Raw genomic sequence first — 100,028 nt, 5'->3', positions numbered from 1 at the left:
CCACCTGCCGAACCGCCCGTACTTCGACACCGTCGAGATGAAGGGCGGCGGCGACGCGGTCTCGGCCGCCCGCGCCGTGCTCCAGACCGGCGAGTACGATCACGCTAGCGAGATGACTCGTCATGCCGGGCGGACCTTCTCGAACCATGTGATCGATCCGACGGCGCCGTCCGCGGCCCGCGTCGTACACAGGCATTTCGGCGCCGCAGCCTTCCCGCGGATTAGCGCCGAACTGATGGCCGCCGTGGATAAGGCCGACTCGGCGCAGTTCACCCGTGCGGAGATCCTCGACCCGCAGGGTTGGGTGCTGCTGAACTTCCTCATGGATTCGCGCACCGGGCTCGGACGCTTTCGCGATTTCCGGATCTCGAACTACGAGCTCATGATGCAGCTCATCGAGCATTGCCGTGACCACAGCATCGCGGAGGTCCTGGCGCTCCCGGACGTCAGGGAGCGCGTCGACCTCTACAACGCGCATCGCGAGTCCTTCGTGGACCAGCTCCGCCGCTGCACCTCTGTCCACGGCAAGCTGGCGCTGATCGACCTGCGGGACGAGGAGGTCATCTACGCGGGCAACCGCTTCACCGTGTACGCTCTCTTTCCCGACTGCGACGTCTCGGCCCTCGTGATGTGGGGCTTGAAGAAGCAGAACACCGTCTTCGCCATCGGGAAATCGGTCCTCGATCGCGGCTCACAGGTCGATGTCGGCGCGCTATGCCTTGACTATGGTGGCGGTGGGCACCGAGCTGCCGGGACCTGCCAGATCGCCAACGCACGCGCCGAAGCCGTCAAGGCCGAGCTCATCGCCGCGCTATCGGGTGACTCCCGCAAGGCTGCGGCCTGAAACGACCTGGAGCTGCAGCGAGTTCGACCCGCACCCCACGAAGCGCATCGGCTAGATCGGCGCAACCAACCGGACTCGATCAATCGAAGTTCAGCGCGCGATCAACGCGCGTGCGGGCCGGCCTGTGGCCGGCGATCGTAGCCGGGAGATTCAATCTGCCGATCGTCAGCCGCTTTGCGCTGGCGGAAACGCCGGCCGCGCTCTCCCGCTCGAGGAAGAACGAGCATTTCGGAAAGATCGTTCTGGGGGTTTGACGCCCAGTCCGAGCGGCGGCCACGAACAAGCCGGCCCGGCGCAGGGCGGCCGCTTCTCGACCGGCTTGCGGCGTTTCGCCGGGAGATTCCGGGTACCCCGATGCCTCGACGGCGGGATGCGGCGGCCGCGCGCTGATTGGAACAGGGCGCGGCGGCCTTCACGGGCGTATTGTGCGAACGGGATCGAGCGTCGAACAGCGCGCCGCGTGAGGATCCACAATCCCGGCCGGCGGGCGCCCGTGGATCAACGCGTTGCCAGAACAGAGGGCCGCGTCTTCCGGGTTATCGCGTTCGGCTGGGCGGCAGGATCATCGCGGTGTCCGGGTCGGAAACGTCGCCCTCCTGCTGCTGATCGAGGGTCAGCTTGGCCGCGAGGTCCGGCACCTGTCCGTTCGCCAATTGCTGCGCGGCCGCGACTTCCTTATCCCGTGCCTGCTCCGCCGTGAGCTCGCCGCGCACCACCGCCCGGGCCAGGTTCAGGCTCAGGACGTTCTCGGCCTCGCTGGCGCCGTACGTGGTGAGCGTGCCCCGCGTCCGGTCCGGGATGACGCTGCCGTTGAAGGTCGCGACGGCGCTGAAGAGGTTGAGCGGGACCTTGTAGGGCAGGCTCTGCTCCAACACATCGCTGTGCTTGGCCGGAAAATCGTGTTCGGCTCCGACCTTGTGCACCACCGTCCGGATCCACGGACCGTTGCGGTGCCAGATCAGCAGCGTCGCCGTCTGCTCCTGCGGTGCGCCGTACTTGTCAGCCACGGCCTCAGCGGCCTTGCGGGACGCCTCGGGCCAGTCCTGCGCGAGGCGCTCGGCGGCCCTTGCGGGGCCCGCGGACAGCGCGAGAACAAGAGCGAGGATGCATCGGCTACGGTTCTGCGAAGGCATGCGCTTCCCTGACGGCGCCGGGGCCAGCACGGCCCCGTGCAGCGAATGGGGATCGCTGTCACGCCGCCGCGTTGCTCCGGATCTACGCGGGGTATAGGCCGAGCACCCCAGAATGGTTCCAGGGAGATGCCCGATGGCGCAGCCGATGTCGCTGGACGTGAACGGGCGCGCGGCGCCCGTGAGCGTGGACGACCCCGATACGCCGCTCCTCTACGTGCTGCGCGACGATCTGGGCCTCCACGGGCCGCGCTTCGGCTGCGGGCTGGGCCAGTGCGGCGCCTGCACGGTGCATGTCGATGGGCAGGCGGTGCGCTCCTGCATCACTCCGGTCTCGAGCCTGAAGGCGGGCGCTAAGATCGTGACGCTCGAAGGGCTCGGCAGCCTGGACAAGCCACACCCGGTGCAGGCGGCCTTCATCGCCGAGCAGGCGGCGCAATGCGGCTACTGCATCAACGGCATGATCATGCAGTCGGCCGCCCTGCTCAGCGAAATGCCGAAGCCCGACGAGACCGCGATCCGGCAAGCGCTCGCCCAGAATCTCTGCCGGTGCGGCACCCATCAGCGGATCGTGCGCGCCGTCCAGCGCGCGGCCGGCACGCTCTGACGGAGCTTGTTGCCATGAACGCACCCGTTCTCTCCCGCCGCAGCCTGCTCCTCCAGGGCGGCGCCCTCGTGGTTGGTTTCTCGCTGTCCGGCCGCGGCGCCAGTGCCCAGACCTTCGCGCCGGTCGCCACCAACGGCTTCGCGAAGCCCGTCGCCCCGGACCGCGTCGACAGCTTCCTGGCGCTCGGCGCCGACGGTCGCGCCACGATCTTCTCCGGCAAGGTCGATCTCGGCACCGGCGTCGAGACTGCCCTGACGCAGATCGCGGCCGAAGAGCTCGACCTGCCGCTCGACCGCGTGACCATCGTCCAGGGCGATACGGCACTGACGCCGGATCAGGGGCCGACCTACGGGAGCCTCTCGATCCAGAAGGGCGGCGTCGAGATCCGGCAGGCGGCGGCGACGGCCCGCGCGCGCCTCGTGCAGATGGCCAGCGAGCGCCTCGGCGTACCGGCCGACGCGCTGGTGAGCGAGAACGGCACCGTCCGCCCGAAAGCTGGTGGACAGGGCCTCTCCTACGCCGACCTTGTGAAGGATGGGCGCCTCGACCTCAAGGTCGATCCGGCGGTCAAGACGAAGGATCCGGCGCAGTTCGCCCTCGTCGGCAAGTCGGTGGCGCGGGTCGACATCCCCGAGAAGATGACCGGCCGCTTCACCTACATGCAGGATTACCGCGTGCCCGGCATGGTGCATGCCCGGGTGGTCCGTCCTCCGACCATCGGGGCGGATCTGCAGGGCGTGGACGAGGCCTCGGTCGCGACCATCCCGGGACTGATCAAGGTCGTGCACCAGGGTAACTTCCTGGCCGTCGTCACCGAGAAGGAGTGGGCGGCCGTGAAGGCCGCCAAGCAGCTGAAGGCGACGTGGTCGAAATGGGAGGGCCTGCCCGAGCAGGACAAGCTCTGGCAGCACGTGCGCGCCACGAAGGTGACGAAGGACGACGTCACGAGCAGCACGGGCGATGCCGAGGCGGCACTCCGCCAGGCGGCCCGGAGGCTCGAAGCCACCTATGACTTCGCCATCCACACCCACGGGTCGATCGGTCCGTCATGCGCCATCGCGGAGCTGAAGGACGGGTTCCTGACCTGCTGGACGGCCTCGCAGATGACGCACGCCTTGCGCAAGCAGCTCTCGGCCATGACCGGCCTCGCGCCAGAGGCGGTCCGGTGCATCTACGTGGAGGGTTCAGGCTGCTACGGCCGCAACGGTCACGAGGACGCGGCCGGCGATGCGGCCCTCCTCGCCCGCGCAACCGGACGGCCGGTGCGGGTCCAGTGGTCGCGCGCGGACGAGCATGGCTGGGATCCGAAAGGACCGCCGACCCTGATCGACCTGAAGGCCGGCCTTGATCCGCAGGGCAACGTCACTGCCTGGTCCTCCCAGTTCCATATTCCGGAAGGGGCGGCCGGCAACGTGCCGCTGGTGGCAGCCTCACTGGCCGACCTGCCGCACGAGACCACGATGGCGCCCGGCAACATCATCGGTAACTCGGCCCTGCCCTACGCCTTCCCGAACGTGCACACGGTCTGTCATCGTCTGGCCTCGACGCCGTTCCGGCCCTCCTGGATCCGCACCCCCGGGCGGATGCAGAACACCTACGCCAACGAGGCCTTCCTCGATGAATGCGCGGCGGCAGCCGGCGCCGACCCTCTGGAGTACCGCCTGCGCGCGCTGAAGGATCCGCGCGGTATCGAGGTGCTGAAGCGGGTTGCCGATCTCGCCAAGTGGCAGGCGCGCCCCTCGCCGGTGAAGGACGTCGCGGGCGACGTGCTGCGCGGCCGCGGGATCTCCTACGTAAAGTACGAGCTCAACCGCACCTACGTGGCCGGCGTGGCCGAGGTCGAAGTCAATCGCAACACCGGGCAGGTGCGGGTGCCACGCTTCTTCGTGGTCCAGGATTGCGGCCAGATCATCAACCCGGACGGCGTGCGCAACCAGCTCGACGGCAACGTCATCCAGACCGTCAGCCGGGTGCTGCTGGAGGAGGTCACCTTCGATCGCGGCGCCGTGACGAGCCTCGACTGGTCGAGCTACCCGATCCTGACCTTCCCGGACGTGCCCGAGGTCGTGATCGACCTGATCGATCGGCCGAGCGAGAAGCCGTGGGGCGCCGGCGAGCCGTCCGCCGCCATCGTGCCGGCGGCGGTCGCGAACGCGATCTTCGACGCAACCGGCGTGCGCGTGCGGTCCGTGCCGTTCACTCCGGCCAAGGTGAAGGCAGCCCTGCAGGGGGCCTGAGTCGTGAACTGGCAGGATCGTCGCTCCAGTGGCGCGGCGCGGGACGGGATCGTCGGTCCGCGGGGCTTCGCGGACATCGGGCGTGCGTCGGCCGCCGGGATCGATGCAGCTTGATCGAGGCGGTCGGCATGGGCCCGCCCGTGCCAGGGTTCGCTCCGGCATCCGCTGACCGCACTGCGGCAGCGCTCGAGCATTCGCTGCTCGGCGCTCACGTCCGTCGGATTGCCCCTCGGCCGGCTCAGTCCACTGCGCGCTGTTCAGGTCACCGCTGGAGGAAATCCAAGGTCTCTCGGGCGAACATCTCCGGGGCTTGAAGCTGCGGGACGTGCGCGCAGTCCGGCAGCATCGCGAACCGGGCATCCGCCAGCCCGGCCGCGAGCTCACGCGCCATAGTCGGCGGCGTCGCCTCGTCGTGCTCGCCGACGAGCACCAGGGCGGACGCGCGCAGCTCCGCCAGCCGGGGGCGCAGATCAAGGCCCGCGAGGGCCGCACAGGCGTTCTGAAACACGCCGATATCGGTCCGCAGGAAGGCGGCCCGCCGCTCGGCCATCAAGGCCGGATGGGCGGCCTGGAACGCGGGTGAGAACAGCCGGCGCATCGCCGTGTCGGCCAGGGCCGGAAGCCCCTTCTCGCCCGCCACGCGCGCCATGCCGCGAAAGGCCTCGCGGCCCGGCTCGGAGAAGCAGGCGCCGCAATCCGCGAAGACGAGGCGGTCGAACAATTCCGGGTGGCGCAGGGCGCAGAGCAGCAGCACGAAGCCGCCGTATCCGTTGCCAAGCCCGGCCGCCGGCCGCCCGCCTGTCGCCGCGCGCACCGCCTCGCCGACCCGGTCGGCGACCGCCTCGAGGCCGCCCGGGACAGGCGTGGAGCCGCCGAAGCCCGGCAGGTCCACGACGAGGACCCGGAAGTCACGGCTGAGCGCCGGGACGACTGGGTCGAAGCTGGTGGCATCGGCGAGCAGCGAGTGCAGCAGGACCAGGGGCGGCCCAGCGCCGAACTCCCGAACCGCAACGGTTTCCTCCGCGATCAACGCCTGCATTCAAGACCTCCCCACCGCCCTTGCCGACGCCTTCAGCCCGCTGTCGCATCCGACGCGCGCAACCGCAATCCAGTTGACGTGATATTTCACGAATGGCAGCATGTGTCGATTGAATGAGGCCGCCGTGCTGCTCCGTGACAACATCTACGCGGCGATCCGCGCCGACATCCTGGCTTGCACCCTTCGTCCTGGTGCGGAGGTGCGCGAGCAGGAACTAGCCAAGCGCTACGCCGTCAGCCGCCAGCCCGTCCGCGAGGCGCTGCTGCGCCTGGAGCGCGAGCGCCTCGTGACCGTTCATGCGCGGCAGGGATATCAGATCAATGCCATTTCGGTCGCCGACGCGCGGGATCTGCTGCGCATGCGCCTCGCGCTCGAGCCGGCCTGCGCGGCGGAAGCCGCGGCCAACGCGCCCGATGCCATCCTCGGCGCGCTCGACGCGTTCCGCTCCGTGGCCGACGGCGCCGATTTCATCGCGGAGAATCGCGCCTTTCACATCGCGCTTGCCGAGGCGTCGGGGAACCGCCGCATGGCCGCGACCGTGCGCGACCTCGTCGAGCAGGCGGACCGGCTGGTGCGCGTCAGTCTCGACGGCATTCGCGGGCGCGATCCGGCGCAGCTGGTGGCCGAGCACGCCGGCATCATCGACGCGCTCCAGCGCCGCGACGGCCGCGGCGCGCGGCGCCTCGTGCGCGAGCATGTCGGCCAGGCCGAGCGACGCATCCTGACCGCGCTGGAGCGCAGCGCGATCGTCCTCTGAGCAGCGCCGCCTCGGGCGTGAAGCCCGGGACGCGGTTCAAAACGATACGGGAGAGACGCCATGACCCTGCACGCGCCGGCACCCTCGGTCGAGACACGGGGCAACTTCATCGACGGCCGCGAGGTCGAGGCCGGCGACGGCACGCTGATCGACGTGCGCAATCCCGCGACCGGCGCGGTGATCGCTCGGATTCCCAATTCAGGTCCCGCCGATGTCGACAGGGCCATGCGCGCGGCCCGGACCGCCTTCGAGGGCAAGGAATGGGGTGGCATGGATCTCCGGGCGCGCGCCCGGCTGGTCAATCGCCTGGCTGACGCGTTCGAGGCCAACCTCGACACGCTCTACCGGCTTGAGACCACCAACAACGGCCGGCCGGTCAACGAGACGCGGGCGCAACTCTCGCGGCTGCCGGACTTCTTCCGCTACTTCGCGGGCGTGGCGCTGGCGCGCCGCGACGACGTGATCCCGGTGGAGGGTAACTACCTCAACTACACCCGCCGCACCCCGATCGGGGTGGTGGCCAACTGCACTCCGTTCAACCACCCGTTGATGATTCTGTGCAAGTCGCTGGCGGTCGTGCTCGCTACCGGATGCACCACGGTGGTCAAGCCGTCCGAGTACACACCGCTCACGACGCTCAAGCTCGCGCAGATCTTCACCGAGGCCGGCCTGCCGCCGGGGGTGTTCAACATCGTGCTCGGGCTGGGCGCCTCGACCGGCAAAGCCCTCGCCGAGCACCGCGACATCAACAAGCTCGTGCTCACCGGCGGCACCGAGGCCGGCCGGATCGCGGGATCGGCCGCCGCCAAGGTCTTCGCCCACCAGACCATGGAACTCGGTGGCAAGACGCCCGTGATGGTGTTCGAGGATTTCGACGTCGAACGGGCAGTGAACTACGCGGCCTTCGGCGCCTTCATCGGCGCCGGCCAGACCTGCGTGTGCGGCAGCCGCCACCTCGTCCAGGCCTCGATCTACGACGAGTTCGTGGAGCGGCTCGCCGCCAAGACCGCCGCGATCCGCCTCGGCGACCCCTTCGACGCCGCGACCCAGCTCGGTCCGGTGATCTCCGAGCGCCAGCGCGAGCGGGTCCTGGCCTATGCCGGCTACGGTCGCGACGAGGGCGCCCGCGCAGTGGCGGGCGGGCGCGCCGCGCAGGTGCCGGGCTTCGAGGGCGGCTACTTCGTCGAGCCCACAGTCTTCGCCGACGTGCGTGCCGACATGCGCATCTTCCAGGAGGAGGTGTTCGGTCCGTTCACCAGCGTCACGCGTTTCGAGGACGAGGCCGACGCGCTCCGGCTGGCCAACGACTCGCCCTTCGGCCTCGCCGCGGCCGTGCGCACCCGCGACGTCGCCCGGGCCCACCGGGTGGCGCACGCCGTCAAGGCCGGCATCGTCTGGATCAACGACCACCACCGCCTCGACCCGGCCTCGCCCTGGGGCGGGGTGGGCGACAGCGGGCTCGGCCGCGAATGCGGCATCGAGAGCTTCAACGACCACTTCGACGTCAAGAGCGTGATGGTGGCGACCGGCGACGGGCCTTTCGACTGGTACCGCGACACGGCCGGCCAGCGCCGCCTGAACTGACGACGACGGCGCGGGAGGATGCGAGGTCCGCGCCAGACGGACCCCTTCCGCGCCGGCCCCCCTCCCCCGGAAGGAAACGCCCATGCCCGCGTCCGTGAACCCGGCGGTCAACGCCGGAGGCCGCCTCGACCGCCTGCCGATCGGCCCATTCCATCGCCGCATCATGTGGCTGATCGGGGTCGGCATGTTCTTCGACGGCTTCGATATCTACATCGCCGCGACCGTGCTGGGCTCGACCCTGAAGAGTGGCTTTTCGACCCTGCCGCAGAACGCGTGGTTCGTCTCGGCGACCTTCGTGGGGATGATGGCGGGCTCGTTCCTCACGGGCTTCTTCGGGGACCGCTACGGACGTCGCTTCACCTATCAGGCCAACCTGCTGGTCTTCGGCCTCGCCGCCATCGGCGCGGCCTTTGCGCCGAACATGACGGTCCTGATCATCCTGCGCTTCATCATGGGCGTCGGCCTGGGAGCCGAGAACGTGGTCGGCTACTCGACCATGACCGAATTCGTGCCGGCGCGGGCGCGCGGGCGCTTCCTCGGCCTGATGGCGGTGTTCGTGGTCACCGGCCTGCCGGCGGCGTCCCTGGTCGGATACCTCGTGATCCCGGCTTTCGGCTGGCGGGCGATGTTCGCGCTGGGCGGCGTCGGAGCTTTGGCCGTCTGGTACGCCCGAAAGAGCCTGCCGGAATCGCCGCGCTGGCTTGAGGCCGTGGGGCGGAACGCTGAGGCCGAGGCGCTGATGCGTGCGATCGAGGCCGAGGCGAGCCGGGGCGCGCCCCTGCCGCCCGCCGCCGCGATGGCGCCCGTGCCGCAGCTCGGGCTCGCCGCCCTGTTCCGGCCGCCGCTGCTGTCGCGGCTGCTGCTGGGCTGCCTGTGCCTCGTGGTGATCAACACGCTGCTCTACGGCTTCGTGACGTGGCTGCCGACCTTTTTCATCCGGCAGGGCCTCTCGGTGGCGACCTCCTTCGGCTATGCGCTGCTGATGGGCCTCGGGGCGCCGGTGGGGAGCGCCATCGGCGCGCTGACCGCCGACCGCTGGGGCCGCAAGCCGACGATCATCGGCGCCTCGGCGACCGCCATCCTGTTCGGGATCCTCTACCCGATGACTCTGGACCCGGTCCTGCTGCCGCTCGTCGGCTTCGGGCTGACCGTGCCGATCTACGTGCTAGTGGCGCTCCTGTTCGGGATCTACATCCCCGAGCTGTTTCCCACCGAGGTGCGGCTGCGGGCATCGGGCCTGTGCAACACGGTCGGACGCGGGGCGACGATCGTGACGCCGTTCCTGGTCGTGAGCCTGTTCGAGGCCTACGGCATCGCGGGCGTGACCGGTCTGATGATCGGGCTCCTGGCCCTGCAGATCGTGGCGGTCGCCGTCTTCGGCGTCGAGCCGCGCCGCCAGAGCCTGGAGAGCCTCGAGCCCGGCCCCACGCCGACCGAGGCCGGCGCGGCCTCCGGGGCACGCAGTGCGGTGCCACGCCCGATCGCCTGAGCGCACATCACGTCCCCGCGCCATCCCGGAGCCGCACCCGGCGCTCTGGAATGGCGGCGGGTTTCGGCTTGCGGGAAGCATCAACACTTTCGAAGGCGAGACTCCGATGCGCACACCACACCGCAGGACGCTGGGATGGGCACTGGCCGCCGCCCTGCTGGTCGCCGGCCTGTCGCCATCCGCCGCGCACGGTCCGAACGCGCCGCCGCACCGCCTGGAGCCGCTCGGCGACCTGCCGCTGGAGACGGGCGAGACGATCCGGGACTTCGCGATCTCCTACGTTACCCATGGGACGCTGAACGCCGACAAGTCGAACGCGATCCTGATGACCACCGCGATCGGCGGCAACCATCACCGGATCGACTTCCTCATCGGTCCCGGCAAGGCCCTCGACACCGATCGGTACTTCGTCGTCGCCACCGACGCGATCGGCAATGGGCTGACCACGAGCCCGAGCAACAGCGTCAGCCAACACGGCACTGCTTTCCCGCACTTCACCATCCGCGACATGGTCGAGAGCCAGAAGCGGCTCCTGGACCGCCTCGGCATCACCCACCTCGTGGCGGTGGCGGGCGCCTCCATGGGCGGCATGCAGGCACTGCAATGGGGCGCGAGCCATCCCGGCTTCATGGACGCCCTGGTGGCGCTGACCCCGATGGCGCGCACCGCGCCGTGGTCGATTGCCGTCAACGAGGCCACCCGCAAGGCGCTGATGCTCGATCCCGCCTTCAAGGACGGTGCCTACGAAAGGCAGCCCGAGCAGGGCTGGCGGCTGCGCGCCGATATCTTGCAGGTGCTGGCTGCCCGGACGCCGGAGGCCCTGCGCGGGATCGCCCCGCAGCCCCTCGACATTCTGCCCTGGATGCGCGCGCAAGAGGAGGCGGTGCTCAAGGCCGGCTTCGACGCCAACGACTGGATCGCCCAGACCTGGGCCTACGACCGCCACGACATCGGCCAGACCCCCGGGTTCGGCGGCGATGTCCGGAAGGCGCTCGCCGCGATCAGGGCGCGCACGCTGATCCTTACCGGCGGCACGCTCGACCTCTACAATCCGGTCGAGGAGGCGCGCGAGGCCGGTGCCTACATCCCGCAAGCGAGCGTCGTCGCCGTGCCGTCCGTGCAGGGCCATACGACGGCCACGGCGACCAAGGCCGCGGACGTGGATTTCATGAACCGGACTGCCCGGGATTTCCTGGACGCGGCTGCGCCGCGCGGCCGTTGAGACAGTGAGAGGTCAGGCAATGATCGGACAGACGGCGATCGCGATCGGCGCGGCTCTGGCGGCGCTCGCCGCCGGCCCCGCTGCAGCGCAGCAGCAGGGCGCCCCGCTGCAGGTGCCGGCCAAGTCGGTGCCGGTGCCCGCCGACGTCAGCCCGCAGATGGGCAAGATCATCGGCCTGCCGCTGCGGACGAACTGGGACATCCACCCGAAGGACGGCGCGGCCTGGAAGCCCGTCGTCGAGGCCAGCGCGGAGGCGCTCAGGAAGCTCGTGCCCGGCATGATCGAGCGCCTGCACGTGAAGGTCGAGCGCACGACCATCGATGGCGTGCGGGCCTTCATCGTAACCCCGGACGTCGTCCCGCCGGAGAACCGCGACCGGGTCCTCGTCCACGTTCACGGCGGCTGCTACGTGCTCAATCCTGGCGAGGCCGGGCTGCCGGAGGCGCTGTTCATGGCCGGATTCGGCCACTTCAAGGTGATCTCGGTCGACTACCGCATGCCGCCGGAGGCCGTCTATCCGGCCGCCCACGACGACGCCATGACGGTCTGGAAGGCCGTGACGCGAACAACAGATCCGCGCAAGACCGCGATCTTCGGCACCTCGGCCGGCGGCGCGCTGACCCTGGCCATGGTGCTGCGGGCGAAGCAGGAGGGGCTGCCCTTGCCGGCCGCCATCGCGCCTGGCACGCCGATGTCGGATACCACCAAGGTCGGCGACAGCTTCGTGACCAACGCCATGCTCGACAACGTGCTGGTCTCGCCGGACGGCTTCTGCGACGACGGTGCCAAGGTCTACGCGGACGGTCACGACCTCAAGGATCCGATGCTCTCGCCCGTCTACGGTGACTTCACGGGTTTCCCGCCCACCATCCTCACCACCGGCACGCGAGACCTGCTGCTCTCGAACACGGTGCGTGTGCATCGCAAGCTGCGCGAGGCCGGCGTGGAAGTCTTCCTCCAGGTCGGGGAAGGCCAGTCTCACGCCCAATACATCAGAGACGACACCGCACCGGAAACCCGGGCGGTGTTCGAGGAGATCGCGCATTTCTTCGACACGCATCTCGCTCCTTAGGGCCAAGCCAGGGGCAGTCGGCAGCATCCGCTTACGAGACGGTTCAACAAGCGGCTCAATGGCCGGGATGGGCGCATTGCGGTACGTCGGCATTCAGCCGGAAGCCCTATGGCAGATCGGCATACGTCCGAGACGCTCACACGAGTCCGCGCGATGATCGAGGCTGGCCATTCTCGGGCTTTCGGAAGCTCGCCGGCAATCCGGTACGGGTTGACGCCACCGGCTTCGCCATCCCTCCGCCTGCGCCAGCAGCACAGCTGCGTGCATCGACAGACGCGACGGGTTTTGCAGGCGGGTCTGCTAGCCAGTCGTCGCGGGGCGCGCCTGGATGATGGGCGCGGCCGCTGCCAGGATTGCGGCGCCATCGCGTGAGGGTGGTGGGTAGATGCGGCTGCCGTTGATCAGACGCTTGGTCACCTTCGCCGCTGCGCCGTCCGCAACGAGGCGGTCGCGATCCCAGCCCGAAGTGTAGACGGCTCCCCACGCGCCGAGATCGAGCACTGTCACGTAATCCGGTGCCGCGAACCGCAGGCAGAGATCTGGCCGCCCGACGAGGTCGCAGACCGCGTTGTAGCCCGCGAACCGACCCATCGGGCGCGCGTGCTGGCAAGACATGACCGTCTGGTGTCCGGCCTCGTCGGCTGTAGCCACCGCCACGTCGCCCGCCGCGAACACGGCCGGAACGCCGGTGACACGCATCAGCGCGTCCACGGGCAACCGACCGCGTGCATCGCGCGCTACGCCAAGTTCTTCGGCAAGAGGGTTCGCCCGCATACCCGTGGCACAGACGACCGTCAGCGCCGGGATGTAAGTTCCGTCGCTGAGCGCCGCGCCCGTAGGGTCGATCGCTGCAACGCCGGTGCCGCTGATGCATTCCACGCCAGCTGCGGCGAGAGCCTGTCGAATGGCGGGCATCGCAGCGCCGCCCATCGGGGATCCAACCTCAGCAGAGCGGTCGACCAGCACCGTGCGAACGGGACCCGTTCCCCCGGCCTGGTCGCGGGCAGCAGCGAGGCGAGCCGGTAGCTCGCAGGCGAGTTCGATTCCGACAAGTCCGCCGCCAACCACAATGGCGGTCCAGCATCCGGTCTGGTCAAGACCGACCGCGTCGCGACCCAGGTCCCCAAGATGGCTGGCGAGCTGTCGCGCGCCGCTAAGCGTGTCGATGTCGAAAGCCAAGTCGATGCCCGACACAGCCGGGCGAGACAGGACGCTTCCGAGGGCGAGGATAAGTCTGTCGTATTCTAGCGTGAGCGAGCCGGGTCTGCCCGGGCACTGCACTGCGAGATGTCGCCCGCTGGCATCGATCTTAGTGACGGTACCTTCGATCCGGCCGACGTTTATGGGACCGAGCACGTTGTCCAGCGGCACGGCGACGGGCGTGAGGTCAGCCTCATAGCACCGCACCCGAATAGCATGGAATGGATCTGGAGCGATGAGGGTGATGACAATCTCCTCGGTCAGCCCGAGTTCATCGCGAGCTCGCGCTGCTGCTGCTGCGCTCCAGAGGCCGGCGAAGCCGCCGCCTACCACTACGACTCGTTTGATCATTGAGAGCCGCCTCTAAGTCCGGACCAGTCACCGTGACATTAGCGGAACAATACGGATTGTTGAGCGTCCTGCACTCGGGAGACAAGCGGCCGGATCGGCGCTCAACCCCAGATTTACACTTTTGGCGCATACGAAACTCGCGTGTACGCTGACTGGGTGTTCGCGTCCGAGAGGCAGCCGAGTACGGTAAAGGGCACTCTGAGCCCACATCGGTCAACTGAATTTGGCTGTAAGCGGAATGGCCGCTTCGGAGAAAAACTGACAGGAAAGCAGCCCGCCTAAGTGACCTGACCGGCTGGCTTTGGACCGGGCTGATTGAGAGGATCAGCCTGGACCAGAGGAGTTGGGGAAGAAGCGAGGTAAGAAGACGAGCGCGGAGCAGGATCCGTATTTTTTTGACGTACTCGACCGGCAGGCCGCTGCAGCGGCACTGGTGGTGGAGCGTGAGCATCGTGTCGTGCGCCTCGTCGAACGAGCTGCAGAGTGCGTCCTCGACGACGATGCGGTAGCCGCGGTCGACGGCCCCAGGATGGGCCTCAGAGCAAACCCTCGGAGCAGCCTCGTCGGCTAACGGCCGACCTCGTCACCATCCTCCATGGACATGCGGGATTGGTCGGCACCGCTCCGTGCAGCGTTCATAGCGTGTTCCGAGCCTTGCTTCACCGCACTCTGTGCTATTCCGCCGAACTCGGACGCCTGCGTCTGTACAGCCGCAAGTTGGCTGCGAGCGAAGTCGGCCTGGAGTTGCATTGCCTCTTGTAGGCTCTTGGCCTGAGTGAGCTTCTGCGCAAAGTCCAGGGTCGCCCGAACATTCTGCTCAGCAGCCTGGAGACTGCGAGACGCCATATCTTGCGTGGTCGTATCCGCCGTCTGCATCAGGCCCTGGGTTGATGCAACCGTCTGGCGCGCTGCTCCGATGAAGCCGTCGAATGCTTGGCGCGCTTGGTCGATACCTTTCTCAGCCAGCTCGCGCAGCGCGCTAGGTATCTCGAGGCCTGGGGCTGTGTTCACGGGCATGTCCTCCAGTCATTTCTTGTAGAGCGGCGCAAATCTTCCGAGGGCCGCTCATATTGAGAACCTGTTGGAGGAACCCCGGTTCAACGCGGACGTGGATGTCGTAGCAGATCGACTGCCATCGCGAGGCACTGCCGAAAGGCTTGCACAGGACTCTGTTGCTCGCCGGCACCACAGCCCCTCAATTGCCGGCACGCACCCCGCACAGCCATGGCCAGAACGGTTCCGCGCTGGCAATTTTATGCCGATTCGCGCGAGCGATGCGCATGCAACGCATCATAGTGCAAGAACGTTGGGCATCTCAGAAATGAGCGGCCGTGAGGCTGCCGGAGGAACTGTTCGTATGCTGTACCTAATGCGTGATGCCTACGACCAGATGCTCTCGCCTATGCGGATGGCGGCAGAGATGGCCCGGACCGCTTGTGAGAACCCGTTCAGCCCCCTCGCTTACACCCCTAACGGCCGAGCCGTTGCGGCTTCCTGCGAGTTGTTCGAGCGGGCGACACGCACCTATCCCAAGCCGGCTTTCGACCTCCCGACATGTGAACGGGTGGTTTGGGAGCGCCCGTTCTGTCGCGTAGTCGCCTTCGGTATGCCTTCGGCGAAACCGAAATTGCTGCTGGTCGCCCCGCTCTCGGGGCACTACGCAACCCTGCTCCGCGGGACGGTGGCGGCCTTCCTCGACACGCATCAGGTGTTTATCACCGACTGGTCTGACGCCAAGAAGGTACCGCTCTCCGCCGGACGGTTCGATCTCGACGATTACATCGACTACTGCACCGCGATCTTCGAGGCGCTCGGGCCAGACCTGCACGTCATGGCCGTGTGTCAGCCTTCAGTCCCGGTTCTTGCGGCTATAGCTCGCATGGAAGCCGAGAGTCACCCACTGGTGCCGCGCTCAGCCGTGCTCGTCGGCGGTCCGATCGATACCCGCCACTCACCCACAGCGGTAAACAAGCTTCCCCAGGAGAAGCAGATCGGCTGGTTCAAGCAGAACTGCATTCACCCGGTCCCATGGACCCACCAAGGCCGCGGGCGTGATGTCTACCCCGGCTTTCTCCAATTGGCCGGCTTCATCAGCATGAACCTTGATCGCCACCAGACGGCGCACTGGGACATGTTCAACCACTTAGTGCAGGGTGACGGCGACTCGGCGGCCAAACATCGTGAGTTCTACGACGAGTATCTTGCCGTGATGGACCTCACAGCGGAGTACTACCTCCAGACGGTCGAGACAGTTTTCATCGAGCATCTTCTGCCCAGGGGCGAGATGCGTCACCGGGGCAAGACTGTCGATCTCACCGCGATGCGGCACTGCGCGTTGATGGCGATCGAGGGCGAGAAGGACGACATCACCGGCATCGGCCAGACCCGAGCGGCACTCGACCTGACGTCCAACCTCTCAGCCGAGAAGAAAGCCTACCATCTCCAGATGGGGGCAGGTCACTACGGCATCTTCAACGGATCACGGTTCCGAACCGAGATCGTGCCGAAGATCGTCGCGTTCATGGAGGCGCATACCAAGCCGTCGATGGTTGTGCCTCCGATTACGCTCGGCCGTCTCTCTCCGGATGCCGAAGAGCCTGACCACTCCGTTCCGGCGGCGCTGCTCACGCCCGATACGTGCGCGGCCAGCGAGGCGGCTCTCGCGCTGCACGCATGAACTCAGCAGGCTCGCCTGACGACGCCCGACGAGGCGCAAGGGCGGTCAATGGACCGTATCGTAGCCTGACGGGGCGAGTGTTGTCCCTCGCTTCGGGTCGGACGCCCCGCGCATCAGGGCGTGTCTGGCGTCCTGCTGTAGTTGCTGAAACCGCTTGTTCAGAGCCTCGCGCTGGCGCTGCCGCCTCTGAACAAGCTGGTTCAGAACCCGGTCCTTCTCATCGTCAGATCCAGACCAGCCCTCCAGGCGCTCGCAGTCGCTCTGGTAGTTGAACTCGACATCAGCCAAGGCAGCCAAGGTGGCCTGGAGTGATCCTGTCAGATCGTCGAGATGAAGACCTGCTGCCCGCATCTCCGGCACCGGATCAGCCCAATGCACGGCTGGAAGATCGATTGGGTCGGACGCGCTCAGGTTCGTGATCTTGAGAAGGACGTTGGACGCGGCGACGAGATTGCCGGACCGATCTCGCAGTGGCGTCGGGTAGGGCATGAACGGGATGCGTGTACCATCCGGTCGCTCCAACACGGCCTGCACACCGCGGATGGGCTGCCCCGATTTGATGGCTACGGCCATCGGGCACTGGTCGAGTGGAAGCAGCGCCCCGTCAGGCGTGTAGATACGCCAACACCCGCACCAGCGCGTCTTGCCGAGTTCAGGTCGGTAGCCCCATAGCTCGGCTGCCGCATCGTTGTAGTAGGTCAGCCAACCGTCGGCATCAGTCGTGTAGACTGGCGACGTGAAATCTCGGAACAGATCGGCACGCGACGGCTCGTAGTTCCAGCCACGGTCCGGTGCGCTGAATTCGAATTCGTCGTCGTCTGGAAACATACCACTATCCCTCGACAAACGGGCGAGGAAATGCCCGTCCAAGCATTTCGGTCGCCCCCCTCTGTCGCGGGTGCCAGCAAGCCGATGCCACCATTACGATGACAGTTGCGGCTCGTCAGTGACGCAGAATGCGTCGCACTCCAGATCGTCCAGCGATACGAGATTGTGCCTCAGAGCTTCCGGGGGCGGTCGCTCCTCGACGCCATAACCGGCTCACGCCAGCCTGGGCTCTCCCGCATCGCCTCTTGCGGACACCTCTTCTATACACAGACAGGAATACTGTTCAAGAGAGGTCTGCGTCCGCAAGTTACGACGCAAGATCAAATTCCTCACGATTCAGTGTCGAGCGCAATTCAATTGCAGGCTGCGAAGGAAGAAAATTCGTCTCGAGGAGCGGGATTAACTTCAGACGGCGGTTGAGGGCCTTCCGATCGTGAGAGTGTTCGACATAACGTTACGTCGGCCGTTTCCTTCGAGGCGACCTGCCGATATGCCGCCGAGCGTTTCGGTGTGAGCTAAGCCAACGCCAGCAGCTGCAGGTGCGGCGTGAGGGCTGCCTCACGCCCAAGTCGCAAGCGGCGATCAGCGCTCTCGCCGCGTCGAGCCCCGAACCGACCTCATCCCGGGGTGAAACGCTCGCTCCACGAACGGCAGCTCCTCGGCATCGTATTCCGGGGCGTGAGTGGCTCAAGCGGGCGCGAAGCAGCCGGAGAAACTTGGCGCATCGCGCCGTTTCCTCCGTGCCGGTGCAGTGTTTCGAGCTGTTCTGGCATCATCCGCAGCGGCACGGCGGCTGTTGCGGCAGAAGCGCCGGACAGCCATGGTTCGTCCATGATCTCGACAGATGCCGCAGCCCAGATCCTGTTCGCCGGCAAGGGCGAGATCCGGAATCTGGCGCGCGACCTCGATTGGGCGGGCACGCCGCTCGGGCCTGTCGTTGATTGGCCGCAGAGCCTGCGCTCGATCGTGCGCACGCTGCTGTCCTCACAGTACCCTATGATCCTGACCTGGGGACCCGCGTTCACGCAGATCTACAACGACGCCTACGCCAAACTGATCGGCGCGGGGCATCCGGCTGCCCTCGGCAGCGACATCCGCACCACGCTGGCGGCGAGCTGGGACACGCTCGGCCCGATGATCGCCCGCGTCATGCGGACCGGCGAGGCGAACTGGACCCCGGCCTTGCCGCTGCTGATGGAGCGGGCGGGTTACCGGGAAGAGGCTTACTTCAGCGTCTCGCACGCGCCCGCCGAGGACGACGAAGGCCGGATCGTCGGCATGCTGGCCGTCTGCAGCGAGGTTACCGCGCAGGTCATCGGCGAGCGTCGGTTGGGCCTGCTGCGAGATCTCGCAGCCAGAGCCGGAGAGACCCGCAGCGTCGATGCGACCTGTGCCGACATCGCGGGCGCTCTTGCAGATGACCGGCTGGACGTGCCTTTCGCGCTCCTGTTCCTACGTGGGCAGGACGGCCGTCTGCACCGAGTGGCGACCACGGGTATCGGCGCCGGCCATCCCGCGGCCGAGCCGGCCGGAAGCGTGTGCTGGTCCCTGGCACGTGCCCTCGCGGGCGAGACTGTGACGGTCAGCGGCTTGGCGGAACGCCTCGGGTTAGCGGCTGGCTTCTGGGCGGACCTCGTCGCCAGCGCTCTGGTCGTCCCGCTTACCGGAGAGGTGGGCTCGGCGCCGCTTGGTGCCCTCGTTCTCGGTGCGAGCCCGAGCCGCGCGCTTGATGAGGAATACCGCGGCTTCCTCGACCTCGTGGCAGGTCAGGTCGGGACGGCCCTGCGCAACGCTCGCGCCTATGAGGAGGAGCGGCGCCGCGCCGAGGCGCTGGCGGAACTCGACCGCGCCAAGACTCGGTTCTTCTCCAATGTCAGTCACGAGTTCCGCACGCCGCTGACCCTGATGCTCGGTCCGCTGGAGGAGGTGCTGGCTTCCGATCGCGTCGACCCGAGCGTGCGTGCCGAGCTGGACGTCGCCCACCGCAACGCGCTGCGCCTCCTGCGCCTCGTCAACATGCTCCTCGACTTCTCGCGCGTCGAGGCCGGGCGCACACAGGCCGCGTTCGCACCCGTCGACCTCGCCGCCCTGACGGCGGACCTTGCCAGCACCTTCCGCTCGGCAGTCGAGCGCGGCGGGCTGAGCCTGCAGGTCGAGTGCCGCCCGCTCTCGGAGCCCGTCTTCGTCGATCGGGACATGTGGGAGAAGATCGTCCTCAACCTGCTCTCGAACGCCTTCAAGTTCACCTTCCGAGGCGGCATCGCCGTGCGGCTGGAGCCGATTTCGGGCGCGGTCCGCCTGACTATCGCCGATACCGGTGTCGGCATCCCGGCCGAGACCCTGCCGCACATCTTCGAACGCTTTCACCGTGTGGAGGGCAGCCGCAGCCGCTCGCACGAAGGCTCGGGGATCGGCCTCGCGCTCGTGCGCGAGTTGGTGGGCATGCATGGCGGCACCGTCGAGGTCACGAGCCAAGTCGAGCGGGGCACCTCCTTCACCGTAACAGTGCCGACCGGGAGCGCGCATCTGCCGCCGGACCGGATTGTGGAAGCGAACCGAGCGTCGGAGCGCGGCGGCTTGGCTCGGGCTTATGCCGAGGAGGCGCTGCGATGGCTCCCGGATGAGGCCACCGGCACGAACGTCGTCCCGTTGCGCCGCGAGCCAGGATCTCATCGCAGCGTTCAGGAGCGCGCGCGCCTCGTGCTGGCGGATGACAATGCCGACATGCGCGCCTATGTCGAGCGCCTGCTTGGCCTCGACTATGCCGTCATATCCGTCGCCGACGGTGCGGCGGCCCTGGCCGCACTGCGCGAGAACCGAGCCGACCTGCTCCTGACCGATGTCATGATGCCGGTGCTGGACGGCATCGCGGTCACCCGCGCGGTGCGGGCCGACCCGGCTTTACGCACCGTTCCGATCATCATGCTCTCCGCCAGGGCCGGAGCGGAGGCCGGTGTGGAGGGATTGGAAGCCGGCGCGGATGACTACCTCGTCAAGCCGTTCTCAGCCCGCGAGCTGCAGGCGCGGGTCAGGACAAATCTGGAACTCGCGCGCCTTCGGCGAGAAGCCGAGGAGCAGGTGGCCCAGGCCCGCAAAATGGAGGCTGTTGGTCAGCTCACGAGCGGCGTGGCACACGACTTCAACAACCTGCTGGCCGCCGTGATGGGCTCGGTAGAGTTAGCCGAGCGGCGCGTCAGCGATGAGCGCGTCCTGCGCCTCCTGAACAACGCTCATCAGGCGGCGAAACGCGGCGCGAAGCTCACCGAGCAGCTGCTCGCGTTCTCGCGCCGGCAGCGGCTGGAAGCACGCTCGACCGATCTCAACGGCGTGCTGTCCGGGATGGCCGACCTCCTGCACCGGACGCTTGGCGGCACCGTCGCCGTCTCGACGCGCCTCGCCGCCGACCTGTGGCCCGCGATGGCCGATCCGAACCGAATCGAGCTCGCGGTGCTGAACCTCGCCGTGAACGCGCGCGACGCGATGCCGAAGGGAGGCGAACTCCAGATCGAGACGGCGAACCTCGCAGCTTTTGCGCCGCGTCTGGCGGCGATGCCGCCAGGCGAGTTCGTTCGTCTGAGCGTTACAGATACCGGCGAGGGCATGCCGCCCGAGATCTTGGAGCGAGTCTTCGAGCCCTTCTTCACGACCAAGCCTCAGGGCAAGGGTACCGGTCTGGGCCTCGCCCAGGTCTTCGGCACGGCAAAGCAGCTCGGAGGCGAGGTGACGGTGGACAGCCGCGTCGGTCAGGGCACCTGCGTAACGCTGTACCTGCCTCGGGCGACGATCGGCCCGGCGCACGCGGACGCACCCTCCGCGGCGCTGCCCGAGACGCCCGGCCGCCTGCATATTCTGCTCGTGGACGACGACGGTCAGGTGCGGTCCACGGCCGCGGCGATGCTGGAGGAGATGGGCCATACGGTGACGGCGATGGGCTCCGGTTCGGAAGCGTTGCGCCTACTCGTCGGAGAGAACGCGGTCGATCTACTCCTGGCAGACTACGCCATGCCCGGGATGACGGGAGGCGAATTGGCGACCCGAGCCGTCGCGGCACGACCAAGCCTGCGCGTTCTGCTGATGACCGGCTACGCGGATGCCGCGGCCTTGCCGGACGACGCGCCGGTGCTGCGCAAGCCATTCGCCTTTGCTGAACTGGCTCAGGCCGTACGGCATGCGTTGATAGACAACAGCAGCCACGTACTGCGATCCGAACGCGGCGAACCTTCAGTGAGCGTATGACCTCCGAAGCTGGCGAGGCGGGAGACATCAAGCTTCTCAGCCGCAACATCGACCAGCGCGTCTCTGCCGTGGAGCTTCGCCTCGCACGCGTCCGGCCATGTCCGCTTAAGGCGATACACGGAGCCCGATCTTACGACCGAGTTGGGCGCCAAGCCGAAGGTCCGGTTCGGCGCGCGTTGGCGATCTGACGTGACGTAGTCTCGCCGTAAGCGGAACAGCCGCTTCGGAGAGGGTGGGCCGGAAAAGCAGACGGACGCCTGCCGACCCATGCCAGTCATTACGGCAGCCAACGGCGCTTCCCCAAAGCGGTCATTAGTCGGCGGTCCTGAGTTATGGGCCGACGTGTTATCGGAAGTCGTTACCACGGCTGACCACCACCGAACGACCAATCCCCCTTGTCGACAAAAACCGTGTTGATCATGATGTCGTCAGTTCGAACCCGAGTTTCGATTTCATCTCATCAGCAACGAAATGATAGAAAGCAAATTTGGTGTCCTTCTTGTTGCCGACGGTGCTAGTTACGTGGATTAATATGAAATCTGGCGACCGTCTAAAGCCAAGAAATTGAGGATCTTATATAAGATTGTCTGCCGTGTGCTCGCCAACCACCACAAAGCGGTCGCCATCGGGTGATTTGAGGACGTCGACGATGCCCCGATAAACGATGTCCGCCACGGCAGCGCGGTACTCGGGGGGCTTCCCATGGATCAGATCGATACGTGCAATAGGCATGATGATCTCCTCGGGCAGAATTGCGGTCGGACCCTGGCCGGGACCGACCGCTGGGCGCTCACGTCCGGGTGTCGATCTCCGGCACACCGCTGCTCCGGTCGGCATAGGCGGCCAGGAAGGTCGGCCGGGTCTGCCAGCGCCGCCAGAAGGCATCGAGATGCTCGAAGCGCTCATCGAGCGGGGTGGCGTTCACCGGGAACTTGGAGAACGCGATGGCCGTCGCCAGCGTGATGTCCGAGAACGTCGGCTGATCGCCGCCCAGCAGCCACGCGCGGCCGTCGGAGAGATGCCGGTCGACCAAGCCGGCATGCGCCAGCGCCACCTTGCGTGAATGCTCGCCCCAGGCCGGATTGCTGGTCAGTTCGAGCTTGGGGCCCAGGCCCTGATGCAGCACATGGAATGCGGTAACGATGGGATAGAGGATGTGGACCCACACGCGATTGTCCCACATTTGATCGAGGCCACGCTCGTGCGCCGTCTTCCCCATGATCTTGCGGCCTTCGAACGCGTCATCGAGGTAGCGGGCGATGGCAGAGGTCTCACTGAGGTAGGAGCCATCCGCGAGCGCAAGGGTCGGTGTCTCGCCCCAAGCGTTCATCTTCAGGTGTTTCCAACCGCGCTGCTCGCCCACCGGTGACATGTCGTAGATCGTCTCGTCGAAGTGATCGGCGATGCCCTTCTCGTGCATGAAGATCCGCAGGCGCTGCGGATTGGGGAAGGCCGAGGGTGAGGTAAAGAGCTTGAGCTTGTTGGACATCGTCGTCTCACTTCCCTGAGAACCTAGCCTGTCTTCCAGATGACAGGCAGCAAGCTAGGACGGACGCCTTGTGTCGTCAACCCCTGTCTGCCATATGACAGATGGAGGTTGAGAATGGCAGCGACGTTGAAGAGAGATGTGCGCGAGGCGATCCTCGTGGCTGCGAGGGAAGCAGCGATGGCCTATGGCTACGGCGGCATCAACTTCCGTGATCTCGCGGAGACCGTCGGTATCAAGGCCGCAAGCATCAACTATTACTTCGCCAACAAGGCCATCCTCGGCGAGGCGGTTGCGCGCCGTTACTGGGAAGACATTGCTCGCGATCTTGAAGCTATCTCGGCAAGTGCGCAAAGCCCAATCGAAGCGCTGCGGCGATACCCTGGCATCTTTCGCCTATCCCTGGAGCGCGACAATCGCATGTGCCTCAGCAGCTTCATGGCGACAGAATATGACGCGTTGCCTGAGCAGGTTTTGAAGGAGGTTCAGTCTTTTGCCGACGTCAATACGGCTTGGCTACGCGAGCAGATAGTTTCTGCAAAGCTAGTTGAGCCGAAGGACGGCGAGATGAGAGCGCGCGCCATCTATGCTGCTGTAGCCGGAGCTCAGATCATCGCTCGAAGTCGCTCGGACATAAATCTGTTCGACTCATTGATCAGGAGCTACCAAGAAGCGGGACTACTGCCGAACTGATCATCCGAGACGCTCACGCAGGCCGTCTGCGGCGGCGGATGCTGGCCGAAAGCCGCTGCTCCGGTTCGGGGGTCGGCTGCCGGAAAAGCGGACAGTCGACCTCCGACCCAACCCGGTCATTCACAGACCCTACTGACGAGCCCGGAACTGGTCGTAAGTGGAATGACCGCTTCGGCGCCGCCCAGGATAGCTGCGGCGCGGTACTTCATAATCTCACAATACGAAGCCGGATGTCGGTCTAAGGCCGACGATGCGTCTCATGCGTTCGCACCACCGTCGACCGTGATCGTCGTGCCGGTGATCTGACGCGCGGCAGGGCTCGCCAGGAACGCCACCGAGGCGGCGATGTCCTCAGGCTTTCCGTAATGCCCGAGCGCGGTCATCGCGCGCTGCATGTCCGATTGATCGCCATCCGCCGGGTTCATGTCGGTGTCGGTCGATCCTGGCTGCACAAGGTTCACGGTGATGCCGCGCGGACCAAGTTCCCGTGCCAGCCCACGCGTGAACGAGAGCAATGCCGATTTCGACATGGAGTAGACCGTCACACCAGGAAATGGGACCCGCTCCCCAAGGCATGAGCCGATGGAGATGATCCGGCCGCCTTCCGTGAGGTGAGGGATAGCGGCCTGTGACGCCAGCACGACTGAGCGGACGTTGACGTCGAGGATGGCATCGATGTCGGCGAGGCTCATCTCCGCAACCGGGCCGCCACGGGCGATGCCGGCGTTGTTGATGAGGATGTCGAGTCCCCCAAGGCCCTCTACCGCACCATTTACGGAGCGCTTCACCGCTGATGCGTCGGCACTGTCGGCCTGGATGGCAACGGCGCGGCGGCCCTTTGCCTCTATGGCGCGGACAACCTCGGCCGCCCGTTCGGCGGACCGCTCGTAGGTGATGGCGACATTTGCACCGCGGTCGGCGAGCGCTAGGGCGATGGCAGCGCCGATGCCGCGTGATGCGCCAGTCACCAAGGCACACTTGCCTGCGAGTTCGCTCATGGCTCGATCTTTCTGTAGTGAACGACACAGAACGGGCTAGATGCGTTGCGAGGTCGGGTCAAGCAAATTATATAACGACCGATGCAGAAATCAGGTTCGACACTAGCTGAAGCAAAGAAGGCACCGGTACGCGGGCGCGGTCGGCCTCGCGCCTTCGACCGGCAAGCGGCTCTAAGTGAGGCGATGCGGTTGTTCTGGTGCCGGGGCTATGCCGCAACATCGATATCCGACCTCACTGCAGCCATGGGAATTGGTTCGCCAAGCCTCTACGCAGCGTTCGGATCGAAGGAGGCTCTCTACGCCGAGGCGCTGCGCCACTACGGTGAGCAATACGAGGCCATGGCCTGGGCCAACTTCGCCGCGGCCGGGACCGCTCGGGAAGCCATCGAGGCGCTCCTGATGGACTCGGCCGCTGCCCTCACGGGGTCGTGTGGTCGCGAGGAGCCGCGTGGTTGCATGGTGACACTGTCGATGGCCGGCAGCGAAGGACACGCTGAACTTGGCGAACTGGTACGGACGGCCCGGGCGCAGGGACTCAAAAGGGTCGAGGAGCGGCTTCATCGCGCGGTCGCGACGGCTGAGCTCAGCACCTCCGTGGACGTCCCCGCGCTCGCGCGCTTCGTGCTCACAGTGCAGAACGGCATGTCGCTCCAGGCTCGCGACGGCGCTAGCCGAGAGGAGCTTGAGGCCGTCGCCCTTCTCACGATGCTGGGGTGGGACTCTCAGGTCGGCCGCTGAGGCTCGTTGCCGACCCTGGAAATGCCGGCGAAAGCCACAGTCATTTAGGCTGGGCGTCAGTAGGCGGCTAGATTTGGTCGAATGCAGACCGACTGCTTCGGAGATTGGCCGACTAAGAAGCAGATGGCCCCTTACTGACGCATGTGGGACGCGCGGACCGCTGTCAGCGCGTCCTGGAAGCTGTCAATCGACGGTCGTCCGGCGACTTCGGTTCGGGTGGCTTCCGTCGGGTATCGGTCTAAGTTGCCGGCTGATTGAGCAACACCCAAAGTCGCGCGATCCTGCAATCCACGACCTCGGCTACGTCCGCTCCCGTGACGATGATGGGGCCCCCGTTCGGGCCTGCCTGCCATTGCAGCGAACCCCGCTGAGGGTCACAGATCAATTCCGATCCCGACCCAACCCGGCCGTCTGGGCCGCTGTCAGCACTTCCCCATAGCGGTCATTCGTCGGCCATCCGGCAAAGTCAGCTTGAGGTGGAAAGCGGGCTTTGGCCCCTCGCCCGGAAGCGGAGGTGTCGGATCACACCCTTCTGAGACACTCATCGTGCGAGATTGCAAGCGGTCGTTCAGCCTCAGGTTGCAAATTCAGGCTCGTCCCGCCTGAGTACCCGCTTGATGCTCTCCAGATGCAAACGTGCGCTCTCAGCGTCGCCATCACGCATCTGAGAGGCAGTGTGACGGGCAATGGCTGGATCCACGCGGCGGAGCGACCGGCCTGCGCTCATGGCCCTGATTTGCACTTCGGAAGCGCGCTCAAGATAGTAGAGGTCGTCCCAGGCTTCGGCGATCGTCGGGCCGGTCACGATCACCCCATGATTGCGCAGAAAGACGATGTCGGCATCGCCGAGCGTCGCGGCGATCCGGTCACCTTCGGCCTCGTCAAGTGCAAGGCCATCATAGGCTTCGTCGACCGTGGTGCGGCCGTAGAACTTCAGCGCTGTCTGACCGGCCCAAGCGAGCGGCTCGCCCTCCACCATGCTGAGGGCCGTGGCGTTGGGCATATGGGTGTGGAATGCGGCTCGCGCCCTTGGAAGCGATCGGTGAAGCCGGGCGTGGATGTGGAACGCCGTCGCCTCCGGCTTCCCATTCCCTTCAAGGACATGACCGTCGAAGTCGCAGACGAGTAGGCTCGACGCCGTCACTTCGGCGAAAGCCAAGCCATAGGGGTTCACCAGGAACAGGTCGTCGCGCTCAGGGACGAGGGCAGAGAAGTGGTTACAGATGCCCTCTTCTAGGCCGTATCGCGACGCCATCCGGAAGCAGGCCGCGAGGTCGACCCGGGCCTGCCAGAGCGTCTCGCGATCAATCCCGCCGAGATTGCTCGATCCTGTTAGGCCGGTCGGCCGAAGCTCGTGTGCCATCGTCGCGTCTCCTCGCCCGCCCTCACCTCCAACCGGCATCGCCGAACAACTTCGGCACGCCCGCGAGGTTGGTCAGCACGGCATGGGGTTGGTAGCCGTCGGCCGGAGTGCGTCCGGTGCCGCGGTCGATCCACACATCACGCAGCCCGAGTTCGCGCGTGGTGACGAGGTCGAGATGCGGACTGGCGCAGATATGCACCACCGCATCCGGCTCTATCCCGAGCGCCGCATGGGCGACCTCGAAGATGCGGCGTGACGGCTTGTAGGCGCCGGCCTGCTCGGCCGTGATCACGCGGTCGATGTGGCCGCCGAGTTGGGCCACGTTGCCGGCGATGATGTCGTCATCGGTGTTCGAGATGATGCAGAGCTTGAAGTCAGATTGCTTCAGTGCTGCCAGCGTGCCGACCACTTCGGGGAACGGCGGCATGCGGCCGATGGCATCCGTCAGGATCCTGGCGTCGGCCTCACCAACCTCGACCCCGAGTTCGCGCAATGCGAGGCCGAGCGCCTCACCGGCGATGGCGCGGAAGGAGCGGTGAGGAGGCGCCTGCTCAAGCGCGTGCTCGTGGCGATCATAGGTCGCGATCAGTTGCTCGCTGTCGATCGCCTCGGGTTTCCCGGCGAGGATCGTCGCAACCGCGATCCGCAAGCCCTCGTCCCATTGGATGAGAGTGCCATAGCAATCGAAGGTGATCCAAGACGGGCGTGGGGTTCCAGACAGCATGGCGACCTCCGCGTGACGGCTTCCGTGAGAGGGTTTATCGCTTGCCTGCACCATTCGGAAATTAGATCGTCGAATGCCTTCCATCGAGATTGCAAATGTCCCGTCGTTGGACCTGGAACTGCTCCGCACGTTCGTCGCGGTCGTGGAGGCGGGCGGGTTCACACGTGCTGGGAACCGCGTGCACCGAACACAGTCGACCGTCAGCCAGCAGATCCGCAAGCTTGAAGAGGATCTCGGACTGCGCCTGCTCCACCGTGTCGGTGGATCGGTGAGCCCGACCGAGGGCGGCGAAAAACTGTTGGGCTATGCGCGGCGCCTCCTCGCGATCTCGGCCGAGGCGCGCGCGGTCTTGAACGAGCCCGGCCGCCAATCCGTCGTGCGGCTGGGCGTCCCAGAAGATTTCGCGGGCCGGCCGCTCACCGACCTCCTGTCCGGCTTCGCGGGGTCCTGCCCGCATATCCGTCTCGACACGACGAGCGGCTGGAGCGCCGCGCTGCACAGACTGCTCGACGCGGACGAACTCGATCTTGCGCTGGTCAAGCGCGACGTCGGCGACGGACGATGTCTCGCGCGCTGGCCCGAGCGCCTCATCTGGGTCGCGGGCACGACGCTCGACACGAGCATCGATCCCCTGCCGCTCGCACTGTTCCCGCAGGGTTGTATCTACCGGCAGCGGGCCGTGGAGGCGGTCGAAGGGTTGGGTCGACGGTGGAGACTAGCCTTCGTCGGACAGGGGCTTGCAGGCGTGCAGGCCGCCGTCGCGTCCGGCATTGGGGTTGGTCTTCTGACGGAAGGCACGGTTCAGGACGAGCATCGCCGGCTGGGTCCGAGCGACGGCTTCCCTGATCCGCGGCCGTCCGAAGTGGCACTCATTGCGAGAAGGTCTCGCCTGACGAAGCCTATCGGCGAATTGGCCGAGTTCTTAAGGCAGACGCTCGGATCGACACTGTGAGGTGATCGGATCGTCGGCGACACGTTGATCGCCTCGATTGCGGGGGGACCGCCAACGCGGACGAGCCCTTCACGCTCAAGCGGTGCGCGGCGAAGTAGGTCCCAGCTTCGAAGTCGTCCGACGGCGAGATCAGGCGATCGACATCATCCGCACGCCGCGCGCCTCAATGATTTCGGCGACGATCTCGAATCCGCTACCGGCCGCGCCGTCGACGATCGCGACCTCCGGCGTCTCCTCGTCGAGCCAGGCCTGCGCACTGCCGACGTCGAGAAACGCCAGGACATCGAAGCCCTCCGACGAGAGCGATCGACAGATGCGCTCGCGCTGGTCCTCGTCCTCGGACAGGACAAAGCCGAATGGGTGGCCGACCGGTTCGTCCACCCGGCCGGTCATGCCGCCTTCCGGGTCCTGCCGGCGTTCGCCTTGCCCGAGATGCGCTTCGTCGCCGGCGCCGAACGCTTCGTCTCCGCCTTCCGGGTCGGGGCCTTCGTCGGTGCATCACCCTTCTCGGAATCGATGCTGCGCTTGAGGGCTTCCATCAGATTCACGACGTTGCCGGAGTTCGGAGCCCCAGTCGTGCCCTTGGCCTTGCCCTTCGCGGGCTTCGGCGCCTTGCCCTTCACCAGCGCGATCAGCGCCTCTTCGTAGCGATCCTCGAACTTCGAGGGGTCGAACTTCCGGGTGGAGCGTGCGATCAGCTCCTCTGCGAGTGACCGCATCTCGGCCGTGGGATCGCCGTCGGGCATGTCCTCGAAGTAGGCGGTAGGCGATCGGACCTCGTCTTGGTAGCGCAGCAGCGTCGCCAGCAGGCCCTTGCCGTACGGCTCGAGCAGGACCACCCGCTCGCGCTTGTAGATGACGATACGGCCGAGCCCGGCCATGCCCTTCTTCTTCATCGCATCCCGGATGACGGCGAATGCCTCGCGAGAGACCTTGTCCTCGGCCGCGAGGTAGTACGGCTTGTCCAAGTAACGCTCGTCGACCTCCTCGCGACGGCAGAAGGCCTCGATGTTGATCGTGTGCGTGCTCTCCAGGGCGATCTCGCTGAGCTCGTCGTCCTCGACCGGCACCAGCTCGTCCTTGGCGATCTCGCATCCCTTGACCTGGTCGTCGCGCTCGACGGTGTCGCCAGTCACGGAGTCGACCATCAGCTGCTTGAGGCGGTTTCCGGTCTCGCGATTGATCGTATGACACTTCAGCTCTTTCGAGGAGCTGACCGCTGGATACAGTCCGACCGAGCAGGAGACGAGCGAAAGTCGAAGATGACCTTTCCAGTTGGCGCGGGCTGCCACGTCGCTCTCCTATGTCCGTCCAAGTATTCACGCCCATCGATGCATCCGCGGTGCGGAGACCTGGAGCTCGGCGGTCCAACGAGAGTCCAACTCGACTCGTTCCTCCACAGCTGCGCCTGTGGATAACTTGCTCGTTATTGTAGATCGCCCCGCATCGACGGTCCGTCCAGGAACTCGATCCGTCCAACCCGGTTTTCTCCAAGCGATGACCGAGCTTCTCAAACCGTATCGGGACAAGCGGGATTTCGAGGCATCGCCCGAGCCCAAGGGGAAGCGCGGCCGCAAGGCGGTGGAGGCGAGGTTCGTCGTCCAGAAGCACGACGCGCGGCGCCTGCACTACGACCTGCGGCTCGAGATGGACGGGGTGCTCAAGAGCTGGGCCGTGACGCGTGGACCTAGCCTGTTGCCTGCCGAGAAGCGGCTCGCGGTCCAAACGGAGGATCACCCGGTCGACTACCTGATCTGGGAGGGTGCAATCCCCAAGGGCCAGTACGGCGGCGGGACCATGATCGTCTGGGACATCGGCTCCTGGGCGCCCGTCGGCGATCCGGCCGCCGGGCTGGAGAAGGGCCACCTTGAGTTCACCCTGCACGGCGAGAGACTCGCAGGCCGCTGGCACCTCGTGCGCATGAAGGGCCGAGGCGGCGAGAAGAAGCAGCCCTGGCTGCTGATGAAGGCCGACGACGAGCACGCCCGCCGCGACGGCGACATCCTCGTCGAGCACGAGGCCTCGGTCCTGTCGGGCCGGACCAACCAAGAACTCGCAACCGGCGGGGTCGTCAGAGCCGATCATGCGGCCCGCGCGGAGGTAGCTGCCGAGCGGAAGACGAAAGCGCCGGCGAGCGGGTCCAAGAGAGCCCGAAAGGCGATCCTACCGCCCTTCGTCGAGCCTGCGCTCGCGACCCTTGTCGACGACGTGCCAACCGGCGACGGCTGGCTGTACGAGATCAAGCACGACGGCTACCGCATGCAGGCCCGGATCGACGGCGGCTCGGTGAAGCTGTTGACGCGCTCCGGCCTCGACTGGACCGCGAAGTTCGAACCCACGGCCCAGGCCCTGAAGGCTATGAAGCTGCCCTCGGCCCTGATCGACGCCGAGATCGTGGTCGAGACGGAGAGCGGGGTATCCAGCTTCTCCGCCCTGCAGCAGGCGCTCGCCGCCGGCGATACGGGATCGGCGGTCTTCTACGCCTTCGATCTGCTCTACCTCGATGGTAAGGATCTGCGTGCGCTGCCCCTGACCGAACGCAAGGATCTGCTGCTGCAGAGCCTCGACGATGCCCCGCGGGGCGGTCGCATCCGGTTCAGCGAGCATCTCGCCGCCGACGGCGAGGCCATGTTGCGCCACGCCTGCAGGCTTGGACTGGAAGGCGTCATCGCCAAGCGCGTGGACTCGCCCTACCGGTCGCGCCGGACCGATGCTTGGCGCAAGATCAAGTGCCACTCGTCGGAGGAGTTCGTGGTCGCGGGCTACATGCCGTCGACCACGGCGCCCAAGTCCGTGGGGTCGTTGATCCTGGGCACGCACGATGAGGCTGGCGGGCTCGTCCACGTGGGGCGGGTGGGCACCGGGTTCCGAGACAAGGTCGGTCGGGATCTCTGGGCGCAGCTGGAGCCGCTTCGCATCCCATCGCCGCCATTCGGGGCGGAAATCCCGCCGCCCGCACGCCGCAACGCCCGCTGGGTCGAGCCGCGCCTCGTCTGCGAGGTGACCTTCCGCGGGTGGACGGACGACAACCAGCTGCGGCATGCGTCGTTCAAGACTCTGAGGAGCGACGTGCACCCGGACGAAGTCGTTCGGGAGAAGAAGCCGAGGCGCCCGAAATCGCGGGCGCGGAAATCCTCGGAGTCTGCCGTGGCGCTTACCCATCCGGATCGCCTGTTCTGGCCCGACATCGGCCTGACCAAGGAGGGCCTCGCCGAGTACTACGCGGAGATCGCCGACCGCATCCTGCCGCACTTGATCGACCGGCCGCTGTCGCTCCTCCGCTGTCCCGATGGCCTCGGATCCTGCTTCTACCAGAAGCACACCTGGGCAGGGCTCGACGACCACTACATCCGGCTCGTGGGCGGGGAGAAGGCCGTCGTGATCCAGGATCGGGAAGGCCTTCGCGCACTGGTCCAGGCGAGCGTCCTCGAGATCCATCCCTGGGGCGCGCCGGCCTCGGACCCGGATCGGCCGGACCGGCTGGTCTTCGACCTGGACCCCGGCGACGGGGTCGTATGGGGCGATCTAGTCACCGGCGCCCTGGATGTGCGCGAGCGGATGTCCGCATCCGGCCTCTCCAGCTTCGTGAAGACGACTGGCGGCAAGGGGCTGCACGTCGTCGTGCCGATCGAACCGAAGGCGGGCTGGGCCGAGGCGAAAGCCATCTCGAAACGCATCGCATCCGAGATGGCGAAGGACGCCCCCGACCGCTACGTCGCGACCGCGTCGAAGAAGGCCAGGGACGGCCGCATCTACGTGGACTACCTGCGCAATCAGCGGGGCGCGACCGCCGTCTCGGCCTTCTCCACCCGGGCCCGCCCCGGCGCGCCCGTATCCGTCCCCGTCGATTGGGACGAGCTCCTGTCGCTCGGGTCCGGCGCGCGCTTCGACGTCGCAAATCTACCGGGGCGCCTCTCCGCCTTGAATCGAGACCCCTGGGCCGGGTTCGACGATGCAGCACGTCCTCTCCAGGTGACCGGCCGCCGAGATCGTCGGTGACCCCGAACGCCTGCCGTCGGTGCCGAGAGGATAGCTGGAACCCGAGGGTGGAACAGGAAGGGCCGCCACAGCTTGCGGCGCCCCTGCAGCTAGTGAGTGAAATCTGACGCTTGGTACCTGCACCGAACGTCCGAAAAGGGCGGGAAGCAGAGGTCGGCCACTCGCCTCGATGCGGACGTTCCGCATCCGACCCAACCCAGCCGCCCGGACCGCCGTCGGCGCTTCTCCAAAGCGGCCGTTCGTCAGCCTATCGCGACTTCGGCTTAGGGTGGAAAGCCGCCCCTAGCGCTCGAGCCTTCGAATGTCGGCAAGCGCTTAAAGCGGACCATCCGGGGCTCTGTTCGCGTGAGAGGTGGCTTATGGGGTAGGCTCGCGACCTACCATGTGCCCGGCCATAGCCATCAGGACCCGGACGGAAGCTGTTCCACGATCCAGGTCTTCGCCTCCTCCAGATCGGCAAACAGCGGCGGGAGGATGGGATCGATCGGACCGAACCCAGCCTCCAAGAACCACTTGCCTGCATCATAGTCGTGCTGGTCGGAGAGCTGGACCAGAACCGCAACGAGAGAGCTGTCCGCGAAGACGAGCTGCCCCTCAACATCGTCACTTCCCGTCGCGATCTGCACGGGCTGCAAAGTCAGGCTCATGCCGCGCGTCGTTCTCCCAGATGCAGGTAGCCCGACTTGAACTCCGCAAGCTGCTTGAGCTTCGGCAGGTCCAGGATCGTAAGACGCCTCTGTTGAAGTTCAATCATACCCCGCGACCTGAGTTCCTGGAGGGCGCGGTTCACGTGCACGGTGCTCTGCCCCGTCGTGTCTGCGAGATCCTGCTGAGTGAGAGGCAGTGCGAAGGCGTTCTCGTCTGCTCGGCCGACCGCACGCAGGCGTAGGAACAGCTCGCAGAACAGGTGCGCCAACCGCTCTACCGCCGAGCGACGGCCGACGTTGAGCAGCCACTCGCGCAAGGTCGCCTCGTCCACCAACGTGGATTTCCGCAGCGCCGCCGCGACGGCCGGGCGGTGCAGCAGATCCCTGACCGTCTCGGGTGCGATCCGCACCACTGTGCAGTCCGACAGCGTGGTGATCGAGTGATCCATGAATTCCAAGAGCGCCACGTCGAGGTCGCAGGCGTCGCCCGGCACGAGATAGGCCATGATCTGACGCGCGCCGCCGGCCCGCAGCTTGTAGCGGCAGGCGATGCCATCGAGGATCAGGAATACGCCCGCGGGCGGATCACCCTCTCGAACGAGGTCCGTTCCCGCCGGAACAAGCTGCACATCCTCGCTGACCTTCAGCAGCGCGGCTCTGTCCGCCTCCGGCAGCGACGTGAAGCCTTCCAATTTGCGCACGAACGGGTTCACAGCATCTGGCACACCGTTCGTCATGCTTCGCCTCGTAGCTTCTTCGCGAGCCAGTCGGCTCTTCGCGCGGTTACGTCCTGGGTTGTGGCTGCAATTACCGGCCGGCAGACTGTGTGCAACCCTGGCGCGACCTCCGGTGCGAAAACCGACATTCCTGAAAATGTCTGCTATCGCACACAGCTCCAGGCAGCGTTGCTGTCGCTGGAGCTTGCTCCTAATCTAGCCCTCATCGTCTGCACGCTGTTTGGGGCGCGGACGACTGGGAGACGCGACCGTGCTCTTGCCTCGTAAGGGGAAGAGCTATGTCGAAGCCTCATCAGCATAGTATCCGTAATCGCCTCCTGAAAGTCTGCTCAGGCGAGGATTTCGGTCGGCTTGCTCCGCAATTACAGCTTGTAGACCTGCCTGTGCAGGAAGTGCTCATCAGGCCCAACGAGCCCGTGCAGCACCTTTATTTCATCGAGAGCGGGTTATCGTCGATCGTTACCGAGGGGTCGATGGGTAGGGTCGAGGTCGGGATCGTCGGCCGGGAAGGCTTGGTCGGCGCATTGCCGGTGCTGACGTGCAGCGACCGCATGCCGAACGAGCAGTTCATCCAGATGCCAGGCAATGCCTATCGCATTGATGCGGACGTACTGAGTGCCGCGGTTGACGAGAGCCGCACGTTGCGGCGGCTTCTCCTCCGCTATGTGCAGGCCGAGTTCGTCCAGACGCGGCAGACGGCCTACGTCAACGCCACCTACACCATCGAGACCCGGCTCGCTCGGTGGCTACTGATGTGTCACGACCGGAGCGACGGAGACGAACTGCTGCTGAAACATGAATTCCTGTCGATGATGCTGGGGGTGCAACGCTCCGGCGTGACACTGGCGCTGCAGAACTTAGAGGGCGGCCGCTGCATCCGCGGGCGGCGAGGCCGCGTCCAAGTGCTCGACCGCGAGCTACTCCGCACGGTGGCGGACGGTAGCTACGGCCTGCCCGAGGCCGAATACGCCCGATTGATCGAGGGCGCCTGATGCCGCTCTACTTCCTCAATCTGCGCTACGGCCGCGACAAGGTCGCGGTTGACCCGGAGGGCGACGAGTTGCCCGACTTGGACGCTGCGCGGGCGCATGCGCTGGAAGCCGCGCGGGACCTGATCGCCCGCACACGCTCGTACAGCGTGCGGGACTGGTTCACCTGCACCTTTGAGATCGTGAACGAAGGGGGACGGCTCCTGCTCGCCGTGCCATTCAGCGACACGGTACCCGAGAGCGATCAGGACTGAGCACGATCTGGCTCCGCAGGGCATGTCTCACCGAGACGCTGAGCGAGGCGCTATCAACGTCTCGTACGGGCCAGCGACTCAGTTCCGAGACAGCGAATGGAGACGGTCTAGGTCCATTCGCGCATCCAATAGTGGCAGTGCGATCCGCCGAACGTCTGCTCTCACCAAGATGCCGACGTTCAATGGCATTTGGTTCGCCATCCGAAAAGGGTCTGGAGTGGGAGAAGATATGCCGTCCGCTTCCGCCCATTGTCGCCCGAAAGCAGAGCGGCGGCTTTCTACCCCGAGCGGTCGTTCCGCGTCCGACCCAACTCATTCGCTAGGACGGCTGTCTGCAATTCTCCAAAGCGGCCGTTCACCAGTCTTCCGGCGGCGTCGGCTCGGGGTGGAAAACGGATGTCAAAGACTGGTCGCGTTCGCCATGAAGGTCACCGATCTTTCTTGAAAAATTCGCGAAACTTCTGGATCGAAGCCCGCCAAAATGCCGGCCCCTCTAAGAGAGTCAGCAAAAACATTGACAATAGAACGCTTAACATGGGGGACAACGACAGCAACTCTATGGCTGGGTGTTTCAATTTAAAGATCGCATTTACACCCATTACGGTCAGAGCCCATGCTGTGGCCCACAGCGCCAGCCTCACCGAGTTAGTCTTGAACCAGCGCGTTTTCTGGGGCGGCTTCGCCAGGGCAATCCTCAGCAATGACAGTGCGGGCACGAAGCTCAGGAAGAGAAGTGACCCTGCAATCATCTCATCGCGCCTTCGGCTTACTGAGGCGTTCGCCCTCGTCGTCAAACTCCAAACCTAACCGTCCGCTAAGGGTGGGGAGTTGGCGCGGTAGCGACGGTCCGCTTCAAAGCCTCGCCGTCCGAAAGCGGACCGTCGCGAAACCACCCAGCCTTGCCATTCCAAGCAGCAACCACGCCTCTCAAAACCGGACCTGAAGAGGTTGAGCAACCAACCGCGGCAGGGCAGGCCAAGACCGGTGCACCCTGCGGGTTTTCCATTAGCTATATGACCGTCGCGAACGTCGCTTGAACGTCTGCCACTAATGCGGTTGCGTTCTCCATGGCCGCGAAATGTCCGCCCTTTGTAGGCTCGTTGTAATGACGCAGGTCCACCAAACGCTTCTCCGCCCAGCGCCGTGACAGCCGCAGCACCTCACCGGGGAACACACTGACTCCGGCCGGCAGCGGCATGGGTTCGCTTGGCATACCGCCTTGGCCTTGCGCATTGTCCCAATAGAACCGCGCCGAGCTGGCCCCGGCGTTCGGCAGCCAGTAGAGCATGATGTCGTCCAGCATGTGGTCTAGCGGGATCACCCGCTCAGGCTCGCCGCCGCTGTCGGTCACGTCCTGAAACAGCGCGTAGATCCAGGCCGCCAGTCCCACCGGCGAGTCCGCTAGCGCAAATCCGACCGACTGCGGACGCGTGTTCTGGAGCTTCATGTAACCCGACTGCTCGCGGTCGTATCGCGCGATGCCGGACAGCATCGCCTGCTCCTCCGGCGTCGCGTCCGCGATCTCGTCCTCGGTTGGCTGGAACATAACCATATTCAGGTGGATGCCGGCGAGGCCGGGCGCACGCATGTGCGCTAGCACCGTCACCACGGCCGCACCCCAATCGCCACCCTGGGCGAACCACCGATCTCCATAACCCAGCCTCTGCATCAGCTCGACATAGGCGCCAGCGACGCGGCCGACGTTCCAACCCGGCACGGTCGGCTTGTCGGAGAACCCGAAGCCCGGCATCGACGGGATCACGAGGTGGAACGCGCACCGCGGATTTCCGCCGTGCGCCGCAGGGTCGGTCAGCGGCCCGATCACGTCGCGGAACTCCAGGATCGAGCCTGGCCAGCCATGCGCCAGCAAGAGCGGTTGGGCATCGCGCTCGGGCGAGCGAACATGCAGGAAGTGGATGCCGAGGCCGTCGATGACGGTGCGGCTGCTGCCCCAGCCATTGATGAGGGTTTCTGCCACCCGCCAATCGTAGCCATCCTGCCAGCGGCCGACCAGACGGCGGATCGCGTGCGAGGTCGGACCTTGGCTCCCGTCGGTGACGGTGCCGGCGTCGGGCCAACGGGTGCGGGCGAGGCGGTCGGATAGGTCGGACAGGTCGGCGTCGGCGACCCGGATCGGGAAGGACGTGATGACGTCGGTCATGGCGGGGCTACCCCTTCGCGGGTCGATGTCTAGCGGATCGTGGGAGCGAGGACGGCTTCGGCGCCTGTCCAGTCGGCCTTGCCGTAGCGGTCGTTATCGAGGCCATGCAGCTTGCCGCGCCCGGTCGACATGTCGCGCAGGTATTGCATCCCTTGCCACGCTGGGAACGGCGCATCGGTCTCTTGGGTCAGCGCGCGCGCGACGGCTATGAACGCGCTCAGGCGACCGATGCCGCCGGCGCGCAGCAGCCGCCAGCGCCGGCCTTCCAGGCTGGTCAGCAGCTCGGCCAGCCCGCGCGGGCTGATCTGATCGCCAGAGATGCGCAGATGGCGGGGCGCGTCAGGGTCGAGCGCCGCGTCCGCGGTGTAGGCGGCGACGTCGTCTTTGGCGGTGAAGTCGAACACCTGGTCGGCATCGCCCCAGAATAGTACGAGGCGAAAGCGGTGCAGCACGATAGGAGCCTGACCGTCGAGGAGGTCCGCGAACGGCCCGTTGAGTATCGAGGTCGCACGGATCGGCGCCGCATCGAGGCGGGCCGCAAACCGGCGCCGTAGGTCCATGTTGCGATTGTCGCCCGGCCGGGTTGTCAGGTAGTCCAGGCAGAAGTCGGACGGGATGAAGCGCGGCACGCCGGCTGCCACCGCCGCGTCGAGCAGTTCCCCTTGTGTGTCGAGGATCACCGGCGCGGTGCCGTTCAGCGCGGACACGACGCACGCGGCCCCAGTTACGGCGTGCGTCAGCGCAACATCGTTCCTGAAATCGACGGAGATCTGTTCGACGTTGCCGCGGGCCAGCTCATCGGCCGGCCGGCGCACCAGCGCCCGTACCAGCCTACCCTTGGCCGCCAGCGCCTTGACGATCCGGGTGCCGAGGTCGCCGGTGGCTCCTGCCACGACCACCAACTGCTGGGTCTGCGCGCCATCCACTGCTCATTCCTCCATTCGCTCGCCGATCAGGTGAATAGTCGTTGCGCTTTCCTGCGATTAGCGGGGCGAAATGGGACAGGGTGTTGCAAAAGGTGGAGCGACGATGCAGCTCTCCGACCTGCGCGCGTTCGCGCGCATCACCGACCTGATGAGCGTGTCGGCCGCGGCGCGCGCGCTCGGCCTGCCGAAGTCGGGGGTCAGCCGCGCGCTCGCACGGCTTGAGCGCGATGTCGGTGCGGTGCTGGTGGACCGCTCGACGCGGCACTTGCGGCTGACCGACGCCGGCACGCTGTTCCGGCCGCACGCGCTCCGCATCCTGGCCAACGTTGACGAGGCGGGCACTGCACTGGAAGGGCTGGGAGGCGTCCCGGCCGGTACGCTGCGGGTCAGCCTGCCTTTCACGGTTGCGACCGCGCTTGTCGCACCCATGCTGCCGGGGTTCATGGCCGCCTATCCCCGGGTCCGCGTGATGCTGGCGGTCGAGAACCGCTTCGTCGACATGCCGGCCGAGACGGCCGACCTGCTGATCCGGGTGGGACCGCTCGTGGACAGCGACCTGATCGCTCGCCGGCTGCTGGTATCCGAGGCGTGGCTCTGCGCCAGCCCCGGCTATCTCGCGGCGCGCGGCACGCCCGCTCGCGTCGCGGACCTCCCCGACCATACGCTGATCGGCTACGGCGACCGGGCCATGGCCTACCAAGACGATGCGACCGGCGACGCCAGACGCATCGAGCTGCCGCCGGACGTCGCCATCTCCGACTCCGCGGCCCTGCTGCCGGTGGTGCTGGGCGGCGCCGGCATCGCGTACCTGCCCGACTTCCTTGCGAGGCCGTACGTCGCCGATGGCCGGCTGGTTCGGCTTTGGCCCGCCGTCGAGGGCAACGAGACCGTAATCCACGCGATCTACCCGAGCCACCGCAGCTTGTCGGCCAAGGTGCGAGTTTTCATCGACGCGCTGGCCGCCAGCTTCGATGGAGTGCATCATTAGCGGCTAAGTCGAAGTCTAGCGTCGGTACGGGATTTCCGCTCCCTCCGGGATACCCGGCCGGCTTACCGTCAGTCCGTGCCACCGCGCGTGAGAGCCTGGCGAAGCCGGAACTCGTTTCCGGACGGATCCACGAGGCGATATGTATCGCCGTCCCCTACGGCGGATGGATTGGCCGCAAGCGCGGCCCGGAGGTGCCCCGGCGTCTCGAAGCGCATCTCAAAGTGCCGCATGCGCGCCGAACCGGCTGGCGCGGGCGGCGCGCCCCGTCCCTGCCAGGTGTTGATGGCGATGCGGTGCTTGAAAGGGCCGCCAGCACCGAAGTCGGCGACCTGCATCGGCGGCCACCACCTTTCGAGCTCCAGACCCAGCCCCGCATAGAAGTCTCGAGCTCGTTCAAGGTCGCCGACATGGAGATGGATGTGCCCGACCTTCCTCCCCCTGGGAGCTGGCTCCTTCTCGGAGCCGGGCTCGTAAGCCTCGAAGATCTTTTCGAGGTCCAGAGGATAGGCACCGGGCCGTTCCACGCCGTCCGTGCCGATGAAGAGGAGCCGATTGCCCGCTCCTGGCCTCACGCCCCGGAACCGCTCCGGCGTCTCCAAGGTGACTTCGACGTTTATGCCGTCCGGATCAGCCAGATAGATCGCCTTCGAGAAGGTGTGGTCCGTTGGCGAGACAGGATACTGTAGGTCCGAGAACCGCTTGAGGAGCCGGGCGAAGTCCCGCTCGTCCGGCGTATGAATGGCGACGTGGTAGAGACCGCTGAACCCCGGCTGGACCGGCGCCCTGGCACCTCCGTGTAGGACTAGAAGCGTCTCGTCCGACGTCCCGACCTCGATGCTGCCAAGCCCGCCCGGGCGCTGCGTGAAGCCGAACAGCACCTCCCAGAACCGCGCAGTCCGGTCCGGGTCGGTGACTTCGAGATGAACTGGGCCGAAGGAGACGAAATCCTGATCCGACATGGTGCTTTCCATGAACGACGAGGGCGAGGACGGCACCTGTTTCATCGAACTAGGCGACCGAGCGCGGCGCGCTGGAGGTGGATCAGGGCGGCCAGCAGCGCCGCGATGACGACGGTGTGGATCCAGTCGATGTGCAGGACAGTGACCTGGGCGACGAAAGCGCCGAGGTCGACGACCAGCAGGAGGATGGCGGCGAGCGCGGAGAACGCCGGTACGAGGACCGCGATCCCGCCGATCAGCTCCAGGATGCCTGTGAAGTAACGGAACCACTGGCCGAGGCCGACGACGTCGAACTCGTCGATCATGGCCTGCCGACCGCCCAGCTTCATCAGCGCGGCCAGCACGAATGCCGTCCCCAGAATGATCCGGAGAACCCATAGGCCGAGGTTTGCTGAGCGGCTTCGGCCGGTCGGTTCAGTGATTGTCGTTACATTCATGATGTCTGAAATTTCCTCATCTCGCGTCGGGCACGTCGCGCGGAGGCCGGTGACGGCCGGACGGACGGCTCGGTTGCGACCATCTCTGGCCGCCGCCATGGTCACCGCTGGCTCGAATGGCGTTTGCGTCTCAGGCGGCCAACTGCCCGACCGCCTCGCGAGCCGAGGCCACGGCCTTTGCTTTTGCGTCCGGGCCGAAGTTCATACCTTCCGCCAGCACGAACTCGGGAACGATGCCCATGAAGCCGAAGGCGGTCCGCAGCAGGGTCTCCGCGTGCTCGGCCGACACGGCCGCCGTACCGGGACCGTAGAAGCCGCCCCGGGCGACCGCCACGATGACGCGTTTGCCTTTGGCAAGCCCCTCGACACCGCTTGGGCCCGGCTTGAACGTCGTGCCCGGGACGATCAAGCGGTCGATCCAGGCCTTTAGCTGGGTAGGCACGGTGAAGTTGTACATCGGCGCCCCGACGACCACGACGTCGGCGACTAGGAACTCTTCCAGCATGCGGTCGCTCTCGTCGCGAACCGCCTGGGATGCCGCATCGAGGGGACCAGCCATGACGGAGCCCGGATGCTTGCTGGGCAGGCTCGCTGGCGTGAGGTGGGGCACTTTCTCGGCGGTGAGGTCGCGATAGGTGACATCCGCCTGACCGCCGGCCGCGAGGCGTCCGACGATAAGTGCGGTGAGCTCGCGCGAGACTGAGCGTCCGCCGAGGATGCTGGTGTCGACATGCAGAAGTTTCATGATGTAACCTTGGTTCTCCTTTGTGCCTATCATTCTAAGCGGTCCGAAAGGACGCGCAAGAACGCACAAGTTTGAAACCGAGGTTACATAGTTGTGACTGCCCCAGCGAATAAATTGTCGCCTTCGTGCCGCAAGATTTCGCAGCTCCTGTCGCGCATAGGAGACAAGTGGAGCGTGCTTGTGATCATGACTCTGCTGCGCAAGCCGAGCCGCTTCAACGAGCTCAAGCGCGACATTGATGGTATTTCCCAACGGATGCTGACTTTGACCTTGCGCAACCTTGAACGTGATGGCTTGGTTAAGCGGACGGTCACGGCATCGATCCCGCCTCGTGTAGACTATGAGCTGACCAAACTCGGGGGCTCGCTGTCAGCATCGGTTCAGGCACTGGGAGGCTGGGCCTTCGAGCATTTCGAGGAGATCGACGCGGCGCAGGCACGGTGGGATGCGGGCGAACGTGCTGACGTGCGGGTTTGATTGGTCGAGGCGCCTACGACGAAGGAAGAGAGCAGACTGCCATCGGGCGCTTCAACGCCACGCTTGCGTTCGAGGCCAGTCCAAGCGCCGGTAAGCAAAGCCTCCGAATACCTCAGAAGGGTTGTGAGAAGAGGCACGGAGATGACGTCCGCTTCCGTGGATTGCCTCCCGAATGCGGACTGGCAAAAATCTACCCAACTCAGCCATTCAGGGGCACCCAGCGCGGGACCGGATTTGGCCGAAAGCCGTCGGTCCGCTTCGGAGCAGGCGCGCCGGAAAAGTGGACAGCCTCCTCCCGACCCAACCCAGCCGTCCAAAGCGCCATGGGCGTTTCCCATGAGCGGTCATTTGCCATTTGTCCTGCGACTTCGGTTCGGGGTGGAAAGCGGCCGTACCAGGATGCGCCCTTAAATGGCGAGATGCCACAACCAAGGGTCATCGCGCTCGGCGGATAAATAGCGCATAAGGGATCATCACTGGCTTCGGGATCGGCCGTCAGTGCCTGAGAGCAGCGAGCGCTCCCGGCCTGATCACACGGAGCACGATTTTGGCTAACAGCAGGCCTTTAGCCATCCTCATTGCGGAGGCTGATGAGGTCGTCCGTATGGTCACGGCCGACATGCTGGCGGATGTTGGCTTCCAGACTATAGAGGTCCGCACTGCCGCCGAGGCGCTGGCGGTTCTCGAAGGACCGATCCCGGTGAGCATGCTGATTACGGGACGCGGCATCGTGGGCGACGGCGTTGCCCTCGCCCACCTCGTTCATCACCGTTGGCCCGCTGTTGGCATCATTGTCACCTCAGGGGCCGGAGCGGACCTTCAGGGGGAGCTGCCGCCAGGCGTGCGCCTGCTCAGCAAGCCCTACGATTTTGCAGACCTCATCCACGAAGTGGAAGCTGGTCTCGCACAGCTGCAGGACGAGCCCTCAGGCGCTCCCGTACTCCCGGGCGGTGTACCGCCCCATACGGGAACTGAGACGGGCAACGGCATGGGAGCTGTTGCCGCTCCCACGACAGAGCCGGACAAAACGTAACTCTTGCTTTCACGACGGCTCGGTCTGAACCGCATCAGCTTGGCCAAGGCGATCGCCGCTTCTGAGAACGCTCCCTCGATAGCGGACCGTCGCAAAACCACTCATCTGGGACGTTCGAGTGGGCGATGCGTGGCGGCAGATGCTGGCCGAAAGCGGCAAGTCTGCTTCGGAGCGAGGCTGCTGGAAAAGCGAACAAGCTCCTATCGACCCAACCCAGCCACCCAGACCGCTTTCGAGGCTTCTCCAAAGCGGTCGCCGCCGGCCTTCCGGTGGCTTCGGCTCGGGGTGGAAAGCGGGCTTTCAGAGCCTAGTGACCCACCTCGAACTCCACCTCGACCTGTCTATCAGCAGCGAGACGGCGCAGGCGCAATGCTGCCGGAGTGTCTGCGGTGCCTAAAGTCGAGAATCCGACGAAGAGCGTTCTCGGTCTACGTCAAGTCGAACTGGACGCATTGGAAAGGTCCTCGAAGCTCGCGCACTCGCCTGCGAACACGAGGTTCTTGTCGTCCGCTCGGCGGTCGTTCGGCACCGCCGTCGGGACGACGAACACGCGGTCGTAGCAGAAAGGCGCAATGGCCCCGCCGCCATTCCATGATGCCAGGGCCGCCTTGAATGACCCATCCGGCGACGCGACGACAGTTATGTTGTTCGGCGCAGGCTTGGCACCTCGCAGTGACGACCAGACCCATCCCGCGACGGTACCAAGCCCGACGAGTGCGAGGGCGATCGTCAAAATGCGAGCCGCCAGCCTCACCATGTCGGCCTCCGAGCGACCCATTTAGTTAAGCCGCCGCTCACACTCGCACACGCAACCTGACGGTCTGCTAAGGCCGTGAGTGGGCCCGAAGCCGATGAGCCCCGAGGCGAGACGCGGAGCCGTCGCTCCGGTCTGTGCAAACGCGGGTGCCATCACGGCAGCACACAGCGAAGCGATTGCCGCAGCGACCCGGCATCCGCGTCGGAGTTCAGCCTCGAACCTGGAGCCAGGATGACCGACGACCCCCGACGATGGTTCCAGGGCTCGACGTCATGAGCGCGATCGGTCCTCGGACAAGCCCTGTGCTGAGCCGTCTCGCGCGATCGCCGCGTCCATAATGCGTCGCCGTGTCCGCATGAACCTGATCGCTCCCCAGACCAGCGCCGCGACCACCGTAGCGAACATGAGTGGGAGAAGCGCGATCACGATCCAGCCCATCATCAGCATGGCATAGAGGTCATGGCCGATGTCGGCACCCGCGACGAGACAAGGTTGAGCCCCCGCCTCGGTGACATGGCACCCGGTCAGGTTCGTGATGGTCAGTCCGGCCAGGAACACGAAGGTCGGCAGCCAGACGAGGAAAACGGTTGCGATAGCGAGGAAACGTCCGAGCGTCCGAAGGACACGCCCCAACATCGTCCGCCACGACGGGGACGGCGTCATGGCGAAAGGCACGGAAAGTGCCGAGGCTCGACACGCCCCGGTGCAGTCCGTTTCGGATCTACGGGCGCGAACACTTCCAGGACCGACATGCGGGCGAGCGGACGCCGGTGCTACCCGACGACCGCATCGACGATGCGGCAGAGGTTGTCGCTCATGCTGAGGGCGGCCTGCCCCCCCTGGACCATGAACACGGCGTCGATTCGGCTGCCCTTCCCGGACTTGCCGACCACGACGCGCAGGGTCTGCGACCGTCCGGAGCCGCTGGTCTCCTGCTGAGCCGTCAGGGTGCCGAGTCGCTTCCCGGCGTTCACGTTCACGAAGCCCTCGGCCAGGACCGCCCGCGTCCCCCGTTCGAAGGCGGCCTCAGGACCCACGCCGGGGGATATCGCCCAGGTCTTGTAGGTGATGCCTTGCAGCATCGGAGCGCCTTCGCTGCGATAGTTCTCGGCACGGGGCTGTGCATTAGCCACGGACACACCGAACATCATGAGCATCGCGGTACAACCGAGTGTTCTCAGCATCGATCCCTCATGTCCCATGGCTCGCACGCGATGCAGGCCGGTGGCTCAGGCCTTCTGGATCTGTCAAGCCCTGTTGGCGATCGCCCTCCGTCGCGTAGTTGAATGAAGGCCGGAGCAGCACCCTACCGATCTTCGACTCTCAGGCAATCATCTATCGATATGCTCGAGAGCTTTCAAAGCGTCGCCTCCATATGCGAAAGACCTTCCGATAAAGATCGCGCACGACTCGATCGATCACGCAAAGATCGTGCGGCATCACGGTGAAAATATGTCCGCCGCCTCCCTGAGGTTGCATTCGAAAATCGCCAAGATATGGTCCGCTGCTCGCGGCAGACGAGTTGATTTGCTTCTAGGTCGACGTCGTCAGGGGGGTACAGTGGCGGAATTCCAGGCACGCAGGCTAGTGAGTGCGACAGTTTTTGCCTGCGTGATGGTCATCGCAGTCGAATCATCAAGTGCCGTCTTGGCCCAGACTCAGAGCAACCCCTATGCGGTGGGTCCAGGCGCGGCGCCGGCACTCGAAGGTGCGCTCAACATCTGGGAGCGCCGACTGGTCCAGGAAGGGCTGATCCTGCTCGGCTTCTACAACGGCTTCGCCGACGGCAACTTCAGCAAGAGGACGCGCGACGCGATCGCGGCCTTCCAGACCAAGCGCGGCCGGCCCGCGACCGGCGAGCTGACGGCGGTGGACGGGCTCGCCCTGGGGAGCGCGGCGCTGAGCCTGCGCAAGAAGCTCGGCTGGCGATCCCTCGACACGGCGACCGGGATGCGAATGTCCTATCCCGCAGCCCTTCTGACCAACAGGACGCCCAACGATGGCACCCGCGGGGAGGTCGTGAAGTCCGGCGACGGCCACGTCTCGATGATGACCGTGGCGATCCCGGATGCCGCCCCCGACGGGATCGACCAACTCTACGGTCAGCAGTTGAACGCGCCAACCAATCGGGTCACCTACAAGCTACGCAGGGGCAACGGATTCATCCTCTCCGGCGAGCGGCAGGGCGGCAAGTTCTACGCGCGCTTCGAGCAGCAGGGTCGCGAGATCCGCGGCTACGACCTAATATGGCACAACGACGCCGACGAGATGATGCAGAGCGTCTCCGTCTTGATCTCTAACGGCTTCTACCCGTTCGGCGACAGCGCGTCAGACGGGCAGCCGGATTACCCGACCCTCGGGAGGCTCGCTCGGATCGCGGAACAGGGTGCGCGACAGCACGGCGACCAAGCCGAGACAAGAGCGGACTCCTCATCGGGCCGCGAGACGTCGGCTGCGGCGAACACCGCCGACCGGGCCAACGGCCTCGTCGAGCGCCAGTCGGACGCCCTGCCGCCGCCGACCGACGGCAAGCTCGTCACCTCGGACGGCAAGGGTCTACGCTTCACCTACCAGTACCTGCCGCCCGAGAACCCCGACCTGCGCTACGCCTACCAATGGGCGACGGACACACACCTGCTCAGCCGCATACCCGAGGTCGATGGGCTCGACGGCATGCTCGTGTTCCCACGTCCTCTGCGTTACGTCGCGGCCCAGTGCGGCATGGTCAATGCCTTCTACACCAAGGACAAGGGCGCGGTCGTGCTCTGCTACGAGCTCATCGACAGCATCACGAAGATGGGTAGCGCTCTGGCCAAAGGTGCCTCGGACCCGAAGGCGCTGACGGTCGAGTTCGTGCGCAACAACTTGCGCTTCATTCTGCTGCACGAATCCGGCCACGCGCTGATCGACCTGCTCGATCTTCCCGCGGTAGGGCGCGAGGAGGACTCCGTCGATCAGTTGGCGGCAGTACTACTCCTCTCGAACGCTGACAAGCGTGAGAGCCGCAACGAGATCGCTCGTGTCCTCCAGCTGTCCGCCACGTGGTTCAAGGTCAATGCCGCCGGGACGAAGGGCGACGACGTGCGTGTCTTCGCGGACGAGCACGCGCTCGACGCCCAGAGATACTTCAATATACTGTGCTTCGTCTACGGCCGGGATCCCGAGAATTTTCACGGCATCGTCGACCAGGGGCTGCTGCCGAAGGAGCGCGCGGTCCGGTGTCCCTCCGAGTCGGCCAAGATCACCCGCTCCTGGTCGCGACTGCTGCTCCCTCACTTCGCGCCGCGGTTCAAGCCCCGCGACGAGGCGTCCGCGGAAACCGCGGCCGCGCCGCTGCCCACGGCCCGGCAGGAGCGCAACCCGCTCGAATGGGACGGTAAGTCCAACCCTTTCGGGAACTGATCCCCTCGTCCGAAACGCCGTCGCGGGCGTCCCATCCGCATCGTGGCCGCCGCTCTTTCGCGAGGCTGGGGGTGGACCGGGCAAACGACACCCGAACCGTAGGCATGACCTGAGATGCGCCCCCCCTTCGCGGCCGTTGCCGCCATCATCACGACCCTATCGCTGCCCGCCTGGGCCGACGACAGCAGCGCGGCGCTGGCGGCAGGCGGCCTCGTCCTGGAGAGGACGGACAAGATCGCCCTGGTGTCCGAGGACCTCTTCCTGTCCGAGAAAGGCGTGCGCATCGCCTATCGCTTCCGCAACCTGACCGATGCAGACGTCGAGACAACGATCGCCTTCCCGATGCCGGACATCTCTGGCGGTCCCGAGGCGATGCTCGATATCGCCGACCCGGCACACGACAATTTCCTTCGCTTTGCCACGCAGGTCGACGGCGACCCGGTCGCGTCGCAGGTCGAGCAGCGCGCCTTCGTCAGGCCAAGCGACAAGCAGGAAGACGAGGTCACCGCCAAACTCAGGGCTCTGCGCATTCCCCTGGTCCCCACCACCGACGCGACCGAGAAGGCTTTGAGGGCGCTGAGTGACGATCAGCGCCGCGGCCTTGTCGAGGCCGGCCTGCTGGAGCCCAAGGAGGGGAGCGACGGGACGACGGATTACTACCCGCTCTGGACGCTGCGATCAAAGTTCTGGCGCCGGCAGGTCTTCCCCGCCCGCCGGGAAGTGGTCGTAAGGCAGAGCTACGTGCCGAGCCTCGGCGGCCTCTCCAGCCTGTCCTTCGGCTCCTCGAGCCAGGACCCGGCGCAGAAGGCCGGCTACCGCGAGAAGTTCTGCACGGACGCCGTCTTCGAGAAGGCGGCGCAGGCCCTGAGCCGAAAGGCGACCGCCGACGGGGGTAAGACGTTCCAGGCTTTCGAGAAGTACCTGTCCTACATCATCACCTCGGGGGCCAACTGGGCCGGAACGATTGGCGAGTTCCGGCTCACGGTTGACAAGGGCGATCCTGTGACCCTCGTCTCGTTCTGCGGTAGCGGCGTCCGCAAGACCGGCCCAACGACCTTCGAGATGGTGGTGAAGGACTACGTGCCGCGGCACAACATCGACGTCCTCCTGCTGAAGACTCTGAAGAACGGATGAGGCGGCTCATCAGGTCGATGACGATCGCTGGACACCCGACGGGACATGCTAATGCATGGCCTTCAGCGGGGCGCGGCCGGCCCGGAAGGCGCGAAGGTGCTCGAGGTGTAGCCGTCCTCGCCGGTGGTCCGCAGCACGCGGCCATCGCACTCGCGGATGCGGTGGCTGTAACTATGGCTGGTCTCGACCTGAGGCCGGTCGGTGCGTGGGGTGCCGTTGTGCCACCACAGGGTCGCATCGTAGCGTGCGCTCGCCGGCCCGGTGCGCTCGACGCCGCTTGTATCGAGGGACACCTCCCGGATCATGCCGTCCGCCATGGCGGACTTCGGCGCGACCTGACGTCGATCCTCGGCCGCAAGGGCCCGGAGCGTGTCGAGGCAGGCAGTGTCGGACGCCAAGACTTCCACCATGGTCTGGGCGGGCAGTTGCCCGCTGGCGAAAGCAGCCATCGGCGACACCGCCACGACGCCGACCACGCCGACGCAAATCCATCCCCTGCTCATCGCACCCCCGCTCCGCGACCGCCGAGCGGTCTGCCGATCTCGACGCCGGCACCGGCGACGCCCCAGCGCGCGACCGCTCTCCTTCAGCATCTACGCCAACCCTCGGCCAAGGTAACCCCGATGAAGCGCTTCTCCTGGGCCGCCAACCCGTCCGCCATCATCGCCATGCTCGCCCTCGCTTCGCCGGCCTACGCGATCGACTGCCGCAAGGCCGCCACCGCCATCGATCGCATGATCTGCGCCGACAGGCGCCTACAGATGGCGGACGCCGCAATGGGCCTGGCCTATACCAGCCTCCTCAAGACTACGGACAATGCGGAGATCCGCGCGGCGTTGGTCGCCAGTCAGAAGCGCTGGCTCGCGACCCGCGACCGGCGGCTCGGCCACCTGAACGAGGATCAGGATCCGCCCGACCCTGCGGCGTGGCGCACGATCGTGCTGAAGGCCATGCAGGACCGCACCCGGGACTTGACGCCTTCCACCGAGGGCGCCGCGAAGCTGCCGCGGCTGATCGCGACTGTGGCGGCGCAGCGCCGCTTCGCTGCGCGGTTCAGCGGGGGCCCCTTCGCGGGCTTCGCCACGACCTGCGATTTCCTGCCTGGAAGCGGCACTTACAGCTACGGCTGCTTCGCCATGCAGAGCTATCAGAACGACGACCGCGTCTGCAGGCGGACCGAGGACTGGGCGAGCGGTAGCGTCTCCGAGACGCGGTTCGTCGGCCGGGTCGTGGATGGTGCGCTGCGGACGGTCGCGACCTGCTCGATCGGCGGCGGCGATGGGCCGAGCTGCCCGGACCGCTCATCTGGGTCGCGGGGCGCATGGAAGCGGCCGGCCGCCGCGTCGGACGCGGAGAAGCCACCCGCCCCGCCCCTGCCCAAGCTCGACGCCGACGTATGGATGGACGACGACGCACCGTGGCTGCCGGTCTGCCTGACCGATCCCGCCTACCCGCCGCCCGGGACCGCGAGGGCGCCGTGATGCACCTTCACTTGCCACCTGGAGGCCCCGATCATGGGCGGTCTCAGACGATGACGAAGCGTATCGCGCTCTTCGGCGCGGCCCTCGCCCTGCCGCTGGTCCTGTCGGCCCTGCCGGCCATGGCGTCCGGGCCCTGCGATGACAAGGACGCGCTCCTGAGCCACGTCTACCCGAAGGCGAGCCGCAGCGGCGACGGGTTCGATCTCAAGGGCAGCTACGTCCAGCACGTGTCGTCGGCCTCCGTCGCATGCAAAGTCTGGCCGGCCGACCCGAGCCTGACGCTGGTGGCCGTCCCGCTGATCGAGGCCGCTCCAGACACCGCCGGTGACATCCGCGGCGACGTCGAGATCCTCGTGCTCGACTCCGCCAGCGGCCGGCCCCTCGCCCGTCGGATCGAGATGGCCATGGCCTTCTCCGACGCGATCCAGTTCGATGGCGTCACCCTGGATACCGCGCGCTACGACATCCGGCCTGGTACGCGCGCTTTCGGGCTGCGGACGGCGCAGAGCGGCAGCTCGCGCGTAAACCCGTTCTCCGAGGAAGCCCTCTGGCTCTACGGCTTCGAGGGTGGGCGCATCACGCGCGTGCTCGACGGCTTGGTAGTCGGGCGGGTCACGGGCGAGAACGACGGCAACTGCACCGGGACGACGACGGCGATCCGGCGCACCGTCTCCGTCGGACCGGAGGCGCGCGGCGGCTACCGTGACCTCGTAGTAGATCAGACCGAGGCCCGGGAGTCATCCTCGAAGGCGGCGGGGGACCGGTGCCGCTCGGCGAAGGCCCCCGGCCCCGGAGCACAGGAGGTGATCCGGTTCGGGAGCGTCCGGTACGACCCGCCTGCCGGCCTGCAGCCCAAGCCCGACGGCACCGGAGGCGGCTGGTTCTCGCTGGTCGCGGTGGAGGCTGCCGGCACCAGGCTCGCGTCACCTGCTCCGGCGTCGTCCACGGGCACCCCACGCCCGTCTTTCGCGTGCGCGAAAGCTACCACGAAGGTGGAGCGCGCCATCTGTGCCAGCGCTCCCCTGGCGAAGGCCGACTCGGAAGTCGCCACGCTCTATCGCGAACGCCGCGCCGCCTTGCCCCCTGCGGCCGCCGTGCTCCTCGCGCAGGACGAGACGTATTTCCTGACCTCCCGCGAGCGGGTCTACGGCTACGGCGAGACGGACCCGGACGACCTCCTGCTCGCCGTTATCCGAGGGCGGGCGGACTTCCTGCGGAGCCTGCGCACCCCGCCTGGGGACGGTCTGGAGGGTAACTGGGGCAACCTCTTTGCCAAGATGACGGTGGCGCGGTTCGGACGGCCTGTTTCAAGTCGACGTCAACGGAAACGAGCCTGTCACGGCGCGCTGGGTTTGCGATGTCCAAGGCACGGGGCGTCTCGCCGACGGCGTCCTCGAGGTGAAGGTCGAGGCGGACGGGTCCGCGCTCCGGCTGCGCCGGGACGGGCAGACGCTCAAGGTGGAGGCAGTACCCCCGCCCGGCAAACGCGCCTGGACGCCCGGCTACTGCGGCCTGAACGGCTCGCTCGCGGGCGATTACTTCACGACGCAGGCATCGCCGCGGTGATGGATCCGAGCGTCTCAGGAATGCAAGGAAAGGACGGATGCGCGATACTCTTCTGACCGCCCTCGCGGGCGCTTGTGCCTGTCTCGCTGGCACGGCTGGCGCCCAAGCCGAGCCGGCTTGTCCCTCCCGGGACTTCCCGGCCTTCTTAGCCGCCTTCGTCAACGACGTCGCTGTCCAGAAGGCCTTCGTCGCCGTGCCGCTGCGCAGCGACACCGTGGATGCCGACGCCGAGCCCGAACCGAAGCCCGTGAGCAGGATGCTCACGGTAGATCAGATGCGCTTCCCGCTCATGCCGAGCACGCGCGATCAGGCCAAGTACCGATTGAAACAAGAGGTGATGGCCGTGACACGCGACGACATGCGTGTCCGGCTCTACACGCCGGATACGGGCAACCAAGTCATCTACGCATTCCGTCGGGGAACCTGCTGGACGCTCTACCAAATCAAGGACGACAGCCTGTGAGCCTCGCCGTGACGATCGAAGCTTGCCGCAGCAGCCGGCGCGGGCTTTTGCCCGGCTGGCGTGCAGCCTTCCTCGCGCTGTCACTCATCGGCCCAGGCGATCTGACATTTGTCTCCGTCGCTCGGGCCGCTGCCTTCGACTGCGCTGCAGCGCGTGGCAGAATCGAGACCCTCGTCTGCGCCGACCCCGGCCTGTCGAAGCTCGACGACGAACTGAAGGCCCTCTTCGACCAGATCGAAGGGGAGACGCGTGGCACCGACGGCGAGACGGGCAAACGTATCGATGCATTCGGCGAGGACCATGCCCGCTGGCGGGAGCGGGTCCGCGACGCCTGCGCCGACACAGCCTGTCTCAGGCAGGTCTACGCCGCGCGCATCGAACAAGCGAGGCGCGACTGGCGCCAAACTCTGCCGGTCGCCTCAGCTTCGGGCACACCTGCGCTCCGGCACTATGTCAATGTCCGCTTCGGCTTCTCCGTTGATGTCCCGGCCGAGCTCGTCGCCGAGCGGGCGCCGGACAACGGCGACGGACAGGCCTTTCATTCTGCAGAGGGCGGACTGCAGCTCACGGTCTGGGGCAGCAACAACGCGCTCGGTCAGACTCTCGAAGCATTCGTCGCCGACGACCATGCGCGCTGTCAGCGGCAGCCTGCCGCCTACCTGCGAAGGAAGGCCCACTGGATCGTGTTGTCCTGCGCGACCGGCGAGGACACCCTTTATCAGAAGACCATTCGCTCGGGCGGCTCCGGCGCCTTCTTCGTAAGCGTGCGTCTGCGCTATCCCGCGAGCGAGCAAGCCCGGTGGCAGGGCGCCGTCGCTACGGCCTCGAGCTCGCTGCGTCTCATCCCAATCGATCGAGACCTTCGCTGACCCTGTACAGCGCCAGTTCCAAAGCCGGGGCCGTGCACCATCGTGGCACCACGTGGTTCCGCGAGCCCGGCGGATTGTTCGAAGCCGAAAGGAAGCACGAGCATGAAGAACGCGACACCACGGCCGATATTTCGGCGACGCGCCGTCGCACTCGCGCTGCCGTTGGCGCTCGCCGCCTCCGGTTCGCAAGCTGCACCCTCCCCGCCCTGTGCTCCCGATGCGGGCAAGCAAGCCTTGAAGCTGCTGCGATTCCACATGGACAACGATGACCGCGCCACGATCGACCCGCGGAGCATCCGGCAGATCGGTACGGTTGCCGCGCTGGTCGGGGGTCGTCGCTTCGACGTGGTTGAGGTGGAGGGCAGCGTCTACAAGGGCGAGTACCGGATCAGGCTGATCTATGCCCGCCCCGCCGGCAGCTGCGTCCTAATGGGGCAAGAGATCTTCGAGCGGAGTGATCCCTATTAAATGCGGCTATCCCGTCGCCCGTCGGGATAGTTCATGCGGTAAACGCAGCAGATCGGCCCTCGGCAACGCAGAGGGGTATATCTATCCAGATGCATGCGTATCGGAAAGGCACAGCTGCGCTCCGCTGGTCAAATCCTGGTCGCTCGGGAAGCTACTACTCGGGGGAGTGCGACGGTGATCCTCCCTCGGCTTCGCGGACACCTCTGATACGCTCTGGCTGAGCGGGGAAGGTGTCGGATGGCGAAGACGAGACGGGAGTTCACGCCTGAGTTCAAACGCGAAGCGGTCGCCCTGCTGGAGAGCAGTGGCCGGCCGAAGATGCGGGTCGCGGCCGAGCTCGGGATCCAGCCCTCGATGTTGCGGCAGCGGCCCGCCATGCTGAACGGGGCCTCACCCGGGCCGCGGTCAGCTGGATCGACGGGAGCCTCGCCACCAAGCCCGGTCGCCTCGCCGTCCGATCAGGGCGCCGAGATCGCCCGATTGCGGCGTGAGCTCGACCGCACGCGCATGGAGCGCGACGTGCTAAAAAAAGCCATCGGCATCTTCGCGGAGATGCCCAAGTGACCATCGCCTTCGTCGAGCAGCATGTACGGACCTGGCCGGTGCGTCGCACAGCCATCCGCGCGCTCGCCGAGCTGAAGAATCTGCCGACCAAGCGGCCGCTCCCCGCCGAAATGGACAACTCTCCGGCCCGAGAGGACGCAGGCAACACGCGAAACGGCTATACGGTCGAGCGGGAACGGCGTCACAGGCACGCCGTGGACCCCGCGGAATTCGGTCAGTGGTCGCCACCATCCATATCATGCCAGCGGAGGTATGCCGGCAGCGGTCGCGACGGTCCTTCGAAAGGATGTCGACGGGCCCCCCGGTTCTGAACGGCAGAACCATCTGACAATCGACGCTCTCAACCTCGATGTAATCGCGTGCAGCGTCACGCCACGCTGATCCTACGACCCGAGAAACGGAATCTCTACTTTCCCCACGAACGGCCGCTCGAATGCGGCATCGATGGTTAAGCGGCGTTAAAACAGAGACGACGGGGGCAAAGCGACCTGCATTCTGCTGTGCAGAGGTCCATCGTGATTAGAAGCGTATTAAATTATGGCTGGCTCAATAGCGTCATGCCGGCCAAATTTCAGACTAAATCTCAACTGCACCTCGCGATCATAGGACTTCTTTCAGTCCTTACCGTCGACGGCGGCGCAGCGTGGCTCGGCTGGAAGTCCAGGCTGTGGATAGAGGGCTCAGCACGCCGAAACCTACAGAACCTTGCATTGACAATATCAGAACAGACAAAGCAGGCCCTAGACGGAATCGACCTCGTACATAAAGGGATTGTTAGCCAAATCGAATCGAAGGACGTTCGCACAACCGACCGGTTTGATGTTTTGGCCGGCACAGAAGCGTGGCACAACATTTTGCTCGATCGTATGAGCGGGTTGCAGCAGCTCCAATCGATCCAGCTGATCGACAATACGGGCAAATTAATAAATTCATCGGGAATGTGGCCGATGTCCGACCTAAATGTATCGGACAGGGACTATTTCCAATACTTTAGAGTCGACCCATCGCGCAGCTACTTTATAAGCCAGCCCTTAGAAAATCGGATCGGCGGAAGAATTATCGTCTATCTAACTAGGCCTGTTCGGGACCCCGATGGACGCATACTCGGTCTTGTTCTTGCAGGTCTAAGAATTCCATATTTCGAGGATTTTTACAGAGCCGTCTCGCTTGAGCCCGATAGCGCGATAACGTTGTTGCGAGATGATGGCGTAGCGCTCGCGCGGCATCCCAAGGTGTCTTCGCCGCCTCCGGTCCGCGTGGCCGCCGACAGCCCACTCTTCACGGAGGTGCTGCCACACTCCGATCATGGAACCTTTCGGCAACTAAGCTCACTCGACGGTGCCGATAGATTCATCTCAGTTCGGAAGGTCAAGCAATATCCAGCCGTCGTAGCGGTCAGCGCCAAGGCCGATCAAATCCTTTCTCGATGGAACCAAGCCGCCGCAACCCTCTTTGCCGTAGCCGCGCTGCTCAATTTATTAATAGTAGTCGCGGTCTTGCTCGGGCGCAAATTAATCCGAAACAAGGTCCGCGCGGAATATACGTCTTGCCACGATCCACTAACTGGCCTTGCCAACCGTCGGTCGTTTCATGAAGAGATCGACAACGCTTTGAAATCGAAAAAAGAATTCTCTATCGCGCTGGTTGATCTCGACAATTTCAAAACTGTGAACGACGTCCTGGGCCACTGCGTCGGCGACGAACTTCTGCAGCGGGTAGGCCGGATTTTCGATGGTATTCTTCAGCCAGGCGATATGGTTGCTCGACTGGGTGGCGATGAATTCGCATTCATCAGTTACTCCAGGATGGACCAGATAAGCTCAAAAATATTGGAAAATTTGAATGAACCGATCGAACTCGCCGATCGACGATTGTCGATCGGCGCCAGTATCGGTGTCGCCGTCTATCCCAGAGATGGGACCGATACAAACGGGCTCATTAGAAGGGCCGATATGGCTCTGTATGAAGCCAAGTCCTCGGGCAAGAATGTAACGCGGTACTTCCATGAAGCCATGGAGCACGCTGTCTTTGAAAAACAAACGCTGGAAACGGATCTGCGCGAGGCCGTCTCCGCAAACCAACTAGAACTCTATCTCCAGCCCATCGTGCGACTAGAAGATGGGTCTCCTACAGGGTACGAGGCGTTGCTGAGATGGCACCATCCCGTTCGTGGTATTGTTTCTCCGATGGAGTTCATACCAATCGCCGAGAGTTCCGGGCTTATCGTGCCGATAGGTGAATGGATTGTCCGAGAGGCCTGCCGAACAGCCGCCAACTGGTCGGCTCCTTTGATGATATCAGTCAATTTGTCCTCCGTGCAGTTTGCATCCGAAGGCTTGGTCGAGACAATCAAGAATGCCCTTTTCGAAGCGGGCCTACCTGCCCATCGCCTAGAGGTGGAGATCACCGAAACAGTTTTGCTGGAAACCGATCCATCAGTCCTTGCCGCCCTGCACAACCTTCGCAATCTGGGCGTGCGCATCGCCCTGGATGACTTCGGAACTGGGTATTCATCACTGAGCTATCTAACGAGTTTCCCATTCGACCGGATCAAGATTGACCGCTCCTTTGTCAAGAATATTCTGACCAATTCAAACAGCGCAACGATCGTTTGCGCCACGATTGCGTTGGCGGAGAGCCTCGGATTGGAATGCACCACCGAAGGCGTTGAGACTATAGACCAAGCTAGATTTCTTCGTAAAGCTGGCTCCACAGCTGCTCAGGGGTTCTTATTTGGCCGACCTGTTCCTGCAGTGCAGATCTCGGAGCGGATCGCATCCGGAAATGTGTTCAGACACCACACCGGGGAAGCTGAACGAGAACCTAAGTCAAAAGGTCTGTTACGACCGGTCGACGCAGATGTCGAATAAGACGATGCTCAATCTCCTGGTCCTCAAGTGCTAGATTTGTCGCATCCCACCGTCGACGCATAGTTCGGATCCCGCGACAAAGCTCGCCTCGTCGCTCAGCAGGAACAGCGTGGCCGCCGTCACTTCCTCCGGACGCGCCATGCGGCCGAGCGGGATCGGCGCGATCAGCGCGGCCCGCGCCTCCTCCTCCACGCCCGCCATCATGGCCGTGTCGGTTGGGCCGGGGGCCACCACGTCCACGCGGATGCCCTGCGGGGCAAGTTCCGCGGTCCATGTGCGCGCGTAGGAACGTCGCGCCGCCTTCGTCGCGCAATAGGTCCCGTAGGGCGTGATGCCCGCGGCGTCGGCGATCGGTTCTTCCGCAGGTTCGGTGCTGAGGGCTTTTTGAGGCGTTGCTCCTCAGAGACTCCGAGGGCCAACGCGATGGCGATCTCGAATCCGTCGCTGCCCTCGGTTCCAGAAGGCGTGCATGTCGACGAGCTGGCGCTGGACGTCAGTACGCTGACGATGACGGCCAGGACGACGACACCGCGTGCGTCCTGCCCGCAGTGCGGGCAGGGGTCGGCGCGGGTGCACAGCGCGTACCGGCGAACCCTGAAGGATCTGCCCTGGCAGGACCGCGCTCTCGGGGTCGTGGAGCGGCATTAGCCCGAGATCAGAGAGGCCGTCCGCCGCGTCGCGTCCCAAATCCCGGAACCCATCGTCGCTGCGGCTGATTCCGCGGACCCACCTCCGGAAGAGGACGCTGGGCCGGGCGGCGGGCGGCGGCGACAGCGCTGCGAGGCAGCCTTGCGCCTGCACGGCGAAGGCCTCTCGATCAAGGCGATCGCGCGCACGCTCGGTGCCTCTCGCAACGGTGTGCGGCACTGGTTGCGCGCCGGCGCCTTCGTGCGCTATCGCCGGGCTCCCGCCCCGACCCAACTCGATCCTCATCTGCCCTTCGTCGAGGCGCGCTGGCGGGGCGGTCAGCACAATGCGACAGCCCTACATCGCGAGCTTCGCGCCGTCGGCTTCGAGGGCGGCTACGAGATCGTCCAGCGTTGGGCGAAGCGGCGGCGGTCATGCACGGGACACGACGGGCCGGTGCAACCGTCCTCGGCCCAAATCCCCTCGACGCGCCGCATCGCGCGGTGGCTGACGTGCGATCCGGCCAAGTTGTCGCTCGATGACCGCTGCTTCGTCGAAGTGCTCTGCGGTCTCGCACCCAGGTTGCAGGCCGCGGCCGAGCAGGTGCGCGGCTTCGGCACGATCCTGCGCGCGGGTGATCCCGCCGCGTTGAAGCCGTGGCTGGATGCGGCCGCCGCGAACGAGCTCGGCAGCTTGGTCGCCCGGCTGCGATAGGACGAAGCCGCCGTGCAGGCGGCCATCGCGGAGCCATGGAGCAACGGGCCGGTCGAGGGACAGGTCAACCGCCTCAAGCTGACAAGCGCTCGCTGTACGGCCGCGCCGGCTTCGATCTGCTTCGGCAGCGCGTCCTGCACGCCGCCTGAGGCGCCTGCTCTCCTCCAGCGAGAACACCAACCCAGCCCTCAGCATCGAACCTGCGGAAGAACCATCGTTCGACGCCGATCCACACGCCAGGCGCCCGCCGGTGCGCGGGTTCGGCCAGCGCGCGACGTCGCGGGACGCGTAGACGGCGGAATCGGGCTCTCCCGACGCGGTCAGGGCGCGGCAGGCGGCGTCGCAGGTCAGGCCCCCCGGATCGGCGACGAGGCCGGCAGCGGCGAGCCAGCCCCTCTCGCGCGTCGCGCCGAGGGCGACGATGACGAGATCAGCCGCGATGACCGCGCCGCCCGCCAAGTGCGCGCCGCACCTGCCCCGCATCGCCTGAGAAGGCCTGCACTGTGGTGCTCGGGCGGACATCCACGCCGGAATCCCGCGTCTGCCCCGCGAGCGTGGACCCGATCGCAGTGCCGACCAGGTGGGCGAGCGGCGTCGGGTTGGGATCGACGAGGGCACCGTCAGGCCGAGGTCGCGGCAGCAGGAGGCGGCCTCGCAGCCGATCAGTCCGGCGCCGACGATGAGAACGCGGCTCGGCCGCAGCGCCAGCGCGCTCCGGAGGGCGCGGGCATCCTCCAGGGTCCGGATCGTGAAGATCCCGGCGAGACCGGCGCTCCCGGTCGAGGGCGACGGCCGGCTGACCGAGCCGCCACTGCGCCTAAAGACGGGTGAGCTGCGGAAGCGCGGTCGCCTCAGGGGGAAGTTCGCCCGCGAGGACGTGCTTGGACAGGGTCGGCCGGTCGTAGGGCCGGTGCGGCTCGTCACCGACCAGGGTCAGGGGGGCGTCATAGCCACCGTCCCGCAGCGCCTCCGCGCCCCGCAGCCCGGCGAGGGAGGCGCCCACCACGACGATCCCCGGTCGCTCGCCGCCGTTCGTGGTTCCTGCTCCTCGGTTAGGTCGGCGGGCTCGACCGCGATGGCCCGGAACGAGGAGGCCTGCTCTGCCCGCTCGATCTGCAACCGCTTCACCTCCGGCGGCGCCGGATCGTAGAACAGGATCTCGTGACCCCTGATCTCGAAACGGTCCGGTGCGTCGTAGCAACACTGGGCGTAGGCCTGGCAGCGATTGAGATCGACGACGACACGCATTCCCGGGCTCCGGGTGAGGGTTGGGGTGACCGGTGGGCCGGAAGCCGCGATGGTTCGGATGCAGGACGGGGTCATGTCCAGGCTCGCAGGCGACCGGAGCCCAGCGCTTCCTGTGCGCAGCGATAGCCGAGCTCGGCCGTGGCCTCGAAGCTCGACGACGCCCGCAGGTCGGCCCCTCGGCCAGGGCGGGCTTGAGCAAGGCGGCGGCGCGGGTGACAGCCGCCATGGTCTGGGCGTCGCTCGACACCGTGGCGGAGCGCAGGAGCAGGTGGGCGATGCCGGGGAGCTGGTCAGAGATGCCGAGGAAGCGCCGGAACGCCTGTGCGCCCCGGCCCCGCCGCGGCATGACCCGGAAGGCGGCGTCGCTGCCGACATCGACGGCGAGGGCCGGCCCGCGGTCGAGATCGGCCATCACGTCGGCGGGCAGGTTGTTCATCATGTCGCCGTCCACGAGGATTCCGTCGGCGCTCGCCACCGGGGCAGCAGGCCGGGAATGGCGATGCTGGCGCGGATCGCCCGGTCGAGGGGCCCGGCCCAGTGGACCGTGGCGGTGCCGGTCGTGAGGTTCGAGGACACGCAGAAGAACTGGCGCCAGAGATCCTCGGCGCGGGCATCCCCGAACCGCGCGGCGAGCTCCGCATCGACCTTGGCCCCGCGCGTCAGGGCGTGGAACGGCAGGGTGTAGTCGCCGAGGGGGTTGCGCCCGACGAAGGACGCGACCGTGTGGCTCTCGATCGCGTCGAGGCTCCAGTCCAGGGCGACGCTGGCGGCCGGGATCGAGCCCATGCTGGTGCCGCCGACGAGGTCAATGTCGAGCCCGGCCTCACCGAGCGCCCGCAGGACGCCGAGATGGACGAGGCCACGGGCCCCGCCGCCACCGAGGACGAGGGCGCGGGCGTGGCCGGACGCGATCCGCGCGAGCCGGGCGAAGTCGCCATCGTGGTTCTCGCGAACCTGAAGCGGCAGGGAGAAGGGGAGTGCGGCGACGTCCGGATGCAGGGGCCCGGCAGGCGGGCCCCGGCGGGCTGTGCCACCGCGAGGTCCATGCGGATCCACGGGGAGCAGATCGAGGCCAGGTAAGCCGCCGCGCCCGGCCGTGGCGGCGCGCCGGGCGCGGCCAGCAGCAGGACGTGGTCGGCATGGCGCAGGCAGAGCCGGCACCAGGGGCAGTCGATCTGGTGCGCGACGAAGACCGTGCGGTCGTGCCCCTGCTCGTAGCGGTGGAACCACGCCTCGTCGGCCTCGGGCGGCCGTTCGGACAGGCGGCCGGCCCGCCCCGGCTTCCGGCCCCTACCATTGTGGCACGCCCCCGAAGGACAGTCGCAGGGCTTCTTTAACCACGCAGGTACACTCTGACCCTGGCCGCTGCTAAGCGGCCGGACCGGGGGGTACCGGTTGATTACGGCCCTGCGCGCCGACGCGCGCGGGGCCGTCCATCCGAACGAGGTCAGCAATGCTTGGCTCTCTTCTTCGGACCGGCAGCATGGCTGCCCTGACCGTTTTCGTCCTGTGCGGTACCCAACCTGCGGCTCAGGCCCGCGATGGCATCGGAGTGGGCGGTGCCGCGGCGCTTGGTGTTCTCGGCGGCGTCGTTGCCGGCAGCGCGATCGCCTCGGCCAACAACGGCTACTACCCGGGCCAGCCCGTCTACCGCGCACCGCCGCCGGTGTACGTCGAGGAAGTCTGCCACGTTGAGCGGCGCGGCTTCATCGATCCTTACGGCGTCGAGCACATTCGGCGCGTCCGCGTCTGCGAGTAGGCCGGTCCCGCTGGCCCTTGCTATCTCCGGCGTACGCTCCTAGCCTGAGGTTCTCGGCACGCATCGAATGCTGCGCCGACACTGGAGAGGAGGTCAGCCATGAGATATCACGGCACCAGCCCCCGAACGTCGCGCACTGCTGATACGGATCAGGATGGTCCACCCAACCACGACCAGCAGGGGTAGTGGCTCTTCGAGCGGCAATTGGCTGACCGGATCGGAGAGTGTGGACCCTGCAACAACCCGCCGCCTCAGGACGGCGGGTTTTTTCATGGGCTATCGCCAACATCACGACCCTGCAGCGGAGCGCGCCGATATCGAGGGGCCGTCGTTCAACGCCTCGCGCAGATGGCACGCGCTTTGAGCGGAGCGGGCGCTGCACCCATCGCGAAGCAGTAGATGCTGCTCTCGTCCATTGCAGGCCGTTCCCCTCCGCTACAGGTGCCATTCACGGCGAACTCCTCGGGCCCGCAGCTCGCGACACAGCGACCGCCGGCGGCGCATTCTGCGGCCTCGACGCGAAGGCCAATTGCAGCGGCGGCTGCTTTGCCTTCGGGTCCTGCCGGCCCGCGCTCGCCCTTATCCCCCTTCTCCCCTTTAGGGCCGGCCTGTCCGACGGGGCCAGGAGGCCCGGCCGGCCCGGCCGGACCTTGGTCGCCTTTTGCGCCACGTTCGCCCTGTGGCCCCTCGGGGCCCTGCTGGCCAGCGGCCCCCTGTGGACCACGCGGCCCGACTTCTCCCTTCGAAGTGTTGGCCGCTGGCATCACGAGCGTAGATTTGGCCGGCGCCGCAACCTGCACGAAGTGTGGTTGTGAGCAATAACCAACCACTGCCTGCCGGCTGACAATATCGGATTTGAGCGTTACGACGCATTTCTCTGGATGGTAAGGGACCCGAAATGAGAAGCGCCCTTCCTGATCAGAGCGGGCTTCGTACTTGTCATCCAAGCTGACATTTGCAGCATGGGGCGGTTTTAAAGTTCCAAATACGTTGAGAGCGCCGTTGGTAATCATAGCCATGTTGATGGCTATTTCGCCGTTGGCAAATGCTCTAGAGCTTAGGATGCAAAATGCCGCAAGAAAAACCAACCGCCAAGCCATTTCCGTGCTCCGACAGATGCTGGAAGATTTTACAGCTGTGATGTCGGTGGCAGCGAGCCAAGTATTATACTCACTTCGATTTTGGGGTAATCATCTCGGAGATCGCCTATAAGTCTAATGTGCTGGACGCGCTCTCATCTGCAAACCAGAGACGGCAATTACTGGCTGCTGTGCTTTCGCTGCGGCAGCCGTCCTCAGGGAGCTCTGCTACGGTGAGACGTCTCCGGATGTTGCCGATGCCCTCCCACCCGATCCTCACCCGCGTTGACCTGCTGACCGTGCTGCTCGTCGGCCTCGTGGCGATTGCAGACGGCGTTGTCCGCCATGAGTTGCGGCAAGCCGCGAGCGGGATGAGCTTTGCATCTGCTGTGGCAGTCGCAGAGCCGGCCGGCGCGTCGGATGAATAGGCAGTCGCATTAGGGCCCGGCGCTTCCCTGCTCGTCCTAGGACTAGGCGGGCCCTAGACAGGCGGCTCGGCGCGGCAGCATGACACCCGGTCGACGGCTTGTTCATCGGGACAGGCCCAGGACTGGCGCGACCCGAGATGATCCAGCAAGCCCTCATCAACACCCTGGCCGACAAGCTCGTCGAGAAGGGCGAGCTGGTCTCCCACCCGTCGGTCCAGGCGGCGCTCCAGAAGCACAACAGGAAGCCGAACGAGGGCCACGGAAAAGGTGCCTCCTACCGGGAGCTGCACACGCTGCTCACCGACTGGCGCGACCGCCGCCGCTACAAAAGGCACTCAGGATGCCAGAGACGATGGAGAAGGCACTCGCCGTCTTCGCCGCGCGCACGATGAAGGCTGCGGAGAACCTTGCCGCAGCCGGGCAGGAAGCGGCACCGGCAACCCCGGATGCCCTGGCCGTGATGGCCCAGATGGAACGGCTGGTCGGGCGGCTTGAGGAACGGATGGCGGGGCTCACGGCGGAGTGGTTCGGGAGCTGTGCGGAGAGTTCAGGCGCAATGGCCCCATGACGCTCGCAGAGATGTTTTAAGCCTTCGATGACGACACAAAGGCCATGGCCGCACACTCATTCCAGAAAATTGCCGCCGGGAAACTCGAAGCGAAACTGGAATACCGGATCGAGATCCCCGACGGATGGCCGGGAGATCGCCCTGCTCGTACGCCGGAAGGCTGCCGGCGACCTCCAGGGCGAGGTCGCCCGCGGTCTCGCGGAGGATTCCGGGCGCCGTCCGTTACGGTGATGCCTCGCCAACCGCTCAGAGAGACCGGACTTTCGGGTGCGTGGCGCCGTCAGGGTTGATGGTCCGGCGGCAGGAACGCTCCCGGGGCAAACTCCGTTCTTCTGGCCATCAACCAGGAGCATCAGCATGCGACTAGTCGGACACGCGTCGGCCATCGCCCTCGTGACGCTCATGAGTGTCGGGGCCGCGGAAGCGAAGGGCTGCATCAAGGGCGCGATCATAGGTGGCTTAGCTGGCCACTATCTGGCCGAGCGCGGCGTCGTCGGTGCCGTGGCCGGCTGCCTCGGTGGCCGCTACCTCGCCAATCGGCAGGCTCGGCGGGAGATCGACTACGGCTCGCGCGTGCAGCCGAGGGGGACGGGCTACGGTCAACCACAACCCTACCCGCGCCGCGATTACAGCTACTGACTGGGCAGCGAGGCGGCCATAAGCGGGCTGCCTCGCTCGCCTGCGGCTCCTGTCATGGCGGCTTCATGGATCTGGATGCTATCCGGCAATGGGCGCTCGCCTTCATCGAGGCCCACAAGGCATGGACGCCACTGATCGCCGGCGTGCTGGCCTTCTGCGAGTCCGTTGCCTTCCTGTCCTTCCTGGTGCCCGCCACCGTGATCCTACTCGCCCTCGGGCCCATGATCGCGGCCGCCAACGTGGGGTTCTGGCCCGTCGTGCTCTGCGCCTCCATCGGAGCTGCGCTCGGTGATTGGCTCTCCTACGAGTTCGGGCACTACTTCAAGGACGACGCCAAGCGGATGTGGCCGATGCGGCGCTACCCTACGGCGGTCGCACGGGCGGAGGCGTTCTGCGGGCGCTGGGGGGCGGGCGCGGTGGCGCTCGGGCGTTTCTTCGGGCCGATTCGGGCGGTCATCCCGCTGGTGGCGGGAGCGTTCGGCGTGCACCGCCTGCCGTTCCAGGCCGCGAACGTCGCCTCCGCCCTGGTCTGGGCGTTCGTCCTGATCGCGCCGGGCGCCGGGCTGATGACCTGGTGGCGCGGCTGAATACGGTCAAGAACCTCGCGCGAGGGCTATCAGAAGTCCACGCGCCGACCGGTGGCGAAGAAGTCGGCCGGCTCCCGACCTAGGTTGGAGGCCGCGTACTCGCTTAGGCATGAACCCATCTTCGATGGTCACGAGCGAGCGATGCTACCGGCTCGGCGAGCAAGCTGGTTCATGACCTCGACAAAACCTGAGAAGGCCATCGCGGCGTAGATGTAGCCTTTCGGCACGTGCAGGCCGAAGCCGTCCGCGATCAACGTCATGCCGATCATCAGAAGGAAGCCCAAGGCTAGCATCACCACGGTCGGCTTCCGGCTGATGAAGCGGCTCAAGGGACCCGCTGCCACGATCATCAGCCCGACGGACACGATGACAGCAACCATCATGATCGGGATCTCGGTAGTCATGCCGATGGCCGTTATGATGCTATCGAGGGAAAAAACGAGGTTCAAAGCGCAGATTTGCAGCACCGCGGTACCAAGACCGAGGTGAGCGTTGCGTCCCTCAACATCTGTCTTCGTATCCGAGACCGGCTCTATCCGCTCGTGCATCTCGGTGGTGGCCTTGTAGACAAGGAAGAGTCCCCCGGCGACGAGGATCAGATCCTTCCAGGAGAAGGCATGGCCGAACGCGGTGAACACCGGCTGCGTCAGCGAGATGACCCAGGCCAGGACGAGGAGGAGCGCAAGCCGCATCAGCAACGCCAGCCCAAGTCCGATGCGCTGAGCGCTCTGACGCTGCTCAACGGCGACGCGGTTCGACAGGATCGAGACGAAGACGAGATTGTCGATGCCAAGAACGACTTCCATGATGATCAGCGTGACCAGCGCGACCCAGGCCGTAGGATCCGTCGCCAAACCAAACAGATCGGCCATCGGGTCTCCTCATCGTCCTTACGTCGGGGTTGCGCTGCCAAGTGGGCACGGCGCTACGCTCACGTCGAACCGCGACCGAGTTTGGCCGTGATCGCCTCTCTTCGGCCAATCCAGACCGTGTTGTTTGGGTCCATAGCGGCTCGCAGGCCTAAGACAGACCCGTCAGCGCGCTGGTTCGCGCATAAGCCGCCCGCCGCATAATCCTCCGAGCGCGGGGCAGCATGGGCTCCGGTCCTGGCGCACCGGGCACGCGATTGAGTGGGACCGGGTATTCGCGCCCGTTGCGCGACTATGGCTTCGAACAATTCCGGCCTTCGCCCCCCTCCTCGAACCCATTTAGTGCACCTCGTCAGATGTCGATCCTGGCCCCGATCTCGACAGCCCGGTCGACTGGGATGCGGAAGTAGCGCGAGGCGTCCGTCGCTGCTCGAGCCATCGAAATGTAGAGCCGGTCCTGCCAGACCGGCATGCCCGTCTCAGGCGAGGGCACAAGAACCCGCCGGGTCAGGAAGTAGGACAGGTTGCTTGCGTCGAAACCGGCTGCGGCCAGGGCGCGGGGCAGGTCGGGCAGCTCCATGAAGCCGAAGCGCACCGTCACGCAGGTGAAGACGTCCGAGAGCGGCTTGACCGTGACGCGGTCCGCCTCAGGCACCCGTGGCAGGTCCTCCGTGACTACGTGCAGGATGACGTTACGTGCATGCAGCACGTGGTTGTGCTTCACGTTGTGCATCAAGGCGCCCGGCGTGTCGCCTGGCGAGCCAGTCAGGAACACGGCCGTGCCCGGGGCTCGCAGGACCGAGCCGGTCTCTGCCATCCGCGTGAAGTCGGAGAGCGGCACGCGCCGCCGGTGGATCTCCTCGGCGATCAAGGCGGAGCCACGCCGCCACGTCCACATGGCCGTGACGAGGGCAGCCCCGATGGTCAGCGGCACCCAGCCGCCGTGGAGCAGCTTGAGCGCGTTGGCGGACAGGAACACCAGTTCGATGAGCAGGAACGGCGCGATGACCGCGGCGGCGAGGATGGGCGACCAGCGCCATGCCTTCCAGGCCACGAGGAAGAGCAGGCTCGCCGTGATGACCATGTCGCCGGTCACCGCGATGCCGTAGGCCGCCGCCAGCGCGCTCGACGACTTGAACAGCACCACCAGGAACACGACGGCGACGAGCAGCCACCAGTTCACCCGCGGGATGTAGATCTGCCCCTTCTCGGTCTCGGAGGTGCGCTGCACGCGCATGCGCGGCAGCAGGCCGAGTTGCATGGCCTGCTGCGTGATCGAGAAAGTGCCAGTGATGACCGCTTGACTGGCGATGACGGTCGCCACGGTGGCGAGCAGCACCATCGGCAGGAGTGCCCAGGATGGGTAGAGCAGGAAAAACGGGTTCTCGATCCGCTCGGGATGGGACAGCAGCATCGCGCCTTGGCCCAGGTAATTCAGGGCGAGCGCCGGCAGGATCAGGCCGAACCATGCCATCCGGATTGGCGAGCGACCGAAATGGCCCATGTCGGCGTAGAGCGCCTCGGCCCCGGTCACGGCCAAGAACACGGCGCCGAGCGCAAGCAGGCCGGCCGTGCCGTGGTTCAGCAGGAAGCTGACGCCGTAAGCCGGATAGAAGGCCGCCAGGATGCTCAAGTCATCGGCGAGATGGCCGAGGCCGCCGAGCGCCATGACCAGGAACCAGAACGCCGTGATCGGCCCGAAGAAGGTCGCAACGCGGGCCGTGCCGTGGCTCTGGACGGTGAACAGGCCGATCAGGATGACGAGGCTGAGCGGCAGCACGTACGGCTCGAAGGCTGGGGTGACGAGCTTCAACCCCTCAACGGCGGAGAGGACCGAAATCGCCGGGGTGATGATGGCGTCACCGTAGAACAGCGCGATGCCGACCATGCCGAGAACGATAACGAAGCTGCCGGAGTGGCCAAGCACCCGCTGAGCGAGAGCGACGAGGGACGGGGTGCCGCCCTCGCCGTCGTTGTCCGCGCGCATGACGAGGAGCACGTACTTCAGCGTCACGATGAGGATGAGCGCCCAGAGGATCAGCGAGACGACACCGAAGACCATCTCGCGCGTAGGGGCGTAACCCTCGCCGGCGGCTGCATGCAGGGACTCTTTCAAAGCGTAGAGCGGGCTTGTGCCGATATCGCCGTAGACGACGCCCACAGAGCCGAGCGTGAGCGCCCAGAACGACGTCTTCGAGCCGTGGCCTGCATTGGCCGGCTGCGGCGTCCGCGCCGTCGAGAACCCGGTCGTTGCGGATGCAGGCATCAATGGGTTCCTCCGCCTGCGGCCCGAGGCCGATCAGGGTCAGGGCTTAGAACGATCGAGGGGTCGGGAACGTTCTCGCGAGTTGAAGCGTACGGTCCTCCCTTGGCTGCCTCGCCGGACAACACACCGGCCTGATCCAGGTTCACCGCGACGGCAGGCATGGCCTGCCGTCATCCTGCGTAATCCTACACGGCCGCTCGAGACCACGCTTAGGCAGGGAACTCATACAACCAATTGCTACCGCTTGCGTTTTTTTACTGAATTGGGGTTTCCAGCGCAGGAGGATAACGATGGCACGGCTGTTCTGGCTCTCGGATGAGGCCTGGGCGCGGATCGAGCCACATCTGCCCCACCGCCAACCAGGCAAACCTCGGGTCGACGACAGGCGGGTGATCAGCGGCATCCTGCACGTCCTGAAGATCGGCTGCCGCTGACAGGACACGCCCTCCGCCTACGGCCCACACACGGAGGCATAGCATCCATTCAGGGGTTGGCGAGGCTCGTCTATTGGTGAGCTCCACTCCATCGTGCTTCGCGATCCGTCACGAAGGTCTCCCCGCGCTTGAAGAGCACACCTGCTGCGGTCCCAAAGCACTCAGTAGAGCTTTATAGACCAGAGCGCACAGGCCTGCTTCAGAACAGGCCGGGACCGCATCGACTAAGAAGCTATCCAATGCGTACACCAGCCCAGCTCCGCAGCGAGATCAAGATCGATCCGGGTCTGGCCAGACACCTTCTTCTGTCACGATGATGTCCATAGGTACGTCATGCGCCTGCGGGTAAATCGTCGCGAGCCGCGCAAGGTCAAAGCCGACGCCAATGACCCGTGGCTTCGTCGACTTGGACGCGATGGTCCGGTCATAGAAGCCGCCGCCATATCCCAGGCGGTACCCCGCCTGATCGAAGCCGACGAGCGGCGCTATCAGAACGTCAGGATCGACAGCCGCGCCTTCAGCGGGAACGGGTATGTTCCAGACGCCGCGGGTCATGCGGTCACCTGGCGACCAGTCTCGAAACTGAAGCGGGCGCCCCTTCTCCACGACGACCGGAAGCGCCAGCCGTACGCCCGTTCCACGCAGCGGTGTCAGGAGGGGTCTGGAATCGAACTCGCCTCTGAAGGGCCAGTAGAGTCCGATCGATATTCCCGATGCCCCAGGTAGAGCGGCTCGGAGTGCCCGCTCGATGCGCTCGCTCCAGGCAGCGCGGTCCTGGGCAGAGATGCTGACCCGCCGCTCGATTAGAGCGGCGCGGGTCTCCCTTCGCCACTGCCGCACGCGCGACCAGTCGGATGCGGCTTCTTCAGAAAGGTACGATTCGGAAAGCTGAGGCTTCGCCTCCAGGCTGACGAAGTCGGGGCCGAGTTCATGCATGAAGCAGGGTGGAGAGCTGTACGCGCCGAACTCATGGCGTTCGGGAGCCGCGGATTCCGGCGACATCTCAGGCAGCTTGGTTGAACGCCCAACCATGATGAGCTCCCTCGCTACGGTGGACCCGCACGGTCCTTGGTGACCTTGGCCAAACGCTCTCTCAGCACCTTCAGTTCGGTGAAGCGGATCGTGACATCCCGCATCACCGCTACCATGCCGGTCAACGTCCCCTGTTCGTTTCTGAGCGGCACGATGGTGAACTCCAGTGCGATCTGCCGCCCATCCTTGCAGATGCTCGGGACGGACAGGAAAGCGCCCTCACCATAGCGGCTCTCTCCTGTCGCCATGGTCTTGCGGTACCTCTACCAGTGGCGCTTGCGCAGCCGTTCGGGCGTGATGCTGTCGAGCGATCGGCCGGGTGCCTCTGTCCCTCTGATACAGCGCGTCGATGCCAGTCCGGCCCCCCAACTCGTGGATACCGGGTCAGCGCGTCACAAGCGCGCCGGCGCTCGGGAAGAACAGCTGTTCGCCGCCGACCTTGTAACCCGCGATCGCCTGCTGCCCCTCCGGTGAGACAAGCCAGTCGATGAAGGCCTGTCCCTGCTTCGCCTTCACGCCAGGGTGCCGATCGGGGTTCACCAGCATCACGCCGTAGGGATTGAACAGGCTCGAGTCCCCCTGAACAAGGATGACCAAGTCGGCGCGATTTTTGAACGCGAGCCACGTCCCCCGGTCGGCGAGGATGTAGGCGCCGAGGGCTGAGGCCGTGTTGAGCGCGGAGCCCATGCCCTGGCCCACATCCCGGTACCAAGGGCCTCGCACGGCCGCGAGATCGACGCCCGCCTCCTTCCAGCTGCGCAGCTCGGCGCTGTGGGTGCCCGAGCGGTCACCGCGCGACACGAACGCCGCCTTGCTGGCCGCGAGCTTGGCGAAGGCCTCGCGCACGCCAAGACCGCGCACGCCGGCCGGGTCGGAGGCCGGGCCGATCAGCACGAAATCGTTGTACATCACGTCGTACCGCCTCTTCGCGAAGCCCTCGGCGAGGAACTTGTCCTCGGCCGGACGGTCGTGGACCAGCACCACATCGGCATCGCCGCGACGCGCCGCGTCGAGCGCCTGGCCCGTGCCCAGAGCGACGACCTTCACGTCGATCCCGGACGTCTCCCGAAAGAGCGGGAGGATGTGTTTGAACAGGCCGGACTGCTCGGTCGAAGTCGTCGAGGCGACGACGATCGAGCTCGGCTCGGCGTCGGCCGACGGCATGAGGCCAGCCGCACTCAGGAGCGCGGCCACCCCCAGGGTCAGGAAGCGGCGACGAAAGGGGTCCACGGCAACTCCCCAGCGAGATAGGCCCGCGACTCGGACGTGCGGGGCGAGAACAGGATCTGGCGGGCTGGACCATGCTCGACGGCGCGGCCGGAGGCCAGCACGATCACCGTGTCGGCGAGGCGCGCCACCTGCCCGAGATTGTGTGAGACGAGCACCACCGTGGTGCCCGCCCGTGCCATCGCGGACACCAATCCCTCAACGATCTCGGTCGACGCAGGGTCGAGGTTCGCGGTCGGCTCGTCGAGGAGCAGCAGGTCCGGTCCGACCGCCCAGGCGCGGGCCAGCGCCAGCCGCTGCTGCTCGCCGCCGGAGAACCGCGTTGCGGCATCGCGTGCGCGCTCCGACAGGCGGACGCGGGCGAGCGCTTCCTCCACCCGTGCGGCGCGCGCGGGACGAGGCAGGCCTCCGAGAGCCAGGGCGACGTTCGCGGCCGCGGTTGCGCGGATCAGCGCCGGCCGCTGAAACACGAAGGCCCGCCGGTGCGGGCCGACCTGTACCGTTCCGCCGTCGGGCTGCAGGAGCCCGTCGATGACCCTGAGGGTGACGCTCTTGCCCGCTCCATTCGGGCCGATGACGGCCGTGACGCTGCCCGAAGCGATCTCCAGGTGGAGATGATCGAGCACCGTTCGCCCGTCGAGGGACAGAGTCACGTCCTGGAGGCGGATGGCCGGCGTCGCGCTCATCCATAAACTCGCGCGGCGTGCCGGCGGAGCACGGCCACGGCCACGTTCACCACCAGAACGAGGCCGATCAGCACGAGGCCGAGCGCCAGGGCGAGGCTGAGATCGCCCTTCTGGGTCTCCAGCGAGATCGCCGTCGTCATCGTGCGGGTATACCCGTCGATGTTCCCGCCGACGACGAGGACCGCCCCGATCTCAGAGATCGCCCGGCCGAACGCGGCGAGCGCCGCCGTCACCAGGGAGAAGCGCACGTCGTAGATCATCGCCCCGGCCTGACGCGGTGCGGAGAGCCCGAGGGAGCGCAACTGCTCCCCGAGATGCACCCGGGCGTCGGCGACGACCTGCTGCGTCAGGGCGGCGACGAGCGGGGTCGCGAGCGTCGCCTGTGCGGCGATCATCGCGCCGGGGGTGAACAGCAGGCCGAGGGGGCCGAGCGGACCGGAGCGGGAGAGGACGAGGTACAGCACGAGGCCGACGAGCACCGGCGGCAACCCCATGAAGGCGTTGAGTAAGCCGACCGCGGCCCCCCGCCCGGGAAAGCGGGCGACAGCCAGGAACGCACCGAGGGGTATGCCGAGCACGAGACCGATGCCGACGGCGGTGAGGCTGACACGCAACGACAGCCACGCGATCGCCAGCACGTCACGATCCAGGCTGAACAAGCGGGATAGGATTTCCTGGAGCGTCTGCATCATGCGCCCGGGCTGGTCCTGGGGAATGGGACGGGGCGGATGGCGAGATCAGCCGATGAATCCGACCTCGAAACGCAGGTTCGGCCGAATGGACCTGTCATACCTACCAGAGAAGCGCGTGCGGAGAGTCGGTGAGCATATCGCCCGGGGCGACCGTTGTCGTGTCGTCGGGAGGTTCGGCGAGGCCTTCGCTCTTCGTCAGGGATGTGCGCACACCTGCCCTTCGCGCGGGAGCTTGCTCGCCACGGGGGCGGCATCAGTGCCGCGCTCGCGGCTGACCCGCACGTGATCTCGCCGACCCAGCTACTTCCGGTACTCGAACGCGGCGTACGGGCCAAGATGCTGGGGTCTCGGTCAGACCGCCGCCGGGCCGGGCGAGGAGCGGCCGCATCACGAAGAGCAGCGCGACGTGAACGGCGACCGGGTTGCCCGGCAGCCTGCTGAATAGCTTGTCCACGACCTGTCCGAGGGCGATCGGCCGCCCCGGCCTGATCGCGAGTCGCCGGAGGGCCAGCCGTCCCAGCGCCTCGACTGCCGCCTTTACGCGGTCCTGTTCTCCCATCGAGATGCCGTTGGAGGTCAGCACCAGGTCATGGCCGACGCTGGCCGCGTCCAGCCGGGCCTTCAGGGCGGCAAGGTCGTCCCGGATCGGGCGCGCGACGGCAGCAGCGGCGGCCGGCCCGACCGGGGAGGTCAGGCCGTCGATGAGGGCATCCGTGTGCTGCAGGATCGCAGCTTGAAAACAGTTCACGGACCTGCGCATCCGACCTACGCCCGGAGTGGGCGCGTGTGGTTCACACAGCATCGGCCAAGGATGCAATCCGCTCACCGACATGGTGGGGCAGCCGTGGCCGACCACTTGCGGGGCAGTGGACGAATAAGCTGGTCGACCGCTACCCCGAGCGGACGGAGCGCGAGCCGGAGCGATCAAAGGCGGTGGCCGCCGCCCTCGTGTTCGTGGAGCGCCGGAGCAGGCTTGGGAGATCCAGTCTTCGATGTCGTGAAACGGGGGATAATAGGGGTTCACGTTGCCGACCCTTGATCATCGAACCCGGATGGCGCATCGCCGCCACGATGATCCGAAATGCGTCCTCGGCGCTAATCCCACTTCGGGAGGCGGCGAACCTGCTGAGCGATGAGGCTGCGCCCGTCGCCCCCGCGACCGTTGCGCTCGCAGCGGCGCTCGGACGCGTCGCGGCAGGCGCGGTCGTCGCGCCCTCCGCCGTGCCGATGAGCATGACGGCCATGCGAGACGGCTTCGCGGTCGAGGCCGCTTCAGTGGGTGGCGCGTCGGCCTACGCGCCGATCTTCCTGGCGCGGCCACCACCATGGGTCGAGGCGGGACAGCCGATGCCTCCCGGCACCGATGCGGTTCTACCCCCGGAGGGATTTGCGGACGGCATGGTCGTCGCGGACATCGCCACGCGGGAAGGCGTGAGCGGGGCGGGCGACGACGTGGCGGGCAACGAGAGGTTGATCGAGGCGGGCACCCAGATCGAGCCGCTTCACCTGCTCGTCTTGGAAGCGATCGGCCTGAAGGCGGTAGACGTCCGTCAGCCCCTCCTGCGCGTCGTCACCGCGGGGGCGTCCCACCTCGATACCGTGTCGCCCCTGCTCGGGCGTCTGATCGCCCGGGCAGGTGGGGCCACGGAGGCCGTTCGCGCCCAGGGTGTCCGGGACATCGGCGAGGCCATCCGGGGCGGCACGGCGGACGCGGTGCTGGTTGTCGGGGGAAGCGGTTTCGGACGCTCGGACCACAGCGCGGCGGCCCTCGCCCTCGCCGGAGACGTCCGCGCGCACGGCATCGCCATGCGGCCCGGCGAAACCACTGCCGTCGGCTCCGCAGCCGGCAGGCCGGTTCTTCTGGTACCCGGGCGTCCCGAGGCGGCGCTGGCCGGGTTCCTGGCACTCGGCCGTCCTCTCATCGCGAGGCTCACCGGCGCGCCGGACCGCCCGCCCCGGCGGCATGTCCTCGTACGGAAGATCGTCTCGGCGATCGGGTTATCCGAGGTCGTCTTCGTCCGAAGCGTGTCGGATGGCGTCGAGCCACTCGGCGGAGCCGGCCTTCCGCTCAGTCGGTTGGTACAGGCGGACGGCATCATCGTGGTCGAGCCGGAAAGCGAAGGCTTCCGGGCAGGCGAGGAGGTGAAGGTTTGGCCCCTGTGAGCGCCGACGCGGACCGGGACGAGGCGGCGCATTTCGCCGAGCGTATCGCCGCGGCCTCAAGCCAGGAGCAGTTTCTCACGGTGATGAGTCGGGACGACGCGCTCGCAAGGTTCCGGGCGGCGGTCCCGCACACGCTCCTGCCTTCCGAGACCGTGTCGTTGGAAGACGCGCTCGGGCGCGTGCTCGCCCGCGACGTCGCGTCCCCAAGGGACGTTCCACCCTTCGACCGTTCCCTGGTGGACGGGTTCGCCCTGCGCGCCACCGACACGGAAGGAGCCGGGCCGGCGAGCCCGCGGCGTCTCACGCTGAACCGCGAGATCCTTGCCTGCGGCGTCGCGCCGACCGTCGTCGTCCGGCCGGGAACGGCGACGCCGATCTCCACCGGCGGCATGATCCCTCGGGGCGCCGACGCCGTGGTGATGGTCGAGCACTCGGAGTTCGACGCCGGGAGCCTCGCCGTCGACGTTCTGGCTGCGGTTCGGCCGGCGCAGTTCGTGGGATATGCCGGGGCGGACATGGCACGCGGCGAGACGGTGCTGCGCAAGGGAACGGGAATCACCGCCCGCGAAATCGGCATGCTGGCGGCGTGCGGCCTGGCGGCCGTCGACGTGACGCGACGTCCGCGCGTCGCGGTCCTGTCCACGGGGGACGAGCTGGTCGCACCGGGCGAGCCCCTGCCCGAAGGTGCGATCTACGACTCGAACGGCGCGATCATCGCGGCCGCGGTGACCGAGAATGGCGGGGAACCGCTTCGGCTCGGGATCGTGCGCGACGATGCGGCCCTCCTCGAGGCAGCCCTCCGATCCGCCCTTCGGGACAGCGACCTCGTCGTGCTCTCGGGAGGCACGTCAAAAGGGGCCGGCGACGTCTCGCACCGTGTGCTGTCCCGCCTCGGCGAGCCGGGAATCCTGTTCCACGGCGTGGCCCTGAAGCCCGGGAAGCCACTCTGCGTGGCGGTGGCCCAGGGAAAGCCGATCATCGTCCTGCCGGGGTTCCCCACCTCCGCGATGTTCACCTTCCACGACTTCGTCGTCCCGTTCGTCCGGGCGCTTGCCGGGCTGCCGCCGCGGGAGGACGAAACGATTGCGGCGCGCGTGTCCCAACGGGTGCCCTCCGAGCTTGGCCGCACCGAGTTCGTGATGACCTCGCTCGCCCTCGGTCCCGAGGGGACGATCGCCCTGCCGCTGCCGAAGGGCTCGGGTTCGGTCACCGCTTTCTCGCAGGCGGACGGATTCTTCGCGGTTCCAGCCGCGCGCGCCGGCGTCGAGGCCGGCGAGGACGTCGCCGTGGTTCGCCTGGGCGCCGGCGTTCGGGCGCCCGACCTGACGGTCGTCGGCAGCCATTGCATCGGTCTGGACCGGGTGGTCGGCCTGCTCGCCGAGCGGGGCTACCGCGCCCGCACCATCTGGGTCGGGTCGGCCGGCGGCCTCGCAGCCCTGCGACGCGGCGAATGCGATGTCGCCGCCATGCACCTCTTCGATTCCGAGACGGGCCGGTACAATGCCCCGTTCCTCACCGAGGGGATGTCCCTCGCGCCCGGTTGGCGCCGCCTCCAGGGCATCGTGTTTCGCCGCGGCGACGCCAGGTTCGAAGGTCGGGAGGCCGCCGACGCGGTCACCGCCGCGCTGTCCGACCCCGACGCCGTCATGGTCAACCGCAACGCCGGATCGGGCACGCGTCTGCTCGTTGACGGGCTGCTGAACGGTGCAAGGCCGGCGGGGTTCTGGAACCAGCCGCGTTCGCACAACGCCGTCGCCGCGGCGGTCTCGCAAGGCAGGGCGGACTGGGGCGTGGCCATAGCGAGCGTCGCGGATGCCTATGGGCTCGGCTTCCGTCCGCTGACGGAGGAGGATTACGACCTAGCCTATTGCGAGCACGCCAAGGGGATGCCCGCGCTTGCGGCTTTCCTGAGCCTGCTGGGCGAGCCCGAGACGGCCGCGGCGCTGCGCGATCTTGGCTTCTCGCCCGCCGCGAAACCCTCGTGACGAGCGCAGGGCTCGCCGGCCTCGTCGCGGCCGGCGTGACCCCGACCAGCCCGGCCAAGATCGCATGAGCCCCCATCCGCCGGCCCGCGATGCGCGGGACCTGCCTCGGTGGAACGAAACGGACAATCCTGTCGCTCGCCGGGATGCTCGACGATGCCGTTTCGCGTAGGGACGCCTGCGAGGCGCTGGGGCCTCCATCGAGGCGGTGGGCATTGGGCGAGGACACGAGCATCAGTCTGAGGATCGAGCTCGGCTCGGACACCTTGCTGGGACCGGGCAAGGTCGCCCTTCTGAGCGGCATCCGCGACACCGGCTCCATCGCCGCGGCAGGGCGCCGGATGGGCATGAGCTACAAGCGAGCTTGGTACCTCATCGATACGCTGAATAAGGCGTTCCAAGAGCCGCTCGTCTCCGCGAGCAAGGGGGGACGCAGAGGCGGAGGTGCGACCCTCACGAGCACGGGCACCGCCATCCTCGAGAGTTACCTACGCATGGAGCGGCTCGCCTCGGAGGCCGTGGCGGGTGAACTCGACCTTCTCGCTTCGCTGATGAAGCCCGATTCCTAGAATCGAGAACGGCGCTCGGAGGAGCGCATCGATCGGGAGCCGATTCTTGAGGTCGTGCCTCGGCCCGGTAGTCCTCGGCTCGGTGCCGGCGAGCCTGCTGTATCCGGCGCTGCCCGCCGGATCGTCCTGATGTCCAACGTCAAGGCCCGGCGGCACGCCTGAGCGCGCCGCCGGAGGTCCACCGCCTACTCGGCGGCCATGGGGGTCGCGTGGACGGCGGTGGCCCGGGCCGCGCAGAACTTGAACTCGGGGATCTTGCCCATGGGATCGAGCGCCGGGTTCGTCAGCAGGTTGGCCGCAGCCTCGGCGTAGCAGAACGGCATGAAGATCATGCCGACCGGCACGTCGCGGTCGGAGCGCACCTTCAGGTGAACGGCGCCGCGGCGCGTCTCCAGCTTCATCGTATCGCCGGGCTCCAGCCCGAGCCGGTAGAGCTCCTTCGGGGCCATGAAGGCGACCGCCTCGGGCTCCAGCGCGTCGAGGACGCCGGCGCGCCGGGTCATCGAACCGGTGTGCCAGTGTTCCAGCACGCGGCCGGTCGACAGGACCATCGGGTAGTCGTCATCCGGCAACTCGTCCGGGGGCACCACGGCGGCCGGGACGATCTTCGCGCGCCCGCTCTCCGTGGGGAAGCCGGCGTAGAAGATGATCTCGTTGCCGGGCTTGTCCGGAGCGTCGACCGGGTAGGTCACGGCGCCCTCGCGCTCCAGGCGCTCCCAGGTGATGTTGTTGAACGACGGCATCACCATGGCCATCTCGCGGAAGATGTCGGCCGGGCCGCCGTAGTTCCAGGGCAGGCCGAGGCGCTTTCCCAGTTCCTGGATGATCCACCAATCCTGCCGCGCGTCGCCCGGCGGCGACACCACCGGCTGCGAGATCTGCACGCGACGGTCGGTGTTGGTGAAGGTGCCGGCCTTCTCGGCGAAGGCGGAGGCCGGCAGCACCACGTCGGCGTGGAAGGCGGTCTCCGTCAGGAACAGGTCCTGTACGACGAGGTGGTCGAGCATCGCCAAGGCGTGACGGGCGTGGTTCAGGTCCGGGTCCGACATCGCGGGGTTCTCGCCCTCGACGAACATGCCCTTGATCTCGCCGGCGTGGATCGCGCGCATGATCTCGACGACGGTGAGGCCCCTCTCCGGGTCGAGCTTCTGACCCCAGAACTCCTCGAACATCTCCCGCACCGCGGCCTTCTCGACCGACTGGTAGTCCGGGTAGACCATCGGGATCAGGCCGGCGTCGGACGCGCCCTGGACGTTGTTCTGGCCGCGCAGCGGATGCAGGCCGGTGCCGGGGCGCCCGATCTGCCCCGTGACGAGGGCCAGGGCGATCAGGCAGCGCGAGTTGTCCGTGCCGTGGACGTGCTGGCTGATGCCCATGCCCCAGAAGATGATCGAGGACTTGGCGCGGGCGTAGAGCCGGGCGACCTCGCGCAGGGTCTCCGCGTCGATGCCGCAGACCGAAGCCATCTTCTCCGGCGTGAACTCGACGATCTTCTCCTTCAGCAGCTCGAAGTTCTCGGTGTAGCCGGCGATGTACTGCTCGTCGTAGAGCCGCTCCTCGATGATCACGTTGAGCATCGCGTTGAGCATCGCCACGTCCGAGCCGGGCTTGAACGCGAGGTGCTTGTAGGCGTGCCGCGACAGCACCTGCCGGCGCGGGTCCATGACGATCAGCTTGGCGCCGCGCTGCTTCACCGCGTTCTTGAGGAAGGTCGCTGCGACCGGGTGGTTCACGGTCGGGTTGGCGCCGATCACGATGATGACCTCGGCATCGAGCGCCGCCGAGAACGGCGCCGACACGGCGCCCGAGTTCAACCCCTCCATGAGGGCGGCCACCGACGAGGCGTGGCACAGCCGCGTGCAGTGATCGACGTTGTTCGAGCCGAAGCCGAGCCGCACCAGCTTCTGGAAGAGGTAGGCCTCCTCGTTCGAGCCTTTCGCGGAGCCGAAGCCGGCGAGCGCCTTGGGGCCATGCGTGTCGCGCACCGTCTTGAGGCCGCCGGCGGCGCGGTCGAGCGCCTCCTCCCAGGTCGCCTCGCGGAAGTGCGTCCACGGGTTGGCCGGGTCGACCTGGTCGTTGGCGTCCTTCTTGACGTTGTCCAGGCGGATCAGCGGCGCCGTCAGGCGGTGGGGATGGTGGACGTAGTCGAACCCGAAGCGGCCCTTCACGCAGAGGCGGTTATGGTTGGCCGGTCCGTTCACGCCCTCGGCGTAGACGATCTTCTCGTCCTTCACCTTGTAGGAAACTTGGCAACCGACGCCGCAATACGGGCACAGCGAGGTCACCTCGCGGTCGGGGTAGACCGTCCGGGTATTGTGCTCGGCGTCGAGATAGGCGGACGGCATCAGCGCGCCGGTCGGACAGGCCTGGACGCACTCGCCGCAGGCCACGCAGGTCGAGCCACCCATCGGGTCGTCGAAGTCGAACACGACCTTGGTGCCAGCCGAGCGGTAGGCCATGCCGATGACGTCGTTGACCTGGACCTCGCGGCAGGCGCGGACGCAGAGGTTGCACTGGATGCAGGCGTCGAGATTGACGCTCATGGCCGGGTGGCTGAAGTCGCCGGTCCAGCGCTCGGCCGCGGGAAAGCGGCTCTCGGATACGTCGAGGAAGTCGGCCTGCACCCAGAAGTGCGATGTCGGGTCGTGCGAGGTCTCGCGCTCGGGCTGGTCGGCCACGAGCAGTTCGAGCACCATGGCGCGGGCCTTGGTGGCACGCTCGGTCGCAGTCTTGACCTTCATGCCCACGCCCGGCGTGCGCTTGCACGAGGCGGCCAGCACCCGCTCGCCCTCGATCTCGACCATGCAGGCGCGGCAGTTGCCGTCCGGACGGTAGCCGGGCTCGGGCTTGTGGCAGAGGTGCGGGATGTGGGTGCCGAGGCGCTTGGCGACGGCCCAGATCGTCTCGCCGGGACCGGCCTCGACCTGCTGTCCGTCGAGCTCGAACGCGATGGTCGCGGGTGCGGTCGGCCGCTCCGTCAGATCGTGCAGTCCCGACGGCTCCGGTGCCGCCTGGCCGCCCGCCTTCGCGCCTTGCGAGTAGGAGCCGCCGGCCTCCGGCTTCGCGCCCTGCGCGGGACCGCCTGCATCCTGCAGCCCGTCGGCCCGGATCTCGGACTTCTCGGTCTTGTCGCCGTGCTGTTCGGGGGCGTTGCTCATGCGGCCGCTCCTGGCTCGGACATCGGGATAGGGTTCGCTGGCGCCATCGGTTGCCTCACTCGGCAGCCGCGGCGCGCGGCGCGGGGAACAGGTCCGGGAAATACTTGATGACGCTGCTGAGAGGGTTCGAGGCGGCTTGGCCGAGGCCGCAGATCGAGGCGTCCCGCATGCATTGGGACAACTCGCCCAGGAGTTCGGTGTCCCAGACGCCCTGCTCCATCAGGATGCGGGCCTTCTGGGTCCCCGAACGGCAGGGGGTGCACTGCCCGCAACTCTCGTCCTCGAAGAACCTCATCAGGTTCAACGCGGCACCGCGCACATCGTCCCGGTCGGACAGGATCACGACGGCGGCGGACCCGATGAAGCAGCCGTACTTCTCCAGCGTCCCGAAATCGAGCGGGATGTCGTTCATCGACGCCGGCAGGATGCCGCCCGACGCGCCGCCCGGCAGGTAGGCCGCGAAGGTGTGGCCGTCTGCCATGCCGCCGCAATACTCGTCGATGAGCTCCTGGATGGTGAGGCCGGCCGGGCCGAGCTTCACCCCCGGTTCCTTCACCCGCCCCGAGACCGAGTAGGAGCGCAGGCCGACGCGGTCGTTGCGGCCGTGGCTCTTCCACCACGCACCGCCCCGCTCGATCAGGTCGCGCACCCAGAACAGCGTCTCGATGTTGTTGATCAGCGTCGGACGGTTGAACAGGCCGACCTGGAACGGGAACGGCGGCTTGTGCCGCGGCAGCCCGCGCTTCCCCTCCAGGGACTCGATCAGCGAGGACTCTTCGCCGCAGATGTAGGCGCCGGCGCCGCGGCGCAGGTGGATGCGGGGGCCGCCCTCGGGGAGCTTCGCGATCTCGCGCGTCAGGATCTCGCGGGAGATGGGATACTCGTCGCGCAGATAGATATAGACCTCCGGCGCCTCGACGACGTGGGCGCCGATCAGCATACCTTCGAGGAAGCGGTGCGGGTCGGTGTTGAGGTAGAGCTGGTCCTTGAAGGTGCCGGGCTCGCCCTCGTCCCCGTTGACCGCCATCAGCCGGGGCCCGGGCTCGCCACGCACCGAACGCCACTTGCGTCCCGTCGGGAAACCCGCGCCGCCGAGGCCGCGCAGGCCGCCGTCGTCGAGCACCTTCAGGATGTCGTCGACCGGAAGGTCCCCGCTGCGGAGCCGGTCGAGGGTCGCGTACCCGCCGGCGGCCCGATAGGCGTCGTAGTCGACGTAGTCCGGGATGTGGGCATGGGTGTCGCCGGCCTCGACCGCGGCCCTCACGGACGCGAGATCGGCCTTGTGCAGGAAGTTGTGCCCGACCTCGACGGCGGGCGCGTGGTCGCACAGGCCGACACAGGGCGCGCGCACGACGCGGACGGCATCGGAGGCGAGTTCCCGCTGGAGCGTCTCCAGCAACTCGTCGGCGCCGAACATCGCGCAGGTGATGCTGTCGCAGACCCGGACGGTCAGCCTCGGGATGGAGGCGTCACCCTCCTTCACGACGTCGAAATGCGCGTAGAAGGTCGCGGTCTCGAACACCTCGGCGAAGGCCAGGGCCATCTCGTCCGCCAGCGCCGCCAGGTGCTCGGCGCTGATCTGGCCGTAGGTGTCTTGGATCAGGTGGAGGTGCTCGATGAGCAGGTCGCGCTGGCGCGAGCGGGAGCCGAGAAGCTCCTCGATCTCGACCTTCGCCCGCGGCTCGACCTGGCGCCCCTTGGGTACGCTGCGCGCCTTGTTCCGCCCCCGACCGGGATGCGAGAAGTTCCTGACTGTCCCCGGTGCCTCACTCATGCGGTATCTGATTTCCAACTGCTGGGGCGGGTGGTCGCGGCGTCCTGCGGTCCGGTCGGGGCCTACTGGCCGCCGAAGGCCCGGAGCGGCTGGCCGGCTTCGGACCGATGTTTCATCGCGACGGCTCCCGTCGCCTCGTCCAGGGACGTGACTCTGGGTCCGACGACGGAGCGGAGCTCGATCTCGAACGCGTCGAGAGCGCCGTTCAGGCGGTCCATCAGGGTATTCGGCGCGTCTTCGGCCGGGGGGTCGACCGCTTTCGCGAGCGCGTCGCGGACGCGGCCGGCGAGCTCCTGCGTGAGCGGCGGTTTCGCGTCGGCGCAGTACGCGTCCGTTACGATGGCGGCCCAGTCCGCCGTAGGGGATGCATCGCCCTTGCTCATGCTTGCGCGATCCCGGGGAAGTCGACGTGGTGCATGGCGTGCCCGTTCGGGTCCGTTGGCGTGGCGTTCGCCCGTGGCATGCCACATGGCAGCCGTTATAGCGGAGGTGTTATATCGTTTTTGAAGTCGTTTCAATTTGCGTAGGGCGGGGATCACGCGCCGCGGTGGCATGGCTGACGCTTGCCCTGCGTGATCGAGCGGGGCAGTGGAAACGTCACGAGGGAGGCGGTCAGCGGTGTCCGGCATGCGCGTAATCGGACTTGCCGGGTGGAGCGGAGCCGGAAAAACGACCCTTCTTGTTCGGGCTATTCCCGTGCTCGTCGCCCGCGGGGTGAAGGTCGCGACCCTCAAGCACGCCCACCACGACTTCGACACGGACTGGCCCGGGAAGGACTCCTACGAGCACCGCAAGGCGGGAGCGAGTGAAGTCCTGGTCTCGTCGGGCCGCCGGTGGGCCCAAGTACACGAGCTGGGGGATGAGGAAGAAGCGACCCTAGCTCAGCTCCTGCGGCGGATCAGCCCCTGCGACCTCATTGTCGTGGAAGGGTACAAGCGGGAGCCGATCCCCAAGATCGAGGTCCATCGCGTCGACAACGGCCGCCCGCCCATCCATCCTCTGGACGCCACCATCGTGGGCATCGCGAGCGACGTCGGATTTCCGGCGTCGGGCCTTCCCGTCGTAGATTTGAACGACACGGAGGCGGTGACGAGGCTGATGCTCGACGTGGCCGTTCCCTTCGAAGACGTCCTCAGGAGGCTTTAGCCGCATGGCCCAGCTCAGCGACGACTGCTTCGCGTTCGGCGGCCCTCTGATGACCATCGAGGACGCGCACGCCCTGTTCGGCGAGCGGCTCGTGGCGATCGTCGGCACCGAGGACGTTCCCGTCGATGACGCCGACGGACGCATCTTGGCCGAGGATTGCGTTGCGCCCATCGACGTCCCGCCGTTCCCCAACTCGGCCGTCGACGGCTACGCGGTCCGTTTCGCGGACCTGCGCGCCTCCGATGCGACGGTTCTGCCGGTCGGCGCGGTCGTCGCGGCCGGCGACCCGTCGGAAGGCGTGTCGGTGGCGGGCTCGGCCGCCCGGATCTTCACCGGAGCCCCGATGCCGGCGGAGGCCGACACGGTCTTCATGCAGGAGGACGTCCACGTCCTGCCCGACGGCCGGGTGTCCCTGCCGCTCGGGTTGAAGCGCGGCGCCAACAGCCGCGACGCCGGCGAGGACGTGGCGAAGGGCGCGTCGATCATCGCGGCCGGCCGGCGTCTCCGGCCGCAGGACTTGTCTCTGGCGACCGCCGTCGGCCTGCGCACGTTGACGGTCCGCCGCACCCTGCGGGTCGGCGTGTTCTCGACGGGCAACGAACTCGTCGAGCCGGGGGCGCCCTTGAGGCCGGGCGCGATCTACGACTCGAACCGCATCCTGCTGCTTGCTCTTCTCCGGCGGATGGGCGTCGCGGCGCGTGACCTCGGCGTCATCCGTGACGACCCGGCGGCGCTCGCGGTGAGGCTCTCGGCGGCGGCCGCCGAGCATGACGTGATCCTCACGTCGGGCGGGGTGTCGACCGGCGACGAGGATCACGTGAAGACCGCCGTCGAGACCATCGGGCGCCTCGTGTTCTGGAGGCTGGGGATCAAGCCGGGACGGCCGGTCGCGATGGGCATGATCGACGGCAAGCCGTTCCTGGGCCTGCCGGGCAATCCGGTGGCTGTCTACGTCACCCTGCTGTTCGTCGTGCGGCCGCTGCTCGCCCGGCTCGCCGGCGAGGCTTACGCGCCGCCGCGCGGGTTCACCGTCAGGGCGGCCTTCTCCTATCGGAAGCGAGCCGGCCGCAGGGAGTTCGTCAGGGCCAGCCTCGCCCGGGACGCCGACGGCACCTGGCAAGCCCGGAAGTTCCAGCGCGACGGCGCGGGCATGCTGTCATCGCTCACCGAAACCGACGGCCTCGTGGAGTTGGAGGATAGCCGGATCGAGGTCGCGCCGGGCGACATCGTGCGGTTCCATCCGCACGAAGCCCTCTGGTAGCGAGGCCGTCCTCAGAGCCTCACCGGCTGCAGACTGCGCCCGAGCATTGCCGGGCTCCCGCTTCCGTTATATCTATCCTGCTATATCGCTTGTGATTGGCCGTACGAACGGCCGCTCGGTCGGCGGGCTTGGTCAACGATGTTCGATGGTGTCTGGCGGAGCCAAGCAGGCGCGGAACTTCGCCTCCTCCAGATGGGCGAGGCCGTCTCCGGGACCTACACCGCCGCCAATCCCGGCCTTGCGCAGACGCATCGAAGCCGCATCCTCGTCGGCACGGCCGAGGGCGACATCATCGGCTTCGTGACCAGCACGTCGTCGCCACAGGAAATCACGGCCTGGACCGGGCGTCTCGTCCGCGCCGGCGAAAAAACGGCCGAGGAGATTCACGCGGTCTTCCATGCCGTCGAACGGTGTTCGCAGCCGAAGGCGGTGGACGGTCACATCGCGCTCGAAACGACCATCTTCTCAAAGGTCGAGAACGCCTGTTCATGAAGGCCGGGCCGCTTCCAACCTCGATAGTGTCCTGAGGAGCGGGGCGCGAAATTGGGGCGACGAGCGGTCGGCGCATCAATTGCCGACAAACATCGGCTTTCCGGTTGCCCCTCCATCCCGTCATCGCCGTGTCGGGTATGCGTATGGCCGATCGCAACTGGTAGCGTCCGCTTACGGGACGTCTTCAAAGCCAGCTGAATGGCCGCGATGGGCGCTAAGCCGAATGTGCGCTGCTGCGCGCGATAGCGATCTGGCGTGACGTAGTCTGGCCGAAAGCAGCGCGTCCGCTTCAGAGGGTGCCCGCCGTAGATTCGGGCACTCGCGATGAGAGACAGATGTCACGGCCGCGTGCCGAACTCGCTGCTCGTGTCTATTGGCTTCGATGACAAAGAGCCTTCTCCCGAACGCAAGCCGCGGAGCGAGAGAATGGCAATTCCGCCGGCGGCAAGGACAAAGGCGACCAGGCCCGTCGAGACGGCCAGACTGCCGGTCCAGCTCGCGAAAGAACCGAACGCGATTGGCGCTGTCAGGCTTCCGACCTGCCCCATGCTGCTGATGAAGGCGAGACTTCCCACGGCTTCGGCTTCGGTCAGGAAGCGCACCGGTATGGTCCAGAAGAGGGCGGTCGCCGACAGATAGCCGATGGCGAGCAGGGCAAGGCAGGCGATGGCCGCCGCAACGTTCTGCGCGACGATCGAGATGGCGAGGGCGGCCGTCGCGGCCAGGAAGGCGGCCAGGGCGAAATGCCACCGCCGCTCGAGCCGCCGGTCCGAACTGCGGCACAGCAGGAGCATGCCGACAGCGCCCACAAAATAGGGGATCGCCGACAGGAGCCCGACGCTGAACACGTCGGCCACGCCCGATCGCTGGATAATCGTCGGCGCCCAGAAGTTCAGAACGGTCCCTGCCCAGGTGATGGAGAAATATCCGAAGGTCGCGATCCACAGCTTCGGATTCCGCAGGGCCGACAGGAAGGCCCTCGCGGGCGCGTGTCCCTGTTCGACGGTCCCGGACGAGAGATCAGCTGCCACGATCGCCTTCTCCCGTGGCGTCAGCCAGGCGGCATCCGCGGGTCGGTCGCTCAGCACGAAGAACGCGCCGACTCCGACGAGTACCGGCAGCGCCCCCTCTACGAGGAACAGCCATTGCCAACCCTTGAAGCCGGACGCCCCGGCGAGGTTCTGGATGATCCAACCGGAGGCTGGCCCGCCTACGATGCCCGACACCGCGATGGCGAGGACGAACAGCGACATCATCCGCCCGCGCAGGCGATGAGGGAACCAGAATGTGAGGTAGAGGACGATACCCGGGAAGAAGCCAGCTTCGGCCGCACCGAGGAGGATCCTGGCCAGGTAGAAGGTCGCCGGGCTCGTCACGAACGCCATCGAGCAGGACACGAGGCCCCACAGGCACATGATGCGCGTCAGCGTCTTCCGCGCGCCAATGCGGCCGAGGAGAAGGTTGCTCGGCACCTCGAAGAGAATGTACCCGACGTAGAAAATGCCGACGCCGAAGCCGTAACTCGCGTCCGAAAGGCCGATGTCACTCTGGAACGTCAACTTGGCGAAGCTGACGTTTACACGATCGATGTAGTTCAGGACATAGCATAGGAAGATCATCGGGATCAGCCGAAGGCCGATCTTCCGATAGATCATGGCTCGCTCGCTTTCAGACGCCTGCTCGATACCAACACGCGTCGCGGACGCATCGGCCATTCCGGATCCCCCGTCGCGAGCTTGGCTTCCGCGGCGCGACCCTGTTGGAAGAGTTAGCGCCGTCCCAATCGAGCCAAGTCTCGCGACGAAGCATAGCAGGCCGTTTTGCAGTGTTGCGATGATATATTTGCATCGTTTCAATCGATGTCATCGATCGATGATGCCGGCAGATCTGGCGCGCGTCCTGCGGGTGCGCACCGATCAATCGGCCATGAAGTCCGGAGACATCGATACGGTCCGACCGGCCTCGGTCAGGATCACCGACCGCGGAATCGCCTGCTCGAAGGTCGCCCCAAGATCCGTCAGACGTTGGATCAGCTCAGGCAACCGGGCGAGGCATCCGGCCTCGATGTCGTGGATGACCATGACACTCCAGTCCTGCTCCCGCACCTGGGCCATCGCGGTCTCAACCCAGCCGTCCGCGTCCTTCCAGTCACCGGGAACGCTGTTCCAGGTGATCGTCGTGTAGCGTTCAGCGAGGAGGTGATCGAGCGCCGCACGACTCAGCAGATGCCGGCCGATCAGCCCGTCGTTCCCGTAGGGGCGGAAGAGCTTCTCCGGTCGCGTCAGCGATCCGATCCGGTGCTGCGTCTCCTCGATCTCTCGGAGCGCATAGTCCCGGTCCGTCCGGTCCCCGAGCGCCACCGAATGCGTGAAGGTGTGATTCCCGATCCAATGCCCCGCTGTATGGGCGGCCCGCATGAGATCGGCTGCAGCGGGGTCGTCGAGCCTCTGCCCGATCACGAAGAAGGTGGTCTTGATCCCGGCCTGGTCGAGGATTCCCAAGACCCGATCCGTCACATGTGGTGTGGGGCCGTTGTCGAAGGTGAGGGTGACCTGCTTGGCTGCCATATCTCACTCCAATTCGGGCTCGTTCGCCGTAGGGGTCGTGGACACGCTGGCGAGCTTCCGCGACGACATTCCCGTTACAGCCGCCGCGGCGGGTGAGAGGTCTTATCGCAGGCTCGACGGAGCGTGAGCAGGAAGGATGCGACGTGCGGAGGCAGGGCCTCGTTCCGGCGCAGTAGCACGCCAGGGCTCCGCATGGGTGTGGGAGTCTCCAGTGGGACCGACAACAGCGTCCCATCTTCCGGGACGGCCTGTCTCGACAGGATCGCGACGATGTTCATACGCCGAACGAGGCCGAGGATGGGACCGATCGTGTTCATCTCTGCGACTAGGTGCGGGACGGCGCCGCATTGCCGGAAGCATTCATCCAGCAGCCTGCGTGTGGTGAATTCCGGTGAAAGCAACACGACCGGCTGATGGTGGAGTTCCGCCATCCGGACCCATTTCCGGGTTGCCCACCGGTGGTCAAGCGACAGCACGAGATCCAGAGGCTCGTCATAGAGGGGCTCGAAGGCGAGATCCTTCTGGTGGTCCGGCCTGTAGGAGATTCCGAGATCGAGGGCGCCGGCAAGGAGCCGCTCCTCGATCACGCTAGCGGCGAGTTCCTCCACGACCACACGCATCGAGGGGTTGCGGGTGAGGAACTCGGTTAGGCAGGCGGGGACGAGGTTGACGTTGAAAGTGTGCGTGGCGGCGATCCTGAGCCGGCCGGTCAGGACCTGATCCTGGGGGGAGAGCGCCCGAAGCCCCTCGTCCAGTTCGCCGAGGGCCCGCAGGACACGGGGCAGCAGGTTCTGCCCGGCTTCCGTGAGGAACACGCGCTTGCCGATGCGGTCGAACAGGCGTTGCCCGACCTCGTCCTCGAGCTGCCGGATCTGGTGAGACAGGGTCGATTGGGTGATGTGCGTCTGCCGCGCGGCCCGGGTGAAGCTCAGGTGCTCGGCCAGAGCCACGAAGTAACGCAGGTGACGGAGTTCCATCGGTCTGCCCGTTCGATCGACAGCATCGATCAATTGAATGCATCGATATCATTATATCGATGCAACCCGGCGCGCTATACGGTTGTGACCTGGGCTGACGGCTCCCTCCCTCATGGTCCGCCACCCTGCGCAAACGCCCTGATTGGGAGTTCGAAATGCCGAGGATTGGGAACGCCAGCCGGGACAGCGTCGGACCAAATCACCAGGGATTGTTCGACCGCCTGGAAGCGCTGCGAGGAAAGCCGGTCGAGAACGTCTTTCTCGCCGTCGCGAATGCTCCTGCCCTTTGTGACGGGGTCCTCGCCATGGCGATGTCGCTGCGCCAGAGCACTCTGCTCGACCGGCAACTTCGCGAACTCGCCGTCCTGACCGTCGGCCTCGAGACGCGGGCCGACTACGAGGTCGCGCATCACTGGAACTCGGCGGTGAAGGCCGGGCTGCCCCAAGCCAAGCTGGAGCGGCTTGCGCAGTTCGAGACGGACAACCTATTCACCGCTTCCGAACGCGCCGTCATGCGCGTCGCTCGCGACGTGACGCGGACCGGCCGTGTCGATGACGGCCTCTGGGCCGAACTGTGCGGCTTCCTGGACGAGCAGGAGCGACTGGAACTGGTCCTGACGACCGCTTGGTACAACTGCGTCGTCCGCATCCTCCTCCCCCTCAATATCGAACTAGAGGACTGGTTTGCGCGCCTCTGAGGGCGAGCGCGAGAGAGCTTGCGCCCGGCACGCCCTCGAACCGGACGGAAGTTCCGGAACAAGATAGGGAGGACATAGGAATGGACGTGACGCCCGTAGGTGAACCGCCCGTGCTTGGCCGGCCGCCGGCCGAGTCATTCGCGACGGATGATGTGGAAAGCGCCGCACTCTATCGAAAATTGCAGTGGCGGCTGCTGCCGTTCCTCTTCGCGTGCTACGTGGCCGCCTATCTCGACCGGGTGAACATCGGCTACGCGCAGTTGCACATGCGCGCGGAGCTGGGCTTCAACGACGCGGTTTACGGCCTCGCCGCCGGACTATTCTTTGTCAGCTATTTTCTGTGCGAAGTCCCGAGCAACTTCGTCCTTCAGCGCGTCGGCGCCCGGCGAACGCTGGCGCGCATCCTGATCCTGTGGGGGCTCGCCTCCTCGGCGACGATGTTCATCACCGGGCCCCATTCGTTCTACGCGCTGAGGCTGATCCTGGGCGCGTTCGAGGCGGGCCTCGCCCCCGGGGTGATGTACTACCTGACGCTCTGGTATCCGAACCGTCGCCGGGCGGAGATGACTGCGATCTTCCTGAGCGGCAGCATGCTCGCTGGTGTGATCGGCGCACCCGTCTCGGGCTTCATCCTCGAAGGCATGCAGGGCGTCCTCGGACTCAGGGGCTGGCAGTGGATGTTCCTCCTCGAGGGAATGCCGGCCGTGCTTCTCGGGCTCGTCGCGCTCCGGATCCTCGTCGACAAGCCTCAGGATGCTCCCTGGCTGACACCAACCGAGAAGACGCTCCTCCTGGCGGAGATCGACCGGGACGCGAACTTGGCTGCCGGCGGCCACGCATTCGGGTCGGCGTTCCGCGATCCACGGATCTATGTTCTCGCGCTGGCGTATTTCACCCTCGTCTGCGGGCTCTACGCGATCACCTTCTGGATGCCGGTGATGATGCAGGCCGCAGGAGTCCAGGGAGCCGCCGCGATCGGCCTATGGTCCGTGATACCCTATGCAATCGGCGGCATCGGCATGGTGTGGCTGTCCCGACGCTCGGACCGGCGGCAGGAGCGGCGATGGCACTACGCCGTCTGCGTCGGTGTGGGGGCCTGCGCGTTGATCGGAGCGTCCCTCGCCGGGGCCAACCTCCCCGTTGTCCTGGCCCTCCTCTCGGTGGCGACCGCGACGCTCTTCGGCGCGATGCCGATCTTCTACGGCATCCCAATGGCCTATCTCCCTGAACGTTCGGCCGCGGGCGGGTTGGCGCTGATCAACTGCCTCGGCCTCACGGGAGGCTTTGTGAGCCCTTTCCTGCTCGGCTGGATCCGGAACGCGACCGGGAGCCTGACGCCCGGCCTCTGGTTCATGACCGGCCTGATGCTGACGGGCATCGTAGTGCTGCTCCTGGCTACACGCCGCCCGTTCACCCGGGCCACACTCCACCCCGCCGCCCCCGGGCTCGCGTTCGAGCCGGAGGTCAGCCGGTGAGCCTCGACGGATTGGCCCACAGCTGGCATCCGTCGCAAGGAGGGCGGTGGTCGCTTCTCCTCCTGCACGGCACCGGGGGTGACGAAGACGAGCTTGTGCCCTTCGCCCGGGCGGCCGCCCCCGGCGCGTCGATGTTGGCCGTCCGCGGGGCCGTGTCGGAAGGCGGCAAGCTGCGCCACTTCGCCCGCCATCCGGACGGACGTTTCGAGAGATCCGAGGTCGTCCGACGGGCCGATGAACTCGCCACCTTCGTCGCGGCCGCCCGCAGCCATTATGGCTTCGCGCCCCCTGTCGCCCTCGGCTTCTCGAACGGAGCCAACATCGCGGCTGCCATCATCCTCCTGCATCCCGCTCTCCTGGCGGGCGCGATCCTGCTGCGCGCCGTTCCACCGCTGATTGGTGCCGCGCCCGCTGCCCTCGACGGGCGGCGCGTCGTCGTCGTCTCGGGAGAGACGGATTCGATCGCGCCGCCGGCACTCGGGGCCGATTTGGCACTTTGCCTGACCAAGCAGGGCGCCGAAGCGGCCCACCATGTCCTACCCTGCGGCCACGACCTGACGGCGGCCGACGTGACCCTCGCCCGCGACTGGCTCGGCTCCTTCGCCGAAGGGGCACCCGCTGGACCGGTTTCCTCCCACTTGAATCGCCCCTAATCAGGAGATGATCGATGAAGCTCTGTCGCTACGGTGAGGTTGGGTCCGAGCGGCCTGCTCTGGTCGATGCTGCAGGCGTCCTCCGCGACCTCTCGTCGGTGTGCCGTAATCTTGGCCCGGCCGAACTCACCCCGGGCGGTCTCGCCAGGATCGCACAGGCGGATCCGACGCGCCTGCCCCGGGTAGAAGGAAGCCCCCGCCTCGGCGTTCCGTTCACGGGCCTCTCGAAGTTCATCTGCATCGGGCTCAACTACTCGGACCACGCAGCCGAGGCCGGCATGGCCATCCCGAGCGAGCCGATCATCTTCCTCAAGGCCCCGAGTGCCGTCTGCGGGCCGAACGACGACACGATCCAGCCCCGCGACTCCACCAAGCTCGACTGGGAAGTGGAGCTCGGTATCGTGATCGGATCGACGGCACGGTACGTCACCGAGGAACAGGCTCTCGATCATGTCGCCGGGTACTGCGTCGTGAACGACGTCTCCGAGCGGGCCTTCCAGCTTCAGTCCAGCCAATGGGACAAGGGCAAGGGATGCGATACGTTCGGCCCGATCGGACCCTGGCTCGTGACGATGGACGAGATCCCCGATCCGCAGAATCTCGACATGTGGCTCGACGTGAACGGAACCCGCCGTCAGACGGGCAATACACGCACAATGATCTTCGGCGTGCGCAAAATCATCACCTATTGCAGCCGATACATGACGCTCCTACCCGGCGACATCATCGCGACGGGCACGCCGCCGGGCGTCGGCATGGGGATCAAGCCCGAGCCCGTCTGGTTGCAGCCGGGCGACACGGTCTCGCTAGGGATAGAGGGCCTCGGGCAGCAGAGCCAGCGCATCCGGCGGGCCGATCACGGCTAGGGCGCTGTCGGCCGGCTCAGGGTCGGGGGGGCGACCCGCCCTCCATCTTCGCTGCACTTCGACCGACTTCAGGAAGCGGCCCGCGGCGCGAGGCGCTTCCAAACACCATCGGCCGTCGCAATCGTCCTGTCCGCCACTTTCATCACGCCGCGAACAAATACCATGCTTCGCGTCGTGCGCACGATTTCAGTCTGGACGGTCGCGAACTCGCCCATCCTGAGGGCGTCGACATACTGGATGAGCAACGACACCGTCACGATCGGATTACGGTCGGCCGCGCTCCAGCAGGCATGGCCCAATCCGATATCGAAGGCCGTCGCCACCATGCCGCCATGCACGACGTCGCGCTTGTTGCCGTGACGTCCGTCCGCGATGAATCCGCAAAGGCAGTCTCCCTCATCCGTCGGTCGCCAGAAGGGACCGACATGGTTGCCGAACGCCTCGGTCGGAAGCCGTTCCCACCCGCACGGAACGGCTTCCGTGACGGACGCATCCGGTGACAGATCGGGCGTCAATGAACGGACTCCGCCGCCGGGCGGAGTCCGAGAGCCCGCCGTGCCTCCTGAGGCGTTGCCACCCGGCCGCCGTGCCGCGTGATCGCATCCGCCGCCAATTGCACCAGTTCCGCGTTGCTGCGGGCCAGCCTGTCCCGCGTCACGCGGATGTTGTCCTCCAATCCAGTGCGCACGCCGTCCGCCCCCCGGGCGAGCGCCCATTCCATGACGGTGGCTTGGGCGCGACCGATCCCGGCCGCCGTCCACGTCGCGTGGGGCAGCACCCGGCGCAGCTCCGCGAGGAGAAGATCAAGGAGATGCTCCTCAGCCGGCATCGCGTTCTGGACGCCCATCACGAACTGGACGTGCGGGCGATCGTCCATCAGCCCGTTCTCAAAGAGCCGGCGCGCGCCGTGGAGATGCGACAGATCGAAGATCTCAATCTCGGGCCGAATGCCGTATTCCCGCATCTTGCCGGCGAGATCGTCGACGAGGCTCGTGGGGTTCTGGTACACGACCGTCGGGAAATTCACCGATCCAGTCGATAGGGAGGCCATGTCGGGGCCGAGGTACAGGGCCGAGCCGCGCTCAGACGGATCTCGCCCCCGGCCTCCCGTCGAAAACTGAACGATCATGCCGGGGCAGTGCGTTTCGATCCCTTCCTTGACCCGCGCGAACCGCGCTGGATCGGAAGACGGACTTTCGTCGTCATTGCGCACGTGAAGATGAACGAGACTAGCCCCCGCCTCGAAAGCTTCGTGTGTGGACTCGATCTGCTCGGACGGCGTCACCGGCAAGGCCGGACTGTCCTTCTTGCCCGGGACGGAACCGGTGATGGCGCAGGACACGACTGTGGGTTTCATCCGCTCACTCATCTGAGGATGTGCAGTTCGATCGCCGCGACAGGGCAATGGCAGGCATCGTCATTGTTCGACGATGCGCCGTTCCTTCAACAGTTTAGCCGGGACCGAGATCAGCATGATCCCCGTGCCCAAGATCATGCCGAAGGCCACCGTGTAGAAGCCCGCCGCGAAGTTGCCAGTGACATGCTGGGTCCATCCGATGATGTTCGGCGCCGTGAGCCCCCCGAGCTGACCCAGGCTGCTGATGAGCGCGATGCTTCCGGCCGCCGCGCCCGTCGACAGGTAGGCTGTCGGAATCGACCAGAAGAGCGCCACCGAGGCGAGGTAGCCGACGGACAGCATCGTCAGCAGCACGATCGCGAGTTGCCAGGTGTTCGCGGCCAGCGGGAGCAACCCGATGGCCAAGGCCGCCAAGCCGGCACTGAACGCATAATGCCAGCGGCGTTCCAGCTTGATGTCCGAGTGATTGTTGATGATCAGCATGCCGAGCGCGCCGACGGCGTACGGAATGGCCGAAATAAGTCCGATGGAGAGCGTATCAGATATGCCTGAGTTGCGGATGATGGCGGGAGACCAATAGTTTATGACGGAGCCGCACCAAGCGATCGTGAACCAAGCACCCGCGATGGCGTATAGGCGCGGATCCCGCGCGGCCATCAGGAAGGATCCGTGCTTGCCGCTCGCGCGGGCTTTCGTCTCGGCGTTGAGATCCGACATGACGACGGCCTTCTCCTCCTCACTCAGCCAATCCGCATCCTGCGGACCGTTGCTCAGAAGGAAGTACGCCGCGATGCCGGCGATGACCGGGGGAATACCTTCGAGGAGAAACAGCCACTGCCATCCCCGCAGACCCCACAGGTCCGACATGCTACTCATGATGAAACCGGAGGCGGGGCCGCCGAACACGCCGGCCACGGCGATCGCCAGCACGAACATCGCCATGATGCGGGCTCGCAACGCGGACGGGAACCAGAGTGTCAGGTAGAACACGACGCCGGGGAAGAAGCCCGCCTCGGCGATGCCGAGCAGCACCCGGACGACGTAGAGTTGGGTCGCCGACGTGACGAACATGGTCGAGATCGAGACGAGGCCCCAGGCGACCATGATCCGCATGATGGTCGTCCGTGCGCCGAACCGCTGCAGCATCAGGTTGCTGGGTACCTCGAAGAGCACGTACCCCACGAAGAAGATGCCAACGCCGAAGCCGTAGGCCGCCGTGCTGATTCCGAGGTCTTCGCGGAACTGAAGGCTCGCGAAGCTGATGTTGACGCGATCAATATAATTGAGAACGTAGCAAAGAAACAAAAACGGGATCAGGCGCCAGATAATTTTTCGATAGACAGGCGAAATGCGCTGCTCCGTCGTCGCGGCGGCCGCATCGAGACTCGCGCTCTCGTTCATTATTGTCCCCTTGCCCGTCCGGAACGATCGCGCCGGTTGCCCGGCTTGCGCAGGTGAGTGCCTCAAGCGTCGCGGGGCACCGAGCCCAGCACGCGATCCACCATCTCGGGCGCGAGCCCGAGGTAGTTCCGGGGTGCCGTCAGCCGATCGATGGTGGCGCGGTCGATGCGTTCGGAGACGCCGGGATCGGCGGCGAGGGCCTCCGCCAGCGTGCCGCCCCGCGTGTTGACGACTCGGCAGGCGTCGTAGACGACGTCGTGGGCCTGCTGCCGGCCGATCTGTGGCGCCAAGCCCATCATGACGGCCTCGGCGACGATGAGCCCGCGGCTGAGATCGAGGTTCTCGGCCATCTTGGCCTCGTCGACGATGAGGCCTGCGAGGGCGAACTTCGCCTGATGAAGTGCGCCGGCCGTGAGCACGAAGCTCTCCGGAATGGCCATCCACTCGGCGTGCCACGGCCCTGTCGCGCGCTCGAGATCCTGCACCATCGCGTCGAGCATCAGGCCGGCATGCTGGCGTACGCCCTTGGACGCCGCGAGCATCAGTTCAGACGAGATCGGGTTGCGCTTCTGCGGCATGGTCGAAGACGCGCCGCGGCCCTTCACGAACGGCTCGTAGACCTCTCCGAACTCGGTCGAGGCCATGATCATGATGTCGAGGGCGATCTTGCCGAGGGAGCCGGTGACGAGTCCGAAGAAATTGACGACCTCGGCCAATCCGTCCCGGGCGACGTGCCACGTCGAGACCGGGATACCGAGGCCCAACTCCTCGCAGAGCGCTGCCTGCACCTCCAGCCCCTTGTCGCCGAGCGAGGCGAGCGTACCGGCGGCCCCCGCGAACTCGCCAACCAACACCCGCGGCTTCAGCTGCTCCAGTCGCTCGGCATGGCGGTCGAACATCGCGAGCCAGATCGCCGTCTTATAGCCGAACGTGACCGGCAGGGCCTGCTGCAGGTGCGTGCGGCCGGCCATGGGCGTATCGCGGTAGCGCGACGAGAGACCGGCCAGGATGCGCCGCAATTCGGCGATGTCCTGCTCGATGAGCGCGAGGCCGTCCCGCACCTGCAGGATGACGGCCGTATCCATGATGTCCTGGGTGGTGGCGCCCCAATGGACGTAGCGTCCGGCATCTCCGCACTGCTTCACCATCTGGTGCACGAGCGGAAGGATCGGGTAGCCGACGATCTCGGTTTCCTGCCGCAGCAGGTCGAAATCCAGCGCCGACACGTCGGTCAAGCGGGCGATCTCCTCGGCCGCCTCCTGGGGGATCACGCCGAAGCGGGCTTCCGCCTTGGCCAGGGCGATCTCCACCTCGGCGTACCGGGAGATCAGCGCGTAGTCGGAGAAGATCTCTCGCATTTGGGGTGTGCCGAACGCATCCCGGAACAGGATGGAATCGAGCACGGTCGTGGCCGTGGGGCGCGACGGTCCCGGCATGGTGCATTTTCCCCGTCGCGGCTCTCATGTCCGGACATAATGATCACTATCATGTCCGGACATATCGTCAATCGCGAAGGTCGGGACGGGTGCGCGCGAACCGGGTAAACGTGTGACATGAGCGAAACACGATATGCGTTGGTCGCCCGGGACCTGACGGCGGCGATCGAGGACGGACGGTTTCCGGTCGGCTCGCTCCTGCCCACCGAACTCGAGCTCTGCGACCGGTACAGTGCGAGCCGCCATACGATCCGGTCGGCCATCCAGGAGTTGCAGGATCTCGGGCTCGTGTCCCGCCGGAAGAAGGTCGGGACCCGCGTCGAGGCCGCGTCGCCTCAGGCGGGCTATCGCCAGTCCCTCGGCTCCGTCGATGACCTCATACAGTTCGGCGTCTCGCATACGCGGGAGGTTCAGACGATTGCTCCCGTCACGGCGGGGCGCGCCCTCGCGAAGACCCTCGGCTGTGCGGTCAACCGGGAATGGCTGCGCGTGTCGAGCCTGCGCCGCACCGGGGAGCCGGGTGCACCGCCCGTCGCGTGGACCGACGCCTATGTCGATGCGGCCTATGCCGACCTTGCCGAGGCGATCCGTTCGACGCCGGACGTGCTGATCAGCGACCTGATCGAGAAGCGCTACGGCAGGACGATCGCCAACATCCGGCAGGATGTCGACGCGGTGCTGGTGCCGGCGGACTTGGCCGCGCTTCTGCAAGTCGAAATGGGGTCACCGGCCCTGCGCATCATCCGGCATTATCAGGACAGTGCGGGCGCGGTGTTCGAGATCACGCTCACCATCCACCCGGCTGGGCGCTTCAAGTTCTCCATGCTGCTCCATCGGGAACGCACAAGCTGAGTCGCTTCAACAGCTCAGATCCGGATGATCCATCTCAGGCGGAATCACACGAGACGTCATGGGCTTGTGCGAACACGCGGTACCCTCAGGTCGAATTGCGACATGTATGATCGAGCGGCAGATCTTTACCCAAGCCGCAGGTCCGCGGGACTGCCGCACTTGTGAAGCCATGAAAGCTCCCAGCTTATCAGGCAATCTAATCAATCGCTTGCCTCGCCCGCACGCATGTCTGCTGTTGGGCAATCCGCTGGTTCTGCAGGATGACCGAATTGGGCGCGACGTGGAACGTCCGCGTTCGTTATAGGCCCAACCCAGTCCCCCCTGCCCTCTATCCGGCGTGCGTCAGCCGCTCAAACACCGGCTCGACCGGTACGAACGCTTGCCTGCCTAAACATCATTTTCTACAATATCTGCAGTAAAAAATGATGTCATCACATCGATTGATTAGCAAGGTGCGCCCTGACCCCAGCAATTGCAGCAAGTTAGTGCAAAACATAATAAAAGCTATATTTTCTGATGTTTATGCGCCTCACCATTCATATCGTCCGCACCGCGTTCGCTCGGGGCAAAGCTGTGCAAGCCCCCATCAGCACCGCTGCGCCCGCGGCAGGCGCTTAGGTCAGCGCGTAGAACGCAGCCCGCACGATGTCTTTCTTGTGGGCTTCGAGGTGTCGCTCCCGCGTGGCGACACGCAACGCTTTTGGCTTCGTGCCTGACTTAACGCTCGTCCGCACCGTGGCTTCGGCCTCTTCAACAGATCCCGTATCCTACGGCGCGACGGCAGTATAGCGATGCAGACACCGCCTAACCGGTCACGGGTGAACATCACAAAGGGGATCTGTATCGTGCTCTGTCACACTCGGACACCACATTGCTGGCCTTGACCGATAACCTTGATATCAATATTACTATTGCATGTCAAAGTCGCTCGATGTTCCGTTCGAGACAACCCTACTGGTGCGTGACACCTGCCTGTGCCTGCATGCGCAGCGGACTGCGCGCTCGCTCGCGAGGCGCTTCGACGAGGCGCTGCGGCCAGTGCAACTGACCAACGGCCAGTTTTCCCTTCTGATGTCTCTGAACCGCCCTGAGCCGCCGGCTATGGGGCCGGTGGCAGCGCTGCTTGCGATGGATCAGACAACTCTGACTGCGGCCCTTAAACCTCTCGAACGGCGCGGTCTCGTCGAAGTGACGCTCAACCCTGCGGACCGGCGCAAGCGCTTGCTCCGGCTGACGGCGGGCGGGCAGGCGCTTCTTCGACAAGCTGTGCCGATCTGGGAGCAGACCCATCACGCGACAGAAGCGCTCCTGCCGGACATGAATGCGGAGGCAGTGCGTCGAGCCATGCGCGCTTTGGCTTGAGCATCACAGCGGCGGTTGGTGGCCTCAGTTGCCCTCTCGCCTCGGCGCTGCACTCGCGATCTCGGCCGCGAGCTGCTTCGGTTGCAGGCCGCAGCAAACGGACACCCGCAATGCTCCCGAGGTGCTCAGCGGACGTGTAAGGATTCGGGATGATGCTGATGCACCATGACACCATGATGGGCTTCGCCGCCGATTGGGTCGCAAACTGGAACCAGCGCGACCTCGAGGCGGTGCTCCAGCACTTCGCCGAGGACGCCGAATTCGTCAGTCCGGTCGCCCGCGAAGTTGTTGGTGAAGCCGCGCTCAAGGGCAAGGAGAGGATTAGGTCGTACTGGCGCAAAGCGCTCGACCGGATCCCGACCCTGCATTTCACTCTTGACCACGCTACCTGGGACGCCACTCAGCGCGAACTCACAGTTATATACATCGCTGAGCGCACCGGTCGGCGTCGACGCGCCTGCGAGATCATGACCTTCGATGCTGCAGGTCTTCAGGTCAGGGGCGAGGCTTTCTACGGTACCGATCTCTGACACTTCGTACATCGTCATCCTTGGCGCGCTGATCCGCCCGGAACGCAAGCTCGGCCGTATTGACAAATCGAATTGCATTGATATCAATACGATGAAGCTGGCGGGGGGCTCCGCGAAGCTCGCAGCCCGATGAGGGAGGCCGCATGTCTAGCGCGCACGGACAGCTTGCCTGGTACGAGCTGATGACGACCGATGCAGCGGCCGCAGAGACTTTCTACAAGGCCGTGGTGGGTTGGAATGCCGGAGACGCAAGCCAACCCGGGATGACTTATACAACCTTCCTCGCCGGGAACACGCCGGTGGCGGGCTTGATGACGCTGCCCGAGAGCGCGTGTGCTGTCGGCGCTCGCCCGGGCTGGATTGGATACGTCGTCGTCGATGACGCCGATGTTTATTCAGTTCGTGTGACTGAAGCCGGCGGGCAAGTTCACCGGCCGGCCGCCGACATCCCGGGCATCGGCCGCTTTGCCGTCGTGGCAGACCCGCAAGGGGCCGCGTTCGTGTTGTTCAAGGGCATAACAGGCGTGTCGGTACCACCGGCCCTTCCTGATCAGCCGGGATACGCCGCGTGGCGTGAGTTGATGGCCGCTGACGGCGAGAGTGCGTTCAGCTTCTACTCTAATCTGTTCGGATGGACGAAAGCCGACGCTGTCGACCTGGGGCCGATGGGCACTTACCAGTTGTTCGCTGCTGGCGGCGCCGCGATCGGCGGAATGATGACCAAGCCGCCGAGCATCCCGGCTCCTTTCTGGACCTACTACTTCCGTGTCGACAGCATTGAGGCTGCAGTCTCGCGACTCCAGGCTGCCGGATGGAATGTCATCAATGGTCCGCACCAAGTGCCGGGCGGCGACTGGATCGTCCAGGGCCTTGACCCGCAAGGTGCGATGTTCGCGCTGTTCAGCCCTCACGCCTGACTTCCAGATATCTCAAGGTGAGGCTCTTCGAATTGCCGACGTGCGAGCCGCACAACGGCTCATCCCATGGGCTACGAACTCGTTCGTTCTAGGCCGCGCACAACACGCGATGGAAAGTCGTCATGACGGCCACCGGGAGAGATCCTGCCCAGATCGAGATCGTATCGGTTGAACCGCAGCTGACCGCGATAGTCCGCAACACCGTGTCCTTTGCTGATCTTTCCAGTGCACAACGTGAAGCACGCGCTCTGCTCGATGCGATGCTGAACGATGCGGGGATTACTAACAGTGGCAGGACACTGACGGTTTGGCGGCCGCCGCAAGGCGGGATGATCGACTACGCGCCGGGCGTCTTTGTGCCGGATGGGTTCCGAGTGTCAGGCACGGTGAGCCTGTTCACTTTGCCACACGGCCGCGCTGCTCATCTTCGTATGCGCGGCTCTTTCATGGGGTTGCCCGATGCATGGGAACGCGTGTTCTCGGGCATCAAGGCGCAAGAGGCGGTGCCTGCGGGGCTTAACTGGGAGATCTACGCCACCCCCGATGTGCCGCCTGACGAGGCCGAGACAGACCTGTACGCCCTTCTGGCGTGAGCTGCATGGGCGGAAGCCGAGAGAGCCTGATCCGGAAGAAGGCCGAAGCGATCGACAGCTTCGTTGCGACCTGGATGGCGCAAATCTCTGAATACTCCGCGTCGATCAGGAGGTGAAAATCGAAGCACAGGGAGACGTTTGATGGACGTAAGCGGACGGAATGATGCCGCCGGGGAGGCCCGCACAACGATGGATCGGACGTTAGAAAGGGAGTTCGTCGTTACGCGAACCGTCGAGGGTCCGGCGCATCTTGTGTTCGAAGCATGGACACGGCCGGAGCTGTTCCAGCGATGGTGGGTGCCCAAATCCTGCGGGATCTCCTTGATCTCGTTCGAGGCAGATATCCGCACAGGCGGCACTTACCGTCTGCTGATGGGCCATCCCTCCTCGGAGCAGCCCATGGCGTTCTTCGGTCGCTACATCGAAGTGACGCCACACTCCCGCCTGGTCTGGACCAATGACGAAGGGGGCCAGGATGGGGCCCTCACCACGGCGACCTTCGAGGAGAAGGACGGCGCGACACAGGTCGTCGTACGCGAGCTCTACCTCACGAAAAAAGCGCTCGACCAGGCCATAGCGTCCGGGAGCACAAGCGGGTGGAGCGAGCAATTCAAGCAGCTGGAGCAGCTTATCATCAACTTAGACGCGAAAGTCTGACTGTCATGAGCAAGGTGCGCGTGAGAGGTTTTGCTGTGTCTGTCGACGGCTTCGGGGCCGGCCCGGACCAAAGCCTGGAGCATCCGCTCGGGAAAGGCGGGCCGGAGTTGATGCGGTGGTTCTTCCCGACGCGC

At 66.1% G+C, this 100,028-nt stretch carries 92 protein-coding genes and 7 pseudogenes; 52 read left to right on the top strand and 47 right to left on the bottom strand.

Features of this window, described 5'->3' with window-relative positions; all coding sequences use genetic code 11:
- Window positions 1-844 (top strand): hypothetical protein (locus tag CIW48_RS22985; protein WP_197739371.1); only part of this gene is annotated, 844 nt, incomplete at its 5' end.
- Window positions 845-1,380: 536 nt separating this feature from the next.
- Here the strand turns inward: CIW48_RS22985 and CIW48_RS22980 are convergent.
- Window positions 1,381-2,007 (bottom strand): hypothetical protein, encoded by a 627-nt coding sequence (locus CIW48_RS22980; RefSeq protein WP_246695383.1) that lies wholly within the window; start codon window positions 2,005-2,007, stop codon window positions 1,381-1,383.
- A gap of 103 nt (window positions 2,008-2,110) precedes the next feature.
- Between CIW48_RS22980 and CIW48_RS22975 the strand changes: the two genes are divergently transcribed.
- A complete protein-coding gene (locus CIW48_RS22975; protein WP_149312815.1) occupies window positions 2,111-2,581 on the top strand; it encodes a (2Fe-2S)-binding protein in 471 nt (156 codons plus the stop codon).
- A 14-nt stretch (window positions 2,582-2,595) separates the two neighbouring features.
- Window positions 2,596-4,818, top strand: a complete 2,223-nt coding sequence (locus CIW48_RS22970) for a molybdopterin cofactor-binding domain-containing protein (RefSeq protein ID WP_149312814.1) — start codon at window positions 2,596-2,598, stop codon at window positions 4,816-4,818.
- A gap of 262 nt (window positions 4,819-5,080) precedes the next feature.
- Here the strand turns inward: CIW48_RS22970 and CIW48_RS22965 are convergent, their stop codons facing one another.
- A complete protein-coding gene (locus CIW48_RS22965) occupies window positions 5,081-5,857 on the bottom strand; it encodes an alpha/beta fold hydrolase (RefSeq protein ID WP_149312813.1) in 777 nt (258 codons plus the stop codon).
- Window positions 5,858-5,981: 124 nt separating this feature from the next.
- On the opposite strand from CIW48_RS22965, the gene CIW48_RS22960 reads away from it, so the two are divergent.
- The 5 genes from CIW48_RS22960 to CIW48_RS22940 all read left to right on the top strand — a co-directional run bounded on the left by CIW48_RS22960 (window position 5,982) and on the right by CIW48_RS22940 (window position 11,981).
- A complete protein-coding gene (locus CIW48_RS22960) occupies window positions 5,982-6,614 on the top strand; it encodes a GntR family transcriptional regulator (protein WP_149312812.1) in 633 nt (210 codons plus the stop codon).
- Between the two features lie 60 nt (window positions 6,615-6,674).
- A complete protein-coding gene (locus CIW48_RS22955) occupies window positions 6,675-8,198 on the top strand; it encodes an aldehyde dehydrogenase (protein ID WP_149312811.1) in 1,524 nt (507 codons plus the stop codon).
- Window positions 8,199-8,280: 82 nt separating this feature from the next.
- A complete protein-coding gene (locus tag CIW48_RS22950; RefSeq protein WP_149312810.1) occupies window positions 8,281-9,687 on the top strand; it encodes an MFS transporter in 1,407 nt (468 codons plus the stop codon).
- Window positions 9,688-9,793: 106 nt separating this feature from the next.
- Window positions 9,794-10,909 (top strand): alpha/beta fold hydrolase, encoded by a 1,116-nt coding sequence (locus CIW48_RS22945; RefSeq protein ID WP_149312809.1) that lies wholly within the window; start codon window positions 9,794-9,796, stop codon window positions 10,907-10,909.
- Window positions 10,910-10,928: 19 nt separating this feature from the next.
- Window positions 10,929-11,981 carry an alpha/beta hydrolase gene (locus CIW48_RS22940; protein WP_149312808.1) on the top strand — a complete coding sequence of 351 codons (1,053 nt, stop codon included), beginning with the start codon at window positions 10,929-10,931 and terminating at the stop codon, window positions 11,979-11,981.
- 300 nt (window positions 11,982-12,281) lie between these two features.
- Here CIW48_RS22940 and CIW48_RS22935 read toward each other — a convergent pair whose 3' ends face one another.
- From CIW48_RS22935 to CIW48_RS22925, 3 genes and pseudogenes are all read right to left on the bottom strand, one after another.
- Window positions 12,282-13,532, bottom strand: a complete 1,251-nt coding sequence (locus CIW48_RS22935) for an FAD-dependent oxidoreductase (protein ID WP_149312807.1) — start codon at window positions 13,530-13,532, stop codon at window positions 12,282-12,284.
- A gap of 430 nt (window positions 13,533-13,962) precedes the next feature.
- Window positions 13,963-14,058: pseudogene (locus CIW48_RS34210) on the bottom strand (cysteine hydrolase); the annotation flags it as partial.
- Between the two features lie 41 nt (window positions 14,059-14,099).
- A complete protein-coding gene (locus CIW48_RS22925; protein WP_149312806.1) occupies window positions 14,100-14,543 on the bottom strand; it encodes a phasin in 444 nt (147 codons plus the stop codon).
- Window positions 14,544-14,889: 346 nt separating this feature from the next.
- On the opposite strand from CIW48_RS22925, the gene phaZ reads away from it, so the two are divergent.
- On the top strand, window positions 14,890-16,209 hold the full coding sequence (gene phaZ / locus CIW48_RS22920) for a polyhydroxyalkanoate depolymerase (protein WP_149312805.1): 1,320 nt from the start codon (window positions 14,890-14,892) through the stop codon (window positions 16,207-16,209).
- A 45-nt stretch (window positions 16,210-16,254) separates the two neighbouring features.
- On the opposite strand, the gene CIW48_RS22915 is transcribed toward phaZ, so the two are convergent.
- Window positions 16,255-17,037 carry a PAS domain-containing protein gene (locus CIW48_RS22915; RefSeq protein WP_149312804.1) on the bottom strand — a complete coding sequence of 261 codons (783 nt, stop codon included), beginning with the start codon at window positions 17,035-17,037 and terminating at the stop codon, window positions 16,255-16,257.
- A gap of 831 nt (window positions 17,038-17,868) precedes the next feature.
- On the opposite strand from CIW48_RS22915, the gene CIW48_RS22910 reads away from it, so the two are divergent.
- Window positions 17,869-21,273 carry an ATP-binding protein gene (locus CIW48_RS22910; RefSeq protein ID WP_149312803.1) on the top strand — a complete coding sequence of 1,135 codons (3,405 nt, stop codon included), beginning with the start codon at window positions 17,869-17,871 and terminating at the stop codon, window positions 21,271-21,273.
- A gap of 417 nt (window positions 21,274-21,690) precedes the next feature.
- Here the strand turns inward: CIW48_RS22910 and CIW48_RS34205 are convergent, their stop codons facing one another.
- From CIW48_RS34205 to CIW48_RS22900, 3 genes are read right to left on the bottom strand one after another with little or no spacing between them, the layout of a single operon-like run.
- On the bottom strand, window positions 21,691-21,801 hold the full coding sequence (locus CIW48_RS34205; protein ID WP_246695384.1) for a hypothetical protein: 111 nt from the start codon (window positions 21,799-21,801) through the stop codon (window positions 21,691-21,693).
- Window positions 21,802-21,846: 45 nt separating this feature from the next.
- Entirely contained in the window at window positions 21,847-22,005 is a 159-nt protein-coding gene (locus tag CIW48_RS34200) for a tautomerase family protein (RefSeq protein ID WP_246695382.1), read from the bottom strand.
- Between the two features lie 58 nt (window positions 22,006-22,063).
- Window positions 22,064-22,762 carry a glutathione S-transferase C-terminal domain-containing protein gene (locus CIW48_RS22900; RefSeq protein ID WP_149312802.1) on the bottom strand — a complete coding sequence of 233 codons (699 nt, stop codon included), beginning with the start codon at window positions 22,760-22,762 and terminating at the stop codon, window positions 22,064-22,066.
- A gap of 114 nt (window positions 22,763-22,876) precedes the next feature.
- Here CIW48_RS22900 and CIW48_RS22895 point away from each other — a divergent pair, with 114 nt between their 5' ends.
- A complete protein-coding gene (locus CIW48_RS22895) occupies window positions 22,877-23,452 on the top strand; it encodes a TetR/AcrR family transcriptional regulator (protein ID WP_149312801.1) in 576 nt (191 codons plus the stop codon).
- Window positions 23,453-23,709: 257 nt separating this feature from the next.
- Here the strand turns inward: CIW48_RS22895 and CIW48_RS22890 are convergent, their stop codons facing one another.
- Entirely contained in the window at window positions 23,710-24,450 is a 741-nt protein-coding gene (locus CIW48_RS22890) for a 3-oxoacyl-ACP reductase family protein (protein WP_149312800.1), read from the bottom strand.
- Window positions 24,451-24,531: 81 nt separating this feature from the next.
- Here CIW48_RS22890 and CIW48_RS22885 point away from each other — a divergent pair, with 81 nt between their 5' ends.
- A complete protein-coding gene (locus CIW48_RS22885) occupies window positions 24,532-25,188 on the top strand; it encodes a TetR/AcrR family transcriptional regulator (RefSeq protein WP_149312799.1) in 657 nt (218 codons plus the stop codon).
- Window positions 25,189-25,762: 574 nt separating this feature from the next.
- Here the strand turns inward: CIW48_RS22885 and CIW48_RS22875 are convergent.
- Window positions 25,763-26,551 carry an aldolase gene (locus tag CIW48_RS22875; protein ID WP_149312798.1) on the bottom strand — a complete coding sequence of 263 codons (789 nt, stop codon included), beginning with the start codon at window positions 26,549-26,551 and terminating at the stop codon, window positions 25,763-25,765.
- A gap of 22 nt (window positions 26,552-26,573) precedes the next feature.
- Window positions 26,574-27,275 (bottom strand): haloacid dehalogenase type II, encoded by a 702-nt coding sequence (locus tag CIW48_RS22870; RefSeq protein WP_149312825.1) that lies wholly within the window; start codon window positions 27,273-27,275, stop codon window positions 26,574-26,576.
- A 73-nt stretch (window positions 27,276-27,348) separates the two neighbouring features.
- Between CIW48_RS22870 and CIW48_RS22865 the strand changes: the two genes are divergently transcribed.
- Window positions 27,349-28,227 carry a LysR substrate-binding domain-containing protein gene (locus CIW48_RS22865; protein ID WP_149312797.1) on the top strand — a complete coding sequence of 293 codons (879 nt, stop codon included), beginning with the start codon at window positions 27,349-27,351 and terminating at the stop codon, window positions 28,225-28,227.
- A gap of 129 nt (window positions 28,228-28,356) precedes the next feature.
- Here CIW48_RS22865 and CIW48_RS22860 read toward each other — a convergent pair whose 3' ends face one another.
- Window positions 28,357-28,620: a hypothetical protein gene (locus tag CIW48_RS22860; protein ID WP_149312796.1), complete on the bottom strand. Its 264-nt coding sequence runs from the start codon at window positions 28,618-28,620 to the stop codon at window positions 28,357-28,359.
- Window positions 28,617-29,519 (bottom strand): Ku protein, encoded by a 903-nt coding sequence (locus tag CIW48_RS22855; RefSeq protein ID WP_149312795.1) that lies wholly within the window; start codon window positions 29,517-29,519, stop codon window positions 28,617-28,619. The genes CIW48_RS22860 and CIW48_RS22855 overlap by 4 nt, the downstream gene beginning before the upstream one ends.
- Before the next feature lie 205 nt (window positions 29,520-29,724).
- On the opposite strand from CIW48_RS22855, the gene ligD reads away from it, so the two are divergent.
- The gene (ligD, locus tag CIW48_RS22850; RefSeq protein ID WP_149312794.1) at window positions 29,725-32,226 is read left to right on the top strand and encodes a DNA ligase D; all 2,502 of its coding nucleotides are present in this window, start codon (window positions 29,725-29,727) and stop codon (window positions 32,224-32,226) included.
- A gap of 401 nt (window positions 32,227-32,627) precedes the next feature.
- On the opposite strand, the gene CIW48_RS22845 is transcribed toward ligD, so the two are convergent.
- Window positions 32,628-32,873: a hypothetical protein gene (locus tag CIW48_RS22845; RefSeq protein WP_149312793.1), complete on the bottom strand. Its 246-nt coding sequence runs from the start codon at window positions 32,871-32,873 to the stop codon at window positions 32,628-32,630.
- Entirely contained in the window at window positions 32,870-33,610 is a 741-nt protein-coding gene (locus CIW48_RS22840) for a Crp/Fnr family transcriptional regulator (protein ID WP_149312792.1), read from the bottom strand. The genes CIW48_RS22845 and CIW48_RS22840 overlap by 4 nt, the downstream gene beginning before the upstream one ends.
- Window positions 33,611-33,888: 278 nt before the next feature.
- Between CIW48_RS22840 and CIW48_RS22835 the strand changes: the two genes are divergently transcribed.
- Window positions 33,889-34,602: a Crp/Fnr family transcriptional regulator gene (locus CIW48_RS22835; protein WP_149312791.1), complete on the top strand. Its 714-nt coding sequence runs from the start codon at window positions 33,889-33,891 to the stop codon at window positions 34,600-34,602.
- Entirely contained in the window at window positions 34,602-34,853 is a 252-nt protein-coding gene (locus tag CIW48_RS22830) for a hypothetical protein (protein ID WP_149312790.1), read from the top strand. Before CIW48_RS22835 ends, CIW48_RS22830 begins: the two co-directional genes overlap by 1 nt.
- A 1,009-nt stretch (window positions 34,854-35,862) precedes the next feature.
- Here the strand turns inward: CIW48_RS22830 and CIW48_RS22825 are convergent.
- Entirely contained in the window at window positions 35,863-37,014 is a 1,152-nt protein-coding gene (locus CIW48_RS22825; protein WP_149312789.1) for an epoxide hydrolase, read from the bottom strand.
- Window positions 37,015-37,043: 29 nt separating this feature from the next.
- Window positions 37,044-37,940, bottom strand: coding sequence for an NmrA family NAD(P)-binding protein (locus tag CIW48_RS22820; protein WP_149312788.1), 897 nt, complete (start codon window positions 37,938-37,940; stop codon window positions 37,044-37,046).
- A gap of 103 nt (window positions 37,941-38,043) precedes the next feature.
- On the opposite strand from CIW48_RS22820, the gene CIW48_RS22815 reads away from it, so the two are divergent.
- A complete protein-coding gene (locus tag CIW48_RS22815) occupies window positions 38,044-38,928 on the top strand; it encodes a LysR family transcriptional regulator (RefSeq protein ID WP_149312787.1) in 885 nt (294 codons plus the stop codon).
- A 68-nt stretch (window positions 38,929-38,996) separates the two neighbouring features.
- Here CIW48_RS22815 and CIW48_RS22810 read toward each other — a convergent pair whose 3' ends face one another.
- From CIW48_RS22810 to CIW48_RS22800, 3 genes are all read right to left on the bottom strand, one after another.
- On the bottom strand, window positions 38,997-39,887 hold the full coding sequence (locus tag CIW48_RS22810; RefSeq protein ID WP_173009367.1) for a VOC family protein: 891 nt from the start codon (window positions 39,885-39,887) through the stop codon (window positions 38,997-38,999).
- Between the two features lie 41 nt (window positions 39,888-39,928).
- Window positions 39,929-40,324, bottom strand: a complete 396-nt coding sequence (locus CIW48_RS33440) for a DoxX family protein (RefSeq protein WP_281407378.1) — start codon at window positions 40,322-40,324, stop codon at window positions 39,929-39,931.
- Window positions 40,325-40,454: 130 nt separating this feature from the next.
- Window positions 40,455-41,069 carry an NAD(P)H-dependent oxidoreductase gene (locus tag CIW48_RS22800; protein ID WP_149312784.1) on the bottom strand — a complete coding sequence of 205 codons (615 nt, stop codon included), beginning with the start codon at window positions 41,067-41,069 and terminating at the stop codon, window positions 40,455-40,457.
- An 87-nt stretch (window positions 41,070-41,156) separates the two neighbouring features.
- Here CIW48_RS22800 and CIW48_RS22795 point away from each other — a divergent pair, with 87 nt between their 5' ends.
- Window positions 41,157-41,546: a helix-turn-helix domain-containing protein gene (locus CIW48_RS22795; protein ID WP_149312783.1), complete on the top strand. Its 390-nt coding sequence runs from the start codon at window positions 41,157-41,159 to the stop codon at window positions 41,544-41,546.
- A 604-nt stretch (window positions 41,547-42,150) separates the two neighbouring features.
- The gene (locus tag CIW48_RS22790; protein ID WP_246695380.1) at window positions 42,151-42,579 is read left to right on the top strand and encodes a response regulator; all 429 of its coding nucleotides are present in this window, start codon (window positions 42,151-42,153) and stop codon (window positions 42,577-42,579) included.
- Window positions 42,580-43,012: 433 nt separating this feature from the next.
- On the opposite strand, the gene CIW48_RS22785 is transcribed toward CIW48_RS22790, so the two are convergent.
- The 3 genes from CIW48_RS22785 to CIW48_RS22775 form a co-directional block, all read right to left on the bottom strand.
- Entirely contained in the window at window positions 43,013-43,336 is a 324-nt protein-coding gene (locus CIW48_RS22785) for a hypothetical protein (protein WP_149312781.1), read from the bottom strand.
- Window positions 43,337-43,606: 270 nt separating this feature from the next.
- Window positions 43,607-43,972, bottom strand: coding sequence for a hypothetical protein (locus CIW48_RS22780; RefSeq protein WP_197739370.1), 366 nt, complete (start codon window positions 43,970-43,972; stop codon window positions 43,607-43,609).
- A 137-nt stretch (window positions 43,973-44,109) separates the two neighbouring features.
- Window positions 44,110-44,418, bottom strand: coding sequence for a hypothetical protein (locus CIW48_RS22775; protein WP_246695379.1), 309 nt, complete (start codon window positions 44,416-44,418; stop codon window positions 44,110-44,112).
- 565 nt (window positions 44,419-44,983) lie between these two features.
- On the opposite strand from CIW48_RS22775, the gene CIW48_RS22770 reads away from it, so the two are divergent.
- A complete protein-coding gene (locus CIW48_RS22770; protein ID WP_173009365.1) occupies window positions 44,984-46,738 on the top strand; it encodes a DUF4344 domain-containing metallopeptidase in 1,755 nt (584 codons plus the stop codon).
- A gap of 114 nt (window positions 46,739-46,852) precedes the next feature.
- Window positions 46,853-47,872 (top strand): DUF4424 domain-containing protein, encoded by a 1,020-nt coding sequence (locus tag CIW48_RS22765; RefSeq protein WP_149312779.1) that lies wholly within the window; start codon window positions 46,853-46,855, stop codon window positions 47,870-47,872.
- 62 nt (window positions 47,873-47,934) lie between these two features.
- On the opposite strand, the gene CIW48_RS33435 is transcribed toward CIW48_RS22765, so the two are convergent.
- Complete coding sequence (locus CIW48_RS33435) at window positions 47,935-48,375, bottom strand: hypothetical protein (protein WP_173009364.1); 441 nt, start codon at window positions 48,373-48,375, stop codon at window positions 47,935-47,937.
- A gap of 120 nt (window positions 48,376-48,495) precedes the next feature.
- On the opposite strand from CIW48_RS33435, the gene CIW48_RS33430 reads away from it, so the two are divergent.
- The 7 genes and pseudogenes from CIW48_RS33430 (at window position 48,496) to CIW48_RS22730 (ending at window position 56,153) form a co-directional block, all read left to right on the top strand.
- Complete coding sequence (locus CIW48_RS33430) at window positions 48,496-49,353, top strand: lysozyme inhibitor LprI family protein (protein WP_173009363.1); 858 nt, start codon at window positions 48,496-48,498, stop codon at window positions 49,351-49,353.
- A gap of 50 nt (window positions 49,354-49,403) precedes the next feature.
- Window positions 49,404-50,975: a hypothetical protein gene (locus CIW48_RS22755; RefSeq protein WP_149312777.1), complete on the top strand. Its 1,572-nt coding sequence runs from the start codon at window positions 49,404-49,406 to the stop codon at window positions 50,973-50,975.
- Complete coding sequence (locus CIW48_RS22750; protein ID WP_149312776.1) at window positions 50,957-51,382, top strand: hypothetical protein; 426 nt, start codon at window positions 50,957-50,959, stop codon at window positions 51,380-51,382. The genes CIW48_RS22755 and CIW48_RS22750 overlap by 19 nt, the downstream gene beginning before the upstream one ends.
- On the top strand, window positions 51,379-52,251 hold the full coding sequence (locus CIW48_RS22745; protein ID WP_149312775.1) for a hypothetical protein: 873 nt from the start codon (window positions 51,379-51,381) through the stop codon (window positions 52,249-52,251). The genes CIW48_RS22750 and CIW48_RS22745 overlap by 4 nt, the downstream gene beginning before the upstream one ends.
- 102 nt (window positions 52,252-52,353) lie before the next feature.
- A complete protein-coding gene (locus tag CIW48_RS22740) occupies window positions 52,354-52,719 on the top strand; it encodes a hypothetical protein (RefSeq protein WP_246695378.1) in 366 nt (121 codons plus the stop codon).
- A 237-nt stretch (window positions 52,720-52,956) separates the two neighbouring features.
- Window positions 52,957-53,327 (top strand): annotated as a pseudogene (locus CIW48_RS22735) (transposase); the annotation flags it as partial.
- 471 nt (window positions 53,328-53,798) lie between these two features.
- Window positions 53,799-56,153 (top strand): EAL domain-containing protein, encoded by a 2,355-nt coding sequence (locus tag CIW48_RS22730; RefSeq protein WP_149312774.1) that lies wholly within the window; start codon window positions 53,799-53,801, stop codon window positions 56,151-56,153.
- A 30-nt stretch (window positions 56,154-56,183) separates the two neighbouring features.
- Here the strand turns inward: CIW48_RS22730 and CIW48_RS22725 are convergent.
- Window positions 56,184-56,504: pseudogene (locus CIW48_RS22725) on the bottom strand (SDR family oxidoreductase); the annotation flags it as partial.
- 93 nt (window positions 56,505-56,597) lie between these two features.
- Between CIW48_RS22725 and CIW48_RS22720 the strand changes: the two are divergent.
- A pseudogene (locus CIW48_RS22720) lies at window positions 56,598-57,643 on the top strand (transposase family protein).
- Between the two features lie 668 nt (window positions 57,644-58,311).
- On the opposite strand, the gene CIW48_RS34195 reads toward CIW48_RS22720, so the two are convergent.
- The 3 genes and pseudogenes from CIW48_RS34195 to CIW48_RS34185 all read right to left on the bottom strand — a co-directional run bounded on the left by CIW48_RS34195 (window position 58,312) and on the right by CIW48_RS34185 (window position 59,798).
- The gene (locus tag CIW48_RS34195) at window positions 58,312-58,497 is read right to left on the bottom strand and encodes a hypothetical protein (protein WP_246695385.1); all 186 of its coding nucleotides are present in this window, start codon (window positions 58,495-58,497) and stop codon (window positions 58,312-58,314) included.
- A gap of 62 nt (window positions 58,498-58,559) precedes the next feature.
- A pseudogene (locus tag CIW48_RS34190) lies at window positions 58,560-58,742 on the bottom strand (ferredoxin); the annotation flags it as partial.
- Window positions 58,743-59,177: 435 nt separating this feature from the next.
- A complete protein-coding gene (locus tag CIW48_RS34185; RefSeq protein ID WP_281407377.1) occupies window positions 59,178-59,798 on the bottom strand; it encodes a patatin-like phospholipase family protein in 621 nt (206 codons plus the stop codon).
- A 397-nt stretch (window positions 59,799-60,195) separates the two neighbouring features.
- Here CIW48_RS34185 and CIW48_RS22700 point away from each other — a divergent pair, with 397 nt between their 5' ends.
- From CIW48_RS22700 to CIW48_RS22675, 5 genes are all read left to right on the top strand, one after another.
- Window positions 60,196-60,501 (top strand): hypothetical protein, encoded by a 306-nt coding sequence (locus CIW48_RS22700; protein WP_173009361.1) that lies wholly within the window; start codon window positions 60,196-60,198, stop codon window positions 60,499-60,501.
- A gap of 1,336 nt (window positions 60,502-61,837) precedes the next feature.
- On the top strand, window positions 61,838-62,008 hold the full coding sequence (locus CIW48_RS33420; RefSeq protein WP_173009358.1) for a hypothetical protein: 171 nt from the start codon (window positions 61,838-61,840) through the stop codon (window positions 62,006-62,008).
- Between the two features lie 352 nt (window positions 62,009-62,360).
- Window positions 62,361-62,576 (top strand): hypothetical protein, encoded by a 216-nt coding sequence (locus CIW48_RS22685; RefSeq protein ID WP_149312770.1) that lies wholly within the window; start codon window positions 62,361-62,363, stop codon window positions 62,574-62,576.
- 357 nt (window positions 62,577-62,933) lie between these two features.
- Window positions 62,934-63,215: a hypothetical protein gene (locus CIW48_RS22680; RefSeq protein ID WP_149312769.1), complete on the top strand. Its 282-nt coding sequence runs from the start codon at window positions 62,934-62,936 to the stop codon at window positions 63,213-63,215.
- A 65-nt stretch (window positions 63,216-63,280) separates the two neighbouring features.
- A complete protein-coding gene (locus CIW48_RS22675) occupies window positions 63,281-63,802 on the top strand; it encodes a DedA family protein (RefSeq protein WP_149312768.1) in 522 nt (173 codons plus the stop codon).
- Between the two features lie 128 nt (window positions 63,803-63,930).
- Here CIW48_RS22675 and CIW48_RS22670 read toward each other — a convergent pair whose 3' ends face one another.
- Both CIW48_RS22670 and CIW48_RS22665 read right to left on the bottom strand, forming a co-directional pair.
- Window positions 63,931-64,674, bottom strand: coding sequence for a TerC family protein (locus tag CIW48_RS22670; RefSeq protein WP_149312767.1), 744 nt, complete (start codon window positions 64,672-64,674; stop codon window positions 63,931-63,933).
- Window positions 64,675-65,023: 349 nt separating this feature from the next.
- Window positions 65,024-66,937 (bottom strand): potassium transporter Kup, encoded by a 1,914-nt coding sequence (locus CIW48_RS22665; RefSeq protein WP_149312766.1) that lies wholly within the window; start codon window positions 66,935-66,937, stop codon window positions 65,024-65,026.
- A gap of 290 nt (window positions 66,938-67,227) precedes the next feature.
- Here CIW48_RS22665 and CIW48_RS22660 point away from each other — a divergent pair.
- Window positions 67,228-67,368, top strand: a pseudogene (locus CIW48_RS22660) (transposase); the annotation flags it as partial.
- Window positions 67,369-67,641: 273 nt separating this feature from the next.
- Here CIW48_RS22660 and CIW48_RS22655 read toward each other — a convergent pair.
- From CIW48_RS22655 to CIW48_RS22630, 6 genes are all read right to left on the bottom strand, one after another.
- Window positions 67,642-68,373: a 5-formyltetrahydrofolate cyclo-ligase gene (locus tag CIW48_RS22655; RefSeq protein ID WP_149312822.1), complete on the bottom strand. Its 732-nt coding sequence runs from the start codon at window positions 68,371-68,373 to the stop codon at window positions 67,642-67,644.
- Window positions 68,374-68,417: 44 nt separating this feature from the next.
- Window positions 68,418-68,651 carry a PAS domain S-box protein gene (locus CIW48_RS22650; RefSeq protein ID WP_149312765.1) on the bottom strand — a complete coding sequence of 78 codons (234 nt, stop codon included), beginning with the start codon at window positions 68,649-68,651 and terminating at the stop codon, window positions 68,418-68,420.
- A gap of 136 nt (window positions 68,652-68,787) precedes the next feature.
- Window positions 68,788-69,633, bottom strand: coding sequence for a substrate-binding domain-containing protein (locus tag CIW48_RS22645; protein WP_149312764.1), 846 nt, complete (start codon window positions 69,631-69,633; stop codon window positions 68,788-68,790).
- Window positions 69,606-70,316 carry an ATP-binding cassette domain-containing protein gene (locus tag CIW48_RS22640; RefSeq protein WP_149312763.1) on the bottom strand — a complete coding sequence of 237 codons (711 nt, stop codon included), beginning with the start codon at window positions 70,314-70,316 and terminating at the stop codon, window positions 69,606-69,608. Before CIW48_RS22640 ends, CIW48_RS22645 begins: the two co-directional genes overlap by 28 nt.
- Window positions 70,313-71,008 (bottom strand): ABC transporter permease, encoded by a 696-nt coding sequence (locus tag CIW48_RS22635; RefSeq protein WP_149312762.1) that lies wholly within the window; start codon window positions 71,006-71,008, stop codon window positions 70,313-70,315. The genes CIW48_RS22640 and CIW48_RS22635 overlap by 4 nt, the downstream gene beginning before the upstream one ends.
- Before the next feature lie 253 nt (window positions 71,009-71,261).
- A complete protein-coding gene (locus CIW48_RS22630; protein ID WP_246695377.1) occupies window positions 71,262-71,756 on the bottom strand; it encodes a molybdopterin-binding protein in 495 nt (164 codons plus the stop codon).
- A gap of 323 nt (window positions 71,757-72,079) precedes the next feature.
- Between CIW48_RS22630 and CIW48_RS22625 the strand changes: the two genes are divergently transcribed.
- The 3 genes from CIW48_RS22625 to CIW48_RS22615 all read left to right on the top strand — a co-directional run bounded on the left by CIW48_RS22625 (window position 72,080) and on the right by CIW48_RS22615 (window position 75,722).
- Complete coding sequence (locus CIW48_RS22625; RefSeq protein WP_149312821.1) at window positions 72,080-73,171, top strand: molybdopterin-binding protein; 1,092 nt, start codon at window positions 72,080-72,082, stop codon at window positions 73,169-73,171.
- A complete protein-coding gene (locus CIW48_RS22620; protein ID WP_149312820.1) occupies window positions 73,168-75,156 on the top strand; it encodes a molybdopterin biosynthesis protein in 1,989 nt (662 codons plus the stop codon). Before CIW48_RS22625 ends, CIW48_RS22620 begins: the two co-directional genes overlap by 4 nt.
- Window positions 75,157-75,392: 236 nt before the next feature.
- Window positions 75,393-75,722, top strand: a complete 330-nt coding sequence (locus tag CIW48_RS22615; RefSeq protein WP_149312819.1) for a winged helix-turn-helix domain-containing protein — start codon at window positions 75,393-75,395, stop codon at window positions 75,720-75,722.
- 185 nt (window positions 75,723-75,907) lie between these two features.
- Here CIW48_RS22615 and fdhF read toward each other — a convergent pair whose 3' ends face one another.
- From fdhF to CIW48_RS22600, 3 genes are all read right to left on the bottom strand, one after another.
- Window positions 75,908-78,880, bottom strand: coding sequence for a formate dehydrogenase subunit alpha (gene fdhF, locus CIW48_RS22610; protein WP_149312761.1), 2,973 nt, complete (start codon window positions 78,878-78,880; stop codon window positions 75,908-75,910).
- A 55-nt stretch (window positions 78,881-78,935) separates the two neighbouring features.
- Window positions 78,936-80,654 carry an NAD(P)H-dependent oxidoreductase subunit E gene (locus tag CIW48_RS22605; protein WP_149312760.1) on the bottom strand — a complete coding sequence of 573 codons (1,719 nt, stop codon included), beginning with the start codon at window positions 80,652-80,654 and terminating at the stop codon, window positions 78,936-78,938.
- Between the two features lie 62 nt (window positions 80,655-80,716).
- A complete protein-coding gene (locus CIW48_RS22600) occupies window positions 80,717-81,037 on the bottom strand; it encodes a hypothetical protein (protein ID WP_149312759.1) in 321 nt (106 codons plus the stop codon).
- Between the two features lie 244 nt (window positions 81,038-81,281).
- Between CIW48_RS22600 and mobB the strand changes: the two genes are divergently transcribed.
- The 3 genes from mobB (at window position 81,282) to CIW48_RS22585 (ending at window position 83,553) form a co-directional block, all read left to right on the top strand.
- Window positions 81,282-81,800, top strand: coding sequence for a molybdopterin-guanine dinucleotide biosynthesis protein B (mobB, locus tag CIW48_RS22595; protein WP_173009360.1), 519 nt, complete (start codon window positions 81,282-81,284; stop codon window positions 81,798-81,800).
- Window positions 81,801-81,804: 4 nt separating this feature from the next.
- Window positions 81,805-83,061 (top strand): gephyrin-like molybdotransferase Glp, encoded by a 1,257-nt coding sequence (glp, locus tag CIW48_RS22590; RefSeq protein ID WP_149312757.1) that lies wholly within the window; start codon window positions 81,805-81,807, stop codon window positions 83,059-83,061.
- Between the two features lie 138 nt (window positions 83,062-83,199).
- On the top strand, window positions 83,200-83,553 hold the full coding sequence (locus tag CIW48_RS22585) for an avidin/streptavidin family protein (protein ID WP_149312756.1): 354 nt from the start codon (window positions 83,200-83,202) through the stop codon (window positions 83,551-83,553).
- Window positions 83,554-83,891: 338 nt separating this feature from the next.
- Here CIW48_RS22585 and CIW48_RS22580 read toward each other — a convergent pair whose 3' ends face one another.
- From CIW48_RS22580 to CIW48_RS22570, 3 genes are all read right to left on the bottom strand, one after another.
- Window positions 83,892-85,268 (bottom strand): MFS transporter, encoded by a 1,377-nt coding sequence (locus tag CIW48_RS22580; protein ID WP_149312755.1) that lies wholly within the window; start codon window positions 85,266-85,268, stop codon window positions 83,892-83,894.
- A 201-nt stretch (window positions 85,269-85,469) separates the two neighbouring features.
- Window positions 85,470-86,120: a polysaccharide deacetylase family protein gene (locus CIW48_RS22575; RefSeq protein ID WP_149312754.1), complete on the bottom strand. Its 651-nt coding sequence runs from the start codon at window positions 86,118-86,120 to the stop codon at window positions 85,470-85,472.
- A gap of 74 nt (window positions 86,121-86,194) precedes the next feature.
- Window positions 86,195-87,097, bottom strand: coding sequence for a LysR substrate-binding domain-containing protein (locus CIW48_RS22570; protein ID WP_149312753.1), 903 nt, complete (start codon window positions 87,095-87,097; stop codon window positions 86,195-86,197).
- 209 nt (window positions 87,098-87,306) lie between these two features.
- On the opposite strand from CIW48_RS22570, the gene CIW48_RS22565 reads away from it, so the two are divergent.
- From CIW48_RS22565 to CIW48_RS22550, 4 genes are all read left to right on the top strand, one after another.
- Complete coding sequence (locus CIW48_RS22565; RefSeq protein WP_173009359.1) at window positions 87,307-87,795, top strand: carboxymuconolactone decarboxylase family protein; 489 nt, start codon at window positions 87,307-87,309, stop codon at window positions 87,793-87,795.
- Between the two features lie 152 nt (window positions 87,796-87,947).
- Window positions 87,948-89,270 (top strand): MFS transporter, encoded by a 1,323-nt coding sequence (locus tag CIW48_RS22560; RefSeq protein WP_246695375.1) that lies wholly within the window; start codon window positions 87,948-87,950, stop codon window positions 89,268-89,270.
- Complete coding sequence (locus CIW48_RS22555) at window positions 89,267-89,923, top strand: alpha/beta hydrolase (RefSeq protein WP_149312751.1); 657 nt, start codon at window positions 89,267-89,269, stop codon at window positions 89,921-89,923. Before CIW48_RS22560 ends, CIW48_RS22555 begins: the two co-directional genes overlap by 4 nt.
- 14 nt (window positions 89,924-89,937) lie before the next feature.
- A complete protein-coding gene (locus CIW48_RS22550; RefSeq protein ID WP_149312750.1) occupies window positions 89,938-90,789 on the top strand; it encodes a fumarylacetoacetate hydrolase family protein in 852 nt (283 codons plus the stop codon).
- A 68-nt stretch (window positions 90,790-90,857) separates the two neighbouring features.
- Here CIW48_RS22550 and CIW48_RS22545 read toward each other — a convergent pair whose 3' ends face one another.
- The 4 genes from CIW48_RS22545 to CIW48_RS22530 form a co-directional block, all read right to left on the bottom strand.
- On the bottom strand, window positions 90,858-91,304 hold the full coding sequence (locus tag CIW48_RS22545) for a PaaI family thioesterase (protein ID WP_149312749.1): 447 nt from the start codon (window positions 91,302-91,304) through the stop codon (window positions 90,858-90,860).
- Entirely contained in the window at window positions 91,301-92,146 is an 846-nt protein-coding gene (locus CIW48_RS22540; protein ID WP_246695374.1) for a 3-keto-5-aminohexanoate cleavage protein, read from the bottom strand. The genes CIW48_RS22545 and CIW48_RS22540 overlap by 4 nt, the downstream gene beginning before the upstream one ends.
- A 60-nt stretch (window positions 92,147-92,206) precedes the next feature.
- A complete protein-coding gene (locus CIW48_RS22535) occupies window positions 92,207-93,547 on the bottom strand; it encodes an MFS transporter (RefSeq protein WP_149312748.1) in 1,341 nt (446 codons plus the stop codon).
- 62 nt (window positions 93,548-93,609) lie between these two features.
- Window positions 93,610-94,983 carry an adenylosuccinate lyase family protein gene (locus CIW48_RS22530; RefSeq protein ID WP_149312747.1) on the bottom strand — a complete coding sequence of 458 codons (1,374 nt, stop codon included), beginning with the start codon at window positions 94,981-94,983 and terminating at the stop codon, window positions 93,610-93,612.
- A 117-nt stretch (window positions 94,984-95,100) separates the two neighbouring features.
- Between CIW48_RS22530 and CIW48_RS22525 the strand changes: the two genes are divergently transcribed.
- The 7 genes and pseudogenes from CIW48_RS22525 to CIW48_RS34180 form a co-directional block, all read left to right on the top strand.
- On the top strand, window positions 95,101-95,835 hold the full coding sequence (locus tag CIW48_RS22525; protein ID WP_149312746.1) for a GntR family transcriptional regulator: 735 nt from the start codon (window positions 95,101-95,103) through the stop codon (window positions 95,833-95,835).
- A gap of 915 nt (window positions 95,836-96,750) precedes the next feature.
- Window positions 96,751-97,197 carry a MarR family transcriptional regulator gene (locus CIW48_RS22520; RefSeq protein ID WP_149312745.1) on the top strand — a complete coding sequence of 149 codons (447 nt, stop codon included), beginning with the start codon at window positions 96,751-96,753 and terminating at the stop codon, window positions 97,195-97,197.
- 149 nt (window positions 97,198-97,346) lie between these two features.
- The gene (locus CIW48_RS22515) at window positions 97,347-97,727 is read left to right on the top strand and encodes a nuclear transport factor 2 family protein (RefSeq protein WP_149312744.1); all 381 of its coding nucleotides are present in this window, start codon (window positions 97,347-97,349) and stop codon (window positions 97,725-97,727) included.
- Between the two features lie 143 nt (window positions 97,728-97,870).
- Window positions 97,871-98,644 carry a VOC family protein gene (locus tag CIW48_RS22510; RefSeq protein ID WP_149312743.1) on the top strand — a complete coding sequence of 258 codons (774 nt, stop codon included), beginning with the start codon at window positions 97,871-97,873 and terminating at the stop codon, window positions 98,642-98,644.
- A 122-nt stretch (window positions 98,645-98,766) separates the two neighbouring features.
- A complete protein-coding gene (locus CIW48_RS22505) occupies window positions 98,767-99,237 on the top strand; it encodes a GyrI-like domain-containing protein (RefSeq protein ID WP_149312742.1) in 471 nt (156 codons plus the stop codon).
- Window positions 99,238-99,378: 141 nt separating this feature from the next.
- Window positions 99,379-99,894, top strand: coding sequence for an SRPBCC domain-containing protein (locus CIW48_RS22500; RefSeq protein WP_197739369.1), 516 nt, complete (start codon window positions 99,379-99,381; stop codon window positions 99,892-99,894).
- A 5-nt stretch (window positions 99,895-99,899) separates the two neighbouring features.
- A pseudogene (locus CIW48_RS34180) lies at window positions 99,900-100,028 on the top strand (dihydrofolate reductase); the annotation flags it as partial.

Source organism: Methylobacterium sp. P1-11 (assembly GCF_008329595.1).
Lineage (GTDB): Bacteria > Pseudomonadota > Alphaproteobacteria > Rhizobiales > Beijerinckiaceae > Methylobacterium.
This window is presented reverse-complemented; position numbering and strand designations above follow the sequence as displayed.

What these genes read in the sequence shown, in the direction of transcription:
- CIW48_RS22635 (WP_149312762.1), bottom strand. Translation starts at nt 71,008, where the DNA reads ATGATGCAGACGCTCCAGGAAATCCTATCCCGCTTGTTCAGCCTGGAT.
- CIW48_RS22530 (WP_149312747.1), bottom strand. Translation starts at nt 94,983, where the DNA reads ATGCCGGGACCGTCGCGCCCCACGGCCACGACCGTGCTCGATTCCATC.
- CIW48_RS22525 (WP_149312746.1), top strand. Translation starts at nt 95,101, where the DNA reads ATGAGCGAAACACGATATGCGTTGGTCGCCCGGGACCTGACGGCGGCG.
- CIW48_RS22675 (WP_149312768.1), top strand. Translation starts at nt 63,281, where the DNA reads ATGGATCTGGATGCTATCCGGCAATGGGCGCTCGCCTTCATCGAGGCC.
- CIW48_RS22835 (WP_149312791.1), top strand. Translation starts at nt 33,889, where the DNA reads ATGTCGAAGCCTCATCAGCATAGTATCCGTAATCGCCTCCTGAAAGTC.
- CIW48_RS22740 (WP_246695378.1), top strand. Translation starts at nt 52,354, where the DNA reads ATGAAGAACGCGACACCACGGCCGATATTTCGGCGACGCGCCGTCGCA.
- CIW48_RS22535 (WP_149312748.1), bottom strand. Translation starts at nt 93,547, where the DNA reads ATGAACGAGAGCGCGAGTCTCGATGCGGCCGCCGCGACGACGGAGCAG.
- CIW48_RS22810 (WP_173009367.1), bottom strand. Translation starts at nt 39,887, where the DNA reads ATGTCGGATCAGGATTTCGTCTCCTTCGGCCCAGTTCATCTCGAAGTC.
- ligD (WP_149312794.1), top strand. Translation starts at nt 29,725, where the DNA reads ATGACCGAGCTTCTCAAACCGTATCGGGACAAGCGGGATTTCGAGGCA.
- CIW48_RS22970 (WP_149312814.1), top strand. Translation starts at nt 2,596, where the DNA reads ATGAACGCACCCGTTCTCTCCCGCCGCAGCCTGCTCCTCCAGGGCGGC.
- CIW48_RS22860 (WP_149312796.1), bottom strand. Translation starts at nt 28,620, where the DNA reads ATGACCGGCCGGGTGGACGAACCGGTCGGCCACCCATTCGGCTTTGTC.
- CIW48_RS22780 (WP_197739370.1), bottom strand. Translation starts at nt 43,972, where the DNA reads ATGTTGGGGCGTGTCCTTCGGACGCTCGGACGTTTCCTCGCTATCGCA.
- CIW48_RS22935 (WP_149312807.1), bottom strand. Translation starts at nt 13,532, where the DNA reads ATGATCAAACGAGTCGTAGTGGTAGGCGGCGGCTTCGCCGGCCTCTGG.
- CIW48_RS22945 (WP_149312809.1), top strand. Translation starts at nt 9,794, where the DNA reads ATGCGCACACCACACCGCAGGACGCTGGGATGGGCACTGGCCGCCGCC.
- CIW48_RS22625 (WP_149312821.1), top strand. Translation starts at nt 72,080, where the DNA reads ATGATCCGAAATGCGTCCTCGGCGCTAATCCCACTTCGGGAGGCGGCG.
- CIW48_RS22790 (WP_246695380.1), top strand. Translation starts at nt 42,151, where the DNA reads ATGGTCACGGCCGACATGCTGGCGGATGTTGGCTTCCAGACTATAGAG.
- CIW48_RS22910 (WP_149312803.1), top strand. Translation starts at nt 17,869, where the DNA reads ATGATCTCGACAGATGCCGCAGCCCAGATCCTGTTCGCCGGCAAGGGC.
- CIW48_RS22515 (WP_149312744.1), top strand. Translation starts at nt 97,347, where the DNA reads ATGATGCTGATGCACCATGACACCATGATGGGCTTCGCCGCCGATTGG.
- phaZ (WP_149312805.1), top strand. Translation starts at nt 14,890, where the DNA reads ATGCTGTACCTAATGCGTGATGCCTACGACCAGATGCTCTCGCCTATG.
- CIW48_RS22510 (WP_149312743.1), top strand. Translation starts at nt 97,871, where the DNA reads ATGTCTAGCGCGCACGGACAGCTTGCCTGGTACGAGCTGATGACGACC.
- CIW48_RS22600 (WP_149312759.1), bottom strand. Translation starts at nt 81,037, where the DNA reads ATGAGCAAGGGCGATGCATCCCCTACGGCGGACTGGGCCGCCATCGTA.
- CIW48_RS22670 (WP_149312767.1), bottom strand. Translation starts at nt 64,674, where the DNA reads ATGGCCGATCTGTTTGGTTTGGCGACGGATCCTACGGCCTGGGTCGCG.
- CIW48_RS22520 (WP_149312745.1), top strand. Translation starts at nt 96,751, where the DNA reads ATGTCAAAGTCGCTCGATGTTCCGTTCGAGACAACCCTACTGGTGCGT.
- CIW48_RS22775 (WP_246695379.1), bottom strand. Translation starts at nt 44,418, where the DNA reads ATGCTGCAAGGCATCACCTACAAGACCTGGGCGATATCCCCCGGCGTG.
- CIW48_RS22895 (WP_149312801.1), top strand. Translation starts at nt 22,877, where the DNA reads ATGGCAGCGACGTTGAAGAGAGATGTGCGCGAGGCGATCCTCGTGGCT.
- CIW48_RS22550 (WP_149312750.1), top strand. Translation starts at nt 89,938, where the DNA reads ATGAAGCTCTGTCGCTACGGTGAGGTTGGGTCCGAGCGGCCTGCTCTG.
- CIW48_RS22575 (WP_149312754.1), bottom strand. Translation starts at nt 86,120, where the DNA reads ATGGCAGCCAAGCAGGTCACCCTCACCTTCGACAACGGCCCCACACCA.
- glp (WP_149312757.1), top strand. Translation starts at nt 81,805, where the DNA reads ATGGCCCAGCTCAGCGACGACTGCTTCGCGTTCGGCGGCCCTCTGATG.
- CIW48_RS22685 (WP_149312770.1), top strand. Translation starts at nt 62,361, where the DNA reads ATGGAGAAGGCACTCGCCGTCTTCGCCGCGCGCACGATGAAGGCTGCG.
- CIW48_RS22800 (WP_149312784.1), bottom strand. Translation starts at nt 41,069, where the DNA reads ATGAAACTTCTGCATGTCGACACCAGCATCCTCGGCGGACGCTCAGTC.
- CIW48_RS22885 (WP_149312799.1), top strand. Translation starts at nt 24,532, where the DNA reads ATGCAGAAATCAGGTTCGACACTAGCTGAAGCAAAGAAGGCACCGGTA.
- CIW48_RS22665 (WP_149312766.1), bottom strand. Translation starts at nt 66,937, where the DNA reads ATGCCTGCATCCGCAACGACCGGGTTCTCGACGGCGCGGACGCCGCAG.
- fdhF (WP_149312761.1), bottom strand. Translation starts at nt 78,880, where the DNA reads ATGAGCAACGCCCCCGAACAGCACGGCGACAAGACCGAGAAGTCCGAG.
- CIW48_RS22940 (WP_149312808.1), top strand. Translation starts at nt 10,929, where the DNA reads ATGATCGGACAGACGGCGATCGCGATCGGCGCGGCTCTGGCGGCGCTC.
- CIW48_RS22830 (WP_149312790.1), top strand. Translation starts at nt 34,602, where the DNA reads ATGCCGCTCTACTTCCTCAATCTGCGCTACGGCCGCGACAAGGTCGCG.
- CIW48_RS22890 (WP_149312800.1), bottom strand. Translation starts at nt 24,450, where the DNA reads ATGAGCGAACTCGCAGGCAAGTGTGCCTTGGTGACTGGCGCATCACGC.
- CIW48_RS33420 (WP_173009358.1), top strand. Translation starts at nt 61,838, where the DNA reads ATGCCCTCCCACCCGATCCTCACCCGCGTTGACCTGCTGACCGTGCTG.
- CIW48_RS22875 (WP_149312798.1), bottom strand. Translation starts at nt 26,551, where the DNA reads ATGGCACACGAGCTTCGGCCGACCGGCCTAACAGGATCGAGCAATCTC.
- CIW48_RS22975 (WP_149312815.1), top strand. Translation starts at nt 2,111, where the DNA reads ATGGCGCAGCCGATGTCGCTGGACGTGAACGGGCGCGCGGCGCCCGTG.
- CIW48_RS22585 (WP_149312756.1), top strand. Translation starts at nt 83,200, where the DNA reads ATGTTCGATGGTGTCTGGCGGAGCCAAGCAGGCGCGGAACTTCGCCTC.
- CIW48_RS22580 (WP_149312755.1), bottom strand. Translation starts at nt 85,268, where the DNA reads ATGGCCGATGCGTCCGCGACGCGTGTTGGTATCGAGCAGGCGTCTGAA.
- CIW48_RS22840 (WP_149312792.1), bottom strand. Translation starts at nt 33,610, where the DNA reads ATGACGAACGGTGTGCCAGATGCTGTGAACCCGTTCGTGCGCAAATTG.
- CIW48_RS22870 (WP_149312825.1), bottom strand. Translation starts at nt 27,275, where the DNA reads ATGCTGTCTGGAACCCCACGCCCGTCTTGGATCACCTTCGATTGCTAT.
- CIW48_RS22655 (WP_149312822.1), bottom strand. Translation starts at nt 68,373, where the DNA reads ATGTCGCCGGAATCCGCGGCTCCCGAACGCCATGAGTTCGGCGCGTAC.
- CIW48_RS22680 (WP_149312769.1), top strand. Translation starts at nt 62,934, where the DNA reads ATGCGACTAGTCGGACACGCGTCGGCCATCGCCCTCGTGACGCTCATG.
- mobB (WP_173009360.1), top strand. Translation starts at nt 81,282, where the DNA reads ATGCGCGTAATCGGACTTGCCGGGTGGAGCGGAGCCGGAAAAACGACC.
- CIW48_RS22540 (WP_246695374.1), bottom strand. Translation starts at nt 92,146, where the DNA reads ATGAAACCCACAGTCGTGTCCTGCGCCATCACCGGTTCCGTCCCGGGC.
- CIW48_RS22825 (WP_149312789.1), bottom strand. Translation starts at nt 37,014, where the DNA reads ATGACCGACGTCATCACGTCCTTCCCGATCCGGGTCGCCGACGCCGAC.
- CIW48_RS22650 (WP_149312765.1), bottom strand. Translation starts at nt 68,651, where the DNA reads ATGGCGACAGGAGAGAGCCGCTATGGTGAGGGCGCTTTCCTGTCCGTC.
- CIW48_RS22570 (WP_149312753.1), bottom strand. Translation starts at nt 87,097, where the DNA reads ATGGAACTCCGTCACCTGCGTTACTTCGTGGCTCTGGCCGAGCACCTG.
- CIW48_RS22965 (WP_149312813.1), bottom strand. Translation starts at nt 5,857, where the DNA reads ATGCAGGCGTTGATCGCGGAGGAAACCGTTGCGGTTCGGGAGTTCGGC.
- CIW48_RS22755 (WP_149312777.1), top strand. Translation starts at nt 49,404, where the DNA reads ATGACGAAGCGTATCGCGCTCTTCGGCGCGGCCCTCGCCCTGCCGCTG.
- CIW48_RS22900 (WP_149312802.1), bottom strand. Translation starts at nt 22,762, where the DNA reads ATGTCCAACAAGCTCAAGCTCTTTACCTCACCCTCGGCCTTCCCCAAT.
- CIW48_RS22765 (WP_149312779.1), top strand. Translation starts at nt 46,853, where the DNA reads ATGCGCCCCCCCTTCGCGGCCGTTGCCGCCATCATCACGACCCTATCG.
- CIW48_RS33430 (WP_173009363.1), top strand. Translation starts at nt 48,496, where the DNA reads ATGAAGCGCTTCTCCTGGGCCGCCAACCCGTCCGCCATCATCGCCATG.
- CIW48_RS22955 (WP_149312811.1), top strand. Translation starts at nt 6,675, where the DNA reads ATGACCCTGCACGCGCCGGCACCCTCGGTCGAGACACGGGGCAACTTC.
- CIW48_RS22605 (WP_149312760.1), bottom strand. Translation starts at nt 80,654, where the DNA reads ATGAGTGAGGCACCGGGGACAGTCAGGAACTTCTCGCATCCCGGTCGG.
- CIW48_RS22700 (WP_173009361.1), top strand. Translation starts at nt 60,196, where the DNA reads ATGCTTGGCTCTCTTCTTCGGACCGGCAGCATGGCTGCCCTGACCGTT.
- CIW48_RS22785 (WP_149312781.1), bottom strand. Translation starts at nt 43,336, where the DNA reads ATGGTGAGGCTGGCGGCTCGCATTTTGACGATCGCCCTCGCACTCGTC.
- CIW48_RS22505 (WP_149312742.1), top strand. Translation starts at nt 98,767, where the DNA reads ATGACGGCCACCGGGAGAGATCCTGCCCAGATCGAGATCGTATCGGTT.
- CIW48_RS22640 (WP_149312763.1), bottom strand. Translation starts at nt 70,316, where the DNA reads ATGAGCGCGACGCCGGCCATCCGCCTCCAGGACGTGACTCTGTCCCTC.
- CIW48_RS22915 (WP_149312804.1), bottom strand. Translation starts at nt 17,037, where the DNA reads ATGTTTCCAGACGACGACGAATTCGAATTCAGCGCACCGGACCGTGGC.
- CIW48_RS33440 (WP_281407378.1), bottom strand. Translation starts at nt 40,324, where the DNA reads ATGAATGTAACGACAATCACTGAACCGACCGGCCGAAGCCGCTCAGCA.
- CIW48_RS22845 (WP_149312793.1), bottom strand. Translation starts at nt 32,873, where the DNA reads ATGAGCCTGACTTTGCAGCCCGTGCAGATCGCGACGGGAAGTGACGAT.
- CIW48_RS22750 (WP_149312776.1), top strand. Translation starts at nt 50,957, where the DNA reads ATGCGCGATACTCTTCTGACCGCCCTCGCGGGCGCTTGTGCCTGTCTC.
- CIW48_RS22865 (WP_149312797.1), top strand. Translation starts at nt 27,349, where the DNA reads ATGCCTTCCATCGAGATTGCAAATGTCCCGTCGTTGGACCTGGAACTG.
- CIW48_RS34200 (WP_246695382.1), bottom strand. Translation starts at nt 22,005, where the DNA reads ATGCCTATTGCACGTATCGATCTGATCCATGGGAAGCCCCCCGAGTAC.
- CIW48_RS22815 (WP_149312787.1), top strand. Translation starts at nt 38,044, where the DNA reads ATGCAGCTCTCCGACCTGCGCGCGTTCGCGCGCATCACCGACCTGATG.
- CIW48_RS33435 (WP_173009364.1), bottom strand. Translation starts at nt 48,375, where the DNA reads ATGAGCAGGGGATGGATTTGCGTCGGCGTGGTCGGCGTCGTGGCGGTG.
- CIW48_RS22500 (WP_197739369.1), top strand. Translation starts at nt 99,379, where the DNA reads ATGGACGTAAGCGGACGGAATGATGCCGCCGGGGAGGCCCGCACAACG.
- CIW48_RS22950 (WP_149312810.1), top strand. Translation starts at nt 8,281, where the DNA reads ATGCCCGCGTCCGTGAACCCGGCGGTCAACGCCGGAGGCCGCCTCGAC.